Source organism: Roseateles sp. P1_C1_2, assembly GCF_056406535.1.
In genome coordinates this window covers 1-115,343 of sequence record NZ_JBFUAB010000024.1, presented here as the reverse complement: position 1 = coordinate 115,343, position 115,343 = coordinate 1, and the positions used below count along the sequence as shown (strand labels likewise).

The 115,343-nt window shown below is 67.7% G+C and carries 79 protein-coding genes and 1 tRNA gene (1 of these 80 running past the window's edge); 19 read left to right on the top strand and 61 right to left on the bottom strand.

The genetic code is table 11. From position 1 onward, the window contains the following. The 3 genes from AC1D2H_RS22910 to AC1D2H_RS22900 all read left to right on the top strand — a co-directional run. Window positions 1-310, top strand: the final stretch of a protein-coding gene (locus tag AC1D2H_RS22910; RefSeq protein ID WP_477935677.1) for a uroporphyrinogen-III C-methyltransferase. 824 nt of this gene lie to the left of the window's left edge; the window shows 310 of its 1,134 coding nt (coding positions 825-1,134); its start codon lies off the left edge, out of view; it ends in the stop codon at window positions 308-310. A gap of 2 nt (window positions 311-312) precedes the next feature. Next, on the top strand, window positions 313-1,560 hold the full coding sequence (locus tag AC1D2H_RS22905) for a heme biosynthesis HemY N-terminal domain-containing protein (RefSeq protein WP_477935679.1): 1,248 nt from the start codon (window positions 313-315) through the stop codon (window positions 1,558-1,560). Window positions 1,561-1,641: 81 nt separating this feature from the next. Continuing rightward, window positions 1,642-1,718 (top strand) — tRNA-Arg (locus AC1D2H_RS22900). A gap of 64 nt (window positions 1,719-1,782) precedes the next feature. Here AC1D2H_RS22900 and AC1D2H_RS22895 read toward each other — a convergent pair. After that, entirely contained in the window at window positions 1,783-2,811 is a 1,029-nt protein-coding gene (locus AC1D2H_RS22895) for a CaiB/BaiF CoA transferase family protein (protein ID WP_477935681.1), read from the bottom strand. A gap of 15 nt (window positions 2,812-2,826) precedes the next feature. On the opposite strand from AC1D2H_RS22895, the gene greB reads away from it, so the two are divergent. Further along, window positions 2,827-3,384, top strand: a complete 558-nt coding sequence (greB, locus tag AC1D2H_RS22890; protein ID WP_477935683.1) for a transcription elongation factor GreB — start codon at window positions 2,827-2,829, stop codon at window positions 3,382-3,384. Here greB and AC1D2H_RS22885 read toward each other — a convergent pair. The 5 genes from AC1D2H_RS22885 to gmk form a co-directional block, all read right to left on the bottom strand. Next, window positions 3,365-4,852, bottom strand: coding sequence for an SEL1-like repeat protein (locus AC1D2H_RS22885; RefSeq protein ID WP_477935685.1), 1,488 nt, complete (start codon window positions 4,850-4,852; stop codon window positions 3,365-3,367). The genes greB and AC1D2H_RS22885 overlap by 20 nt on opposite strands. Window positions 4,853-4,854: 2 nt before the next feature. After that, window positions 4,855-8,601: a TonB-dependent receptor gene (locus tag AC1D2H_RS22880; RefSeq protein ID WP_477935687.1), complete on the bottom strand. Its 3,747-nt coding sequence runs from the start codon at window positions 8,599-8,601 to the stop codon at window positions 4,855-4,857. Between the two features lie 273 nt (window positions 8,602-8,874). Then, entirely contained in the window at window positions 8,875-11,133 is a 2,259-nt protein-coding gene (locus AC1D2H_RS22875; RefSeq protein ID WP_477935689.1) for a RelA/SpoT family protein, read from the bottom strand. A gap of 185 nt (window positions 11,134-11,318) precedes the next feature. Continuing rightward, complete coding sequence (gene rpoZ / locus AC1D2H_RS22870) at window positions 11,319-11,522, bottom strand: DNA-directed RNA polymerase subunit omega (protein ID WP_025563690.1); 204 nt, start codon at window positions 11,520-11,522, stop codon at window positions 11,319-11,321. Window positions 11,523-11,545: 23 nt separating this feature from the next. After that, window positions 11,546-12,166 (bottom strand): guanylate kinase, encoded by a 621-nt coding sequence (gene gmk, locus AC1D2H_RS22865; RefSeq protein ID WP_477935691.1) that lies wholly within the window; start codon window positions 12,164-12,166, stop codon window positions 11,546-11,548. Between the two features lie 266 nt (window positions 12,167-12,432). On the opposite strand from gmk, the gene AC1D2H_RS22860 reads away from it, so the two are divergent. Together AC1D2H_RS22860 and AC1D2H_RS22855 are read left to right on the top strand one after the other, a co-directional pair. Further along, on the top strand, window positions 12,433-13,062 hold the full coding sequence (locus tag AC1D2H_RS22860; protein ID WP_478012582.1) for a Sua5/YciO/YrdC/YwlC family protein: 630 nt from the start codon (window positions 12,433-12,435) through the stop codon (window positions 13,060-13,062). Window positions 13,063-13,103: 41 nt separating this feature from the next. After that, window positions 13,104-16,034, top strand: coding sequence for a helix-turn-helix transcriptional regulator (locus AC1D2H_RS22855; RefSeq protein WP_478012581.1), 2,931 nt, complete (start codon window positions 13,104-13,106; stop codon window positions 16,032-16,034). 15 nt (window positions 16,035-16,049) lie between these two features. On the opposite strand, the gene AC1D2H_RS22850 is transcribed toward AC1D2H_RS22855, so the two are convergent. From AC1D2H_RS22850 to AC1D2H_RS22830, 5 genes are all read right to left on the bottom strand, one after another. Further along, window positions 16,050-16,931 carry an alpha/beta fold hydrolase gene (locus AC1D2H_RS22850; protein WP_478012580.1) on the bottom strand — a complete coding sequence of 294 codons (882 nt, stop codon included), beginning with the start codon at window positions 16,929-16,931 and terminating at the stop codon, window positions 16,050-16,052. 21 nt (window positions 16,932-16,952) lie between these two features. After that, window positions 16,953-17,825: a DMT family transporter gene (locus AC1D2H_RS22845; protein ID WP_478012579.1), complete on the bottom strand. Its 873-nt coding sequence runs from the start codon at window positions 17,823-17,825 to the stop codon at window positions 16,953-16,955. A gap of 14 nt (window positions 17,826-17,839) precedes the next feature. Continuing rightward, the gene (locus AC1D2H_RS22840; RefSeq protein WP_478012578.1) at window positions 17,840-18,472 is read right to left on the bottom strand and encodes a methyltransferase domain-containing protein; all 633 of its coding nucleotides are present in this window, start codon (window positions 18,470-18,472) and stop codon (window positions 17,840-17,842) included. A 259-nt stretch (window positions 18,473-18,731) separates the two neighbouring features. Next, entirely contained in the window at window positions 18,732-21,590 is a 2,859-nt protein-coding gene (locus AC1D2H_RS22835; protein WP_478012577.1) for a TonB-dependent receptor domain-containing protein, read from the bottom strand. Window positions 21,591-21,645: 55 nt separating this feature from the next. Further along, window positions 21,646-22,401: a FadR/GntR family transcriptional regulator gene (locus AC1D2H_RS22830; protein ID WP_477935705.1), complete on the bottom strand. Its 756-nt coding sequence runs from the start codon at window positions 22,399-22,401 to the stop codon at window positions 21,646-21,648. 175 nt (window positions 22,402-22,576) lie between these two features. Between AC1D2H_RS22830 and AC1D2H_RS22825 the strand changes: the two genes are divergently transcribed. From AC1D2H_RS22825 to AC1D2H_RS22800, 6 genes are read left to right on the top strand one after another with little or no spacing between them, the layout of a single operon-like run. Continuing rightward, window positions 22,577-23,734 (top strand): mandelate racemase family protein, encoded by a 1,158-nt coding sequence (locus tag AC1D2H_RS22825; RefSeq protein ID WP_478012576.1) that lies wholly within the window; start codon window positions 22,577-22,579, stop codon window positions 23,732-23,734. Window positions 23,735-23,742: 8 nt separating this feature from the next. After that, window positions 23,743-25,365 (top strand): ABC transporter substrate-binding protein, encoded by a 1,623-nt coding sequence (locus AC1D2H_RS22820; protein WP_478012575.1) that lies wholly within the window; start codon window positions 23,743-23,745, stop codon window positions 25,363-25,365. Next, complete coding sequence (locus tag AC1D2H_RS22815; protein WP_478012574.1) at window positions 25,362-26,369, top strand: ABC transporter permease; 1,008 nt, start codon at window positions 25,362-25,364, stop codon at window positions 26,367-26,369. The genes AC1D2H_RS22820 and AC1D2H_RS22815 overlap by 4 nt, the downstream gene beginning before the upstream one ends. Then, on the top strand, window positions 26,366-27,247 hold the full coding sequence (locus tag AC1D2H_RS22810; protein WP_478012573.1) for an ABC transporter permease: 882 nt from the start codon (window positions 26,366-26,368) through the stop codon (window positions 27,245-27,247). Before AC1D2H_RS22815 ends, AC1D2H_RS22810 begins: the two co-directional genes overlap by 4 nt. After that, entirely contained in the window at window positions 27,244-28,092 is an 849-nt protein-coding gene (locus tag AC1D2H_RS22805) for an ABC transporter ATP-binding protein (protein WP_477903963.1), read from the top strand. The genes AC1D2H_RS22810 and AC1D2H_RS22805 overlap by 4 nt, the downstream gene beginning before the upstream one ends. Before the next feature lie 5 nt (window positions 28,093-28,097). Further along, window positions 28,098-28,835 (top strand): ABC transporter ATP-binding protein, encoded by a 738-nt coding sequence (locus AC1D2H_RS22800; RefSeq protein WP_478012589.1) that lies wholly within the window; start codon window positions 28,098-28,100, stop codon window positions 28,833-28,835. 229 nt (window positions 28,836-29,064) lie between these two features. On the opposite strand, the gene AC1D2H_RS22795 is transcribed toward AC1D2H_RS22800, so the two are convergent. The 6 genes from AC1D2H_RS22795 to AC1D2H_RS22770 form a co-directional block, all read right to left on the bottom strand. Then, window positions 29,065-30,870, bottom strand: a complete 1,806-nt coding sequence (locus tag AC1D2H_RS22795) for a hypothetical protein (RefSeq protein ID WP_478012572.1) — start codon at window positions 30,868-30,870, stop codon at window positions 29,065-29,067. A 43-nt stretch (window positions 30,871-30,913) separates the two neighbouring features. Next, window positions 30,914-31,681, bottom strand: a complete 768-nt coding sequence (locus AC1D2H_RS22790) for a LytR/AlgR family response regulator transcription factor (protein ID WP_478012571.1) — start codon at window positions 31,679-31,681, stop codon at window positions 30,914-30,916. After that, entirely contained in the window at window positions 31,678-32,700 is a 1,023-nt protein-coding gene (locus AC1D2H_RS22785; RefSeq protein WP_478012570.1) for a sensor histidine kinase, read from the bottom strand. The genes AC1D2H_RS22790 and AC1D2H_RS22785 overlap by 4 nt, the downstream gene beginning before the upstream one ends. Then, window positions 32,684-33,367: a hypothetical protein gene (locus tag AC1D2H_RS22780; RefSeq protein ID WP_477935725.1), complete on the bottom strand. Its 684-nt coding sequence runs from the start codon at window positions 33,365-33,367 to the stop codon at window positions 32,684-32,686. Before AC1D2H_RS22780 ends, AC1D2H_RS22785 begins: the two co-directional genes overlap by 17 nt. 29 nt (window positions 33,368-33,396) lie before the next feature. Further along, window positions 33,397-34,071, bottom strand: a complete 675-nt coding sequence (locus tag AC1D2H_RS22775; protein ID WP_477935727.1) for a hypothetical protein — start codon at window positions 34,069-34,071, stop codon at window positions 33,397-33,399. A 140-nt stretch (window positions 34,072-34,211) separates the two neighbouring features. Then, entirely contained in the window at window positions 34,212-35,750 is a 1,539-nt protein-coding gene (locus AC1D2H_RS22770) for a tryptophan halogenase family protein (RefSeq protein ID WP_478012569.1), read from the bottom strand. Between the two features lie 325 nt (window positions 35,751-36,075). Between AC1D2H_RS22770 and AC1D2H_RS22765 the strand changes: the two genes are divergently transcribed. The 5 genes from AC1D2H_RS22765 to AC1D2H_RS22745 all read left to right on the top strand — a co-directional run bounded on the left by AC1D2H_RS22765 (window position 36,076) and on the right by AC1D2H_RS22745 (window position 46,237). After that, window positions 36,076-37,677, top strand: a complete 1,602-nt coding sequence (locus AC1D2H_RS22765; RefSeq protein ID WP_478012568.1) for a hypothetical protein — start codon at window positions 36,076-36,078, stop codon at window positions 37,675-37,677. Window positions 37,678-37,720: 43 nt separating this feature from the next. Further along, window positions 37,721-40,804, top strand: a complete 3,084-nt coding sequence (locus tag AC1D2H_RS22760; RefSeq protein ID WP_478012567.1) for a TonB-dependent receptor — start codon at window positions 37,721-37,723, stop codon at window positions 40,802-40,804. A gap of 155 nt (window positions 40,805-40,959) precedes the next feature. Beyond that, window positions 40,960-42,429, top strand: a complete 1,470-nt coding sequence (locus AC1D2H_RS22755; RefSeq protein ID WP_478012566.1) for a tryptophan halogenase family protein — start codon at window positions 40,960-40,962, stop codon at window positions 42,427-42,429. 133 nt (window positions 42,430-42,562) lie between these two features. After that, a complete protein-coding gene (locus AC1D2H_RS22750; protein ID WP_478012565.1) occupies window positions 42,563-43,939 on the top strand; it encodes a glycoside hydrolase family 43 protein in 1,377 nt (458 codons plus the stop codon). Window positions 43,940-44,065: 126 nt separating this feature from the next. Continuing rightward, complete coding sequence (locus tag AC1D2H_RS22745; RefSeq protein WP_478012564.1) at window positions 44,066-46,237, top strand: 3-keto-alpha-glucoside-1,2-lyase-like domain-containing protein; 2,172 nt, start codon at window positions 44,066-44,068, stop codon at window positions 46,235-46,237. A gap of 308 nt (window positions 46,238-46,545) precedes the next feature. On the opposite strand, the gene AC1D2H_RS22740 is transcribed toward AC1D2H_RS22745, so the two are convergent. The 22 genes from AC1D2H_RS22740 to AC1D2H_RS22635 form a co-directional block, all read right to left on the bottom strand. Beyond that, a complete protein-coding gene (locus tag AC1D2H_RS22740; protein ID WP_478012563.1) occupies window positions 46,546-47,487 on the bottom strand; it encodes a PA14 domain-containing protein in 942 nt (313 codons plus the stop codon). A 55-nt stretch (window positions 47,488-47,542) separates the two neighbouring features. Beyond that, window positions 47,543-50,422 (bottom strand): beta-galactosidase GalA, encoded by a 2,880-nt coding sequence (gene galA, locus AC1D2H_RS22735; protein WP_478012562.1) that lies wholly within the window; start codon window positions 50,420-50,422, stop codon window positions 47,543-47,545. Window positions 50,423-50,442: 20 nt separating this feature from the next. Continuing rightward, on the bottom strand, window positions 50,443-52,764 hold the full coding sequence (locus tag AC1D2H_RS22730) for a right-handed parallel beta-helix repeat-containing protein (RefSeq protein ID WP_478012561.1): 2,322 nt from the start codon (window positions 52,762-52,764) through the stop codon (window positions 50,443-50,445). A 58-nt stretch (window positions 52,765-52,822) separates the two neighbouring features. Beyond that, on the bottom strand, window positions 52,823-54,031 hold the full coding sequence (locus tag AC1D2H_RS22725) for a glycoside hydrolase family 27 protein (protein ID WP_478012560.1): 1,209 nt from the start codon (window positions 54,029-54,031) through the stop codon (window positions 52,823-52,825). 65 nt (window positions 54,032-54,096) lie between these two features. Next, window positions 54,097-56,049: a sialate O-acetylesterase gene (locus tag AC1D2H_RS22720; RefSeq protein ID WP_478012559.1), complete on the bottom strand. Its 1,953-nt coding sequence runs from the start codon at window positions 56,047-56,049 to the stop codon at window positions 54,097-54,099. Window positions 56,050-56,080: 31 nt separating this feature from the next. Continuing rightward, window positions 56,081-58,135: a beta-galactosidase gene (locus AC1D2H_RS22715; RefSeq protein ID WP_478012558.1), complete on the bottom strand. Its 2,055-nt coding sequence runs from the start codon at window positions 58,133-58,135 to the stop codon at window positions 56,081-56,083. Further along, a complete protein-coding gene (locus tag AC1D2H_RS22710) occupies window positions 58,132-61,092 on the bottom strand; it encodes a glycoside hydrolase family 31 protein (RefSeq protein ID WP_478012557.1) in 2,961 nt (986 codons plus the stop codon). Before AC1D2H_RS22710 ends, AC1D2H_RS22715 begins: the two co-directional genes overlap by 4 nt. A 20-nt stretch (window positions 61,093-61,112) precedes the next feature. Then, window positions 61,113-62,525: a hypothetical protein gene (locus tag AC1D2H_RS22705; RefSeq protein WP_478012556.1), complete on the bottom strand. Its 1,413-nt coding sequence runs from the start codon at window positions 62,523-62,525 to the stop codon at window positions 61,113-61,115. Window positions 62,526-62,561: 36 nt separating this feature from the next. Further along, a complete protein-coding gene (locus AC1D2H_RS22700; protein WP_478012555.1) occupies window positions 62,562-64,742 on the bottom strand; it encodes a dockerin in 2,181 nt (726 codons plus the stop codon). Between the two features lie 336 nt (window positions 64,743-65,078). Next, entirely contained in the window at window positions 65,079-66,194 is a 1,116-nt protein-coding gene (locus AC1D2H_RS22695) for a glycoside hydrolase family 62 protein (protein ID WP_478012554.1), read from the bottom strand. A gap of 49 nt (window positions 66,195-66,243) precedes the next feature. Next, a complete protein-coding gene (locus AC1D2H_RS22690) occupies window positions 66,244-68,154 on the bottom strand; it encodes a glycoside hydrolase family 97 protein (protein ID WP_478012553.1) in 1,911 nt (636 codons plus the stop codon). A 35-nt stretch (window positions 68,155-68,189) separates the two neighbouring features. Beyond that, window positions 68,190-70,922 (bottom strand): glycoside hydrolase family 31 protein, encoded by a 2,733-nt coding sequence (locus AC1D2H_RS22685; RefSeq protein ID WP_478012552.1) that lies wholly within the window; start codon window positions 70,920-70,922, stop codon window positions 68,190-68,192. Beyond that, entirely contained in the window at window positions 70,919-72,562 is a 1,644-nt protein-coding gene (locus AC1D2H_RS22680) for an alpha-L-fucosidase (RefSeq protein ID WP_478012551.1), read from the bottom strand. Before AC1D2H_RS22680 ends, AC1D2H_RS22685 begins: the two co-directional genes overlap by 4 nt. A 29-nt stretch (window positions 72,563-72,591) precedes the next feature. After that, a complete protein-coding gene (locus tag AC1D2H_RS22675; RefSeq protein WP_478012550.1) occupies window positions 72,592-74,232 on the bottom strand; it encodes an alpha-L-fucosidase in 1,641 nt (546 codons plus the stop codon). Between the two features lie 29 nt (window positions 74,233-74,261). Continuing rightward, entirely contained in the window at window positions 74,262-75,902 is a 1,641-nt protein-coding gene (locus tag AC1D2H_RS22670; protein WP_478012549.1) for an alpha-L-fucosidase, read from the bottom strand. Between the two features lie 5 nt (window positions 75,903-75,907). After that, window positions 75,908-78,100 carry a WD40/YVTN/BNR-like repeat-containing protein gene (locus AC1D2H_RS22665; RefSeq protein WP_478012548.1) on the bottom strand — a complete coding sequence of 731 codons (2,193 nt, stop codon included), beginning with the start codon at window positions 78,098-78,100 and terminating at the stop codon, window positions 75,908-75,910. Between the two features lie 99 nt (window positions 78,101-78,199). Further along, window positions 78,200-79,858, bottom strand: coding sequence for a glycoside hydrolase family 5 protein (locus AC1D2H_RS22660; RefSeq protein WP_478012547.1), 1,659 nt, complete (start codon window positions 79,856-79,858; stop codon window positions 78,200-78,202). A 161-nt stretch (window positions 79,859-80,019) separates the two neighbouring features. Then, window positions 80,020-82,815 (bottom strand): WD40/YVTN/BNR-like repeat-containing protein, encoded by a 2,796-nt coding sequence (locus AC1D2H_RS22655; RefSeq protein ID WP_478012546.1) that lies wholly within the window; start codon window positions 82,813-82,815, stop codon window positions 80,020-80,022. A 135-nt stretch (window positions 82,816-82,950) separates the two neighbouring features. Continuing rightward, on the bottom strand, window positions 82,951-84,468 hold the full coding sequence (locus AC1D2H_RS22650; protein WP_478012545.1) for a family 43 glycosylhydrolase: 1,518 nt from the start codon (window positions 84,466-84,468) through the stop codon (window positions 82,951-82,953). A 2-nt stretch (window positions 84,469-84,470) separates the two neighbouring features. Continuing rightward, complete coding sequence (locus AC1D2H_RS22645) at window positions 84,471-86,960, bottom strand: glycoside hydrolase family 95 protein (RefSeq protein ID WP_478012544.1); 2,490 nt, start codon at window positions 86,958-86,960, stop codon at window positions 84,471-84,473. A gap of 4 nt (window positions 86,961-86,964) precedes the next feature. Continuing rightward, window positions 86,965-88,287 carry a GDSL-type esterase/lipase family protein gene (locus tag AC1D2H_RS22640; protein ID WP_478012543.1) on the bottom strand — a complete coding sequence of 441 codons (1,323 nt, stop codon included), beginning with the start codon at window positions 88,285-88,287 and terminating at the stop codon, window positions 86,965-86,967. Next, entirely contained in the window at window positions 88,284-88,463 is a 180-nt protein-coding gene (locus tag AC1D2H_RS22635) for a hypothetical protein (protein ID WP_477930642.1), read from the bottom strand. Before AC1D2H_RS22635 ends, AC1D2H_RS22640 begins: the two co-directional genes overlap by 4 nt. A 428-nt stretch (window positions 88,464-88,891) precedes the next feature. On the opposite strand from AC1D2H_RS22635, the gene AC1D2H_RS22630 reads away from it, so the two are divergent. Then, window positions 88,892-89,599: a FadR/GntR family transcriptional regulator gene (locus AC1D2H_RS22630; protein WP_477930640.1), complete on the top strand. Its 708-nt coding sequence runs from the start codon at window positions 88,892-88,894 to the stop codon at window positions 89,597-89,599. Window positions 89,600-89,689: 90 nt separating this feature from the next. On the opposite strand, the gene AC1D2H_RS22625 is transcribed toward AC1D2H_RS22630, so the two are convergent. The 22 genes from AC1D2H_RS22625 to AC1D2H_RS22520 form a co-directional block, all read right to left on the bottom strand. Beyond that, window positions 89,690-91,216, bottom strand: coding sequence for a UxaA family hydrolase (locus AC1D2H_RS22625; RefSeq protein WP_478012542.1), 1,527 nt, complete (start codon window positions 91,214-91,216; stop codon window positions 89,690-89,692). After that, the gene (locus AC1D2H_RS22620) at window positions 91,206-91,535 is read right to left on the bottom strand and encodes an L-rhamnose mutarotase (protein ID WP_477903893.1); all 330 of its coding nucleotides are present in this window, start codon (window positions 91,533-91,535) and stop codon (window positions 91,206-91,208) included. The genes AC1D2H_RS22625 and AC1D2H_RS22620 overlap by 11 nt, the downstream gene beginning before the upstream one ends. A 14-nt stretch (window positions 91,536-91,549) precedes the next feature. Beyond that, a complete protein-coding gene (locus AC1D2H_RS22615) occupies window positions 91,550-92,695 on the bottom strand; it encodes a mannitol dehydrogenase family protein (protein WP_478012541.1) in 1,146 nt (381 codons plus the stop codon). Continuing rightward, on the bottom strand, window positions 92,689-93,699 hold the full coding sequence (locus AC1D2H_RS22610; protein WP_477903889.1) for a zinc-binding alcohol dehydrogenase family protein: 1,011 nt from the start codon (window positions 93,697-93,699) through the stop codon (window positions 92,689-92,691). The genes AC1D2H_RS22615 and AC1D2H_RS22610 overlap by 7 nt, the downstream gene beginning before the upstream one ends. 4 nt (window positions 93,700-93,703) lie before the next feature. Next, window positions 93,704-94,552 (bottom strand): amidohydrolase family protein, encoded by an 849-nt coding sequence (locus AC1D2H_RS22605; protein WP_478012540.1) that lies wholly within the window; start codon window positions 94,550-94,552, stop codon window positions 93,704-93,706. Further along, window positions 94,552-95,574, bottom strand: a complete 1,023-nt coding sequence (locus AC1D2H_RS22600) for an aldo/keto reductase (protein WP_477903885.1) — start codon at window positions 95,572-95,574, stop codon at window positions 94,552-94,554. The genes AC1D2H_RS22605 and AC1D2H_RS22600 overlap by 1 nt, the downstream gene beginning before the upstream one ends. 31 nt (window positions 95,575-95,605) lie before the next feature. Further along, window positions 95,606-96,547 (bottom strand): substrate-binding domain-containing protein, encoded by a 942-nt coding sequence (locus AC1D2H_RS22595; protein WP_477903883.1) that lies wholly within the window; start codon window positions 96,545-96,547, stop codon window positions 95,606-95,608. Between the two features lie 29 nt (window positions 96,548-96,576). Beyond that, entirely contained in the window at window positions 96,577-97,560 is a 984-nt protein-coding gene (locus AC1D2H_RS22590) for an ABC transporter permease (RefSeq protein WP_478012539.1), read from the bottom strand. Further along, on the bottom strand, window positions 97,557-99,119 hold the full coding sequence (locus AC1D2H_RS22585) for a sugar ABC transporter ATP-binding protein (RefSeq protein WP_477930629.1): 1,563 nt from the start codon (window positions 99,117-99,119) through the stop codon (window positions 97,557-97,559). The genes AC1D2H_RS22590 and AC1D2H_RS22585 overlap by 4 nt, the downstream gene beginning before the upstream one ends. Before the next feature lie 198 nt (window positions 99,120-99,317). After that, window positions 99,318-99,530 (bottom strand): hypothetical protein, encoded by a 213-nt coding sequence (locus AC1D2H_RS22580; protein ID WP_478012538.1) that lies wholly within the window; start codon window positions 99,528-99,530, stop codon window positions 99,318-99,320. A gap of 96 nt (window positions 99,531-99,626) precedes the next feature. Beyond that, a complete protein-coding gene (locus AC1D2H_RS22575) occupies window positions 99,627-100,085 on the bottom strand; it encodes a hypothetical protein (RefSeq protein WP_478012537.1) in 459 nt (152 codons plus the stop codon). A 22-nt stretch (window positions 100,086-100,107) separates the two neighbouring features. Next, window positions 100,108-101,277 carry a multiple monosaccharide ABC transporter permease gene (mmsB, locus tag AC1D2H_RS22570; RefSeq protein WP_477930625.1) on the bottom strand — a complete coding sequence of 390 codons (1,170 nt, stop codon included), beginning with the start codon at window positions 101,275-101,277 and terminating at the stop codon, window positions 100,108-100,110. Between the two features lie 11 nt (window positions 101,278-101,288). Beyond that, complete coding sequence (locus AC1D2H_RS22565; protein ID WP_477930823.1) at window positions 101,289-102,794, bottom strand: ATP-binding cassette domain-containing protein; 1,506 nt, start codon at window positions 102,792-102,794, stop codon at window positions 101,289-101,291. Window positions 102,795-102,998: 204 nt separating this feature from the next. Then, entirely contained in the window at window positions 102,999-104,060 is a 1,062-nt protein-coding gene (gene chvE, locus AC1D2H_RS22560) for a multiple monosaccharide ABC transporter substrate-binding protein (protein WP_477903873.1), read from the bottom strand. Between the two features lie 36 nt (window positions 104,061-104,096). Then, the gene (locus AC1D2H_RS22555; protein WP_477930623.1) at window positions 104,097-105,044 is read right to left on the bottom strand and encodes an alpha/beta hydrolase; all 948 of its coding nucleotides are present in this window, start codon (window positions 105,042-105,044) and stop codon (window positions 104,097-104,099) included. After that, window positions 105,041-106,633, bottom strand: coding sequence for a GH39 family glycosyl hydrolase (locus AC1D2H_RS22550; protein ID WP_477930621.1), 1,593 nt, complete (start codon window positions 106,631-106,633; stop codon window positions 105,041-105,043). The genes AC1D2H_RS22555 and AC1D2H_RS22550 overlap by 4 nt, the downstream gene beginning before the upstream one ends. A gap of 79 nt (window positions 106,634-106,712) precedes the next feature. Continuing rightward, window positions 106,713-107,723, bottom strand: coding sequence for a glycoside hydrolase family 62 protein (locus tag AC1D2H_RS22545; RefSeq protein WP_478012536.1), 1,011 nt, complete (start codon window positions 107,721-107,723; stop codon window positions 106,713-106,715). 107 nt (window positions 107,724-107,830) lie between these two features. Next, window positions 107,831-109,270, bottom strand: coding sequence for an MFS transporter (locus AC1D2H_RS22540; protein ID WP_478012535.1), 1,440 nt, complete (start codon window positions 109,268-109,270; stop codon window positions 107,831-107,833). Further along, window positions 109,267-110,625, bottom strand: a complete 1,359-nt coding sequence (locus AC1D2H_RS22535) for a GH1 family beta-glucosidase (protein WP_478012534.1) — start codon at window positions 110,623-110,625, stop codon at window positions 109,267-109,269. The genes AC1D2H_RS22540 and AC1D2H_RS22535 overlap by 4 nt, the downstream gene beginning before the upstream one ends. A gap of 76 nt (window positions 110,626-110,701) precedes the next feature. Further along, entirely contained in the window at window positions 110,702-112,018 is a 1,317-nt protein-coding gene (gene xylA, locus AC1D2H_RS22530) for a xylose isomerase (protein ID WP_478012533.1), read from the bottom strand. A gap of 9 nt (window positions 112,019-112,027) precedes the next feature. Next, the gene (gene xylB, locus AC1D2H_RS22525) at window positions 112,028-113,482 is read right to left on the bottom strand and encodes a xylulokinase (protein WP_478012532.1); all 1,455 of its coding nucleotides are present in this window, start codon (window positions 113,480-113,482) and stop codon (window positions 112,028-112,030) included. After that, the gene (locus AC1D2H_RS22520) at window positions 113,482-114,714 is read right to left on the bottom strand and encodes an ROK family protein (RefSeq protein WP_478012531.1); all 1,233 of its coding nucleotides are present in this window, start codon (window positions 114,712-114,714) and stop codon (window positions 113,482-113,484) included. Before AC1D2H_RS22520 ends, xylB begins: the two co-directional genes overlap by 1 nt. A gap of 151 nt (window positions 114,715-114,865) precedes the next feature. Between AC1D2H_RS22520 and AC1D2H_RS22515 the strand changes: the two genes are divergently transcribed. Then, the coding region (locus AC1D2H_RS22515) for a hypothetical protein (protein ID WP_478012530.1) at window positions 114,866-115,343 on the top strand (478 nt) is incomplete at its 3' end.

Here is a 115,343-nt window from a genome sequence, read left to right as displayed (position 1 = left end):
GCGCGTGACCCGCATCGATCACCCCGAGGCGGCGCTGATCTCGCCCGACCAGAGCTTCTTCCTGCGCGAGAACCTCAAGCTGCGATTGCTCAACGCGCGCCTGGCGCTGCTGAGCCGCCAGTTCGACACCGCCCAGTCCGATCTGCGTGACAGCCAGGAAATGCTGAGCCGCTACTTCGATACCCGCTCGCGCAAGGTGGCCGGCGTGGCCGAGCTGCTGCGCCAGGTGTCGGGCCAGGCGCGCCAGGTCAGCGTGCCCAGACCCGATGACACCTTGGCCGCACTGACCGCTGCAGCCGCGGGGCGCTGATCATGCGCTTGGTCATCTGGCTGGTCCTGCTTTTCGTCGTCGCCGTGGTTGCGGCGCTGACCCTGGGCAGCAATGACGGTCTTGCCAGCTTCTACTGGGCCGGCTGGCGCGTCGACATCTCTCTCAACCTCTTCCTGCTGCTGCTGGTCGCCAGCTGCTTTGCCCTCGTCACGGCCATCCAGGCCATCGAGGCGCTGACGACCCTGCCCAAGCGCGCCCGCGAATGGCGCCTGGCCCAGCGCGAGCGCAGCGCCCAGCTGGCCCTGCGCGAGGCCCTGGTCGAGCTCTTCGGCGCGCGCTTCAGCCGCGCCCAGAAGGCGGCGCAGAAGGCACTCAACATCCAGTCCGCGACGCCCGAGCTGGCGGCGGACCAGTCCTTCATGGCCCTGGCCCATCTGCTGGCCGCGGCGAGCGCCCACCGTCTGCAGGACCGCCGCCATCGCGACGAGCAACTGGCCCGCGCCCTCGACCTGGCCCACCGCACCGGCGGCGCGCGCGCGCAGGAAGACGGTGCCCGCCTGTTGGCCGCCGAATGGGCCCTGGATGACCGCGACGCCACGCGTGCGCTCAGCGTGCTCGGCGAGCTCGCCCCCGGCGTTGCCCGCCGCACCCAGGCCCTGCGCCTGCGTCTGCAGGCCTCGCGCCTGGCCCGGCAGCCGCTGGATGCGCTGCGCACCGCGCGCCTGCTCGCCAAGCACCAGGCCTTTTCCAAGGTGGCGGCCCAGGGCCTGCTGCGCTCGCTGGCCTTCGAAGCCCTCGATGGCGCGCGTGACGTCGACCAGCTCCGTTCGGTCTGGCAGCAACTCGACCCGGCGGATCGTCGCGACCCGCTGGTCGCCGCCCGCGCCGCCCAGTGCTCGGGCCAGTTGGGCGCGCCGGATGACGGCCGTGGCTGGCTGCGGCCCTTCTTCGACGACCTGGCCGAACTCCAGTCCGATGACCGCACCGCCCTCGCCAACGCCCTGGTGCCGGTGCTGGCCGGCTGCGGCCCCGACTGGCTGCAGCGCCTGGAGTCTGCCCAGTCGCGCTTTCCGCGCGAGCGAGCCCTGGCCTATGCGCTGGGCCATGCGCTGGCCGAGCGCCAACTCTGGGGCAAGGCGCGCCTGATGCTCGAGGCCGCCGCCGATGACGTGACGATGGCCGGCCCGGCACGCCGGCGCAGCTGGCTGGCGCTCGCCGCGCTGGCCGAACAGGAAGGCGACGAAAGCCGCCGCGCGCGCTGCTTCGAAGCCGCCGCGCGCCTGCCATGAGGCGCGCCACGGAAACTATTTCGAAAAAAATGCCGAAGTCTTGCCGGACCCCTGAAAATCTGGCTATACTGTGAGGCTTCAGCGGCTGTAGCTCAGTTGGATAGAGTACTTGGCTACGAACCAAGGGGTCGTGGGTTCGAATCCTGCCAGCCGCACCAAAAACAAGAAGAAATGGAAACGCCTCGGAGCTTGCTCCGAGGCGTTTTTCTTTGTGCCTCGCAATTACCGCTTGAAGCGCGGCGCCGCCGCGGGTTGCCAGTGGCCGTCCTCGGCTTGAACAAAGCTGCCGCGGGCCTGGGCATGCGGATGCAAGGGCGCTTCGGCCAGTGTCAGCACTGGCGCAAAGCAGACGTTCGTGCCCTCCAGCACCGCTGACCATTCGTCGCGCGTCTTGTCGCGGATGCGCGCCGCGACGCGCTCGCGCAGCGCTGGCCATTGCCTGCGGTCGTGCTGGGCCTTGGGGTCGACGTCGTCCAGGTCCAGGCGTTGCAGCAACTCGGCATAGAACTGCGGCTCCAACGCACCGAGAGACACGAAGCGGCCGTCGGCGCATTCGAAGCAGTCGTAGAAGGGCGAGCTGTGCAGGAAGAAGTTCTGCGCCGGCGTCTCGCTCCAGCGGCCCGCGGCGCGCAGCGAATGCAGCAGGCTGGACAGCAGGCCCACGCCGTCCACCATCGCCGCGTCGACGACCTGGCCGCGGCCGCTGCGCTGGGCCTCCCACAGCGCGACCATCAAGCCGAAGGCCAGGAACATCGCACCGCCGCTCATGTCGCCGATCAGCGTGGCGGGAATGCTGGGCGCCACGCCGTCACGCGTCGCAACCGACAGCACACCCGTCAGCGCCACGTAGTTGATGTCATGCCCCGCCGCCTGGGCCAGCGGGCCGGTCTGGCCCCAGCCGGTCACGCGGCCGTAGACCAGGCGCGGATGACCCGCCGCGAACACTTCCGGCCCGAGGCCCAGGCGCTCCATGACACCGGGGCGAAAGCCTTCGATCAGCGCATCGGCACTCTCGATCAGCGCACGTGCTTCGGCCAGGCCTTCGGCCGTCTTCAGGTCCAGGCAGACACGTCGCTTGCCGCGGTCCAGCGCCGTGCCCGTGTCCAGCACCGGGCCGCCCGGCCTGTCGATGACGATGACCTCGGCGCCGTGGTCGGCCAGCAGCATGCCGGCCAGCGGGCAGGGGCCGATGCCGGCCATTTCGATGACGGTGAGGCCGGCCAGTGGGCGATGGCTAGAGGAGGAGTCCATGGCGACAATGCTCGCATGAGCAAGGCCTTCACCAAGGAATCCGACGCGGCCGACGATGACGAGGACGGTCCCTCGCTGCCTGCCTTGCCAGCCGGCACGCGTAACTACCTGACGCCGGCCGGCTATGCGCGGCTGCGTGCGGAGTTCATGGAGTTGCTGGACGTGGAGCGGCCTCGCGTCGTGGAGGTCGTGTCCTGGGCGGCCAAGAACGGCGACCGCTCGGAGAACGGCGACTACCTCTACGGCAAGAAGCGGCTGCGCGAGATCGATCGCCGGCTGCGCTTCCTGACCAAGCGCCTGGACATCGCCGAAGTCGCCGACCCGAGCGTCCACTTCGGTTCCGAGCAGATCTTCTTCGGCGCGACGGTGACCTATGCCAACGCCAAGGGCGAGGAGAAGACCATCACGATCAAGGGCATCGACGAGTCCGACAGCCTGGCCGGCGAGGTCAGCTGGATCTCGCCGATTGCGCGCACGCTGCTGAAGGCACGCGTCGGCGACGAGCTCAACCTCGTCACGCCGGTGGGCGTCGAGAAGATCGAAGTCGTCGAGGTCAGCTACCCCGCGCCTTAGGCTTGAGCAGGTCGTCGACGCGGGCGCGCTCCTCCGCGGTCAGCTTGGTTGCAACGCTCGCGAGTGCCGCCTCGGCCTGCGGATGGCCGACTGTCTTGCACAGGCTGAGCCAGGCGTAGGCGGAGGGCAGGTCCCTGGGCCCGCCCTGGCCCTGGGCCAGCATGACGGCGAGGTTGAACATCGCCTCGGGCTGGCGGCGCTGGGCGGCCGCCTGGAAGAGCTGGCGGGCCGTCGCCAGGTTCTGCTCGACGACTTCGCCGCGGTAGAAGAAGGTTGCGAGCGCGTTCTGCGCATCGGCATGGCCCTTCAGTGCGGCGGCCTTGTAGAGCACGATGGCGCGCTCGGGCGCGGCTGGCACCCCTTCGCCCAGGTCGAGCATGCGCGCCGCGGCGTAGGTCGCCTCGACATGGCCGGCCTTCACCGCGGCGCTGTAGTAGGCGCCGGCGCGCGGCAGGTCCAGCGGCACGCCGTCCGGTTGTTTCGGCAGCTGATGCTGGTAGAGCTGGCCCAGCAGGTAGAGGGCAGGCACATGGCCCGCCTCGCCGGCGGCCTGCAGATAGGACAGCGCGCGCCTGGCATCGGGCGCCGTGCCGATGCCGCTGAGGTGGGCCTGGCCCAGCAGCGTGCCGGCGGGCTCGAAGCCATAGTCCAGTGCCTGCTTCCACCAGCGGTAGGCCTCCGCCGGGTTGCGCGCCGTGCCCTGGCCCGTCAGGTGGATGCGGGCCAGCAGCAATGAAGCCTCGACGCGGGTGTTGATGTTGTCGGGCTTCTGCGGGTCGAAGCGCAGGCGGTCGCCCACCGGGTCGTAGCGCGCGTCGATGACCTTGCGCAGCCATTCGATGGCCTTGGGCGTGCTGGCCGGCGTGCCCAGGCCCAGCAGGTGGATGCGGCCCAGCATCATGGCCGCCTCTTCGTAGCCGAGCTTGTTCCAGCCCTCTTCGAATTTGACACGCGCCTCGGTGAAGTTGCCGGCCTCGTAGGCGTCGAAGGCCTGGGTCAGCGACTTGTCCTTGCGCGCGATCCAGTTGCGGCCGGCGGCGAAGCGCCTGTCGGATTTGGAGCAAGCGGTGGAAGGCGCCATGGCGTCGGCGGTGCTGCCGGTGTCGCCGCTGCTGCCCTCCAGCGCGCTGCCGACGGTGGCCGTCTTGGCGTTGCCGTCGGGGCTGAGGTCGCTGAAGCGCTCGGCCTCGTTGGACGGGCTGTCCAGCAGGTTGAAGTCACGCATATAGGCCAGCGTGACCTCATCCTCGGCGGCCGAGTAGCCGCTCATGAATGCGCAGGACGACGCGAACTGGCGCGACAGCACCTTGCTCTTGGCGGCGGTGACGACCGAGGGGTCGACACCGCCGTTGCGCTGGCCCGTGACCTTGACGCCGTCCAGCGTGTTGGCGGGCGCGGCGTTCTGGGCCCAGGCCACCGGCATAGCCAGCGCCAGCAGCACCAGGCCGTGTACTGAGGGAGCGCGCATGCTCAGCGTGGGCTGCGGAGGGTCATGCCCACCATGTAGCGGCGGCCGTTGTAGCCGTCGCCATAGATGCTGGGAATGCCGTCGGCATAGTCCTGGTAGCCGCCGGTGCTGCTCTGGGTGCGCTCGCCGGTGAGGTTGCGCACGTCGGCGAACAGCTCCAGGCCGTTCTTGAAGCGATAAGAGACCTTGGCGTCGACGAAGGCGGTGCGGTTGCCGAAGATGGGCGCGCCCGGGTTGTAGGGCAGGCGCCAGCCGGTGGTGCCCACGGACGTGTAGTTGTTGACGCCGACGTTGGTCGACGTGTTCGGCGAGAAGGTGTAGTAGCGCGGGGCCACGACCTGCAGCGCCACGCGCGCCTGGAAGCCGCCGTCGTCGTACCAGAGCGAAGCGTTGTACGAGTACTTCGGCTCGTTGGCGACCGGCAGCACGTCACCGCTGATCAGGTCCAGTACCGGGGCGCCCTGGGTCGAGCGCACATAGCTGTAGTTGGCGTCCATGCCGGTGTAGCGCAGGAAGGACGGCAGGAAGGTGAAGGCCGTCTTCATGCCGAACTCGATGCCGCGGCGGGTCGCCGGCTGGGCGTTGTCCCACTGCGTGAAGCCGAACTCGATGTCCTTGAGCGGAATGCCGGACACGGGGTCGATGACGCTGCTGGTGGCGAAGACCTTGGTGTTCTGGCGCACCGTGCCGATGGTGGGCGCGCCGATCAGGCCGCGCTGGCGGAAGATGCCGGCCGTGAACATGGTGTCGCGGTTGGCGTACCACTCGAGGGACAGGTTCTGGTTGACGTTGGTCTGCGGCTTGAGCTCGGGGTTGCCCATGGTGCCCGAGCAGCCCTGGTCGGCGGCGCTGCCGTCCGGGTCGTCCGGGTTGTCTTCGACGATCTCGCTGTAGGTGCAGGTGGTGCCCGAGGGCAGCAGCTTGGACACCGGCGGGCGGGCGATGGTCTTGCCGATGCTGTAGCGCAGCGCGACCTTCTCGGGCACCGGCCACAGGGCCAGGTTCAGCGAAGGCATGACGTCGGTGGACTTGCCCGAGATCGCCGTGTTCTGGCTGAAGGCGGTGGACACGAAGCCGGCCGCCGCCGTCGGGTTGAGCGGGTCGAAGCTGGACGTCTTGCGGATGGACCGGAAGGTCATATAGCCCGTGCCGGCCACCTCGGTCTGCACGATGCGCACGCCGAAGTTGCCCGCCAGCTCCATGCCGAAGGGCAGGGCCCAGTCGGTGAAGGGCACGCGGTCCATCTCGAAGTCCGTCATCAGATAGGCGGCCTTGGACTTTTCGCTGAACTGGGTCACCGGCATGTCGTAGACCTTGCCGTCGCTGGCCGTGCAACTGCGGAAGCAATCCAGGCGCACCGGCACGCCGGCCAGCGCGAACAGCTTGTCGATGTCGATCTGGTTCCAGCCGTCGATCAGCGTCGACGGGCGGTCCTTGGAGCCGGCGTAGAACTGGCCGGCGGGGGCCAGCGTCATGGTCTGGCGGATCAGGTCTTCGTACTGCGCCCGCGTGATGGTGGTGGTACCCGCGGCCACACCGCCGATGCCGGTGTTGAGCTGGTTGTTGGGGGCATAGCCGTTGGCGGCGCAGGGCTGGCCGCCAGCGGCGAGCGAGCCGGGCGTGTTCTCGCAGCCGACGACGTTCCAGCGCGTGTTGACCTGGGGCATGTAGACGCCCGGCACGAAGCCGGCGGTGCCGTAGGTGCCGACCGGCTCCTTGATGGTGCCGCCCGCGCCGGCCCAGAAGTTGCCGCTGGTGTCGCGGTAGTTCAGGCCGCCCTTGATCGAGGTCAGGAAGGGGATCTTGTCGACCACGTTGTAGGCGAGGTCGAGCTTGCCGGTCTTCTCGGCGCTGTCGGTGTCGAAGGAGCGGATGACCTGCAGCAGCGTGTTGTTGGTGTATTGGGCCCGCTGCGCGGCGGTGTAGGCCGGCACCGAGAGCGGGTTGACGGCCGACGCCGGGAAGGCCGCCGCGGCCACGGCGGGGTTCAGCTGCGCATAGGCCGGGAAGTTGAGCTGGTCGTTGGTGCTGCCGGCCGGCAGCGTGAAGGCCCACAGGCCGTTGGGCTGCAGCGCGTAGTTGCCGACGCCATAGAGGTAGCTGAACGCCGCGCGCCGGTCGTAGCGCAGGGCGGTCGACTTGGTCGTGCCGAGCAGGAACTGCGCGCTCAGGCGGCCGTCGCGGTATTCGCCGCCGCCCACCAAGGTCTTGGAGTCGGTGTCGATGCTGCTGAAGATGGTGTCGGTGCCGTAGGAGCCGTTGCCGGTCGAATAGCTCGTCACGTGGTGGGTCGAGTCCACCGTGTAGCCCGGCAGGATGTTGGTCGTCGCGCCCTGGATCAGCGGAGCGTTGTTGGCGCGGAAGGAGTAGGTGTTGGGCAGCACCGAGGCGGACAGCGTGTTGCCCGCGACGATGCCGCGCGTGTTGGCGGTGACGTTGTCGGTGAAGGCACCGTTGAACACCGGGCTGCTGCCCACGCCCAGGAAGCCGACGATGTCATCGACGTGGCGCTTGTTGGCGCTGAGCTTGGTGTAGAGGGTCAGCGCGTCGCTGACCTTGAAGTCGAGGCGGATGTCGCCGCCGGTGCGCCTGTCATCCTGGCTCTTGAAGTTGAAGCGGAAGCCCGCCGTCTGCGACGGGGTGTAGTCGTTCCACTGGTTCAGGCAGGTCAGCTGCTCGTTCTGGCGCTGGGTGTATGCGGCTGTCCGGTTGGCGCTGACGATGGCGTTGGTCTGTGCCGTCGTCAGGTTGGGGAAGGTGGTGAAGCAGTCGGCCTTGCTCTGGGCCGCCGCCGACTTGGTCAGCAGCTCCATTGGCGTCGATGCGTTGAAGAAGCCGCCGGCCGTCAGCGGCGAGGCCAGCAGCGTGGCGGTGGCGGCCGGGTCGGTCTTGGACAGCGTGCTCGGGTTGAAGGTGAAGGTCTTCTCGGGCGAGTTGTCGAAGTCCCCCAGGCGCACCAGGCCCTGCTGGTTGTTGCTGCCGCCCTGGGTGACGCCGTGCTGCTCGTTCTGGTAGCGCGACTTGTTCAGGTTGACGATGATGCCCAGCCGCTTGTCCAGGAACTTGTCGGCCAGCACCAGGTTGTAGTTGGGCGTGGTCTTCTTGTTCAGGTCGCTCTGCGTGCCGGCCGCGCGGAAGGAGTAGTAGGGCTTGTCGAAGTCCAGGCCGGTGCGGGTCGTGATGATGATGCCGCCACCGAGCGAGCCTTCCGTCATCGCGGCCGTCGAGCCCTTGACGATGTCGACGCTCTTGATCAGGTCGGACGACAGCTCGCGGAACTCGGTGCCGCGGCCGTCGCCGCCGCCCAGCAGGTCGGTGCCGGCACCGGAGCGCACGCCCATGCCGTCCAGCTCGACCCGGGTCAGCTCGGCGCCGTTGCCGCGGATGGACACGTTGACGCCCTCGCCGAAGTCACCGCGGTCCAGCGCCACGCCGGCGATCCGGGAGATGGCTTCACCAATGTTGCGGTCAGGGAAGGCGCCGACGTCCTCGGCCACGATGGAGTCCTGGGCCGTGGCCGCGTTCTTCTTGCGGTTGATGCTGGACTGCTGAGACTGGCGCGTGCCGACGACCAGCACGGTCTCGAGCTCCTGGGTCGGCGCGGCGGGCTTGCGCGCGGCCGGCTTGGCGTCGTCGGGCTTGGCGGCTGCGGCGTTGCCGCTTTCCTGGGCCATGGCGGCCTGTTGGGCCCACAGGGCCAGGGCCATGGAAACAGCGGTCGCCACCGCAGGCTTGCTGAATTTGTTCACTGTCTTCTCCGCGCTCCGGTGGGGTCCCGGGCTTGTTGTGGGTCAATCGCCGCGGCCTACAAAAGTATGACTTTTTTACTTTTGCTGGCCGTGGCGCGACCTTAAGCAGCCGCTGTAACCGGGAGAAATTCGTTTTGGCCTGTTTGCTATCCCGAAAAGAAATACCGGGCCCAGAAACACTGGTTAACCCGGGGAAGCGAACAGAAACAGTCACGGCCGTGATTGGCCGCCAACGCTGTCAGCGACAGGGGCGCCCGCAAGCGCCCGGCGCGTTCAGGGCTTGACGCGCCAGACGCGCTGGACCGGCGCGGTGCGGCGCAGCACGCGCAGCACATCGGCGAGGTGCAGGCGGTCGCGCACGGCGATGAGCAGCGTCATCTCGGCCGTCTCGCGCAGCTGCGCCTCATCGCTCATCGAGATGTGGGTGATGTCGGCCTCGGCCTGCGCCACGGCCTGGGCGACCTGGGCGAGCACGCCCTTGCCGTTGCGCATCAGCAGCGCGATGCCGGCCTCGAAGCTGCGCGTCAGTTCCTCGGCCCATTCGACCTGGATCCAGTGCTCGCTGTCGCGCTGGAACAGGCGGCGGCCGACGGCGCACTCGCAGGTGTGGACGATCAGGCCTTCGCCGCGGCCGAGGTAGCCGCGCACCTCGTCGCCGGGGATGGGGCGGCAGCAGCTGGCGAGCTGCACGGACGCACCCTCGCTGCCGTCGATGGTGACGCTGCCCTGGTGGGAAGGCGCTTCGGTGAAGCGGCCCAGCGTCAGTGCCAGTGCATCGGGCTTCTGGCCCTGGTCGGCCATCAGGCGGGCCAGCTTCTTGGCGATGATGGTGGCGATCTTGCGGCCGGCGCCGATGTCGACCAGCAGCTGCTCGGTACTCGCGCTGCCTGCCCAGGCGGCCAGCTCATGCCAGATCGGCGCGGCCGCGTCATCCAGCTCCAGGCTGGGCAGGCCCAGGCCCTCGACGCGCATGGCCTGGGCCAGCATCTTCTCGCCCAGCTCGCGGGATTCCTCCTGCTCCAGGTCCTTCAGGTAATGGCGGATCTTGGAGCGGGCCCGGCCGGTGCGCACGAAGCTCAGCCAGGCCGGGTTGGGGCTGGCGCCAGGCGCGGTGATGATTTCGACGATGTCGCCGCTGCGCAGCTCGGCCCGCAGCGGCACCGCCTCGCCGTTGACCTGGGCCGCCACGCAGTGGTCGCCGACGTCGGAGTGGATGGCGTAGGCGAAGTCCACCGGCGTCGCGCCCTTGGGCAGGGCCATGATCTTGGACTTCGGCGTGAAGACGTAGATCGCGTCCGGGAACAGGTCGATCTTGACGTGCTCGAGGAACTCGTTGGCGTCGCGCGTCTCGTCCTGGATGTCGATCAGGCTCTGCAACCAGCGCGCATTGGCCTGCTGGGCCACCAGCGCCGAGGCCTGCTTGCCACGGCTCTTGTAGATCCAGTGCGCCGCCACGCCCTGTTCGGCGATCTGGTGCATGCCTTCGGTGCGCAGCTGGAACTCCAGCGGCGTGGCCAGCGGCCCCATCAACGTCGTGTGCAGGGACTGGTAGCCGTTGTCCTTGGGCGTGGCGATGTAGTCCTTGAAGCGCCCGGCCTGCGGCTTGTAGAGCTGGTGCAGCACGCCCAGGGCCGTGTAGCACTGCAGCGGCTCCTCGGTCAGGATGCGAAAACCGAAGATGTCGCTGACCTGGGCGAAGGACAGGCCGCCCTTCTCGCGCATCTTCTTGTAGATGGAGTGGACGGTCTTCTCGCGCCCCTGCACCTCGACGCGCAGGCTGGCCTTGGCAAAGGCTGCACGGATCTCGGCCTCGATGCGCGACACCAGGTCGCGCCGGTTGCCGCGCGCCTTGCCCACGGCCTTGCTGAGCGCGGCATAGCGCCAGGGGTGGAAATACTGGAAGGACAGGTCCTGCAGCTCGCGGAAGGTCTGGTTCAGGCCCAGGCGGTGCGCGATGGGCGCGTAGATGTCGAAGGTCTCGCGGGCGATGCGGCGCGCCTTGTGCGGCGCCATCGCGCCCATGGTGCGCATGTTGTGCAGGCGGTCGGCCAGCTTGATGAGGATGACGCGCAGGTCGCGCGCCATCGCCAGCAGCATCTTGCGGAAGGACTCGGCCTGCGACTCCTCCTTGGTGGAGAACTGCAGCTTGTCCAGCTTGGTCAGGCCATCCACCAGATCGGCCGTCGTCGCGTCGAACTTCTCGATCAGCTCGGTCTTGGAGACGCCGCAGTCCTCGACGACGTCATGCATCAACGCCGCCATCAGCGCTTGAGCGTCCAGCCGCCATTCGGCGCAGATGCCGGCGACGGCGATGGGGTGGGTGATGTAGGGCTCGCCGGTGGCGCGCTTCTGGCCCAGGTGGGCCTCGTCGGCGAACTTGTAGGCCTCGCGCACGCGCTTGACCTCCGCCTTGCTCAGGTAGCCGAGTTTGGGGGCGAGAGCATCAAAGGAAGCAGCTTCCGCCTGCGTCGGCGGCGCCGGCTGGCGCAATCCAGGCAGCGTGAACCAGGCGGTGAGGGAACGTTGGGCCATATTGGCCCCGAATTTATACGAAGGTAAGAGGCCCCTCGTCCAAGGAGCCCCCTAGGTGACGGCGATGCATGCGGCATTGAGCCGCATGCACATCGCCCAAGCGGGCCGGCTAGAGAGCGGCCCGGCGCTCGGCCCGAAATGCAAACGGGCGCCCGAGGGCGCCCGTGTGGCAGTGAGGACGGTGCTTAGACCGGAACCTTGCGCAGCATCTCGATGCCGACTTCGCCGGCGGCGATTTCGCGCAGGGCGGTCACGCCGGGCTTGTTCTTGCTCTCGATGCGGGGGCTGTGGCCCTGGCTCAGCATGCGGGCGCGGTAGGTCGCGGCCAGCACCAGCTGGAAGCGGTTCGGGATCTTGGTCAGGCAGTCTTCGACGGTGATGCGGGCCATGGTGTTCCTTGGGTAAAGCGGGATCAGGGCAGATCGAGCGCCTGAAAGACGGCAGAGCGGTTGCGCCGCTGAGCCAGGTATTTTAGCCGCTGCGCGTGGACGATGGATTTGAGGTCGAAAACGGCGGTGTCGAACACCGCGTTCACGACGACGAAATCGAAGTTCTGCGCCTGCGCCACCTCGAGGCGCGCATTGGCCATGCGCTTGGCGATGACCTCGGGTTCGGTGTCGCCACGGCGGTTCAGGCGCGACTGCAATTCGTCCCAGCTCGGCGGCAGGATGAAGATCAGCACGGCATAGGGAAACAGCTGCTTGATCTGCAGCGCGCCCTGGAAATCGATCTCGAGCACGACGTCGTCGCCATGCTGCATGCGCGCCTCGATGGCGGTACGCGAGGTGCCGTAGAGATTGCCGTGGACCTCGGCCCATTCGAAGAATTCGCCGCGCTCGGCCATCCCCCGGAATTCCTCCGGCGTGATGAACCAGTATTCGCGGCCATGCTGTTCCTGGCCGCGCGGCGCGCGCGAGGTGTGGGAGATGGAGACGGCCAGCTTGGCATCCAGCTCCAGCAGCGCCTTTACAAGGCTGGACTTGCCGGCGCCGCTTGGGGCGGCGACGACGAAAAGATTGCCGGGATATTCCATGGATGTATTCGACGCTGGGGTGGGGCAAGGCTAAGTGCCTGTCGCCCGCGAAGTTTTTGCTACGACCCCACGATTGATCAAGCATGGACTTTAGCTTGCGGCCGTGCGCGACCCCCTCGGACGCGGTGGGCCGGTCCGGCATTTTTGGCATTCCAGCGCGCTTTTCGGGCCCCGATCCGGCAGTACTGTGGCGACTTGTCTGACGCGGCCGGAGGCTGGTCATCCTTATCTTGAGCCCGTCGTTAAGGCATGACGAGGTCCACACGATGCCACGCTATCAACGCTACGAGGTTCATCCCGACAACCCGCAAGCCCGGCTGCTGCAGGCAGCAGCCGACCGTGTACGGGCCGGTGCGGTGGCCGCGCTGCCGACGGCCGCCGGCTATCTGATGGCCTGCGGGCTCGATGACAAGGCCGCCGCCGCCCGACTGCTGCGGCGCGCCGACGAGCGCCAGCCCCTCATGCTGCTGTGCCGCGACCTCGCCCAGGCCGCCACCTATCTGCAAATCGACGATCGCGCCTTCCGGGCCATCCGGGATGCTGACGCCGGTTCCACCGCATTCCAGCTGCGCTGTACCCACCGCGTGCCGCGCCGGCTGGCCAGCGCAGCCGGCGGTGCTGGCCTGCTGTACTTCAGCGCCCATCCGGCCTGCCAGGGCCTGCTGGGCCATGTCGACGAAGCGCTGCTGGCCCTGCCGCCGCAGCCGGGGCTGGAGGTCGCGGATCTCGATGAGCTGTCCTCGGACGCCCGCGCCGTGCTGGATGTCGCGCTGGACGCCGGCACGATGGCCACGCTGCAGCGCCTGACCTGCGTGCGGCTGTTCGAGCCCTCGCGGCCGAGCCTGGCGCGCTGGCCTCTTGCTGCCGCCGGGCATGAGATGCAGCTGGCGGTTTGAGCTGAGGGGAGGCCCGCTGTGCGACAGTCGGCCGATCAGCCATGGATCAGCTTGCCAGCCCCGTCTTCGCGGGACGAGCGCCGGAGTTGGCGCAGCTCGACGATGCCTTCGACGCCTGCGTCGCTGGAACGTCGCGCGTCGTCCTGATCTCCGCCGAAGCCGGCGGCGGCAAGACACGGCTGCTGGCGGAATTCGCCCGCCGCATCGGCGATCGCGCCACGGTCATTTCAGGCGCCTGCACCGACCAGTCCGAATCCGGCCTGCCCTATGCGCCCTTCACGGCGGCCATTCGAAGCCTGGTGCGCGAGCGCAGCATCGGCGATGTCGTCGCCCTGATTGGAACCAGCAGCGCTGGTGACCTCGCCTGGCTGCTGCCCGAGTTCGGTGCGCCCCGGGCGTTGCCGGACGTGAGCATCGTGCGCTCCCGGCTCTTCGAGGTCGTGCGCCTTCTCACCGAGAAGTTGGCCCATGAGCGCCCCCTGGTCTGGGTGCTGGAGGATCTGCACTGGTCCGACGCCGGCACCCGCGACCTGCTGCGCTATCTCGCCACCAACATCACGGGCGTGCGTGTGCTGGTGCTGGGGTCGCATCGATCGGATGCCGTGCACCGCGACCATCCCCTGCGCACCGTGCTCGCCGAGCTGGGGCGGCTGCCGTCGGTCAAGGTCATGCGCCTGCCTCGATTGACGCGGTCCGAAGTGGCGGCACAGCTGGGCGGCATCCTGGGCCATGAGCCGGAAACCGCGACCCTGGGCACCGTGTTCGCCCGCAGCGAAGGAAATCCGCTGTATGCGGAAGCGCTGGTGAGCGCGGAGGGCGGCGTTCGCGATCAGGTTTCCGAATCGCTCAACGAGCTGCTGCTGGTGGCGGTGCGCGCCCTCCCCGCGGGCACGCAGGCCGTCGTGCGCGCGGCCTCCCTGGGCGGCAGCGTGTTCCGGCCGGCCATCGTGGCGGCCGTGTCCGGGCTGTCCGAAGTCGACGTAGAGCAGTGCTTCCATCCGGCCCTGGCTGCCAACGTGCTCGTGAAGGAGGGTGACGGCTACGTGTTTCGACACCGCTTGATCCGGGAGGCCGTCGAGAGCGACATGCTGGTGGGCGAACGGCGCCGGCTTCACGGCGCCTACGCGCTGGCCATGGCCGCCCATCCCGCCCTGGCCCGCAACTGCTGGACGACGCTGGCGCTGGCGCGGCACTGGCACCGGGCCAGCGAGGACGAACAGGCCTTCACCGCGGCATGGGCCGGCGCTCGCGAGGCCGGCGAGGCGACGTCCTATGTCGAGCAGCTGGAGATGCTCGACCTGATGCTCGACGTCTGGCCACGCGTGCCCGATGCCCGGTCGCGGGTAGGCGTTTCGCATCTGGACATCGTGGAGCAGGCCGCGAACGCCGCCTGCTGGGCCGGCAAGACCGATCGGGGCATGCGGCTCACCGAGATCGGCCTCGCGCAGGCGGTCCAGGCCGGCGACCCCGAACGCGTGAGCGCGCTGCTGAGCATGCAGCGCGCGCCGCTGCGCCACCAGCAATTGCTGCCCGGGCAGCTGGAAGACCTGCAAGAGGCCCTGCGCCTCACGACGAATCTGCGCCTGCGCATCGAGTGCCTCGCCCAGCAATGCCGCGCCTTGCTGCTGCGCGGGCGCCTGGACGCCGCAGACCAGGCGGCCCGCGAGCTTGCCGAGGCGGCCGCCCACACCGACGACGAGACGGGCCGGATGGATGCGCGCATCACCCGCGCCATGCTCGGCCTGTGCCGCGGCACCGACACCAGCGCCGAGCTGCAGGAAGCGGTCGATGCCTGCCGGCGCGGCGCCGGCCGCGGCGATGAGGCGTCGTCGGGCGAGGCGCGGGGCCACGCCAGCGAGCTGTCCGCCATGGCCTGCCCCTGGGGTTGGCTGGAAGTGCTGGCCATGAATGCGCAGGTCGAGGTCGAGCTCATGTTGGCGCGCAACGAACGGGCCGCGGAACGCGCGGCGCAGGCCGCCAAGCGCTGCCTGGAGGTCGGGCAGGCCGGCTATATCGGTCCCACGATCGCAAGCAACCGTGCCCGTGCGCTGCAGCGTTGCGGGCGATGGAGCGACGCGATCGCGGTGCTGGAACAGGCCCTCGACGCCGAACCGACGCCTTTCGGGCGCGCGCTGCTGGTTTTGGGGCAGGCGGAGATCGCACTGCTCCGCGGCGATCTTGAAGCCGCGCGGCGCGGCCTGTCGCAGCTGCGCCTGCTGCCGCAAGACCTGCTGGCCCGGCCGTTGTCGATCGAGCGCCTCGCCATCGACCTGCTGCTTGCCGAGGGCGATGCCGCTTCGGCCTGCCGCGCTGCGGCCGGCATCGTGGATCGCTGCCGGCACGCCGCGCCACAGGAAGGCTGGCCGCTGCTTGCCGTCGCGGCACGGGTTCATGTGGAGGCCGATGCAGATGCGGGCGCCTTGAAGAAGCTCACCGATGTGGCGCGCCAACTGCCGCGCCCGGGCCCGGCCGAGCTTGCCTATGCGGCACTCGTGGCGGCCGAATCCGGCCGGCTCGCCGAGCGGCCGGCCGCCGCGCCATGGCTCAGCGTGGCGCGGCTCTGGGAGGACCTGGGGCAGCCCTTGGAGCGGGCGTATGCGCTGGCGCGTGCGGCTGCGCTCGAACCGTCACGGGCGACGGCGGCCACCCATTTGCAGGAGGCAGAGCGTCTGGCTTCGGCATTGGGCGCGCAGCCGCTGCTGCAGCGCATCCGCGTGCTGGCTTTGCAGCGGCGCGTCGGCGCGGGCGGTGCACCCGAGGCCCCAGCGCCGTTTGCGCTGACCAGCCGTGAACTGGAAGTGCTCCGTCTCGTCGCCGAAGGCCAGACCAACCGCCAGATCGCTTCCGAGCTGGTCATCACGGCCAAGACGGCGAGTGTCCACGTCACCAACATCCTGGCCAAGCTCGACGTCCGCACCCGCGGCGCGGCAGGCGCTGTCGCGCACAGGCTGGGACTGACCAGCCGCCGATAGAAGCCCCGCCAGGCCTCAGCGCTCGGTGTGCCTCAGAACGAGGCCTGAAACTCGCTCCCAGACGGCCGGGAACACATGGGCGTGGCCCACATCGGCCAGCGGCACCAGCTCTGCGTCGGGGATCTCCCGCGCCAGCGCCTGGCCATGCTCGAGCGGGAACAGCGGATCCCTGTCGCCGTGGAGGATGAGAGCCGGTGCGCGAATGGCGCCGAGGCGTTGCCGCCAGGGCGCGCCGGCGTCGATCAGAAAGGGGTTGGTGAGCTGCGCCGCGAGGTCGAGGCTGCGCTTCTGGATGCATCTCGCCGTCTCGAGCACCCAGTGCTCGTCGAACATGCCGCCACCAGCAAAGGGCCGCTCGCCCTCCACCAGATAACGGGCCACCGCTTCGCCGTCGGTCCAATCCGGTTCCGCCGGACCGGCTTCGCCGGTGAAGATTCTGCGGATGGCCTCGTGCGCGGGAGGAAGGTCGCCGGCTTCGTGTCCGGGACCGCCCGGCGTGCCCGACATCAGGACGAGGGTGGCCACCCGGTCGGGATGGTCGATGGCCAGCAGCTGGGCGATGCCGGCCCCCTGGGAGACACCGAACACATGGGCCTTGCGCACGTCGAAGTGGTCGAGCAGGGCCAGCGCATCGGCCGCCAGGTCACGCAGGCCGTAGGTCGGCCGCCCCAGCTCCCAGCTCGTCGAGCGGCCGGTGTCGCGGCTGTCGTAGCGGATCACGAAGCGGCCGCCATCCGCCAGGCGCTGGCAGAAGCTGCGGTCCCAGGAAACCATGGAATTGCCGGCGCCCTGGATCATCAGGATCGCCGGGGCGTGGCGATCACCTAAGGTCTCGGTCGCCAGTTGGACCCCGGGCGCTACGGGAACGGTGAATTCATTGCAGGTGTCGCAGATCATGTCAGGCGTCTCCGGTTTGCCTCAAGGGCTCGAGGTTTCGGCGGTGCTCGCGGGTTGGGCTGGCTCGCCCCGGGCGGTGGCCAGCAGGGAGCCGGCCAGGATGAACGCGAAGGCCAGCAGCGTAGTCAGCGACAAAGGCTCGGACAGCAGCAGCGCACCGGCGACCATGGCCACGACGGGGTTGATGTAGGTGAAGACGACTGCCCGGCTGATGCCGACCTCCCGGATCAGGCCAAAGAACCAGATGAAGGCCAGCGAAGTGCAGACGACCGCGAGCACACCGAGGGACGCGATGACCCGGCCGGACGGCAGCGCCGAAGGCCATGCAAGCACGGCGGCCGGCAGATACATCAGGGCGGCTGCGGCAAGGCAGACCGTCATCATGGGCAAGGCGGGCACCGACCGCAACCCGCGGCCGGCCACCACCGCGGCGGTGGCATAGGCCGCGGCGGCGCCCAAGACCTCGAACGTCGGCACCAGTTCGTCGCCCCACTGCAGCCCGGCGAGCAGGAAGACGCCGAAGAAGCCCAGGGCCAGGCCGCACCAGCGCCGCGAGGAAATCGCTTCCTTGTCACCGGTGAGCCGGCCGACGATGACGGCGAGGACCGGGATGGTCGCCATCAGCAGGCCCGCCGTCGAGCTGTGGATGCGGGTTTCGGCATGCGACAGCAGCCCCCACGGCAATGCGAACTCCAGAGTCGCGAACGCGAGCAAGGGCCGCCAGTGCCGCAGCAGCAGCGTCACCGGCAAGTCCCGCATCGCGAATGGCAGCAGCACCAGCGCCGCGATGCCGACGCGCGCGAAAACCAGCACGGCCACGGGCAACTCGGCGACGATGATCTTGATGAGCAGATAGGGCACGCCCCAGATCAGGCTCAGCGCGACGAACAGCAACCAGCCGCGCGGACTCATAGCACCCTCCGGCAGAGGAAGGTCATCCACACGTCGTCGCGGGAGCTGGTGCGCCGCTCGCTGGCCTCGACGCAGAAGCCGGCCTTCTCGAGCCGGGTGGCGAAGGCGGCATGCGACCAGTAGGTCATCTGATAGCGACCCGTCGTCTCGCCGTCGCCTTCGCGCATCGAGACCAGGAAGGCGCCGCCCAGCCGCGTGGCGCGCCGGATCTTGTCCAGCACCAGGTCGGTGTGCGCGCGGTCGATGTGCATCAGCGTGCACAAGGCCATCACGCCGTCGTACGAGCCGGTGATGCGATCCGTCAGCACGTCGAGGAGTTCGCAGTGCCTGCCGCGGCTCGACTGGATGTCGAGGAAGGCCTGCGTCGCGTCGGTGCGGCGCACCCGGGCGCCCAGAGACTCGACAAAATCGGCGTCCCGGCCCGGGCCTGAGCCGATCTCGAGGATGCGGCCCTGGCTGCCCATCAGTTCCAGCATCCGCCGCAGCGGGGCGCGGACGGCCGGTGACGGGTTGTCGTCGCAGAGCTTGTCGTAGCCGGCCGCGCAGCTCTGGTACGACGAGATCGTGCTGCGGCTGGCGGCGCCGGCCCGCAACGGGTTGGCGGCTGCAGTGGAGTTGGGTTTCAGCATGGGTCTCAGCGTGGCGCTAAGACGCGGCGGATAAATGAGGCATATGCCTTAGACGCGCAGCCCGGCAACTCCTTGTGCGAGTAGCCAGCCTCGCCGAAACCCTACTCGATGTTTTGCACCTGAACGCGCATCTGCTCGATGGCCGCCTTCATGTCGACGGCCAATTCAAGCGCAGTCTGAGGGCATAAAAAAAGCTCCTGGCGCGAGCCAGGAGCTTGAAGGGCTTCGACGACTAGCGCGAAGACACCAGGAGAAAGACTCAGAAGCGATAGTCGGCGGTCACCACATAGGCCCGGCCCAGCACGTCGGCCACGCTGGTCAGATAGCCGCGGTAGGCGTTGTGGTTGGTCAGCGGCGGCTGGTCGTTGAACAGATTGCTGACGCCCAGCGACAGCTTGAGGTTCTTGAAGCCGGAATAGCGCACCAGGAAGTTGTACTGCTCATAGGGGCTGACGTTGCGGGCGCCTGAGGTGCCGGCCCCGGTGGCGGCGGCCAGGTTCTGGTCGTAGACCTTGCTCTGGTAGCGCTGCGAGAGCTGCACCAGCCAGTTGTTGTCCTGCCAGGCGATCTGGGCGGTGTGGCGCCAGCGGTTGTTCAGGCCGCGCGTGGCGTTGGACAGGCCGGCATTGGGGTTGACCGGCACGACGTCGTTGAAGAAGCCCAGGGCCGAGACCCAGTCGCCGTTGTTGACGCCTTCGGAGCGGGCGTCCCAGCGGGTCAGGTAGGCGATGTCGACGCCGGCCGTGATGCGGCCCCAGGCGGCGCGCGGCGTGGCGTACTTCAGGCTGGCGTCCAGACCGGCGCCGCGCAGCGAGCCGACGTTGGACGGCGTGTTGATGACGGCGTCCTTGAAGCCCGAGCTGCTGGTCACGCCCAGCGTGCCGTCCGCGTTGCGCAGGAACAGACCGGGATAGGTGGCGGGGTTGGCCAGGATGTAGTCGATGGCGCGGTTGCCGATGACGCTGTCGATCTGCGTGCGCCAGTAGTCCAGCGTCATCGTCAGGTCCTTCACGGGCTCGAAGGCCGCGCCGAACGTCAGGCTGCGCGAGGTCTCGGGCTTGACGCCGGCGTTGTTGGGCACCTTGGTGATCTGCGTGTAGCCGGTCAGGCCGCAGACGACTTCAGGCGCATAGCCGGCCTTGGGCGTGGCGACGCCGTTCACGGTGGGGCACAGCAGCGGGTCGTTGAACACGGACAAGGAGGTGCGCTCGGTTTCCTTGGTGTAGATCTCGGGCAGGCTGGGGGCGCGGTAGCCGGTATTGGCCGAGGCGCGCAGCACCAGGCTGGACACCGGGGTCCAGCGCAGGCTGAGCTTGGGGTTGACCGTGGTTTCGCCCAGGTCGCTGTATTTGTCGCCGCGCACCGAGGCGTTCAGCGTCAGGTCGCGGCGGATGGGCACGTCCAGCTCGGCGAACAGCGAGGTGACGTCGCGGCTGATCTTGGTGCTGGTGGCGGTGTTGGCGCCGCTGGCGATGTTGTCGCCGCCCAGCAGGTCGATCTGGCCGTTCAGGGCCGTCGAGAGGTCGTTGCTGGCCAGGCCGATGGCCTTCCAGGTGTCGCGGCGCAGCTCGGCGCCCAGCGCCAGCATCATGTCGCCGCCGCCCAGCTTCATCAGGCTGCGCGAGAAGGTCGCGTCGAGGCTGGCGTTCTCGGCGCGGTGCAGGCGCAGGGTCTGGCCGTCCATCGCGGCGCCGTCCAGCAGGGCCATGCCGGCGGCGTCCTGCAGGCCGAAGGGGTTGAGCTTGGGGTCGAGGAAGAGGGTGCGCGCGGTCGTGCCCTGCACGTTGGCAATGCCGGTCACGCGCAGCCAGCCGGCGCCGGCCTGCGTCTCGCGCTGCGAGCGGCCGTAGTTGATGCCGGTGCGGTAGTCCCAGGCGCCGAGCGAGCCTTCGGTGGTCGCCACGACGCGGTCGTTGCGGTGGATGTCGTTGCGGATGCGCGGGCCGGCGTCGGCCACCGACCACAGCACGTCGATGGGGCGGCCCGCCAGGTTCAGCCCGGGCACGGCCGGCACCTTGCCGTTGCCGGGGTAGTAGGGGTGGGTGCTGGTCAGGCGCACCGTGGGCGCGGCCGGGTTGTTGTACTGGTCGACCTCGAACTCGCTGTGGTTGAACTCGACGGTCAGCAGGTGGTCGCCCGGCAGCTGCATCTTGCCCTGGGCGTAGAAGTTCAGGATGTCGTTCTTGTTGTTGAAGGTCGTGTACTGCGTGTTGGCGTCCAGGAAGCAGGTCTGGCGGCCGCCCGAGGTGCTGGGCACGGAGTAGGGCGGCAGGCAGCCGCTGGCATACATCGGGTTGTAGCGCACGGTCCGCAGCGCGGTGGTCGGGTTGGTCGGGTCGGTGAAGTTGCCCGGCGCGGCGTTGGCGCCCAGGCCTGGCGCGGTGCTGATGCCCAGCTGGGTCAGCGCCGAGCCGTCGGTCAGCTCGGGGCGCGCCGTGCGCGGCAGCACGTCGCGGTGCTGGATGTCCAGGGCCGCATACACGTTCCAGCCGTTCTTGCCCAGGTCGCCGATGCCGCCGATCAGGCCGAGGGCGCGCGTGGCGCCGCCGCCGGAGCGCGTCGGCTGCACGGTTTCGAGCTTGATGCCCACGCCCTGGTAGCTGCTGAGCGTGTAGAAGGCCTGCACGCCGCCCATGGCGTCGGAGCCATAGCTCGACGAGGCACCGTCGCGCAGGATGTCGACATGGCTCATGGCCATGCGCGGGATGACGTTGACGCTGACGTACTGGTTGGTCAACGGCTCCTTGGCCAGGCGGCGGCCGTTCAGCAGCGTCAGCGTGCGCATCGGGCCGAAGCCGCGCAGGCTGGTCATCGGGCCGGCCGTGCCGGCGTAGCTGCCCACGGAGTTGGCCTGGGGCAGCTCCAGCATCATGTCCTTGAGCTCGGTGTTCAGGCGCTGGTCGAGCTCGACGGCCTTCATCTTCGAGACCGGCAGCGCGCTCTCGTCCTTGACCGAGCGCCGGATGATGGAGCCGGTGATCTCGACGCGATCGATGACCTGGTTCTCCTGAGCTTCCTGGGCCTGGACCAGTGACGGGGTCGAGGCCAGGCCGAGCAGGGCGAGGGCGAGGGCCGTGGGGCGGAAAGCCCGGGAATGGCGTTGGGAACTGAGGCGCACGTCTTGTCTCCGTAAGGATGTGGTGTCTTGAGGAGCGCCAGCGCGGAGCACAGGCTCAGCGGCTGGCGTTCTTCATGCGCTCACGGCTGTTGTTCAGGTGCATGAACATGGCCGCGCGAGCCGCTGCGGCATCGCCGCGATGGATGGCCTCGAGCACGGCGTGGTGCTCCTGGGCCGTGATGTCTTTGCCTTGACGCAATTCGGGCGAGGGCTCGCCGAAGCGGGCCGGCGTGGCCGCGCGGCTGCGCCGCGGTGCGGCGGCCGACTGGCGCGGGATGGTGCCGCTGCCCAGCGAGCGCAGCACATGGGCGAAGTACTCGTTGCCGGTAGCCTGGGCCAGCAGCTCGTGGAAGCGGAAGTCGGCCTCGGCCGTGGCCTCGCCGGTACTGCGCTGGATGTCGAAATCCTTCAGCGCGCGCTCCATCGCGGCCAGTTGCTCCGGCGTGCGTCGCTGCGCGGCCAGCGCGGCAGCCTCGGGCTCCAGGCTCAGGCGCAGCTCCAGCATGGCGAGCTTCTGCTGCAGCTTCAGCTCGGACGGGGCCACGGCTTGCAACAGCGGGCTGTCGACCTTGGGCGCCAGCACGAAGCTGCCAATGCCCTGCTGGGTACGCAGCAGGCCGCCCGCCTGCAAACGCGAGAGGGCCTCGCGCACGACGCTGCGACTGACGCCGAACTCCTGCATCAGCAGCGGCTCGGTCGGCATGCGGTCGCCCGGCTTGAGCGCGCCCCCGGTGATGCGCTCCGACAGCGCTTCGACGACGCGTTGCGACAGGCTGGCGGGGCGGGCGGTGGAGGAGTTGGCGGTGCTCACGATGTGTGATTGGCTGTTTCAAGTCATCAGACGACTGATGTCAGTATAGGACCGCAAAAGCAGAAATGACTATCGGAAACCCTGAGAATGACTCGTTTGTGCCTTTGGATGCTGCAATTCCGGCTGCCTCGTATACACTGCAAGTCATCAGACGACTGATGAGAAAGACGGTGAAATGATCAAGATCGAAAGCGTCCGGGCTGTTGAGTTCACCCACCCGACGCGCCGTTCGGTGGACGCCGCCGGCCACTCCCACCCGGGGCCACTGGGCACCGCCCATCTGGCGCTGCTGAGCATCCGCAGCACCGATGGCGTCGAGGGCCATTGCTTTGCGCCGCCGCAGGTCGTGCGGCCCCACGTGTTGAACCAGTTCGTGCGCCGCGTGCTGGTGGGCGGCGACGCGATGCACCGCGAGAAGCTGTGGTGCGAGCTGGAGCACTGGCAGCGCGGCAGCGCCGGCCAGTTGACCGACCGGGCCCTGGGTGCGGTGGACAGTGCGTTGTGGGACCTGATCGGCCGCACGCTCGGAACGCCGGTCTACCAATTGCTCGGCGGCTACCGCGACAAGGTGCCGGCCTATGGCAGCACCATGTGCGGCGACGAACTGGCGGGCGGGCTGTCGACACCCGAGGAATACGGCGACTTCGCGCTGAAGCTGGTGGCGCGCGGCTACAAGGCCATCAAGCTGCACACCTGGATGCCGCCCGTCTCCTTCGCGCCCAACCCGGGCATGGACATCAAGGCCTGCACCGCCGTGCGCGAGGCGGTCGGCCCCGACATCGAGCTGATGCTCGACGGTTATCACGAGTACAGCCGCACCGACGCGCTGCGCATCGGCCGTGCGCTCGAGGAACTGGGCTTCGCCTGGTTCGAGGAAATGATGAACGAGCAGAGCACGGCGTCCTACGCCTGGCTGGCCGGTCAGCTCGACGTGCCCATCCTGGGGCCCGAGAGCCTGTCGGGCAAGCACTACGCCCGGGCCGAATGGGTCAAGTCCGGCGCCAGCGACATCCTGCGTGCCGGCGTCACCGGCTGCGGCGGCATCGGCCCGACGATGAAGGTGGCCCACCTGGCCGAGTCCTTCGGCATGAACTGCGAGGTGCACGGCAACGGCGCGCCCAATCTGGCGGTGTGCGGGGCCATCCGCAACTGCCGCTGGTACGAGCGCGGCCTGCTGCACCCCTTCCTCGACTACGAAGAGGTGCCGGCCTATATGAACGCCCTCGTCGACCCCATGGATGCTGAGGGGTTCGTCTCGCTGCCGCAAGGCCCGGGCCTCGGCGAAGACATCAACTTCGACTACATCTCGAAGCACACCGTCGCCACCTACTGAACGCAGCCATGTTCCCGGCATCCTCTTGGCTGTTGCGTCGCCGTCATCTGCCCGCGCTCTTCGCTGGGGCCTGGGGCGCGGCGCACGCTGATTCACCCGACGACCAGTTGCTGGTCGGCATGAGCATGAACAACCTGCTCTCGCTCGACCCCGCCGCCGCCACCGGCCTGGACGCGGCCACCGTGGCCTGCAACCTCTACGACAGCCTGCTCGAGGTCGACGCGGCCGACACCACCCGGCTGCGCCCCAGCCTGGCCGAGACCTGGCAGGTGGGCGAGGGCGGCCGGCGCATCACGCTGAAGCTGCGCGCCGGCCTGCGCTTTGCCAGCGGCCGGCCGCTGACGGCCGTGCACGCCGCCTGGTCGCTGCAGCGCGTGCTGACGCTCAACCTGGCCCTGGCTTCGGTCTGGAAGAGCTATGGCTACACGGCCGCCAACGCCGCCGCCCACATCCGCGCCGAAGACGCCCAGACCCTGGTGCTTGACCTGCCTCAGCCCACCGACCCGACGCTGGTGCTGATGACGCTGGCCACGTCCATGAGCGGCTATGTCATCGACCGCGAGGCCGTGCTCGCCCACGAGCAGAGCGGCGACCTCGGCCATGCCTGGCTGACCACGCACGCCGCCGGCTCCGGTGCCTTCGAGCTGGAGGAGTGGCGCCCCAAGGAGCTGCTGACGATGCGCCGCTCGGCCAACGACTGGCAGCCCGCGGCAAAACTGCGGCGCGTCGTGTTCCGCCACATGACGGAGTCGCAGACGCTGCGCCTGATGCTGATGCGCGGCGACCTCGACATCGCCGGCGGCATGTCGGCGCCCGATGTGCGCGCGCTGGCCAAACGGCCCGACCTCGTCGTCGAGGAAGTGCGCCGCTCGACGATGTACTACGTGGCCGTCAATGCCCGCCACCCGCGCTATGCCGACGAGCGCGTGCGCCGCGCCGTGCTGCGCCACCTGATCGACTTCCAGGGCGTCGCCGGCGGCGTGCTGCCCTTCTACGGCGAGCTGCAGATGCGGCCCGTGCCGCCCGGCCTGCCGGCATCGCTGCCCCAGCCCGGCTACGCCTTCGACCCCGTGGCCGCGCGCCGCCTGCTGGCCCAGGCCGGCTTGGCCGACGGCTTCGAGACGACCATCCGTGTCGTCGCCGAGGCGCCCTTCACCGGCATCGCCACCAGCCTGCAGGCCACGCTGGCCCAGGCCGGCATCCGCGCCAGCATCCTGCCGGGCACCGGCAACCAGGTTTACGGCTCCATGCGCGAGCGCAGCTTCGAGATCGTCGTCGGCCGCGGCGGCGGTGGCGCCGAGGCGCATCCGCACTCCAGCCTGCGCGCCCTGGTCTACAACCCCGACAACCGTGACAGCGCACGGCTCAGCAACTTCCAGGGCTGGCGCACCGGCTATGCCGACGCCGAGCTGAACCGCCTCATCGAACAGGCCCTGCTGACGCCGGACGCCACCGCGCAGGCCGCCCTCTACCGCCAGGCCCAGCAGCGCTTCGACGCGCAGGTCGGGGCCATCCAGCCCATCGCCCAGATGCTCGACACCCAGGTGCTGCGCCGTGCCGTGCACGGCTATCACGGCCACCCCAGCGGCGCCACGCGGCTGCGTGAGGTCTACAAGGAGAGCAGGCCATGACGAAGCGCTGGATACGCGGCGGCACCAGCGCGGCGCTGGCCCTGCTCGGCCTGCTGCTGCTGACCTTCATGATCGGCCGCGTGATGCCGCTGGACCCGGTGCTGGCCATCGTCGGCCCCGACGCCGACCGCGCCACCTACGAGCAGGTCTACCGCCAGCTCGGCCTGGACCGGCCGCTGTGGACGCAGTTCGGCCGCTACCTGGGCGACCTGGCGCAGGGCGACCTCGGGCGCGCGCTGCTGACCGGCCGGCCCGTCACCGAGGACCTGGCGCGCGTGCTGCCCGCCACCGTCGAGCTGGCCACGCTGGCCATCCTGCTCGGCGCGCTGCTGGGCGTGCCGCTGGGCGTCTGGGCGGCCAGCAACCACAAGCGCTGGCCCGACCACGTCGCCCGCGTGCTCGGCCTGCTCGGCCACTCCACGCCGGTGTTCTGGTTCGGCATGATGGGCCTGCTGGTCTTCTACGCCTGGCTCGGCTGGGCCGGCGGCATCGGCCGCATCGGCCTGTCGTTTGAAGGCGCCATCCCGCGCGTCACCGGCCTGATGCTGGTCGACACGCTGCTGGCCGGCGACACGGCGGCCTGGCGCAGCGCGCTGCGCCACCTGCTGCTGCCCGCCTGCGTGCTGGGCCTGCACTCCATGGCCTACCTCAGTCGCATGACGCGCAGCTTCATGCTCGCCCAGCTCAGCCAGGAATACATCACCACGGCGCGCGTCAAGGGCCTGAGCCGCCGCCAGGTCGTCTGGGGGCATGCCTTCCTGAACATCCGCGTGCAGCTGCTGACCATCCTGGCGCTGGCCTACGGCGGCCTGCTGGAGGGCGCCGTCCTCGTCGAGACCGTGTTCGGCTGGCCGGGCTTTGGCAGCTACCTGACCGGCAGCCTGCTGCTGGGCGACATGAACGCGGTGATGGGCTCGGTGCTCGTCATCGGCCTGCTTTTCGTCGCCCTGAACCTGACCGCCGACGCGCTCTACCGCGTGTTTGACCCGAGAGCCCGCTCATGACCGCTACCGCCGTTTCCATGGGGGCCTGGCAGGCCTGGCGCCGCGAGACCAGCGCCAGCGCACGCAAGCTGCTGGCCAATCCGCTGACCGCCATCGGCGTCGCCGTCATCGCGCTGCTGGTGCTGGTGGCACTGTTCGCGCCGTGGATCGCCACGCATGACCCGCTGCGCCAGGACCTCGCCGCCGCGCTGCTGCCGCCCAGCCCGGCGCACTGGTTCGGCACCGACGAGTTCGGCCGCGACGTCTTCAGCCGCCTCGTGCATGGCACCCGCATCACGCTGTTCATCGTCGCGCTGGTCACCGTCGTCGTCGGCCCGCTGGGCATGGGCATCGGCGTGGTCTCCGGCTATTTCGGCGGGCGGGTCGACATGGTCTGCATGCGTGTGGCCGACGTCTTCCTGTCCTTCCCCAGCCTGGTGCTGGCGCTAGCCTTTGTCGCGGCGCTGGGCCCGGGCCTGGACCACGCCGTGCTGGCCATCGCGCTGACCGCCTGGCCGCCCATTGCCCGCCTGGCCCGCGCCGAAGCGATGACGCTGCGCAACGCCGACTTCATCGTTGCCGCGCAGCTGCAGGGCGCCTCGCATCTGCGCGTGCTGTGCCGGCATCTGGCGCCGCTGTGCATGCCCTCGGTGCTGGTGCGGCTGACGATGAACATGGCCTCGGTCGTGCTGACAGCCGCCGGCCTGGGCTTCCTCGGCCTGGGTGCTCAGCCGCCGTTGCCGGAATGGGGGTCGATGATCTCCGAAGGACGCCGCTACATGCTGGACAGCTGGTGGACCGTGGCCGCCCCGGGCGCCGCCATCCTGGCCGTCAGCATGGCCTTCAACCTGCTGGGCGACGGCCTCAACGACGCGCTCGACCCGCGCCAAGCGTCATGACGACTGAACAACAACCGCTGCTCCAGGTCCAGGGCCTGCAAGTGGCCTACGGCAGCCCGGCAGCGCCCGTGCCGGTGGTGCACGGCGTGTCCTTCAGCCTCGGCCGCGAGAAGCTCGCCGTCGTCGGCGAGTCCGGCTCCGGCAAGACCACCGTCGGCCGCGCGCTGCTGAAGCTGCTGCCGCGCCAGGCCCGCATCAGCGCCGAGCGCCTGCAGTTCGACAGCATCGACCTGCTGCAGGCCGGCGAGCGGGACATGGCCGCCCTGCGCGGCCGCCGCCTGTCCATGATCATGCAGGACCCGAAATACTCGCTGAACCCGGTCATGAGCATCGGCCGGCAGATCGGCGAGGCCGTGCAGCGCGGCGCCAAGCTCTCGCGCGCCGAATGCGACGAGCAGGTCGAGGCGCTGCTGGCGCGGGTGCGCATCCGCGAGCCGCGGCGCGTGGCGGCCCAGTACCCGCACGAGGTCTCGGGCGGCATGGGCCAGCGCATCATGATCGCGATGATGCTGGCCCAGCGCCCGCAATTGCTGATCGCCGACGAGCCGACCTCGGCGCTGGACGTGTCGGTGCGCCAGGAGGTGCTGGGCCTGCTGGACGAACTGGTGGCCGAGCAGGGCCTGGCGCTGCTCTTCATCAGCCACGACCTCAACCTGGTGCGGCGCTTCTGCGACCGCGTGCTGGTCATGTACGCCGGCCGCGTCGTCGAGACGCTGGCGGCCGCCGACCTGGCCCATGCGTCCCATCCCTACACGCAGGGCCTGATGGCGGCCCTGCCCAGCCTGCAGCAGCGTCGCGCCGTGCTGCCGGTGCTGCAACGCGACGCGGCCTGGAGCGCGGCATGACGGCGATGTTGTCGGTCCGGGACCTGCAGCTGTCCTTCGGCGAGGGCAAGGAGGCGCGCGTGGTGCTGCACGGCGTGAGCTTCGACGTGGCACGCGGCCAGGCCTTCGGCCTGGTCGGCGAATCGGGCTCGGGCAAGACCACCGTGCTGCGCTGCCTGGCCGGGCAATACCACCACTGGCGCGGCGAGGTGGCCATAGCCGGCCAGGCCTACCGGGGTGAGCGCAGCCTGGCTCACGCCAGCCGCGCGCAGATGGTCTTCCAGGATCCCTACGGTTCCCTGCACCCGCGCCACACGGTGCGCACGGCCCTGGCGGAGCCGCTTCATGTGCACGGGCTGGATCGCGTCGACGAGCGCATCGACGAGGTCCTGCAGCAGGTCGGCCTGCCGCTCGCCTTTCGATTCCGCTACCCCCACCAGATCTCGGGTGGCCAGCGCCAGCGCGTCGCCATTGCCCGCGCCCTCATCCTGAGGCCGCCGCTGCTGCTTCTGGACGAGCCGACCTCGGCCCTCGATGTGTCGGTGCAGGCCGAAGTCCTGAACCTGCTCGCCGACCTGCGGGTGCAGCACGGCCTGACCTATCTGCTGGTCAGCCACGACCTGGGCGTCGTCGCCCATCTGTGCGATCGCCTGGGCGTCATGCAGCAGGGCCGCATCGTCGAGACGCTGAGCCGCGAAACCCTCTGCGAGGGCGGGGCCGAGCATGCCTACACGCGGGCCCTGGTCATGGCCGCCGAGGGCTGACCCTGTTCGATGTTTTGGACCTGAACGTCGATATCGGCGCTAAGTGCAATCCTCGGTGACTGTTCGCAATTCGTTCGCCGGCGAGTTCCACACCGCGCCGCGGTCGCTCAGGCGCTCGCCTCCGTTCGAGTTGCGCGGTGTTTGACGGGCCCAGACCCGACTACACGCGCGTCCGCATCCCCACGTCCCTTGCGGTTGAGGAGGGTTCACCGTCCACTTCTCAGCTCCACTATCTCTTCTCGACGCGGTCAGCCATTCCGTTCGCTGGCGACCGTGAATCCTGGCGCCCCGCTTCCTTGATGGCGAAGTCCGCAGCTTCAACCCCTTGGTTCCTCTCTACGAGCTGCATCACGCGTTCCTTGTCGATGGTCCATTCCTTGCGCGGCGTGTCTGGCGGTTGGCTGAGGCGCATCTCCGCAAGAATGGCGCCACGGCTAACGCCACTTTCGAGCCGGCTTTGCCACAGCCTCGCCCATTGGGCAACGGGCTCGTCCGGCATGCTCTGCGCCAGTGAAACCAGCAATTGATGTGCCGCGTCCGCCTGTCCGGCAAAGGCATAGGCCAGCGCCGCGGCGCGGGCGAGCGCGTCGACTTCGCGTGTGGCCTGCCAAGCTGTTGTGACTCCCTCAAGCGCCGCGCCGCCCGGGTCATCGGTTGCGGCCACTTCAGCTCTGAAGGCAGCCAAGGCGGCTTCGGCCGATTGAGGGGACAAGACCCGGGCGCGTTGAAGCTCACTCAGTGCAGCGTGAAGATGGGAGCGCCTGGCGTCGCCCTCGCTCCGCTGGGCAAGGCGGAAGTTCGCCGCGCCAAGCAGGTACCGCGCCTCGAAGTTGGCGTCGTCAGCCTGCAGGACGGCTTTCAACTGAATCAACGCATCGTGCGGGTCCCCCCAATCGATCTGTGCCCGGCTCAAGGTGAGGCGGGCAAGATCGTCGGTCGGGAATTTGGCCGCCAGGAGGGCGACCTTTTTCAGCAGTGACTCCCCGACCTGCGGGCTCGGACACGACTTCAAAGCGGCATTGGCCAACACGAACTCACCCGCTGCCAGGGGCAGGCTGCGGATGCTCACCCGGGCGTCAGGCAGGGACGGGAGTGCCACCCGGACGGCTTGAAAGCCGCGCAGACCATATCGCCACATCGTTTTACCGATGTCGCTCGTCTTCACGTCGAAGGCGCGTTCGAATGCCGTCGACGCGGAATCCCCATGGCCGGCGATCATGAGGAATCGGTTCAGACGCTTTCGGTTGTCTTCCGACGAGAACATGAAATGAGTCAACAACCAGGATTTCGACTCGAATTCGAGGCGCACACCAGCGTCGCCTGCGTAGTTGCGGGCGTTGGCGATGTGGTGCTGCAGCACGTCGTCGTACTCCAGGCTGTACTGGTGACCGTCGTCGATGAATTTCAGGTACCTGGCAATGCTCTTTGGCACACGGCCAATCACCATTTGCTGTTCTGAAAAGCGCACCGCCGAGAAGTACTGCGCGAAGCCCTCGATGAACGTGGTGGGCGTGCGGATGTCGGTGTGTCGGTATAGGAAGTGCCGCGCGTACGCCTCGAAGGCATAGGACAGGCTTTCGTTCAGCGGGGCCTTCTCGAGCTGCGCATCACTGGTCCTGGATATTCGTTCCAGATCGGCCCCGAACCCCTGAACGCCAGACGGGCAACTGCTGTACAGGCCGATTGCATTGGCTGGCAGGCTGCCGTCGACTTCACGCAGCGCTGCGGCCTGGCTGTAGTACAGCGTGAGCTTCGGCCCCTCCTGCTGAATCTGACGAATGGGCAGCGTGTAGATGCGCAGCAGATGATCCAGCTTTTCCAGGTTCTTCAGCAACGCGATGACGTCCTCTTCCCTGGCGTCGGAATAGACGACGAGGTGCGGGCTTTCAGCTCGGAACCATTTGGAGACGTCACCCTTGCGGGCGGCCACCGTCACGCGTTCCAGAGTCTGCGGGGCGGCTTGCTGGGCGCTTGTTGAAGCGCACACCAAAAAGAGGGCGGCGGCGAGTGCGTTCGCCCAGGACCAGTTGCGCATGAAGTTCTTTCCAGATGGTGATTCGGGTGGCTGCCGGCACCGGCTACATCGGCTTGAAGCGCGGCTGGAAGCTCTGGCTCACGGGCAGCGTTGTACGCCCGTCCTTGAGCCGCACTTCCATGCCGCCGAGGCTGCGGTCGACACGCGCGACGTGAGTGAGGTTGATGACGACGGCGCGGTGGATCTGCCAGAACTGCTCCGGGTCGAGTTGCAGCAGCAACTCGCGCAAGGACAGGCGCAGCAGGTATTCGCCTTCCGCAGTGACGGCGCAGGTGTATTTGTTGTCGCTGCGGAAATGGCTCACATCAGCCACCATCACAAGGTGCAGGCGTTCGCCCTGGGAGGCCTGCAGCCAGCGCAGCGGTACGCCGGGCACGGCCGGCGCTGCGGTTGGCAAGGACGGCGGCGTCCACTGCTGCAACCAGCGCGCGAGTTCGGCCGGTGGCAATTGCAGTCGCTGCTGCAGGCGCTGCACCGTCTCGCGCAGGCGCTCGGTGGCCAGCGGCTTGAGCAGATAGTCCACCGCGCCCTGGTCAAAAGCGGTGACCGCATGCGCGTCGTAGGCGGTGACGAAGACGACGTGACACAGGCCCTTGATGCGCCGCGCCAGCTGCAGGCCGTCAAGCCCGGGCAGGCGGATGTCGACGAAGACGATGTCGGGCCGCAGTTCCAGCACCAGCGCCAGGCCTTGCTCACCGTCCTCGGCCTGGGCCAACACCTGCAACTGCGGCCACAGCTCGGCCAGCCCCTCGCGCAGGCGCTGGCGCGGCAGGGCTTCGTCTTCGATCAGCAGGGCAGTGGGGTGCTTCATCGGGTTTCGGAGCTTTCCCAGGCCAGTTCGATGCGCGCGCAGACGCCGCCTGCGGGGCGCTGTTGAACACTCAGGCGTGCGGCCTCGCCATACAGCCCGGCCAAACGATCGCGAACATTGGCCAGGCCCAGCCCTTGGCCCTGCGCGGGCAACGCCACGGCCGCTTGCAGCCCGACGCCGTCGTCGCGCACTTCAAGCACCAAGCGTTCGCCCTCGCGTCGCGCCTCCAGATCGATGCGTCCGCCCTGCGGCTTGGGCTCGATGCCGTGGCGTACCGCGTTTTCAACGAGCGTCAGCACCATCAGCGGCGGCAGCTTGTGGTCGTTGCAGTCTGGGTGCGCTTGAAGGCCGAAGTGCAGGCGTGCGCCCAACCGCGTGGCCATCACGGTGAGGTAGGCGCTTGCCAGCTCGAACTCGCGTTCCAGCGTGCTCATGGGTTGGCGCAGCGAGGGCAAGGCCAGGCGCAGGTAATCGTGCAGTTCGCCGAGAAAGCGCTCGGCCGTGGCCGGCTGGCTGCGGATGAGCTGCTGCAGGCTGGCCAGCGCATTGAACAGGAAGTGCGGCTCGACCTGGGCCTGCAGCGCCTTGAGTTCGGTCAGGCTGACCTGGCGCGACAGCTCGGCCATCGCCGCCGTGTGCTCGGCGTGCGCCAGGCGCAATGCCAGGGCCTGCTCCTCGCGCCAGCGCCACCAGCGGGTCGGCAGGTGCATCAGCAGCGCGAAGGCGAAGGCCGGTAGCCAAGGCTGCCATAGCGCGAGCGGGCTGCGCCATTGCGCCAGGCCGATGCCGGGTAGCAGCAGCGTCCCCGCCGCCGCGCCCAGGGCGGCGGCCAGCGGCACCGCCAGGGGCCACCAGCGCCAGTTGAGCGTGAACCACGCGGCGCTGTAGGCCAGCCAGAGCTGGGCGGCCAGAGGCAGCCAGCGCGCCTGGGGCCAGGCCCAGTGCAGCAGGGCCCAGGCCGCCCAGAACAGCAGGGCAGGGAGGAGGGCGCGGCGCAGCACCTCAGTCCAGCGCGGCATTCTTCAGCGGCGCCGGTGGCAACTTTGCCGTTTCTGCCAGCGCCTGCGCGTAGACGCGCCGCGCCCGCTCCAGGTCGATGCCGATGGGTGTCGTCGTCGGTGCCACTTCAGGGCCGACAACCTCGAAGCGCAGGCCACGCGCCCAGACCTGGCCTTCGCCCACCAGGCCCAGGCCCAGGCCGAGGTGCGTGGCGTCTGCGGGCACGTCCATCACGACGTTCACGTCATGCCAGCCGCCATCCGCCGGTACGCCGCCGCCCATGGGTAGCGGCTTCACTTCGTCGCTCGAGACATTCATGTCGCCGCTCAAATCGCCGAAGCCGTCGCGGAGGTAGAGGCCGGCCCAGCCGCGGACGGCTTCGGCCCTCAGCTCACCGCTGAAGCGAACCCGCTTGCCGGCATAGCCCAGCACCGCTTGATGAGCCGAGGCTGCGCTGATGGGCCCCGGCGTCTTCGGGTAGACCGAACGGATCGTCAGCGTCGGCGCGCCGCCTGCGGCTGGATCGATGCCTACTTCGTAGCCGTTCAGCGCCGCCGCAGCCGTCTTGGTGTCAGTGGGATGGGACATCTGGTGGGCAAACCAACCCTGGGGCATGCGGAGATTGGCGGCGTTGACGCTGAGCACGACGGCGGCCAGTGGCGCGAGCAGGAGGATGCGGAAGTTCATGTCGGTAGTCCTGGGTGACGTCGCTGGGCTTATTGCAGGGACAGGTTTTGGGGAGGCATAGGCGGCCGGTCTTGCGGCAATGCCCTCAACATCTGCTGCACCTTCTGGTGCAGCTCCCGTGCGGCGATGGCTGCCTCGACGCCAAAGCGCTGTGTGCTCAACGGCACGTCCCGGCCCACCACCTCCAGCCGCAGGCTTCTTGCCCAGACCTGGCCGCTGCCGGCCAGGGCCAGGCCGACGCTGACCGAACCGGGGCCATCGGCGGGGATGTCGGCCACCACGCTGACGTCGCACCAGTCCGGGCAACCGGCCGCGCCCAGCGGCGGCGTCTTGTCGAAGTCCGGGTCGACGTGGGCCATGTAGAGCAACTTGAAGCCCGTGGCCACGACCAGGCCGCCCCAGCCATCAAGGCCTGCGGCCTTGACCTGGCCGGTGAAGCGCACGCGCTGCCCGGCATAACCGACGACGAACTGGCCGATGCTGCCGATGTCGCTGCTGGATCCCTTGCCAATGGACTTGACTGTCAGCGCGCGCTGGCCGCTGGCTTCGGTCTCGGGGGCGACGCCGGCTTCATGCGTCATGCCGTCGGGCCACCGATAGCCGGCGCCCGATACCCAGCCGTCGGGCTGGCGCAGCGTTTCGGCGCCGCTGGCGCTCAAAGCCAGCGCCGCCAGTGGCACGGTAAGGAGGGCTCGATAGTCCATCTGTTTGTCCTTGGAGTTGAAGGGGCAGACGCAGTGTGGGCGGGTGCTGCGAAGCCCGCTCGGGCGATGCGATGAGCCAGCGTCGGCGCCGACGAGGCAGTTCCGGCAGCGACAAACGACTTCGGGAAGCGTCTCGGGCGTCAGGCCTTCGGCATCGCGCAGAGCCGGTCCAGGAAGTCCGCGTGCGTGGGCATGGATGACGCCGTGCGCGAGATCGCGCCGTGCACCGATTGGAGGTGGCGGCGGATCAGCTGCGGGTCCACCAGGTCGACGTACGGGTCGTACCGCTCGGGGTAGACGCCCAGGCCCAGCAGGATCGACGCCCACGACGGCTCGGCAAAGCCTTCCGGTTCGATCACGGCGACGCGGCCGGTCTTGCGGAACAGGTCGATCTGGTGGGCAAGATCGTCGGGAATGGGCATGTCGGCGCAGTAGCGCCAGAACTCGCTGTCGCGCCGCTCACCCAGCTTGTAGTGAAGGATGATGAAGTCGCGCACGGACTCGTAGCGATAGGCCATCTGCCGATTGAACTCGTCCGCCAGCGCCGGCTGGAACGACAGGTCCGGCAGCATGGCCGTCAGGCGGCTGACACCGTCCATGATGAGATGCAGGCTGGTGGATTCCAGCGGTTCCAGGAAGCCTGACGACAGGCCGATGGCCACCACGTTCTTGACCCAGCTCTGCTTGCGTCGCCCGGTGACGAAGCGCTGCTGCCGAGGCTCGTCGAGGGCCTTGCCGTCCAGGTGGTCCAGCAGCGTGCGCTGCGCCTCGTCGTCGCCCAGGTAACCGCTGCAATAGACCAGCCCGTTGCCCGTGCGGTGCTGCAGCGGGATGCGCCACTGCCAGCCGGCGGTGCGGGCCGTTGAGCGGGTGTAGGGCGTCATCGGGCCAGCGCGCTCGCACGGCACGGCCAGGGCGCGGTCACAGGGCAGCCAGCGGCTCCAGTCCTCGTAGGGCGACCTCATGGCGCCGCCGATCAGCAGGGCGCGAAAGCCGGAGCAGTCGATGAAGAGATCGCCTTCCACCCGGCGCCCGTCGTTCAGGCGCAGCGCCGTCACAAAACCGTCTTCGGAGCGCGTCTCGACCTGCGTGATGGTGCCTTCGATGCGCTTGGCGCCGTGCCGGAGGGCGTACTCGCGCAGGTAGGCACCGTACAGCGACGCATCGAAGTGGAAGGCGTAGTTGAAGGCATTGGAAGCAGCTGGCTCGCCCGGCGTCGGCGGCATGAAGCGCATCTGCCGGGCCATCACCGTCGCGGTCGACCATTCCTCGTAGGACGGCAATTTGTCGCCCATTGCCTGCAGACGCAGCCAGTAGGCCCACAGCGGCCGGTTGTGGATGGCCGGGCCGAAGCCGCCGAAGCCGTGGAAGAAGCGATTGCCGATGCGGCCCCAGTCCTGGAACTCGATGCCGAGCTTGAAGGTGGCGCGCGTGCGCCGGACGAAGTCGGCCTCGTCGATGCCCAGCATCTGGTTGTAGAACTGGACCGTCGGCAGCGTCGCTTCGCCGACACCCACGGTGCCGATGTCCGCCGATTCCACCAGCGTCACCTCGCAGTGTTGGTCGGGTTGGTCGGGTTGGTCAGGCCGGCACAGCATCCGCGCCAGCGGTGCGGCGGTGATCCAGCCGGCGCTGCCGCCGCCCACGATGACGATCCTCTGCAGTGGACGATTTCGCACCAACAGTCTCCAAAAAAAATACAGATCTGGTCAGTCCAGGAGTTTGCCCTATGTCTCTTTGGTCTTACCAGTTGTACTCTAGTCGCACGGCATCGGAATGCATTCCTGACACACACGGCGCGGTTACCCGTGCGCTCGCCAGCCCTGAAACGCAGTGATCACAGACGTAACGGGGCGGTTTTCTCACCGACCAATAGTTGGTGCAACGGACGAACAAAAGCCGCTGTCAGTGAAGCAAGGCGAGCCCGATCACAAGGGCGCAGGGGCGTTGCAGATGAAGGTCTGCGCCCGGCTGCCTCAGTCAATTCAGAACAGGAGACAAAACGTGACGAAAAAGTTGATTCCGCAAGCTCGGAAGTTGACCGTTGTAGCAGCGTGCGCTTTTTTGGCCGCCTGCGGCGGCGGCGGAGGTGGCGGTGGCGGGGGTGCTGCCGAGGGCCGCTTTCAGGCCATCAGTTTCAAGTATCCGGGCGGCAACACGCTCTTGAATGGGCCGACCACGTTGTCGGCTACCGCGACTTCAGGGCTGCCGGTCAGCTTCCGCAGCGGCACGCCCGCCACCTGCACGGTCGCGGACAACCAAGTGACGCTGGTGGCCGCAGGCGAGTGCCAGGTCATCGCGAGCCAGCCCGGTGGTGCTGGCACGGACGGCACCAAATGGGCTGCTGCAGACGATACGAGCCAGCTGTTCAACGTGTTGAAGCATGCGCAACGCCCGGTGACGCCACTGGGCGTCGTTCTGCGGGCGGCTTCCGCAAGCGTCACGCTGTCAGGCAAGACTGACGCGGGTCTTCCGGCGACTTACAAGTCGACGACGCCCGAGATCTGTACCGTGAGCGGCACGACGCTGACCGTGATGAGCACGGGCACTTGTCAGCTTGGCGTGACGGCGCCGGCCGATGCCTCATATGCGGCCATGGCCGAGACGCCGGCCTTTATTGCAGTCAGTCCACTGCCGCCTTCGGTGGCCCAGTTGCAGGGTATGACTCAGACAGTCGCGCTGGCTTCGGTCGATGCCGGCGGCAATGCCCTGACGTATGCAAGCACCACCCCCGCAGTTTGCACGGTGGCGAGCACCGAGCTCCGCCTGAACGCCAAGGGAATCTGCGCGGTGACCCTGTCCAAAGCAGGAGGCGCTTCCGAGAACTTCCAGGTGATCGTTGATCCGCGTGTGTTCGCCGCCGGCTTTGATTCGGCGGCGAAGCGCACTTCGCAGTTTGGTGAACTCAACTACTCCGCGGGCTTCCCGCTCGCTTGGTGTGGTGGTGGGCCAAATCCGCCGAACTGCAACCTGACGGTGACGGGTTTTTCCGCGACCTTCGGCGTAGACATCAGCAAGGCGTCGAACCCCAACTGGGACGGCTCTACCAAGGACTGGTGGTCTTTCCTCACGGCCGAGATCGGCGCGCCAAGGAAGAAGACCGACTCCGGTTACGACTGGCTTCCTTTCGATGTGAAGACCGAGGACTCGCTGTACATGTTGTTGGCAATAAACCAGCCCGCACTCGACGTAGGAAGTTCTGACAACGAACGTGGTGTGTATGTGCGCATCAAGACCAATCACTTGGTGAAGAAGGGCAATGATGACTGCTATGTGACAGTCTCGGCGCACTTGCGTCCGACATCTGCAGCGCCTTCCGAGTACGTGATCCCGTTCAAGGACTTCGCGGTGACGGACAAGTGCGGCAGCCCTGATCTTCCGCAGACCGAAGGGTGGATGTACGACTGGGGTGTGTCGGCCGAATCGAAGGCAGCTGCGCTCGCCGAAATCCGGGCGTATGGCATTCGCGCGTTGCAGTTTGCGCCTGGCACGGTGAATCTCAAGCGGCCGACGCCGAACGCTGACGGCACTTTGCCCAGCCCGACGGACGCCGGCTACACGCTGAGCACCGACATCACCGTCTATGGCCTGATCACCGTGCAGTGAACACACCGTGGCTTCACTTCAAACAATTGAGAGAGACAAGTCGATGAGAAAGTTCAGAACGACCGCCATCCATCGCGGCATGGTCCACATGATGCTGCTCACCGTGGGCAGCGCAGCTTTGGCGCAGTCGACTGCTGAAAAGCCGCCGAACAACCTGGAAACCGTCGTCATCACCGGCCAGCGCGCGGCACTGCAGTCGGCCCAGAAGATCAAGCAGAACGCCGAGGAAATCGTCGACTCGGTCGTCGCGGAAGAGGCCGGCAAGTTGCCGGACAAGTCGATCACGGAAGTGCTGCAGCGCGTCGTCGGCGTCATCATCGACCGCAACAAGTCGCGTGGCGATCCGGAGCACTTCTCCGTCGAAGGCTCGGGCATCAGCGTGCGGGGCCTGAGCTGGGGCTCGTCGCTGCTGAATGGCCGTGAGTCGTTCTCCGCCGGCTGGCCGGGCCGCGAGCTGAGCTGGGGCGATGTCCCGCCCGAGTTGATGGCCGGGGTGGACGTCTACAAGAACCCCTCCAGCGAGATCATCGAAGGCGGCGTCAGCGGCACGGTGAACCTGCGCACGGCCTTGCCCTTTGACTACAAGGGAACCAAGGCCTACCTGTCGGTGGGCAACAACTACACGCAGCGCTCGGGCAAGAATTCGCCCAGCATGTCGGGGCTGTACACCACCCAATGGAATACGGACATCGGCCGCGTCGGCGTGCTGCTGGACCTGTCGTACAACCACTCCAGCTTCCAGAACGAGAGCATCCAGCTCGATGCCTACTACCCCCGCACAGACCTGATCGCTGGCAAGGTGGCGTGGGCGCCGAAATCGGCCTCGTTCCGCAACAACACCGGCGACAACGAACGCGCCGGCTTCTATGGCGCACTGCAGTGGAAGCAGGGCAGCATGGACTCATCGCTGACCTATTTCGTATCGGGTGCACGTGAGACGGGCAGCGAGCAGGGCTTCTACACCGGTGTGGAGAATGCCTACAAGTCGACGATCAGCGATGCGAAGTACGACGCCAACAACGTGCTGACCTCTGGCACCTACACCTATCTCACCGGCGCCGGAGCGAACACCTCCCCGCTCGGCGGGCTGGGCCTGCAAATCACGCGCGGCTGGAATCAGAGCAAGTCGCAGACACGTGAACTGGCGTGGAACTTCAAGTGGGCCGTCAACGACAAGTGGCTGCTGCAGAACGACGTCCAGTGGGTTCATGCGAAGAACGATTCGGTCGGCCGCAACCTGCAGCTGGGAACTTTCGCGCCGAGCATGCACATCGACGTGCCAGGAAAAAGCCCCGTGCGCATCGGGTTCGACCAGACCAGCACGGAGTACCTGGCCAATCCGGACAACTACTACTGGAATCTGGTCATGCCGGGCATGAGCAAGGCAGATGCCGACCTCTACGCCTGGAAGGCAGACGCACGTTACCGTTTTGACGACCCCATCCTGCGTGACATCCGTGTCGGCGTGAGAGCCACCTACCGTGTCGCGCGCCACTACGACGCGTCGGGCCAGACCTGGACGTCCATTGCCGAGCCCTGGGCCGTCAAGCCTAACGTGACGCCCGGCCAGATGCCCCCAGACGATGGCTCATGGCAGTCGCGCGGAAGCTTCGCCTACCTGAAGGACCCACGCTACCAAGGCGTGCCGGTCGAAACGTTCAACTTCGGCAACTTCTATGGCGGCAAGGCGGGCGCCCTGCCCAATATCGTCATGCCGACGATCGGCGCCGTGCGCGACTATCCGAACACGTACAAGACGCTGCTTACCGACTACCGCTACCAGCAATGCCTGGACGGCAAGAAGTTGTACCCATCCGTGACGTGCAATGAGGCGGATTTCAAGAACTACTTCCAGCAGCTGGTTTACGACAACGACCCGTCCAAAACTAGCACGCACAGCGAACAGACCGACGCGGTCTACGCCACGCTGCGCTTCGGTTTCGACGACCTGAAGTTCCCCATCGAAGGCAATGCGGGCGTGCGCGTCGTGCTGACCCGCGACGTCTCGCACGGCTACTCGGTTTTCGAGACGAAATACAGCCAGGACACGCCGCCCCATCTGCCGCGCTTCGACCTCACCGAACCTCTTGACGTGCAGAACCAATTCGTCAAGGTGCTGCCGTCGCTCAACCTGAAGATGAATTTCACCGACAGGTTGCAGGCCCGCCTGGCGATGGCCCAGAGCATGAACCGGCCTGGCTTCAACCAGCTGGGCGAGTACATCAAGCTGTGGCAGGACTACAACTTCGACAAACAGACGGTCACCTACCGTGGAGAGAACACCGGCAACGTCAAGCTCAAGCCCATCACGGCCAACAGCTATGACCTGGCGCTGGAGTGGTACCCGCGTGACGGCCAGTCCATCACGGCCACGGCGTTCCATAAAGACGTCAAGAACGTCATCATGAACTCCGCCTACTCCCGTACCTACAACAGTGAAGCTGGCAATCCGCAGATTTTCCCCATCACGGGTCCTGACAACGTGGGGAAGGCGAAGGTCAGCGGCCTCGAGGTTGCGGGCATGACCTACCTGGACAAGCTCCCGTTCCTGGAAGGCGTGCTGCCGGAATGGGCCAAGGGCATCGGCGTGTCGGCCAACTACACCTACATCGACGCCAAGCAAAGCCTGTACAAGCAGATCTACAACCCCTATTGCGATGCGGGCAGGGCGACGACGAATGGCACGCTGCACCTGTTCGGCTGCGACACCAACGGCCTGCCGTTCAGTGCTCTGCCGCTGCCCTACATGGCCAAGAACGCGTACAACTTCGTCCTGATGTACGACCGTGGTCCGCTGTCGGCGCGGCTGGCCTACAACTGGCACAGCCGCATCCTGCAGTCGGCGGACGCCAATGGCACGCGTGGCGAGGACGCGACGAGCGCCGACCCGGCGCGCCCGGGTGCCCAGGACGTGGGCTGGGGCCTGCCGACCTGGCAGGAGGCATTCGGCCAGTGGGACGCAGGCATGAACTACAGGTTCAGCGACACGCTCAGCATGTCGCTCAACGTGACCAACCTCAACAACGTCATCGTCCGCCAGACGCAGCAGCAGCACATCGGCACGATGGGACGCGCGTGGTTCTACCCTGGCCGCAGCTACTCGCTGAGCGCACGCTACGAGTTCTGACGCGCCCCTGACGCGGCGTCACCTGCATGCCGCCCGGACGGGCTGTCCGGGCGGCATGCCCACTTGTGTGGATCGACGCCGTGCGTGGCCAGAGACGGAAATGGTTGAACTCGGCGCAGCTCGTTCAATGCGCCCAAGAACTTGGCAGAGTCTCTATGCAGAAGGTTGATCGCATCGTCGTCGTGGGCGGTGGCAGCGCCGGCTGGATGGTGGCCACGGCGCTGGTCACCGGGCTGAAAGGCCGCGCCACCGTCGAGGTGGTCGAGTCCGAGGACATCGGCATCATCGGCGTCGGTGAAGCCACCTTCCCGTCCATCCGCAACTACAACCAGCTGATCGGCATTGACGAGCGCGATTTCCTGCGCGCCACCAACGGCACCTACAAGCTGGGCATCCGCTTCTGCGACTGGCTGGACGTTGGCAAGGACTACTTCCACACCTTCGGCCATTTCGGCAACCTGTTCGGTTCGCAGACGCTGTGGGCGCAGCACCGGCGCATGGGTCTGGCCGAGCCGCTGGGCGTGCAGTGCGTGCCCACGGTGATGGCGATGAAGGGCCGTTTCGTGCTGCCTAGCGAGCAGGCGCAGTTCAAGTACGCCTACCACTTCGACGCCGTCCAGTACGCCGCCTTCCTGCGCAATCTGGCCGTGCAGCGCGGTGCCCGCCACACGCTGGGACGCATCACCGACGTGTCACGCCGCGCCGACGGCGGCGTGGCCGCATTGCAACTGGAGGACGGCCGGAGCATCGAGGGCGACCTGTTCGTCGACTGCTCGGGCTTTCGTTCCCTGCTGTTGGGCCAGGCGCTGGAGGAGCCCTTCGTCGACTTCAGCCACTGGCTGCCCGTCGACGGCGCATGGGCCTGCCCCACCGAACGGGTCGGCGAGGAACTGGCCCCGTACACCCAGGCCACGGCGCTGGAAGGGGGTTGGGCGTGGCGTATCCCGCTGCAGAACCGCACTGGTCATGGCCACGTGTTCGCGAGCCGCTTCATCGACACCGACCGTGCGCGCGAACAACTGCTGGCGCGGCTCGACGGCAAGCCGCTTGGCGAGCCGCGGCTGCTGCGCTTCACGACCGGCCACCGCGAGCGCTTCTGGGTGCACAACGTCGTCGCCATCGGCCTGTCCTCCGGCTTCCTGGAGCCGCTGGAGTCCACCAGCATCTACCTGATCCAGGACGGCGTCAGCCGCCTCATGACCCTGCTGACGGCCGGCTGGCCGGTGGACGAGAGCGACCGGGCTTTGTTCAACGACGGTGCGGCACGTCGCTTCGCGCGCATCCGCGACTTCATCATCCTGCACTACTGCCTGACCCGCCGCCGCGACAGTGAGCTGTGGCGTCATGTGGCGACGATGGAGCTGCCCGAGACCCTGGCCTTCCGGATGGAGCTGTGGCGTCGCTACGGCGTGCTGCATGAGTACGACGAAGAGGGCTTCGACGCCACCAGCTGGCTGGCCATCCACGCCGGCATGGAGCACTGGCCGGAGCGCAACGATCCGGTCTTCGCGGAGATCCCGCCGGAGCGGGCGTTGGCGGCGCTGAATCAGCGTCGCAAAGCCATCGAAGCCTCGGTGGCGCGCATGCCGCAGCACCATCGCAAGCTGCTCGAGATGCTGGGCTGATGTCAGCCCGAACTGATCAACCTGAAAGGGGAAGCGCCATGTGGCAGGGGTCGAAATCGCCCGTAGTTTTTCCAGCGGATGGCCGTTTCGCCACTCGCATCGTTCCGAATCGAGGCTTCCCATGATTGCGCGCGTGCTTGCGCTCCTGGCGCTTGTCCAGGCCTGCGTCTGGTCGCAGCCGAGCCAGGCCGAGAACCCCGTTGTCCAGACCAGCTTCACCGCCGATCCGGCGCCGTTGGTGCACAAGGGGGTTGTCTACCTCTACACCGGGCAGGACGAGGACGAAGCCCGCGACTTCAAGATGCGCAACTGGCGGCTGTACACGTCGACTGACATGTCGAATTGGACCGACAAGGGCGTCGTGGCGTCGCTGGCGACCTTTCCCTGGGCGGTGCAGGACAACGACGCCTGGGCTTCCCAGGTGGTCGAGCGCGATGGCAAGTTCTACCTCTATGCGTCGGTGAGCGTACCGGGCTGGCCAAAGAGCGTGATTGCCGTCGCGGTGGCCGACAAGCCTGAGGGGCCGTTCAAGGATGCGCTGGGCAAGCCGCTGATCGACAAAGGCATCGGCTATTTCGATCCCACGGTCTTCGTCGACGACGACGGGCAGGCCTATATGTACTGGGGCAACCCGAACCTGTACTACGTGAAGCTGAACCCGGACATGATCTCCTACAGCGGCGAGATCCAGCAGGCCGAGGGCAAACCGCGCAACTACCAGGAAGGCCCCTGGTTCTACAAACGCCAGGACAAGTACTACATGGCCTACGCGTCAAGTTGCTGCCCCGAAGGCATCGGCTACGCCATGAGCGACAAGCCCATCGGCCCTTGGGTCTACAAGGGCGACATCATGGACCACAACACCAACTCGACCGGCAACCACCCGGGCATCGTCGACTACATGGGTGGGTCCTACCTGTTCGGGTTCAACTACCGGCTGAACTTTGCCGACACGCCCATCCATCGCGAACGCCGCTCCGTCACCGTGACCCGGTTCGACTACAACGCGGACGGCACCATCAACATGCTCCCGTGGTGGGACAACGTCGGCGTCGCCCCTCTCAAACCCTTGTCGCCCTATGAACGCGTGGAAGCCGAGACCATGGCCTGGACGTCGCGCCTGAAGCGGGATCGGGATCGCCAGTTCGACTGGGCACCTGGCATCAAGACGGCGCGCAATGACAAGGTCGGCATGGTCGTCACGCGCATCACCGATCTCAGCTATATCAAGGTCAACGGCGTCGACTTTGGCAGCAAGGGCGCGGCCCGTTTCGTCGCCAATCTGGCCAGTGAGACGGAAGGCGGCAAGATTGAATTGCGGCTCGACAGCGTCGATGGACCGCATCTCGGCACCCTGGCGGTGGCCCGCACCGGCGGCCGCGATCAGTGGCAACAGCAAAGCGTGCCGGTCTCGGGCGCCACGGGCCTGCACGACCTCTACCTCATCTTCAGGGGTCAAGGCGAGCCGACGATGTTTGAGTTCGATCACTGGCGCTTCGATCGCAAGTGAAGCCTGTGACCCTCAGCCGCCCCTGATCTCCTTTGTAACCGACTATCCCGGCGCGAAGCGATTACAGCTGTGACCGGTGGGCGCTTAGGTTTGCAGCCCAATCCAACGATTTCGTGAAGTTTTAGTATGCGCGACCTTTCCTTGCCGGTTATATGTCTGCTATTGATTGTCGGATCAAACAGTGTGCTCGCATCAGCGTCGGAGCAGCGCATTACGCTGCAAGGCGACGCGGGCGGGAAGCGTTTTGACGGCATTGGCATCGTCGATGGGGGCGGGGCCACCTCCGTCTTGTTGAAGGATTATCCGGAACCCCAGCGCAGCCAGATTCTTGATTTGATGTACAAGCCCAGGTTCGGTGCTTCCGTCAGCGCGCTGTATGTCGAAATTCCCGGCGACGGCAACTCTACGCAGGGCTCCATGCTCAGTCACATGCACAAGCGCGATGACTTGAACTATTCGCGCGGTTATATGTGGTGGGTGATGCAGGAGGCCAAGAAACGCAACCCGAAACTCTCGCTGGATGCCACTGCCTGGAGCGCGCCCGGATGGCTGGGCGGTCAGGGTACGCTGTTTGCAAAAAATGCCGGCAGCGACGAAAAGGGCGACCTCGATTTCTTTTCACAAGACACGGCCAACTACTATGTGAAGTGGCTTCAGGGCCTGCGTCAGGTGTATGGGCTGGAGTTGGACGCGATCGGCATTCGCAATGAAAAGGGCGTGAGCTATGACTTCAGCAAGGCGCTGCGCACAACGCTGACCGCGAACGGTTTCAAGTCGACCAAGATTCATGCCTTCGACAACTGGCCGGACGATTGGAAATTCAATTTTGTGAAGGACATGCTGACGGACAAGGACTTGCGCGACTCGATCGACATCATCGGCGCCCATATCAATCCGCCCGAATCATTCACGCCCGCATCGGTGCGCGAATTGGCTGGAAGCCTCAACAAGCCGATCTGGAATACCGAGCAGCACGTATACAAGGCTGGCTACGACGGCCTGATATCGATGGTGCAGGGTTTCAACGAGAATTTTGTCCGCAGCGGCGCCACCAAGGTCGTCAACTGGTATGGCATTGCCGGCTTGTACACCATGACCCCATATTCCGGAGAGAAAGAAGCGGCCATCCGGGCCAACTGGCCTTGGAGTGCGCATTACCAGCTAAACCCCGTGCTTTGGGGTTACGCCCATTACGGTCAGTTCAGCGAAATCGGTTGGAGCTACCTCAATGGTGCTAGTGGCGACCTGACGGCGGGCGGCACTTATGTCACCCTGAAATCGCCAACTGGCGACTACAGCGTCATCCTGGAAACCAAAGCTGCCAAAGCCCCGCAGCAGGTCCGTTTCGAAATTGGCGGCGGCCTGTCGTCGAACAAGCTGGCCGTCTGGCGCAGCAATGAGCAGGAGCATTTCGTACGCCAGGATGATCTCGAACCGGTCAAGGGTGTCGTGACGCTCACCCTCGATCCGCATACGGTCTATTCGCTGACGACCACTCGCGGGCAGCGCAAAGGTGGTTTCGACAAGATCCCGGAGGTCAAGGCTTTCCCCTTCCCCTATTACGAGACCTTCGAACAATACGCCGACCCGAAGCAATGGGGATATTTGCCGCGCTACTTCTCCGACATCAGCGGTGCCTTCGAGTTGACCGCTTGCCCGGGCGGGAAAGGACGTTGCCTGCGTCAGATGACGCCAGTGCCAACGATTTCGTGGGGTCCTGATTGGCAGCCATACACCATCGTTGGCGACGACGCCTGGCAGGACTACGAAGTCAGCGCCGACGTGTACCTGCAGCCTGGCGACGCGGCCGCCGTGATGGGGCGTGTGAACCACGTTGGCACGGGTTTCGGTGTCACGCCGAAGGGCTACTTCGCGCAACTGGACGACAGCGGGCAGTTGCGGTTGGTCGTCATTCGCGGCAAGGTTGACCCGAAGAAGCTGGAAGGCGACGCCGAGCAGCAGGCCTTGATCAAGGCGCAAAACGACAGCAGTGCTGGTGGCGAAAAAGTGCTCGCGACGGCTCGGTTAGCGGGCATCTCGCCAAATCGCTGGCACAAATTGGCGCTGCGTTTCAATGGTCCCACCATCACCGCCGTCATCGATGGCAAAGCGGTAGTGAGTGCGATCGACACGCTGTACGGGAAGGGAATGGCGGGTCTGATGGCAGGCGCATCGCAGAACCGGGTCAGCACGCCGTACTTCGACAATGTGCTGATCAACAGACTGGATGGCACGTTGCCGAAGCCAGCGACCGCCATCGCTGGACAGCGGTCGGTTTATCCAAGCTCCGCGCGGTGAAATTCTGGGATCAATCATCGGTCTGACCGAAGGTCGCCGTCATCCGCGCCACCGCGTCGATCATCTTCTCCGTGCCTTTTGAACTGCGCGGGCAGCGCTCTACTGGATCGCAAGCCCGGCGTTCTTGAGGCGGGGCGTTGGGCCGGCGTGGTGCCAGCGCGCCCTCTGAGCCGCTATGGCGCCTTCGGGGGCAGGGGTGGAACAGACCGCCGAACGCACACGGCATACCGCGTGCGGCGGGTCGTGTGGTCCGTCGGTGTCTTATCCATCTTGTGCTCCCCCTGGGATCGAATCCGATGTCGTTCGGCCTACTGTGGGGCCGAAGCAGCGGTCGGCGGGCGGCCGAGCAGCCGGCGCGGGATGTACTGGTAGTCCTTGCCGTCCGGCTTCTTCCAACCCAGCATCAGCGCGAGACCAAAGCCGGGCCCCTGAAAGTAGCGCACACGGAAGTGGCGCAGGCCTTTGGCCAGCTTCAGCGTGTCCATCAGCGGGCTCGCCGCATGGATGCCGTCGTTGTTGATCACCTCCACGCCATCCACGGTAAGGATGGCCCCGTCGTCAGACAGCAGCATGAGATCCATGGTGATGTCCTGCGGGATGTTGACGGTGAAGCGGATGTCCAGCCCGAACCATTCGTTGATGTCCAGGCCCGGGAAGCCGTCGCGGAAGTCACGCGGCGTGATGTCGAGCTGGGCCAGGCAAACGGTCTTGATGGGTTTGCGCCGGCGCATTTCGTTCACGGACGTGGTGCCTTCGCGCAGGCGGTAGACCTCGGCCACCATCGGCCGGTCCGGCGCGTCTCCACATTCGTCAAACAGTTTGGCCGGCGCCGCGCTGCTGGCCGCAGGAGCGGCCGCCGCAAGCGGCGCTGGAGGCGGCGGCACCGGCACAGGCGGCGGGGGCGGAGGGGGAGGCAGAGGCGGGGGCGGGGGGGGCACCAGGTCGACCTTGCGCACCTCGATCACTGGGAGCTCGGGTATGACCGGGGGCGCCAGATCGGGCATCTTGGGCTGCAGCGGCGGGGGCTCGGGAGGCTTCGATGCTGTCTTGGGCTGGATGATTTTCATACCCGTGATGGGCGGTTTTTTTGGCGGCGGCACCCGCGAGCGCCACGACAGCACCGCTATCAGCAGCAGCAGATGGAAGATCACCGCAATGGTCAGCGCGTAGCCGTTGAACCGGCGGCCCCATCGCGGCGGCTGTGCAGGTTCGGCGGTCGGCGGAGCGGGATCGTGAGAGGGCGAGGTCATAAGTTGTTTTGTGACGTTCGGCTGTTGTCCGGCAGCCTGTAAGACTTGTCGGCGCTCAGAAGATCTCGATCACCGTCGCAGCAGGCGCAAGGCCGTCGCTGACGGCGCGCAGCGTGGCGCGGCCGCCGTCCCCGGCCTTGCCGGTGGACTGCAGGATCACCTGGGCCTGGCCGTTGAACACGCTGCGCTGCCAGGGTGCGGCCGGTGTGGTGGTGCGCAGCGTGGCCCAGCGGCGGCCACCCTGCGCGCCGTCGAACAGCGCGCGCGTGCCACCGGCCGGTGTCGGGAAGACGGCGGTCAGCGTGGCCTCGGCGCCCGCAGTCGGGTCCAAATCGATGACCGCCATGCCAGCCTCCTGTCGCACCGAAACCGGGCGGCCGTCGAGATGGAACTGCACGCCCGGCGCGATCTCGCCCAGGAGCAGCACCTGGCGTTCGCCGGCGGGCGCCTTGCATGTGATGGTGGCCTGCACCACGTTCCAGGCACTGTCGGCGGGCTGCTGCTCCGGCGGAACCCAGGCGAAGGGGTCACGCCAGCCGGCGTCGCCGGTGCCACCTGTCCCGGCCATCAGCGCGGCCGCCTCCTCGGGCCGGGCGATGCTGCGGTGGCGCCAGCGCGTGGCGGCTGCGTAGCGATGCAGTTCGGTCGGTCGGTCGGCCTCGTGCGAGCCGGGGTCACCGTTGCCCATGCCGATGAGCCGCACCGGCCCGCTGGCCTCGAACGCGACGCGGTGGGCCGCGGTGGGAACGACGCGGCCCTCGCGGTCGACGACGTTCACGGTGACCACCGCGACATCGTCACCGCCGGCGCGCAGCCGCGCGCGGTCGACGGTCAGCCGCACCGCGGCGCCGTCGCCCGTGGTGGCCACGGTCTGCGTTGTGACGAGTTGGCCGGCTCGGTAGCCGCGCGCCACCAGGCTGCCCGGCGCGTAGGGCACGCTCCACTGCAGGTGGCCGTAGCGTTGCAGCGCCTTGCGGCCGAGCGAGCTGCCGTTCAGCAGCAGCTCGACCTCGTCGGTGTTGGCGTAGACGCGCACGTCGACGGGCTGGCCTTCGCGACCCGGCCAGTTCCAGTGCGGCAGCACGTGCACCATGGGCTCGGCAGTCCAGGCGGCCTTCAGGTACTGGCCGCTGTCCTTCAGCGCGCCGGTGGTGTCCATCATGCCGAACTGCGACGAGACGGCGGGCCAGCCGAAGGGCGTGGTCTCGCCGCGGTAGTCGAAGCCGGTCCAGAAGAACACGCCGGCCAGGAAGGGGCGGTCGGCGTTGAAGCGCCAGGCCTCCTCGATGCTCGAGGTCGAGTCGCCCCCCGAGCGCTTGTCGTAGGCGGCGATGTGCACGCGGGCCGGGTCGTCGGTGTAGATGCCGCGCGTCGCGTAGGTCAGGCCTTCCTCGGTGACGACCGATGCTCGGTCGGGGAAGCGCCGGTGCATCGCGTCGATGTCATGCTGGCCCTTGTAGTTGAAGCCGATGACCTGCGAGCCGACCGATGTGCCCTCGGCCTGGCCCGAGCTGGAGGCGGCCAGCGTTGCGGGCCGGGTCGGGTCCAGGCGGCGCACGATGGCCTGCATCTGCTGCGCCAGGCGCGTGCCGATCTCGGTGTTCTCGATGGCCCATTCCTCGTTGCCCACCGACCACAGAATCACCGACGGGTGGTTGCGGTCGCGCCGCACCATGCGCTCCAGCTCGTCACGGATCTGCGGCGCAGTGCCCATCATGCGGTGCTCGTCGATGACAAGGATGCCGAGCCGGTCGCAGGCATCCAGCAGCTCGGGCGTCGCCGGATGGTGTGCCGAGCGGATGGCGTTCACGCCCATGCCCTTGAGCATCTTCAGCCGCGCCTCGTGCATGGCGTCGGGCAGGGCGATGCCGATGCCGGCATGGTCCTGATGGTTGTTGACGCCGTGCAGCTTGACGTGGCGGCCGTTGAGGAAGAACCCCTCGTTGGCATCGAAGCGGATGGTGCGGATGCCGAAGGGCGTGTCGATACGGTCGACGACCTCGGCGCCGCGCTTGACGAGGGTCGTCAGCGTATAGCGCTGCGGCGTCTCCAGTGACCACAGCTGCGGCGCTTTGACGCTCAGTCGGGCTGTCACGTCCAGGCTGGCGTCGGCGGCCACGCGGCCAGTCGGCACGCTGGCGCGGGCGACGATGCGGCCGGCGGGGTCGCGCAACTCGTGTTGCAGGCTGAAGGACTCGGCCGCATTGCCGCCGTTGCGCACCGTGGTGTCGACGGCCACCTCAGCGTGGTCGCCGGCGACGGTGGCGCGCACGAAGCTGCCCTGGGGCGCCACGTGCAGCGGCGCCGTCTGCGTCAGCCAGACATGGCGGTAGATGCCCGCGCCTTCGTACCACCAGCCCTCCGGCGTGGTGGCGTCCACGCGCACCGCGACGACGTTGCGCCCGCCGAAGTTCAGGTAGTCGGTGATGTCGACGTTGAAGCTCGAGTACCCGCTGGCCTCGTGGTGCAGGTAGTGGCCGTTGACCCAGACAACGCTGTCGCGGAACACGCCATCGAACTCCAGCGCGATGCGCTGGCCGCGCGCCGACGCGGGAACAGCCAGCTCACGCCGGTACCAGCCGATGCTGTTCTCGGGGAAGCCCCGGCCGATGGCCTTGGAGCCGTGCGCCGGACTGCCGTGCGAGCTGAACGGCAGCTCCACGGCCCAGTCGTGTGGCAGGTCGACGCGGCGCCATGGCCGGTCCTCGAAGTCCGCCGCAGCGGGGCCGTCGCCAAAGCCGGCTTTGGCGAAGAAGAACGACCGCGTGCCGTGGTCGAAGTCCTTCGCCGGGTCTTGTGCGTGGCCCAGCGCGAAGCGCCAGCCCTCGTCGATGCGGGTGCGCTGGCGCGCGCCGTCGGCAGCGCTGGCGCTGCCCACGGCGAAGGCCAGTGCGAGGGCCCAGGACACCCAGGAAAAGAGGGAAGCTTGTCTCATGTTGATGTTTGACGTTGGGATCATGGTTTGCTCGGATTCGCTTCGGCGGCCCGGCGCGGCCAATGCAGCAGGACGCGCGCCTGGTTGCGCACGATGGTGAGTTCGACGCGCGGGCCTGCGGCCAGCAGCGACTGCAGGGTCGCGACATCGCTGATCGGTTGCTGGGCGGCGCTGACGATGACGTCGCGTGCCTGCAAGCCGGCGGCCGCGCCGACGCTGCCTGCCTCGACCGCCAGCACGATGAGGCCGGCCTTGTCGCCGAGGCCGGCGGCCGACTGCTCGCCCAGGGTCTCGACGGGCTTGAGGCTCAGGCCCTGCAGTTGCACGGCTTGCAGCGTTGCAACCTGGCTCAGCGCCCTGGGCATGGGGAATTCGGGCTGCTCCGCCAGCACCTTCAGCCGCGCCGGCCGCACGCCGAAGTCATCCATCGAGAAGTTGACGAAGCCGACGCGCGCGGCAAGTGCCGCGTTCGTGACCGTGTAGTCGCCACGTTCCGGCGCGGCGAAGCGCGGGTCGCCGGCGACCGAATCGGCGTCGGTGCCGCGGGCCTGGGCGGCTCGCAGGTCGGCCTCGGCGATGAAGAAGTTGCGGTTGACGCTGCGCCCCCAACGCTTGATCTCCACCGGCTGGTGCGCCCCCATGACGAGGTTGGACTCGAACACGTCACCGCCGTTGTCGAACCACACATGCGGGTGGAAGCTGCCGCCCACGAGGATGTTGTTGCGTACGACGCGCTGGAAGCCCTCGCGCAGCTTGAGCCCACCGGCCAGCATCAGGTTCTCTTCGATGACGTAGTTGGAGGCGCCGTCGTCCAGGTCCACATCCCAGCCGTGGTCGCAGCGCCAGCGGTTGCGACGCATGACGGTGGGCTCCATGGCATCCAGCAGCGCCAGCTCGGGGTAGGTAGCCGCCCGGCGGTCCATCTCGGCGCGGTCGGGGTGCCAGAAGCGATCGCGGCCCCAGCTGTTGAAGCTGCCGTGGTCGCCGGTCAGGCGCACGGTGTCGAACACGTCGTTGTGGGTGATGCGGTGGCCGCCCCAGGTGCCGTCGCCGATGTTGATGCCGGCCCGCGGCATGCGGTAGATGCTGTTGTGGTCGACCGTGATGCGCGCGGCCATCGCGATCTGCACGCCGGTGGCCTGGCGGTCGATCTGGCCGATGTCGTGGATGAGGTTGTCGCTCGCCTCGGAGTCCTTGGGATAGGCGTCCGACTTCGGGCCGGGCGTGCGGTCGATGGCTGCGACGTCCAGCTGCTCGTGGTACTCGAACAGCGGTGAACGCACGGCCTCCGCCCGGCCGACGAAGGCCACGGCCGTGCCGCCGATGTCGTGGATGTGGTTGCCCGAAACCGTCACGCGCTGTACGCGCCCACTGACGACGATGGCGTGGCCGCCGAGGTCGACGAACTCGGAGCCCTCAATGCGAACGTCGCCGGCGTTCTCGATGGTCACGGCACCGACGCGATGGAACTTCCAGTCCGAGCGCAGCAGCGGCTCGGTGGCCTTCAGGAAGGTGGGCTCCGTTTCCCGGAACACCAGGTTGAGAACCCGAACGTGCTGCACCTGAGCCTTGCTGCCCTCTATGCGGATCAGGGCTTCTTGCGCGCTGCCGCGAAAGCCTCGTGCCGGCGGCCGTTCGCCAGCCAGCGGCTTGAAGTAGAGCCAGCCTTCGCGGCGGTCGTGGAACCACTCGCCAGGCGCGTCCAGCTCTTCCAGCACGTTCTCGACGTAACGGTCCTTGTCGCTCGGCGTCATGACGCGGTTGTTGGCCAGCTGTTCGCCATAGAGGAGGCTGCCGTCGGGTTTCTTGCCGAGAATGGGGATCTGCAGCCCGCCCCAGCCATAACCATGCAGCGCATGCAGCACGGCGCCTTGCGGGTCATGCCAGCGCGCCACGCGCTCGGGCGACGTGGCATCGGCGGCGCCGCCAAAGCCCGGGTTGGCCGGGTCAACATTGGGGTAGCGGGCGCGCACCAGCGCGTGCTGCCCCAGCCACAGGCGCTGGAACGCTGCGCCAGCGAACCGGGCGCGCCAGAGGCCGTCCTTCCAGCGCTCCCAGCGCAGTGCCGGCAGCGACGTCGCGCCGCTCAGCACGGGCTGGGCACCCGGCGCCGCGGCGAGCACGAAAGGCTCGTCTGCCGTGCCCGACAGCGCCTCATCAATGACGATGGGCGCCGACAGCTGGTAGTTGCCAGCAGCCAGTTCGATGCGGCGGATGCGCTTGTCGGTCCGCGCCCGCTGCAGGGCGGACTCCAGCGACTTGGCGTCCTTCACGGTCAGCGCATCGGCCTGGGCGCCGCAGACCAGAACCGCCAGAGTGAGCAGCAGTGACTTCATCCGCATGACGGACCCGGCAGCGACTCGGTCATCCGCGTCGGGTGGCAGGCATTCACCGTCCCCCTCATGGCGCGGCCTTGATGCGCACCATGATCACGCCATGCGGCGCCACCTTGCCGCCGTAGCTGCCGCGCACGCCCTTCGTGACCTTCTTGCTCCACAGGTCCTTCACGTCGGCCTTCTGGTCGACGGGCAACTGGAGCTGTTCCCAAGCCACCTTCATGTCGGCCGGCGTCCTGCCGCGGTTGAACAGCACTGCGGCGTACTCGCCGCCTGCCAGCGGACGGACCCAGACCTCGAGGTCGCCTTGCTTCAGCGCGCGGCGGCCTTGCTGGCCCAGCGGATCCTGGTCGACGGCGATGACGTCCTTGTTGGTGAGGATGCGCAGCGTGTCGGCGTCCATCTTCGACAGGTCGTTGCCAGCGATCAGCGGCGCGGCCAGCATGGCCCACAGCGAGAAGTGCGACTCGTACTCGGTCGTCGTCATGCCGCCGTTGCCCACTTCCAGCATGTCAGGGTCGTTCCAGGCATTGGGCGCCGACTGGCCGCCGCGCGCGGCTTGCATGTCCAGGATGTTGGTCATGCCATTCCCCTTGTCCTTCGTGCTTTCCCAACCGTCGTAGATGTCATGGGTGGTGCGCCACAGGTGGCCCACCGTCGGGCCCCAGCGCTCGGGACGGTCGGTGCCCCATTCGCAGATGGAAAACACGAGGTCGCGGCCGGACTCGCGCAGGGCCTTGGCCATGACGGTGTAGGCCGCCTCGGCGTTGCGGGTGCCGGTGTTGCACCAGTCGTATTTCAGAAAGTCCACGCCCCATTTGGCGTACTGGCTCGCGTCCTGGAACTCACGGCCGGCGCTGCCCGGGCGGCCGGCGCAGGTCAGTGAGCCGGCGTCGGAGTAGAGGCCGAACTTCAGGCCCTTGGCGTGTACATAGTCGGCCAGTGCCTTGATGCCCGACGGGAAGCGCTCGGGGTCGGCCTGGATGTTGCCGTCGGCATCGCGGCTCTTCTGCCAGCAGTCGTCGATGACGATGTACTGGTAGCCGGCGTCCTTCATGCCGGACGCAGCCATGGCGTCGGCCTGCTGGCGGATCAATTGCTCGCTGACGTTGCAGTCGAACTTGTTCCACGAGTTCCAGCCCATCGGCGGGGTCGGCGCGACATTGGGCTTGGGAGCCTCCAGCTTCAACGTCCCGTCGGCGTGGGCGGGCGTGATGGCGATGAAGCAGAGCAGCGCGACGGTACGAGCGGCGCGTCGGATGAGGTGGTGCATGCAGAGATTCACTTGAAGGGGATGGGAAGAGCGCCGTTGAGCGGTGCGTCGAACGGACGTCGGGCTCAGCGCCCGTAGCGCCGCGCTGCCGACTCCAGCGGCCAGTCGTCGGTGCGCAGCGGCGGTAGGGGCAGGCCGTCGCCGCCGACCACATTGGCTTCGCTCGCGTTGTTGACCCAGGCATAGCGCGCAGCGACAGGCGACGGCACAGCGGCGCCGCGCAGCACGATGCGGTCGCCGTCGAAGCGGGCTTCGGCCGGCACCCAGCGCCGATCGGCGCCCGCCAGGTAGAAGCCGCGCAGCGGCTCGCCGGTGCGTGCCGTGCGCAAGCCGCCGGCGGTGGTGTCGAAGCGCAGCTCGAATTCGCCGCCTTTCGACTGATGGCCGATCAGGCGAGGGCCCGTGGCCGGGGCGGTGCGCAGGCCCAGCTCGTGCATCGCCAGCGCGGCCAGGCGTTGGCCCACGGTGCGCTTGTTGCGCGGGTGGATGTCGATCGCATCACCCACGTCGATCGCCGTGGCCATGCCGGTGTGGGGCAGGGCCAGGGCCGCGGCCTGGCTGGCGCGCAGTTCGGCCCAGCCGTTGCCGTCGGGCCGGTTCTCGGCCATGGGCCGCCACGAGGCCAGTTGCACGAAGAAGAAGGGCAGCTTGGCATCGCCAAATTGGTCGCGCCAGTCCTGGATGAGGCGCTTGAAGCCGTCGGCATAGGCCGCCGCGCGCCCGGAGTTTTCCTCGCCCTGATACCAGAGTACGCCGCGCACGGACAGGCCTTGCAGCGGTGCGACGAGGCCGTTGTGGCCCAGGGCCGGGGCGTTGTTCGCCACGGGGCCGCCAGCCACCACGAGCTTCTCGACGCGTGCCCGCCAGGGGCCGACGAGCGACACGGTGCCAGCCGCCGTGTCCAGACGCAGGTCGGCGGCGTCGCCATGGATGCCGCCGCCACCGCCGGTGTCGGTCACCCGCACGGCGATCCAGTTGGCGCCCGCGCGCAGCAGGCCGGCCGGCAGTGTGTAGTGGCGTGCCTGCTCCCAGCCGCACTGGCCGCCGACCTTCTGGCCGTTGACCCAGACCTCGTCGCAGTCGTCCACCTTGGCCAGGTGCAGCTCCGCCGCTCCCGCGGCCTGGGCGGCTTTCAGCTCGACACGCTTGCGCATCCAGACGACGCCGTCGACATCGGCCAGTCCTTGGCCTTCCCAGTTGCCGGGCGCCTGCAGCGTGGGCCAGTCGGCGTCGATGTCGGCAGCGGCAGACCAGCCCGAGGCGTCCGCACCCTCCACCGGCAGACCCTTCTGCCAGGCGGCGATGCGGGGCAGCATGCGCTGGCCCAGCGCCGCGGTGAAGGCAGCGTTGTCAGCCGGCAAGGCGCGCACCGCGGGGGCGAGGTCGGGATCACGCAGCGCCGCGTCGCGGCTCATCCAGGTCTCCAGCATGGAGCCGCCCCAGGCGGTGTTAATCAGGCCGATGGGCACGCCTTGCACGGCCTGCATCTGGCGCGCGAAGTGGTAGCCGATGGCGCTGAACTCGGCCACGCGACCGGGCTCCGCAACGACCCAGGGCGCGGGCGCGATGTCGGCTTCGGGTTGCACGCTGGCGCGCAGCGGCACGCGCAGGTGGCGCAGTTGTGCGTTCTGCGGCGAGGCCATTTCCTGCGGGCCGGTGTCGGTCTGCGCCAGCGGCCACTCCATGTTCGACTGGCCGCCGAGCAGCCAGACGTCACCGACCAGCACGTCGTTCAGTACGACGGTCTGGTCGCCCTTGACGACGAGGCGGTGCGGGCCGCCGGCCGGCAGCGGCGCGAGCTGCACCCGCCAGCGGCCATCGGCGCCGACGCGGGCCGTGCCGCTGCGGCCGCCAAGGTCGACGCTCAGCGTCTGGCCGGGCGTGGCCTGGCCCCAGAGGTTCAGCGGGCGGTCGCGCTGCAGCACCATGTGGTCGTTGAACACTTCGGCCAGGTGCACGTCGGCCTGGGCGGTGGCGGCCAGCAGGGCCAGCAGCAGAGCGGAGGTCTTCTTCTTCATCGGGTTCGTTCTCGTCTCTCGGGGGCCATCTTCAATTCCGGGGTTCCAGCATTTCCACGCCAAGCGCCTCCAGCTTCAGCGTCTTGTCCCAACGCTGGCCGCCCAGCACGCCCTGCATCGCGCCGCTGATCGGCACGTCCACCGGCGTCCAGTTGGTGTTGACGTAGAGCACGCGGCCGTCGACGGCGCGGGCGTACACGCCGTCCGGCGTCTTGGGGCCGGGCGCTATGCCCAGCTCGGTGTAGAGCTGGCGCAGCAGCGGCTTCATGATCGGCGCCTGCGCCGTGGTGGCGACGTAGACGGCCCGGCCTTTGCCGAAGCTGTTGACCGTGATCGCCGGGGGCTGGCCGTCGAAGTTGCTGAAGCGCGCCAGCACCTGGGCGGTAGAGGGCTCAAGCACCTCGAAGTGGTTGACCGTGCCCTTGATCTCCTCGTCGCCCAGCTTGACCGTGCCAACCCAGTCGTAGAACTCGTTGGTGCGCAGGCCGAAGACGTCGGTCAGGCCGGCGGGTTTGGGCGTGGCGTGCCATTGGTTGTTGTCGTCCACCTTGGCCGACTGCGCCGTCATGACGACCGTGCCGCCGTCGGCGACGAACTTGCGCACCGCTTCGGTGGCGGCCTTGTCCAGCAGGTACATGCCCGGCAGGATGATCAGCCGATAGCGGCTGAGGTCCTCGTACGTGAGCTTGATGACGGCCACGTCGATGTTGTCCTTCAGCAGCGGCTCGAAGGCGCCGTGCGCCTGTTTGATGTAGGGCGCCTTGATGTACTGGCGCACCGTGTTGCTCGGGCCGTTGGGGCTGGTGGCATGCACGTTGTCGAAGGAATAGGCGATGGCCACCTTGGGCTCGACCTTGCGCGGGAAGCCGAGCTTCTCCAGCTTGGTGTAGTCGCCGGCAATGCGGGCCCATTCGGCCAGCCGCCACGAGGGTCGGTCGTCATGGTCGATCAGGCCCCACAGCGCCTGCTCCTCGCCGCCGAGGTGGCTGTTGAAGGTCCAGGCGAGCGCGGCCTGTCCGCCCATCAGCAGCACGAAGTGCGCCCACATGCGCGACCAGCCCTTGCTGCCGTAGGAGCCGCCGCCCCCGGCCGTGAACTCGTTGAACCAGGTGGGCACCGTCATGCCGCCCTTGATCAGCGCCGCCTCCCAGCCGCCGTTGATGGCGTCGCCGGCATAGAAGCCCATCGCGCCGAAGGTGGTGTGATCGCGGTAGCTGCCCAGGTAGTCGAAGCCCTTGCGGCCGGACCAGTCCCAGTAGTTGGACAGCACCGGTTTGTCCGGCGTGTGCTTGCGTCGCACCGCCTCCCGGTCGGCCAGCGTGGCGAGGGTCATGTCGGACCAGAAGCGCCGCAGGTCGAGGTAGCGCTCAGCGGGCCCAGGGCCGTCGGCCAGGGGCAGGCGCACCTCGTCCCACTGGCCGACGCGGCGCGACCAACGCTGCGTGGCCCAGGCCTTGTTCAGCGTCTCGATGCTGCCGTAGCGCTTCTTCAGCCATTCGACGAAGCGCTTGCGGTCGGCCTCGGAGTAGGACATGAAGCCGTTGCCGATCTCGTTGTCATAGCCCACGGCGAGCACGGCGGGGTGCTTGGCATAGCGCTTGACCAGCGTGTCGGCCATGCGGGTGGCCAGGCGCCGGTAGTCCGGGTCGGCGGTGTTGTCCATGTAGCGCTCGGCCGGCGCCAGGCGCGTGCCGGCCTGGTTGACGATGTCCACACCGGGGTACTTGTGGTGCAGCCACATCGGTGCCGGCGCGCCGGGGATGTCGAGGATGACCTGGATGCGGGCGGCATGCACCTCGGCCATCACGGCGTCGAAGTGCTTGAAGTCGAACTTCCCCTCCTCGGGCTCGAAATAGTCCCAGGCCAGGTCGCCCATGCGCACGACCCTGAAGCCGGACTGCTTCATCAACGCGACGTCGGACTTCACCTGTTCCAGCGTGCGGTCCACGGGCTGGTAGTTGACCCCGGCGAACAGCCGGCCGGCGCCGGGCCAGTCTGGGCGACCTTGCGGGCTCTTGGCGTCCTGGGCCAGGGTGGGTTGAAGGGTGGCTAGCGCGAGGGCGCAGGCCAGCAGGGTCCTCTTCATGGTGATCGTGTCTCGTGTTCTTTGGAAAAGTGGAGCGCCAGGCCGCGGCCGTCGTACTGCACGGTGCGCGTCTGCTCGCCCTGGCCTGACGACGCCATCAGGCGAACGTTCAGCTCGCGGCGCGCGACCATGCCGGGGAAGCGACCCTGCCGGACGCCGACATGCAGCGTGCGGCGCGCGTCGTCCCAGCGCAGCGCGGTGGTGGCGCGCTCGCCGCGTTCGTAGCGGTAGGTCTCGCCGTCGTCGTCGTAGAGCGTGACGCTTGCGTTGGCGCCGGGGTAGATGCGGATCTCCCACGGCGCGTCGTGGTCCTGGCCGGTGTGCTCGACGACGGGGCCCAGCGGCACGACCGAGCCGGCGCGCACGAACAGCGGGAACTGGTCCAGCGTGTAGTCGCGCTCGACGCGGCCACCGCCGGTGTGCTGCTTGCCGGTCCAGAAGTCGAACCAGTCGCAACCCGCCGGCAACAGCGTGGCCTGGCTCTGGTCGATCTTGCGCTGGGCCTCGGCCGCCTCGCGCCGCTGGGCGGGCGTGCGCCAAGCCAGGCGCAGCACGCGGCCGCCGCCTGCCTGGAAGAAGTCCACGCGGACCTTCAGCACCTGGCCGTCGCGCAGCATCATGACCTGACCCTTGAAGCGGGCGGCGCCCATGGCCCAGTCGTCGACGGCCAGCTTGTCGTCCAGCCACATGCGGAAGCCATCGTCGCCCTCGACGCCCAGTTCGTACTCGCCGCTCTCCGGCACGGTGATCTCGCCTGTCCAGCGCACCGAGAAGTTGCTCAGGCCCTTCAGCCCCGGTGGGATGCTGCCCAGCGGCGGATCGGGCCAGTGGTGGGCCACGACGGTGTCGACAGTGCGGCTCGCCGGCTTTTCGAAGTTCATGCCGTCGAAGTACTCCAGCACCAGGCCGCGCTGGCCGTCGGGGGTGCGCAACTGCGTGGCTGGCACGGTCAGCGGCGGCGGGGCCTCGGGATGGAACATGGCCCGCGTGATCGGCTGCACCAGGAAGGCGGGGCCGAACATGTAGGTGTCGTCGACCTTGCGCAGCGCCGGCTGGTCGGGGAAGTCCATGGCCAGGCCGCGCATCATCGTGTAGCCGTCCTGCGTGCTGCGCCAGGCCAGGCCGTAGAGATAGGGCAGCAGGCGCATGCGCAGCTGTGCGGCGCTCAGCAGCGAGGCGTAGACCTGCGGGTCCAGCGTCTTGAACAGGTAGGGCTCGCGGTCGACGCTGGTGCCGTGGATGCGGTAGACCGGGTTGAAGATGCCGAACTGGTTCCAGCGCGCGTACATCTCGCGCCAGGACGGGTTGTGCTGGCCACCGCCGTAGTTGACGAAGAAGCCGCCGGTGTCCTGCGTCCAGTAGGGCTGGCCGGCCATCGCGACGTTGAGGCCGCCGGCGATCTGCGCACGGAACGTGGTCCAGGAGGCCGTCGTGTCGCCGGACCAGGACATGGCTGCATAGCGCTGCTGCCCGGCCCAGGCGGAGCGCGTCAGCGTCAGCACGCGCTTGCCGCCCAGGTCCTTCCCGGCGCGCTGGCCCTCGTAGACGCCGCGCGTCGTCACCAGCGTGTAGACGTTGAGGTAGCGCGTGGTGTCGCCCATCGCGGTCATGCCCAGCTTCTTGATGTCGGCCTCGACCTCGCGCGCGTCGTGGGCGGCGCCGCCCACCTCGACCTCGGTGCCGTCCATCCACAAGGCATCCACGCCGATGTCCAGCAGCCCCTTCTTGGCATGCTTGAAGTAGATGCGGCGACCCTCGGCGCTGAAGGCGTCGTAGATGCGTGCCTTCTTGGAGATCCAGTGCAGCGGCTCGAAGCGCAGCTTCTTGGCATCCAGCTCGCGGGCCAGGTCCGTGTCGTTGCCGACGCTCGGCCAGATGGAGGCCATCAGCTTGACGTTGAGCTTGCCGTGCAGCTCGCGCGCCATGCCGGCGGGGTCGGGGAAGCGCGCGGCGTCCCAGACCATGCCACTCCACTTGCCGTCCCAGACACCGTTCTTCTCGCCACCCCAGTACTGCCAGTCCTGCACGATGTAGTCGAGCGGGAAGTGGTCGGCGCGGAAGCGCTTGACGACGTCCAGCAGTTGCTGCTGGGTCTGGTAGCGCTCCTTGCTCATGAACAGCCCCAGGGCGGCCTTGGGGAACATCGGCGCGCATCCGGTCAGGTGGCGGTAGCCGCGGATGACGGCGTCCATGTCGGTGCCGGCCGTGAGGTAGTAGTCGGCGCCGGCCGGCGCGCTCTCGGCCGTGAAGCTCATGCCCTCGGGCCGGTCGCGGAACGTCATCTTGGAATAGACGTCCAGCAGCAGGCCCCAGCGCCGCGTGGACACCAGGAAGGGCACGACGATGCCGATGTTGGTCTGCACCATCAGCACGTCGCGGCCGCGGTAGTCCATGTAGGGCTCGTCGTACTGGCCCAGGCCGTAGAGGGACTCGTCGGGCGTCAGCGTGAAGGTCTGCGTCAGTGTGTAGGTGGGGCTGCCGGCGATCTCGACTTGCTTGAGTTCGATGGGTGCCTGCTCGCGCTCGCGCGTCAGCAGCCGGCCGTCGGCGGCGAAGAAGGCCAGCGCCCCGCTGCGCTTGTCCACCGTGATGCGCAGACCTGCGCCGGTGAGCGCGAGCTGGTCGCCGGTCTCCTGCACGTCGAAAGCAACGGCTTGCGGCCGCGCCACGACGACGAGGCTGGGCTGGGTGGTGTGGGCCTGGCCGAGGTGGGCGGCGACGCGTACCAGGCCCGGGCCGTAGAAGAGCACGCTCTTGGTCAGCCCGCTAGAGCGGAACTGCAGGCCCTCGGCGACGCGCCGCCAGCCGAAGCCGTCAGGTGGCCCGTCCATGGGCAGGGCGCGCAGCTGCCCAGCGGCATCCAGCGCCGAAGGATGGGAGACGGCCTTGCCGGTGGGGGCCGCCTGCGCACCCGCCGCAGTGCAGACCATCAGGCCGAAGAGGTCTCGACGTTTCATGGCAACTCGCAGTCAGGTGTTCAAGCGCAACGCACGAGCCGCGCGCCATGGGGTGGGATGGTGAGCTGGCGGGTGCCTGCGGGCAGGTCCGCACGCGCCCAGCAGTCGCGGCTGGCGTCGGGAAGCCATGCCGGCAGTGGCACCTGCCATGGCGCTTCGCCGGTGTTCAGCCACGCCGCCCAGGTGCCTTGCGGGCCGGTGCAAACGAAGCGATGGCCCCGTGCCACCGAGTGCCACTCGCGTGCCCCGGGCACGCGCAGCAGCGCCAGCACCTCGGGGTTGGTCACCAGGCGCAGCGTCCAGTCGTCGAGCTTGCGCAGATCGTTGCCGAGGATGAGCGGGCTGCGCGCGCAGGTCCAGGCCGTGAGCATCATCAGTTGCTCGTCACGCGTGAAACCGGTTTCGCGCTCGCCGCGGCCTTGCTCGTCGTAGTTGCGCAGGCCGATCTTGCCGACGGGCAGCATGTCCGCATCGGGCCAGGCGCCCGCGCGGGCGTGCGGCGCCCACTTCACCAGGTTCACGAGGTTGTCGCGCAGCTGGGGCCAGGTGTCCCAGAAATCGTTGCACACGCGCCATTGGTTGGCATGCGCCTGCAGGTGCGCCGCATGCTCCAGCTGGGCCGGGCCGGGCGACAGGCTCAGCACCATGGGCCGGCCGGTGGCGTCGATGGCGCGGCGGATCAGCTCCACTTCCTTCGCCTGGTAGTTCGGGGCGGCGATGTCGTCCACCTTGACAAAGTCCACGCCCCATTCGGCCAACTGGGCAAACCAGGCGCGGTACCAGTCGAAGGCGCCGGGGTGCTCGGGCTTGACGCCGCACATGTCGGTGTTCCAGGCGCAGGTCGAGCCGGCGTTGGCCACCTCGTTGCAGCGGTACTTGCTGCCGGCGATGGGCAGCTCCAGCCCGACCGCCTGGCGCGGAATGCCACGCATGATGTGCACGCCGAAGCGCAGGCCCATGGCGTGCACCTGGGCGGCGAGCGGCGCGAAGCCACGGCCGCCGGCGGCGCTGGGGAAGCGATTGGGCGCGGGTTGCGGGCGGCCGTTGCCGTCCAGCACCAGCGGCGCGAAGTTCCGGTACCACCCCGACGTGGCGCCTGCCTCGTACCACTGGATGTCGACGGTGGCGGTGTCGTAGCCGAAGGGCAGGAAGCGCTCGGCCAGGATGCGTGCGTTGTCCAGGTACTCGGCTTCGGTGACGCTGGCGCCGAAGGCGTCCCAGCTGTTCCAACCCATGGGCGGCGCGGGCGCCCAGGCGTGGAAGGGCAGGCCGGGCTCTGGGGCGCCCACGGCGGAGGTGTTGGCGGCAGGCGCGGGGGCAGCAGCCGCCGACCCGCCGGCCACGGCAGCCAGACCGGCGCCTGCGACGGTGCGCACGAAGCTGCGGCGGCCGGGTTCATCGGGCACGGTGCCCGTCGACGTTGTCTTGTTCATGGGCGATTGAAGAAAGGAGATGAAGGAGACGGAGGTTCAGTTGCTGTACAGCAGGCCCCGGCCGGTGCCGCTGAAATAGATGCGGCCATAGACGTTCTGGTCGGCCGCCAGCGCGCCGATGCCGCCGAACTGGTGGGCGTCGTCGTTGAAGCGCGACCAGGTGGCGCCGCCGTCGTCGGAGCGGTAGACGCCCCAGACGCCACCCACCACGCCCACCACATAGACCGCCGCCGAGTACGTGGCGCCAGGCTTGGCCTTGCCCAGGGCCACCGCCGAGGCGCCCTGCACGTCGGCCCATGGGTTGCCGACAAAGATCGACGCGAAGTTGCTGAGCTTGGCCCAGGTCGCGCCCGAATCGGTCGAGTGGTAGACGGCGTTGCCGTCGGCCAGCCAGAGGTCGCCCTCGGCATTGGGGTTGACCGCCAGCGAGGTGTTCCCGAAATAGTTGGGCGCCAGCCCCGCGGCCACCGAGCCGGGGCTCAGCGTGAACGTGTGGCCGCCATCCGTCGAGACGTAGACCTTGCCCGGCGTGCCCCACCAGTGACCACCGGAATCGTAGGCATAGACCTTGTTCGGGTTCTTGCGATCTGCGGCCAGGCGGTAGGCGCGGGGGTAGATGCTGTTGATCGCCGGCAGATTGGTCGGCACCCAGGTGGCGCCGTTGTCCGTGGTGTAGGACGGCACCGAATAGCCGGGCGCCCAGACCGCCTTGTTGCGCGCCGTGACGGCGATGCTCGCTTCTCCACCCTTGTTGTCCGCGACGCCCGTCGGGTAGGTGGCGAACTTCGCCCAGGTCTTGCCGCCGTCGCCGGACGAGTAGCCGAAGCCGGTGCTGGTACCGAGGACAACGCCGATGGAGGCGATGTATTGCGGGTCGGCCCACGCCATGTCGGCGGCGAAGCCGTTGCTCCAGCTGGTACCCGGCGTCAAGGTCGGCTTCGTCGCCAGATTGGTGTGCACCCAGGGGCCGACGTCGCCCGAACTGTTGATCAAGGTGTACGTGGCGCCGGCCGGCGGCGTGGCCAGGCCGAGAACGGCAGTCTCCTCCAGACCGTCGATCGCCTCGTTCCAGCTCGGCGTGGCCGAGGAAGCGTTGCGCGTTTCCCAGATGCCGCCGCCATGGACGTGCAGCACGCGGTCGGGGTTGGACGGATCGATCTCGACGTCGTCGGGCCAGCCCCAGAAGGAACCGTCGGCCGGCGTGCGCGGCATGGTGGCCGCGATCTCGCGCCAGGTCTTGCCGGCGTCGCTTGACCACTGAATGGCCTGCTGACCGCTGTAGTTGCCCCAGGTGTTGGTCACACCCAGCGCAATGCGGGTGGTCGAGCCGGTGCCGGAGACGGACAGTCCGCCGAGGCCAAGGCCCGTTCCGGTCCCGCCGCTGTTCGGGTCTTTCAGCAGGGTCCAGTTGTTGCCGTCGAACTTGTAGAGCCGCGCGGGGCCGCCGGCGCCTGGCCCGGAGTCCTGGGTGAACACGACATAGAACATGCCATCCGCAGCGCGCACCATGTGCGGGATGTGATAGCCGGAGACCGGCGTCGAGATCGCGGTCCACGACGTGCCGCCATTGGTCGACTTGTACAGGTTCGAGCTCAGGCCCGCTGCCTTGACGTAGTCCGGGGCGATGGGCGCGTAGATCGTCTGCGTGGCCGAGCCGCTGCCCTTGCTGCCGGTGTCGTAGACGAGCGTCTCGACGCCCATCGCCGTGCCGCCGTTGGCGTTGAGCTGGTCCGCGGTCATCTTGAGGGTCGACAGCGACGTGACCTGCGCCCAGGTGAGGCCCGAGTCGATGCTCTTCCACAGGCCGGCCGTGCGCGAGCCGTAGAACAGCGTCGACGGTTTGTTGGGGTCGACCATCAGGCGTTCGCCGATGGCCCGGCCGGGGTTGTTGCCGCCCAGCGGGAAGGGCAGGGCGACGTAGGTCCAGTGGTCACCGCGGTCGCTGGAGATGTACAGGCGGCCATTGCCTTCGGACACGTACATGCCGGCGGCCATGTAGACGAGCTGGTCGTTGTTCGGATCGACGGCCATGCTTTCGACGCCGTGGTACCGGGCTTCGGCTGCACCGAAGCCCGGGCCATCAGTGATGGGCACCCAGGACGCAGCGGCCTGGTTCCAGCGGTAGGCGCCGCCGATGTCGGTGCGCGCGTACAGCAGGTTGGCGGTGGTCGGATGGAAGACGAGGCCGGTGACATAGCCGCCACCGCCCCACTTCACGCTCGCCCAGGTGGTGCCGTCGGCCGGAGCAGGAGCGGGAGCCGGAGCCGGAGCCGGAGCCGGAGCCGGAGCCGGAGCCGGAGCCGGGGCCGGGGCCGGGGCAGGGGCAGGGGCAGGGGCAGGGGCAGGGGCAGGGGCAGGGGCAGGGGCAGGGGCAGGGGCAGGTGTGGGCGCGGGTGCTGGCGCGTCGCCACCACCGCCGCCACAACCCGCCATCAGGGTCGCGGTGACGATGGAGAAAACGGAGAGTTGTTTGCTGTACTTCATGGCGAAAAAGGCGTGTGGTTCGTTGACGGGGATGGCGCGGTGGCGCTGATCACGAGGCAGGGCAGGCGTTCATTTCTTGCACAACACGCTGATGGCGTTGGGGGCGGTGGCGGTGACCAGGCCCAGCCGATAAGGCAGCTCGATGTATTCATACGTCTTGCCTTTTTCCAGATCCAGGCCCTGGAAGAGGAACCTCAGCGGCAGGCAGGGGTCGATGCTCAGCGTCTGGTCGATGCCGTCGCGGATCATTTCGCCGTGGGACACGCCTTCGGACCAGATCCGGCCGTCGAACTTGACGTTGTCGGTGCCAGCGAACAGGTTCATCGGGGCGCCGGGAACGGGTTGCCAGGTGCCGTCCAGGCGGTCGGCGGTCCAGGCCCGGAAATACCTGCCCTTGGGCCCCATCGCCTCGATCAGTGTCAAGTACTGGTCGGTGCCGGTGATCTTGTAGGTGTTGCTCGCCTCGAACATGTCCTCGAGCTTTTCCTTCATGACGACGACGGGGTCGGCGAAGCCCTGAGGGAAGCGCTCGATCGTCGTCTCACCGCGGTAGAAGCTGCCGTTGTCGCCCGTGAAGAAGAGATGGCACTTCCTGTCGTCGCAGATGTTCCAGAAGTCCAGCCAGGTCGCATTGCCCTTGGCGTCCTTCACGCTCGCCGGCACGTTTGCATAGAAGGGCTTGGGCGCCGTCCACGACAGGGGGTCGGCGATGTTGCTGCTCGTGGAATACAGCGGGTCGCCGCCCTGGTAGATCAGGTACCAGAGCTTGTGCGGCGCGAAGTAGAAGACCTGGGGTGCTGCGCGATAGCCCGGCCCCATGGGCGACTTGTCCAGCATGAACTGAGGGGCATTGGGAGCCTCCTGCCAGTTCGCAAAGCTCGTGTAGGCCAAGCCCCAGCCGTTCTTCCCGGCCGTGGTCATGAAGACGTGATAGCGGCCGTCGTGATAGACGATGGTCGGGTCTTTGACGCCCAAGATGTCCGTCCGGTCAGCCGGCGGCTTGATCAAGGGCTCGCTGGATTTCCATTCAAAAGCGACGGCCGGTGCCGGTGCCGGTGCTGGTGCTGGTGCGGGTGCGGGTGCGGGTGCGGGTGCCAGGGCCGGCGTCGCGCCACCACCGCCACAGCCAGCCACCACGGTCGCGGTGACGATGGAGAGAACGGCGAGTCGTTTGCTGAACTTCACGGGCGAAGACCGGAGCTGGTTCGTCGATGTCATGGCGCTGCGACGCTGGTCACTTGGCAGGCAATGGCTCCAGCACCACGGCGGCGCCGCCAGCCGCGGCCAGCGACAGGCTCAGCACGTCCTTGCGGGTCACCTTGCGCTCCGTGCGGCGCACCTCGCGCACGACCTCGCCGTCCTGCCAGATCGTGGCGCGCCAGTTGCCGGCCGGCAGGAAGCCGAGCGAGACCTTTTGCGTGCGGGCCTGGTCGCCCGTCATCGCGCCGATGTACCAGGTCTTGCCCTGGCGGCGCGCCAGCACGATGTCCTGTCCCGGCTCGCCGGAGAGGAAACGGGTCTCGTCCCAGGCGGTCGGCACGCGCTTGATGAAGTCGAAGCCCGGCTCGCCGCGGTAGTTCGTGGGGTCGTCCGACACCATCTGCAGCGGGCTGTCGTAGACGACGTACATCGCCAGCGCCTGGCCGCGCGTGTTCTGCACCAGCGGCATCTCGGCGCGCACCTCGAAGGTGGCCGGTGTCGCGTTGCGGAAGCCCCCGGGCGTGTAGTCCATCGGGCCGACCAGCATGCGCGTGTACGGCAGGGTCACGTTGTGGCTGGGGGTGGTGCGCGTGGTCATCTTGCTCCACTCGGCGCCGAGCACGCCTTCCTGCGTGATGTAGTTGGGAAAGGTGCGCTGCAGGCCGGCGGGCACGTAGGCGCCATGCAGGTCCAGCAGCAGCTTGCGCTTGGCGGTGGCGGCGGCGATGCGCTCGTAGAAGTCCACCACCTGCTGGTCGTCGCGGTTCATGAAGTCGACCTTGACGCCCTTGATGCCCCAGCGGACATAGGTGTCCAGCACTTCGTCCATGCGTGCGTCCACATGCACCCAGTGGGCCCACAGCAGCAGGCCGACGCCCTTGGCTGCGGCGTAGCGCGCGAGTTCGGGCATGTCGATGCCCTTGGCCGGTCGCGTGATGTCGGTCTCCGGGCTGGCATCGCAGCAGCCGCTCGGGCCCGAGGCCCAGTTGGCGTCGATGAGGTAGTAGGGGAAGCCGGACTCGGCGGCGAAGTCGATGAAGCGCTTGTAGGCGCCCATGTCGGGCTTCATGCCGACCAGCGGGCCGGACCACCAGTCCCATGCCGCCTTGCCGGGCTTGACCCAGCTGAAGTCGCCTTGCGGTGGCGGGTTGAGGTTGCCGACGAGGTGGGACTCGATCAGCTTGCCGGCCTGGTCGGCCATCATGACGGCGCGCCAGGCGGTCGTCAGGCCAGCGGTCGAGACGAAGGCGGGGCCGGCGCGTCCCGGCACGCCGGACAGGTGCAGGCGCAGTGCGTTGCCCTCCTGCCGCAGTGACGCGCCGGTGTAGCCCTGCAGATTGGCCTGCGTGATGGCGTAGTGCGTGCGGCCCGACGGCGTGGCGCAGACCACCGGCACGTCGTAGGCGACGCCGGGCTTCAGCTGCGAGACCTTCAGGCGCTCGAACGCCTGCTCGTGCGAACCGTCGGCCGGCGTGACCAGGCACGACGGGTCGCCGGCCGGCACGAAGGCCGTGCGTTCGCCGCGCAGGCTGACCGGCGCCGTGCCGTCCAGCCGGTAGCGGAAGGCGACGCCGTCGTCGTAGGCGCGGGCATCGATGAAGAGACGGCGGCCGCCGCCGGCCTCGCGGAAGGCGAGCGTCGCACCGCGGTAGTGGTCGCGCGCCGTGGCCGCCTTCGTGGCGACGAGAGGAATGACGCGGTCCTCGGCGACGTCCTGGCGCGACTCCAGCGTCAACGCGCCAAGGGCCTGGCCTTCCAGCTCCAGCCCAAGGGGCGAGGGAGCGATGACGGCATCGCCGCTGCGGTTGATGCTGAACGTGGCGCCGTCGTCGGCAATGCGCAGCGCGACGCGGCCGTTGGGCGAGGTGATGACGGCGTCGACCGCGTGGGCGCCCGATGCGGCCAGGGCCAGCGTGGCGATGGCGAGATGAGTGATGGTCTTCATGGAGATGTGTGGGCGGTGTGGGTCTTGGAGAGCGTTCAGCCCAGGCGTATTTCCACGGCGCGGCCGGTGTAGACCACCTCGCGCAGCGGTGTGGATTGCAGCGTCGGCCCGCCGTTGCCGATGCGGTGGATGCGCAGGCGCTTCGTCGTGCGCATGCCCGCGAAGCGCCCGATGCGCGCCGCCAGGCGCAGCACGCCGCGGCGGTCGTCCCAGGTCATGCGGATCACGCTGAACCCGCCCTTCTCATAGGCATAGTCCAGGCCGCTGTCTTCGTACAGCTCGAAGACACCGTCGGCACCGGGCACGACGTAGAGGTCGAGCACGTCACCGGTGGCCTCGGCGGTGGACTGCAGTACCGGCCCGAGCGGCAGGATGCTGCCCGCGCGCAGGTGCAAAGGCATGCGCTCCAGCGGCGACGCCACGTCATGCGTGCGGCCACCGGCGCGCCGTTCTCCTGTCCAGAAATCGACCCAGCCGCCGGCGGACTGCGGCAGGTACACCTGCCAGGTCGACACCTCGGGCGCCAGGACGGGCGCCACATGCAGGGCGCGGCCGAACATATAGCTGTGCGCCTGGTCCAGGGCCTGGGGGTCCTGCGGGAAATCGAACACGAGCGGCCGCATGATCGGCGCGCCTTTCGCATGGACCTCGTGGGCCAGGCTGTAGAGGTAGGGCAGCAGCTGATAGCGCAGCTCCAGATACTGGCGCGCCACCGTCTCCACCGTGTCGCCATAGCGCCAGAACTCGGTGTTGGTCATGTAGCCGTGCACGCGCTGCAGCGGTAGGAAGGTCGCGTACTGGAACCAGCGGAGCAGGCGCTCGTGGTAGGCCTTGTCGGTGTACTGGCCGTCGCCCGGGCGGAAGAAGCCGCCGGCGTCGACCGTCCAGTAGGCATAGCCGGCGGCGGCCATGTTGAGGCCCGCGGGGATCTGCCGCTTGAGCGTGTCCCAGTCGTTGCCGATGTCGCCCGACCAGGTGGCTGCCGCATGGCGTTGCTGCCCGGGGAAGGCCGAGCGCGTCATGATCATCACGCGCCGGTCAGGCGCCGCCTCGCGCTGGCCTTCATAGACGGTGCGCGTGACGTACCACGGGTAGGCCAGGCGCACGCGCTCACCGCGGCCTGCGGCCGTGCGCCGGCCCACCAGGTCGTCGTTCTCGGGTTCCGTCGCGTCCTGCCACCAGGCGTCGATGCCGAGCTTGAGCAGGCGTTCGCGCTGGTTGTTCCAGTAGAAGGCGGCGGCCTTGGGGTCGAAGAAGTCGACCCAGTCGGTCTGGTCGATGTAATGGCCGGCGGCTGCGGTGGTGCGGCCGAGTTCGGTGTCGCGCCCGATCTTGGCCCACACCGACAGCATGAGCCGCCCGTTCAGGCCGTGCACCTCGCGCACCAGCGCGGCGGGATCGGGGTAGTGGGCCTCGTCGAAACGCATCGCGTTCCAGCCGTGGCGGCCCCAGTACTGCCAGTCCTGCACCATCACGTCGACGGGCAGCTTGCGGCGGCGGAACTCGCGCAGCGTGTCGACGATCTCTTCCGACGAATGGAAGCGTTCGCGGCAGTGGATGTAGCCATAGGCCCAGCGCGGCATCATCGGCGTGGCGCCGGAGATCTCGCGGTAGCCCTCGAACACCTCGTCCGCGCTGGGGCCGGCGATGACGATGTAATCGATGGCATCGGCCACCGGTGAGCGCCACGTTGTGGTCGCGCGCACGGCGCCGAAGCGCAGAGCGGGAGAGTCGTCCTTGTCGGCGTTGACGCGCACCTGATGCTCGCCTGCCGGCAGCTCGACGACAAAGCCGACCGTCGGTGGCAGCCAGTGGTTCGCGATCTCGACGCAGGACTTGCCGTCGATCTCGACGGAATGGCGCGAACCCATCGCGCGGCCGACATCGAGGAGGAAGGCGAAACGGCCGGCCACGCCCGTTCGGAACGTGCCTTCAAAGCGCGTCAGGTTTCGCACGACCTGCGCGTTGCCCGTGGTCGTCGTCACATCGACGACTTCGGCCTTGTTCTCGACGTTGACACGACTCAGCGCCACCCACTGCTCGGGCGTGTTCAGCTCGGCCATGCCGTTGTTGTGCCAGAGCAGGCCGTAGCCGCGGCTGGACAGCATGAACGGCAGGCTGATCTGCGTGTTCACCTGCGTCAGGCGGCGCGGGTGGCCGCGCAGGTCCATGGCCCCGTCCTGGAAGCAGCCGGTGCCATAGAGCCGCTCTCCCTCAGGTGACTCGAACACCTGCTCGGCGATGAACACGGCCTCGTCGCCCAGCCGCGACGGCGTCAGCCGCCGGCTGCCCGGCGCTTCAGCGAGCAGCAAGGCGCCGTTGCGGTCGAAGAAGCGCAGCGCCCCGGTGCCGTTGTCCACCTCGCAGCGGATGGCCGGCAGTTCCAGGCGGATAGCGTCCGCGCCCGGCGTCTGCTTCATGAGAGGCTTGGCGCGGCCGGGCAGCAGCGCGAGGCTTGGTGGCGGCGCCTGCGTTATGGCCGGCGTTGTGGCCTGCGGAGGAAGGAAGCGCACGCGCAGCGCCCGGTCGCAGAGCCCGCTGATCCGCAGCGTGCCCTGGGGTGTCGTCAGCACCCATTCCGCGGCTAGCGATGGCTGGGTGCGGCGGGTCGCGACGCCCTCAGACGCCAGGTTGCCGGCGGCGTTCGCCACGCTGAAGGAGGAAGCCATCGCGGCCGTTGCCGCCGCAGCGCCCAGTGGAGTGGCGGCTGCGGCGAGTGCCACCTGCAATGCCTCGCGCCGCGAGAGCGTGGGTTTGGTGTCTTTCATGCAGTCAGACCGTTGCCGCGGATCTTCACCACCACGGCCGGCGAGCCGGCCAGGCCCTCGGGCAGCTTGACCTCCAGTCCCTTGCGGGTGCGCTTGAAGGGCAGGCTGTCGCCGGAGCCCACGGCCTCGATGCGGTCGATGGCGCCTGGCGCCACGTTCGAGTCCTGGGCCAGCGTCTGGATGCGCAGCACGCCGTCCTTGGGCCAGCCCAACGCGATGGCGTAGAGGGCGCCGCCCTTGGTCGTGAAGCGGATGTCTTCGGCCGTCAGCGGCTTGGAGTTGCCCTCGCTGAACATGCCACTGCCCACCTTCGTCGGGCCTTCGCCGAAGGTGCGCCAGGGGCGCGTGCCGTAGATGGCCTCGCCGTTGCGCGCCATCCAGGTGGCGATCTCTTCCAGGATCTTGCGCTCGTCGGCATCGATGGTGCCGTCGCCGCGCAGCGGCACCGACAGCAGCAGGTTGCCGTTCTTGGAGACGATGTCGCACAGCCGATGGATGACCGTGCTGGCGGGCTTGTACTGGTGGTTGTCGAAGAGGGAGCGGGCGTAGTGCCAGTCGCCCAGGCAGGTGTCGGTCTGCCAGGGCAGCGGCTCGATGCCATCGCGAAAGCCGCGCTCCACGTCCTCCACGACGCCGGCGCGCCACTCGGCGGGCATCACCTTGGCGTTGAGTACCGCTTCCAGCTTGCCGCCGTTCCAGGCCATGCTGGCGTTGTAGTAGTGCGCCGCGATGTCCAGCCCCGCCTGGCCCAGCGGCAGGCCGTGGTTGTCCATGTAGATGAGGTCGGGCTTGTAGCTGTCGATCAGGTCGCGGCAGCGCAGGTACCACGAGCGCGTGAAGGCGAGGTTCTGAAGCGGCGGTTTCTCGTCCCAGTAGTAGGTGTTCTGGTCATGCCAGGCTTCGACGCTGCGGATGGTCTTGAAGCCGTCGGGCATGACGATGTTGCGGCCCGTGTAGAGATCCTGCGGGTCCAGGCCTTCCCACCATTTGCCCTTGCCGTCGGCCTTGGTCAGGTGGAAGGCGTCGTAGCGCTGGCCGGCGTAGGGGCCTTCCGCGTCATAGCCGTAGGCCGACTGGTACCAGTGCCAGGCATGGGCACCGTGGTTGCTGACGCCGAAGCGCAGGCCGCGTGCGCGGGCGGCCTTCTCCCAGGTGCCGACGATGTCCTTCTTCGGGCCCACGCGCATCGTGTTCCAGCCGTGGTACTTGGAGTTGAACGTGTCCTGGTTGTCGTGGTGGTTGGCGAGGGCGACGAAGTACTTCGCGCCCGCCTTCACGTACAGGTCCATCAGCGCTTCGGGCTCCCAGTTCTCGGCCTTCCAGCGGTTCTGGATCTCCATGAAACCGGACTTCGTCGGGTGGCCGTAGGTCTTGATGTGGTGGTCGTACTGCCAGTTGCCCTGGATGTACATGCGCCGGGCATACCAGTCGCCCATCTCGGGCACGCATTGCGCGCTCCAGTGGGCCCAGATGCCGAACTTGGCATCGCGGAACCAGTCGGGCGTCTCGTAGCCGTCGACGAGGGAGTCCCAGGTCGGCTTGAAGGGGGTCGGCGCGGCCTGCGCGGCGGGCAGGCCGGCGGCGCCCATGGTGGCGGCGGTGGCTTGCAGCAGCGAGCGGCGGGAGAGTTTTTGTGTCATGGCTTGCTTTCAGTAAAAGGGGCGGCCGCTCATGCGAGGCCCGGTCCGCGGACCTTCAGCGCGATCGCGGGCGTGCCGGCCAGGCCCTCGGGCAGCCGCACCTCCAGCCCTTGCGGGGTGCGCGTGAAGGGCAGGCTGTCGATGGAGCCCACCGCTTCGACGCGCTCGATCACGCCTGGCGCCAGCGCCGAGTCCTGCGCAAGCGCTGCAATGCGCATGACGCCGTTCTCCGGCCAAGCCAGCCCGATGGCGTAGAGCGCACCGGCCTTGGCTGTGAAGCGGATGTCCTGGGTGGTGAAGTTCTTGACCTGGCCTTCGCTGAACATGCCACCGCCGACCTTCGTCGGCCCTTCGCCGAAGGTGCGCCACGGCCGTGTGCCATGGATGGCCTCGCCGTTGCGACCCATCCAGGCGGCGATGTCTTCCAGGATCTTGCGTTCGTCGGCATCGATGCTGCCGTCACCGCGCAGCGGGATGGACAGCAGCAGGTTGCCGTTCTTGGAGACGATGTCCACCAGGCGGTGGATGACGCTGGCGGCTGACTTGTAGCCGTGGGCGTCGAAGATGCCGCGGTTGTAGTGCCAGTCGCCGATGCAGGTGCAGGTCTGCCAGGGCAGCGGCTCAATGCCGGCGCGCTGGCCCCGCTCGAGATCCTCCACCACGCCGCCACGCCATTCGGGTGGGAGCTCCTTGGCGTTGATGACAGCCTCCACCTTGCCGCCGTGCCAGGCCATGCTGGCGTTGTAGTAGTGCGCCGCGATGTCCAGGCCGGCCTGGCCGAGCGGCAGGTGAGAGTTGTCGAAGTAGACGAGGTCGGGCTTGTAGCTGTCGATCAGGTCCCGGCAGCGCAGGAACCACTGGCGAATGAACGCCGGGTTGTTCGGTGGCTCCACGTCTTTCCAGGTGTAGTAACTGCGCTGATGCCATTCGGTGACGGCGGCCACGGTGCTGATGCCGTCGGGCATCACCCTGTTGGGGCCCGTGTAGAGATCCTGCGGGTCCAGGCCTTCCCACCATTTGCCCTTGCCGTCGGCCTTGGTCAGGTTGAACGCGTCGTAGCGCTGGCCGGCCAACGGGCCTTCGGGGTCGTAGCCATAGGCAGGCGCCAACCAATGCCAGGCACGCGACGAGTGGTTGCTGACGCCGAAGCGCAACCCCTTGGCGCGGGCCAGCTTGGCCCAGGTGCCGACGATGTCCTTCTTGGGCCCGACGCGCACCGAGTTCCACGCGTGGTACTTCGAGTCGTAGGCGTCGAAGTTGTCGTGGTGGTTGGCGAGCGAGACAAAGTACTTCGCACCCGCCTTCACGTACAGGTCCATCAGCGCTTCGGGGTTCCAGTTCTCGCCCTTCCAGCGGTTCTGCATCTCCATGAAGCCGACCTTGGTGGGGTGGCCGTAGGTCTTGACGTGGTGGGCGTACTGCCAGTTGCCCTGCAGGTACATGTTGCGGGCATACCAGTCGCCCATCTCGGGCACGCATTGCGCGCTCCAGTGCGCCCAGATGCCGAACTTGGCATCGCGGAACCAGTCGGGCGTGCGGTAGCCGTCGACAAGGGAATCCCAGGTCGGCTTGAAGGGCATGGGTGCGGCCTGCACTGCCGGCAGGCCGGCGGCGCCCATGGTGGCGGCTGTGGCTTGGAGCAGCGAGCGGCGGGAAAGCTTCTGTGTCACGGCTGGCTCTCAGCGAAAAGCGCGGCCGCTCATGCGAGGCCGGGGCCGCGCACCTTCAGCGCGATCGCGGGCGTGCCGGCCAGCCCCTCGGGCAGCCGCACCTCCAGCCCTTGCGGGGTGCGCTTGAACGGCAGGCTGTCGGTAGAGCCCACGGCTTCGACACGCTCGATCACGCCCGGTGCCAGGCCTGAGTCCTGCGCCAGCGCGGCGATGCGCATGACGCCGTTCGTCGGCCAGGCCAGCCCGATGGCGTACAGCGCGCCGGCCTTGGTGGTGAAGCGGATGTCCTGGGCGGTGAAGGTCTTGATCTGCCCTTCGCTGAACATGCCGCCTCCGACCTGCGTCGGCCCTTCGCCGAAGCTGCGCCACGGCCGGGTGCCGTGGATGGCTTCGCCGTTGCGGCCCATCCATTCGCTTAAGCCCTCCAGGACCTTGCGCTCGTCGGCATCGATGCTGCCGTCGCCGCGCAGCGGGATGGACAGCAGCAGGTTGCCGTTCTTCGAGACGATGTCCACCAGGCGGTGGATGACGCTGGTGGCCGACTTGTAGCCATGCCGGTCGAAGACGCCGCGGTTGTAGTGCCAGTCGCCGATGCAGGTGTCGGTCTGCCAGGGCAGCGGCTCGATGCCGGCGCGCTGGCCACGCTCGACGTCCTCGACGACGCCGGCGCGCCATTCGGGCGGGATCTCCTTGGCGTTGAGAACGGCCTCCAGCTTGCCGCCGTGCCAAGCCATGCTGGCGTTGTAGTAGTGCGCCGCGATGTCCAGGCCGGTCTGGCCGAGTGGCAGGCGCGAGTTGTCGAAATAGACGAGGTCGGGCTTGTAGCTGTCGATCAGGTCGCGGCAACGCAGGAACCATTGGCGCGTGAACGCCGGGTTGTGCGGCGGCGCCTTCTCGTCCCACACGCGGTCGTTGTGCTCATGCCATTCGTTGGCGGTGCGCATGGTGCTGATGCCGTCGGGCATCACCATGTTGCGGCCCGTGTAGAGGTCCTGCGGATCCAAGCCTTCCCACCATTTGCCTTTGCCGTCGGCCTTGGTCAGGTTGAAGGCGTCGTAGCGCTGGCCGGCCAGCGGGCCTTCGGGGTCGTAGCCATAGGCAGGCGCCAGCCAGTGCCAGGCATGCGCCGAGTGGTTGCTGACGCCGAAGCGCATGCCCCTGGCGCGGGCTGCCTTGGCCCAGGTGCCGACGATGTCCTTCTTGGGACCGACGCGCACCGAGTTCCACGGGTGGTACTTGGAGTCGTAGGCGTCGAAGTTGTCGTGGTGGTTGGCGAGCGAGACGAAGTACTTGGCACCGGCCTTGGCGTACAGGTCCATCAGCGCCTCGGGCTCCCAGGCCTCGGCCTTCCAGCGGTTCTGCATCTCCATGAAGCCGACCTTCGTCGGGTGGCCGTAGGTCTTTACGTGATGGTCGTACTGCCAGTTGCCCTGCAGGTACATGTTGCGGGCATACCAGTCGCCCATCTCGGGCACGCATTGCGCGCTCCAGTGCGCCCAGATGCCGAACTTGGCGTCGCGGAACCAGTCGGGTGTACGGTAGCCGCCGACGAGGGAATCCCAGGTCGGCTTGAAGGGGGCGGGCGCTGCGTGGGCGGCAGGCAGGCCGGCGGCCCCCATGACGGCAGCGGAGGACTGGAGCAGTGCGCGGCGGGAAAGTTGCTGATTCATGGTGCTCAGGGTTTGAGTGAATGGGGAGCGTCGGCCGGCATGCCGTAGACGATGCCGCGGCCCACGGTGCTCATGTAGACCAGGCCTTCGATGTTCATGTCGCCCATGACGAACTCGCCGTTGCCGGGGCCGCCGAACTGATGCGCGTCGTCGTTGATGCGCTGCCAGCTGGCGCCGGCGTCGCTGGAGCGATACACGCCCAGCGGCTTGCCCTGGGGCGAGCCCCAGATGAAGACGGTCGGGTAGGGCGCGCCGGCCATCGCCTTGCCGAAGCCCACGGCACCGCAGTGGGCGATGTTGGAGAAGGTGGTGAACGTGCGGCCTGAGTCGGTCGAGCGCGCCAGGCCGCCTTCCTTCAGCGCCACCCAGACGTCACCCTCGCGCCCCGGCGCCACGCGCACCAGCGACGAGCCCTTGGGCGCAAGCGTGGCGGTGGCGGCAAAGCTGGCACCACCGTCCGTGCTCACGCGCACGGTGCCGCGGTCGTAGGCGTAGAACTTGGCCGGGTTCACCGGGTCGCCCACCGGCCGCACCGGCGCGTCCTCCAGGCCGCGCACTGCGGTCCAGACGGGCTTGACTTTGATGAAGTCGTTGGAGCGGAAGGTGAGGTGCTTGCCGTCTTCCTGGCGGAAGCTGTGCAGCAGCGCGGCGCCGTCGGCCGACAGCGCCAGCGTGCCGTAGCCACCCTGCATGCCGGCCACCTCGGTCCACGTGGTGCCCGTGTCCGCTGAGCGGTACATCTTCTTGCCACCCACGCGCACGACGACCGCGGTGTTGCTGCCGGCGACCGCGAGGCCCGAGGTCGAGCCCAGGCGGGGTTCGTGGATGGGCGCAAAAGCGTCGAGCTTTTGATGGCGGAAACCGTCGTAGTCGGCGATCACCGACAGCAGCGGGCCGCCCGGCACGCTGACGGCGACGTTGGGCACGGTTTCCTCCAGCCCCTTGACGGTGAAGGTCCAGGTGGCCGGCTTGGCGTCGATGTCGGCGGTGCGGAACACGCCGTTGCCGGAGGTGACCCAGACGGCGCGGGTGTCGAAGGGGTCGAACTCGATGGAGCCCGTCCAGTGGATGGCATAGGCGGAGATCCAGCTGACGCCGCTGGTGTCCATCGCAAAGCCGCGCTCCACCACGTCGGTCCAGCTGAGGCCGCCGTCGTCGGTCACGTAGAAGCGGTCACCGGCGTTGGCGCCGCCCTGCGGCATCCAGGTGTTGATGGTGGAGATGACCAGCCGCTTCGCGTTCGCGGGATCGACTGACACGCCCGAGAACGCGCGCTTGACGTCCTTGGGCGTGACGTTGGTCCAGCCACTGCTGGCGACCTGGTACTTCCAGACCTGGCCAGCCGTCAGCGGCTCCGGTGGGTTCAGCTTTTTCCAGTCGCCATGCGGACCCGAGCCGTCGCCATAGGTGATGTAGAGATGGCCGTCGCGGGCGAGCGTTGCGCGCTGCGGGATGTAGGCCGAGGGCGCCTCGGCCACCGGCTTGAAGCTGGCGCCGGCGTCGTCGCTGCGGTAGAGGTTGGGGCCGACCGAGCCGAAGCGCGACACGCCCACGAAGATGCGCTGCGCCACGCCGCCCGTCACGCTGGTCGGGTCCAGCAGCACGAAGCTGATACCGGTCTCGTTGGGCGTGGCGGTCACGGGCAGCGCGTCCATGCGTTTGAAGCTGGCGCCGGCGTCGGTGCTCTTGAACAGGCCGTTGGCGCGCGAGCCGACGTAGAGGACGTTGCTGTCGCCGGGGTCGACCTGCAGCTTCTCGCCGTTGCTGCGGCCCAGGCCGTTGCCGTTGGCGCGGAAGAGGTGGCTCACGTCGGTGACGCGGCTGAAGCTGGCGCCGCGGTCGGTGGAGCGCATCACCGCCGTCTTGCCGCCGCTGAAATAGGGCACGCCGGCCAGCAGGTAGACGACCGAGCTGTCCTTGGGGTCGAGTGCCAGGGCGTCGACGCTGAGTAGGCCGACGTCGGCCTCGGACACACCGTCGAGCAGCGAGGTCCAGCTTGCCTTGGCGGCGTCCCAGCGGTAGGCGCCGCCGACGTCGGTGCGGGCGTAGATCAGACCGCGCTCGGTCTTGCTCGGCACGATGGCGGCCACGTAGCCGCCGCCGCCAATCGCCAGGCTGTCCCAGCGGTAGGGTTCAGCCTGGCTCAGAGAGGCCAAAAGCGCCAACGCCGTTGCCAGCAGCGGACGCCAGAAAGTCATGGTGGGTATCAGTTTCATTTCGGTCGACGCCATCACGCGCGAGCCTTGGAACAGGAACAGACCGGGTCGTGAAATCACGACCCGGTCTACGTCGTCACATTACTTGGCGTTGTCGACGATGGCCTTGATCAGTTCAGGGAAGTACTGCGCACCGGTGGAGCGGTTGAACAGGCCGAACTGGTGGTTGGCGTCATAGCCGTTGTCCCACCATGTCGGGACGAGGCCGTGCTGGAAGGCCGACTTGGTCACGTACTTGGTCCAGGCGGTGCGGTAGGTGCCGGCCGGGTCGTACTCGGACTTCAGGATCGCGCCGTACTCACCCATCAGCACCGGCATGCCGGCGTCGACGAAGCGGGTCTTCAGCTTCTGGAACTGAGCGTCCACGTAGGCTTCATTGGCCCAGGTCTCGGTCACGGCCGGGTTGGTCGCGGTCGCGCCCCACTGCCAGATGTTGCTGCCGCCGTCGAGGGCGAAGTGGTACGGATCGTAGAAGTGCACTTCCAGGAACATCCGATTGGTCGCGGAGTCGTTGGGCTTGATGAAGCCGTTGTAGGTCGAGTCGATGTTGGTGTTGAAGCCCTGCACCACGAGATGGCGCTTGGCGTTGTTGCCGCCCGTGGCCCGCACCGTGTTGACGAACACCTGGTTGAACCCGTTCTGAACGGCCTGGTACTCGGCCGTCGGCGGGCCATAGTCGCCTGCGACCATGACTTCGTTGGTGCCGGCGAACAGCAGGTAGTCGTCGTAGTTCTTGAAGTTGTTGGCGATCTGCGTCCACAGCTTGGCCAGGCGCGCGTTAGCGCTCGCTTGGTAGGCGTAGGTCGGGATCAGCCAGCTGCCTTCATGGTGCGTGTTCAGCACGACGTAGAGGCCGGCGTTGCGGGCGTAGCCCACGACCTCGGTGACGCGCGCCATGAAGGTCGGGCTGATGTTGCCGTCGGCGTCGGCGTACTGGTTCCAGCTGACGGGAAGGCGTATGGTCTTGAAGCCGGCCGCCTTCACCGCGCTGATCAGTTGCTGGTTGATCAGCGGGTTGCCCCAGTTGGTCTCGTTGGGCGAGGCGTCCAGCGAGTTGCCCACGTTCCAGGCGGGCGACATCAGCTGCGACAGCTGCACGCTCGTCAGGTCGCGCATGGAGCCGGGCACGGTGATCACGAACGCCTGCGTGGTCTTGGCGCCGCAGCTGTTGGTGTAGGTGGCGGTGGCCGTGCAGCTGGCGGCGGGCGTGATGGTCTGCTCGCGTGCCGAGCCTGATGTGCCGCAGCCGCTCCAGCCCCACGAGCCGCCGGTGACCGGCTGCGGGCCGAGGATGGCCGAGTTGCCCGCGGTGACGGTGGCCGACGACGTCTGCGTCCAGGAGCCATTGACGCTCACATAGGGCGTGATGGCCGTCGGCGTGCAGGCTGTGCCGCGCGTGGCGCTGGCCGAGCCGGAGTTGTAGCTGCCGGCGCTGGTCGTGAACTTGACCCAGTACCAGTAGGGCGTGCCGGTGTTGGCCGAGCCGTCGGCGTAGGTCCTGGCGCTGCTGGCCGGTACCGCGATGCGGCTGCGGCCGTTGGGGTCGGCGTCGGTGTCGCGGTAGACCTCCAGCCGCGAGACGTTGCCGCTGACAGTCCAGTTGAGCTGGTTGTTGTTGGCCGAGCCGTTGGCGGTCAGGCAGACGGTGGCGCCGCCGCCGCTGCCGCAGCTTTGTGCCTGCGCGAGGGTGCCTGCGCTCGCGCCGAAGGCGAGCAGCAGTGCGGGTATCAAGGTTCTCATGTTCTACCTTTCAAGGTTGAAAGTGCTCGGCCGGTTGTCTCCTCCGGATGCGAGCGTTGTAGGAGGCCGGCCCAGGGTCTGGGCACGGCCTTGACGACAGTGATGAATGGAACGGCAGGCCCGGCGTCTGGATTTGGACGCCGGCCTGCCGAACCCTCGATTCAATTGCTGTACAGCATTCCTCGACCGGTGCCACTGATGTAGATGCGGCCGTAGATGCCTTGATCGGCCGCCATGACGCCAATGCCGCCGAACTGGTTCGCGTCGTCGTTGAAGCGCGTCCAGGTGGCGCCGCCGTCGTCGGAGCGATGCACGCCCCAGACGCCGTTGCTGACGCCCACGACGTAGACCGCAGCCGAGTACGGGGCGCCCGCCTTGGCTTTGCCCAGTGCCACCGCAGAGGCGCCCTGCACCTGCGCCCATGGGTTGCCGACGAAGATCGACGCGAAGTTGCTCAGCTTGGTCCAGGTCGTGCCCGAATCCGTCGAGTGGTACACGGTGTTGCCATCGGCAAGCCAGAGGTCGCCCTCGACGTTGGGGTTGACCGCCAGCGAGGTGTTCCCGAAATAGTTCGGTGCCAGCCCCGCGTTCACCGAACCCTGACTCAGCGCGAACGTGTGACCGCCATCCGTCGAGACGTAGACCTTGCCGGGCGTGCCCCACCAGTTGCCACCGGAATCGTAGGCATAGACCTTGTTCGGGTTCTTGCGATCGGCGACCAGGTGGTAGGCGCGGGGGTAGATGCTGTTGATCGCCGGCAGATTGGTCGGCACCCAGGTGGCGCCGTTGTCCGTGGTGTAGGACGGCACCGAGTAGCCGGGTGCCCAGACCGCTTTGTTGCGCGCGGTGATGGCGATGCTCGCTTCCCCACCCGTGTTTTCCGCCGCGCCCGGTGCGTAGGTGGCGAACTTCGCCCAGGTCTTGCCGCCGTCGCCGGACCACATGCCGTAGGCGGTGTTGTTGCCCAGCACGACGCCGATGGTGGCCATGTACTGCGGATCGGACCACGCCATGTCGGCGGCGAAGGCGTTGCTCCAGCTGGTGGCCGGCGTCAGCGTCGGCTTGGTCGTGAGGTTGGTGTGCACCCAGGCGCCGACGTCACCCGTGCTGTTGATCACGGTGTACGTGGCACCGGCCGGCGGCGTGGCCAGGCCCAGGACGGCCGTCTCCTCGATGCCGTCGACCAACTCGTTCCAGCTCGGCGTGGCCGAGGACGCGTTGCGGGTTTCCCAGACCCCGCCGCCAGTGACGTGCAGCACGCGCTCCCGGTTGAGCGGATCGATCTCGACATCGTCGGGCCAGCCCCAGAAACCGCCATCGGCCGGCGTGTGCGGCATCATGGCCGCGATCTCGCGCCAGTTGCGGCCGGCGTCGTCGGACAGCCGGATGATCTGCTGACCGCTGTAGTTGCCCCAGGTGTTGGTCACGCCCAGCGCAATGCGCGTGGTAGCACCCGTGCCGGAGACCGACAAGCCACCGTAGCCGGCGGAGTCATTGCTGTTGAGCAAGGTCCAGTTGCTGCCGTCGAACTTGTAGAGGCGGGCGGGACCGCCGGCGCCCGGGCCGGTCTCCTTGGTGAAGGCCACATAGAACATGCCGTCAGCGGCGCGCACCATGTGCGGGATGTGATAGCCGGAGATCGGCACCGCGACCGGGGTCCACGAGGCACCGCCGTTGCTGGACTTGTACAGGTTCGAGGCCAGGCCGGCTGTCTGGACGTAGTCCGGCGCGATGGGCACGTAGATCGTCTGCGTGGCCGTGCCGCTGCCCTTGGTGCTGGTGTCGTAGACGACCGTCTCGACGCCCATTGCGCTGTTGATGCCCAAGGCATTGACCTGGTCCTGGGTCAGCTTGGCGCTCGACAGCGACGTCACCTGCGCCCAGGTGAGGCCGGAGTCGGCGCTCTTCCAAAGGCCGGCTGTGCGCGTGGCGTAGAACAGCGTCGACGGCTTGTTGGGGTCCACCATCAGGCGCTCGCCGATGGCCCGGCCGGGGTTGTTGCCGCCCAGGGGAAAGGGCAGGGCGACATAGCTCCACTGGTCACCGCGGTTGCTGGAGATGTACAGGCGGCCGTTGCCCCCGAACGTGTACATGCCGGCGCCCATGTAGACGCGCTGGTCGTTGTTCGGATCGACGGCCATGCTTTCGACGCCGTGGAAACTGGCCTCGCCGCCACCGAAGCCCAGGCCGTCGGTGATGGGCAGCCAGGACGAAGTCGGTTGGTTCCAGCGGTAGGCACCACCGACGTCGGTGCGCGCGTACAGCAGGTTGGGGGTGGTCGGGTGGAAGACGAGGCCGCTGACATAGCCGCCGCCGCCGAACTTCGTGCTCGTCCAGGTACCCACCTTGATGGAGAACGTCTGCTGGGTCTTGGCGCCACAGCTGTTGGTGTAGGTGGCGGTGGCCGTGCAGGCCGCAGGCGGCTGGATGGTCTGCTCGCGCGACGCACCGGCGGTGCCGCAACCGCTCCAGCTCCACATGCCGCCGGATGTCGGCTGCGGGCCGAGGATGGCCGAGGCGCCGGTCTTGATGGTGGCCGATGCCGTTTGTGTCCACGCACCGTTGGCGTTGATGTAGGGCGTGATGGCCGTCGGCGTGCAGTTGGCGCCAAGCGTCGCGTTGGCCGAGCCGGAGTTGTAGCTGCCCGCGTTGGTCGTGAACTTGACCCAGTACCAGTAGCGCGTGCCGGTGTTACCCGAGGCGTCGTTGTAGCTCCTGGCGCTGCTGCCCGGCACGGCAATGCGGATTCGGCCGTTGGGGTCGGCGTCGGTGTCGCGGAAGATCTCCAGCGACGTGACGGCGCCACTGACGGTCCAGCCCAGCTGGACGTTGCTGGCCGTGCCGGTGGCCGTGAGGCAGACGGTGGCGCCGCCGCCGCTGCCGCAGCTTTGCGCCTGGGCGAGCGAACCTGCGGTCGCGCCGAAGGCGAGCAGCAGGGCTGGTATCAAGGTTCTCATGTTCTACCTTTCAGTGAAGGTGCTCGGCCGGGTTGTCTCCACCGGACACGAGCGTTATGGCGGGGCGTAGTTCAATGCGTGGAGCTACATCCCGACAACGACGATGGATTTGGGTGGCGGCAAGGGATCAATGGATCAAGCATCCAGGCGGCGGTAGGTGAAGCGTTTCATGCGCACCTCACCGGCGCCGGCGGCAAACAAGGCCAGCCGCAGGCTGTGGAGGCTGTCGAAGGTGTTCTGGTGCATGACGGAGACCTGCTGCAGCCAGGGGTTGGGCATCCAGCAGCCGTCGCTGGTGGCGTGATGGAAGCTGACCAGATGGCGGCGATGCGTGAGCCTCAGGCGGTGATGGCGGCCCTGCACCGGTTGCTGCATCCAGCGATGCGCCTGGCCGTAGCTGTAGGTGTGCATGCCGTCGCCGTCGATGCCGATGCCGACGAAGCCGCGTGCGTCGTGAAAGAGGGCGAGGCCGCCCTGCGCGTCGCCGCTGATCTCGAACTCGAGTTCGGCCTCGTAGGCGTGGTCACCCACGACGCAAGTCAGCGGTGAGCAGTCGGCCAGGCTGCTGCCCTTGCCGGCGAGCAGAAGGCCTCGGTCGCCATGGCGTGCGCGCTGCAGCTCGTCCGGCCCGGCGTCGAAGAAGCTCCATTGATGGCCGATGCGCTGGCCGCTGAAATCGTCCGACAGCGCCGGCACGCCCGGGCAGGGTTGGGCCCAGCGAGGCTTGCGCTGGGGCCGACCGAGCGCGCTGCCGCGGGTACGGAACCAGCCGTCGCGACCCCATTCGATGGGCTGCAGCAGTGGCTGGCGTCCAAGGGTGCGGTGCCCTTGTTCGTGGCCGTGGCAGGCCAGCCACCAGTCGCCATTCAGCCCCTCCACCAGGCTGGCATTGCCACTGATGGACCAGGTCGCGTCGGCATTCTTGAGCGGGTTGAACGGACAGTCCTCCCAGGGCCCGAAGAGGGAGGACGATCTGGCAACCGTAAGGACGTGCTCGCCTGTCTGAGCGCCCGCGCCTGCGGATGCACGCAGCAGATAGAAGTGCCCTTCGCGCTGGATCAGCCGCGGGCCGGATGACGTGAACACTGCCTGCCCGGCGTCATGCTCGGTGAGTGCTGGCGTGTGAGCGTGGGCAGGTCCGCCCACCGTCGCGAGGCCGTCGTCGGTCAGCTGGATGCGGCGTACGCCATTCACGAACAGGTGGCGGCTGCCGTCCTCGGCGACGACGTGGCTGGCGCCGAAGCAATCCACCAGTCCGAGATCGATCGGGTCGCTCCAGGGGCCGGCAATGTCATCGGCCTGCACGACATGGATGGCCGCGCGACCGGCCTGCAACGCGGCCAGGTAAAGGAAATAGCGCCCGTCGTGCTTGACCAGGTCCACGGCCCCCACCGTGCCGATGGGGCGGGTCAGCGCAATACCGACCGGTGACCAATTCACGAGGTCCCGCGAATGCCAGATCACGGGGCCGGGTGTGAACTGCAGCGACGAACAGGCCAGGTAGTAGTCGGCGCCGTCTTTCAGGATGCAGGGATCGGGGTGGTCACCGGGCAGGACGGGATTGAGAAAGGTTCCGTCACCCAGGTCCGGTCGACGCTGCGCATGGGCGCTTGCAGCGTGCGACGCGACCGAAGGTATGACGAGGTCAATCATGGTCATGCGCCAGGCGTGAAATCGGCGGCGCCCAGATGGGCATGGCCGCGTTCATCCAGCTTCGCCGTGACGCGCTGGCCGAGGTAGCGCAGCGCGACGCTCGCCTTGGCCGGCCCGCGCAGGCGCACCCGCGTCAGTCGGCCAGCCTTCCAGTCGACATCCAGCTCCAGCCCGCCATGCGCCCGCACGCCGTGCAGTCGGCCCTCGGGCCAGGCCTTGGGCAGGGCGGCCAGCAGATGCACCTCGCCGCCCCAGGACTGCACGATCATCTCCAGGATGGCGGCGGCACCGCCGAAGTTGCCGTCGATCTGGAAGGGCGGGTGGGCGTCGAACATGTTGGGGTAGGTGCGCGCCGGCCCCAGCAGGCCTTGCAGGACCTTGTAGGCCCGCTCGCCGTCGCCCAGGCGCGTCCACAGTGCCAGCCGCCAGGCGGTGGCCCAGCCGGTGCTTTCGTCGCCTCGGGTGTTCAGCGTCTTGCGGGCGGCCTGGGCCAGTGCGGGTGTGTCGCGCACGTTGATCTGCTCGCTGGGGTAGACGGCGTAGAGGTGCGAGACATGGCGGTGCTGCTGGTCGGTGGCCGACGCATCCCAGTCCTCCAGCCATTCCTGCAGTTGGCCCTGCGCGCCGATGCGATCGGCCGGCAGGCGGGCTCGCGCCTTGCGCACGGCAGCGGTGAATGCCGGGTCGTCCTCGCCAAGCTGGGCCTGCGCCGCAATGGCCGCGTCGAACAGGTCGCGCAGGATCTGGCGGTCCATTGCCGGCCCGGCGCACAGTGCGATGTCGGCGTGGTGGTTGTTCTCCGGCGACTGCGACGGGGAGGTGACGAGGCCGCGCCCCTTGCGGTCTTCGACCAGCGTGTCGAGGAAGAACAGCGAGGCACCCTTGAACAGCGGCACGAGTCGGCGCAGCATGGCCGGGCTCGGGTTGTACTGGTAGTGCTGCCACAGCGTCGTGCACAGCCAGGCGCCGCCCGTGGGCCACATGCCCCACAACGGGCCATCGATGGGCGCGGTGGCACGCCACAGGTCGGTGTTGTGGTGCGCGACCCAGCCGCGCGCGCCATAGCTGTTGCGCGCCGTACGCGCGCCGGTGATGGCGAGGTCCTCCACCATCTTCAGCAGCGGCTCGACGCACTCGTCCAGGTTCGCCGGCCCGGCGGGCCAGTAGTTCATCTCCGTGTTGATGTTGATCGTGTACTTGCCTTCCCACGGTGGGTGCAGCACCTCGTTCCACACCCCTTGCAGATTGGCTGGCTGGCTGCCCGGCCGCGAGGACGACAGCAGCAGGTAGCGCGCGTACTGCACGTACATCGCCGCCAGCGCAGCGTCTGGCTGCCGGGGTACGCCCTTGATGCGGGCGTCGGTGGTGCGGGCACCCGCCTCGTGGCCACCGAGGTCGATGTGCAGGCGGCGGAACATCGCACGGTGGGCCTTGAGATGGTCGTCGCGCAGCCGGGCGAAGGGCTTGCGCGCGGCGGCGGCGGTGCGCTGGCACACGGCGGCCACCGGGTCGCCGCTGGTGTCCTGCCAGTTCACATAGCTGGTCTCGCCGGAGACGACCAGCGTCAACCGGCGCGCGCCGCGAACGCGCAGCCGGTCGCCGACGGCCTCGATGCGGCCTCCCCCCAAGTCCGCCACCGCCTGCACGCGCAGCGCAAAGCGCAGCTGGCCGGGGATGCCGAAGGCCTGCACGTTGCGGCCCTCGACCAGCAAGGCGTCGCTGCCGTCCGCTCGCACAGCCAACGACGCCGGCCGCTTCTCGGCGTTCAGCGATTCACGGTGGTCCCAGGGTGCGCCGACGAAGACGACGCCATCGGCGTCGTACCTGGTGTCGCCGAAGCCGCCGTAAGGCTGGTAGTCAGCGTGGCGGTAGCCGAGGTCGAGGTCGATCGTGCCATCGCCCTCGATCTCCAGCCGAATCACCGTCACCTGGTCCGGCACGCTGCAGAAGGTCTCGCGCCGGTGGCGGCCGCCGCCGTCGATGAAGGTGGTGACAGCGATGGCGCTGTCGAGGTCCAGGCTGCGGCGATAGCGCGCAGCGGCTTTCACGCCAGGGAAGTCGAGCAGCAGGTCGCCGGCGCCGCAGAAGGGCATCTGCTTGATCGGCTTGCCCATCAGCGCCTCGGAGACGAGCTCGTTGGCCTCCTTCCAGCGTTCCTGCTCGATGAGGCTGCGCACCTGGGGCAGGGCCTCACGGAACTTCGGGTTGTCCGGCACGTAGGGGCCGCCGCCGTAGAGCGTGTCGATGTTGAATTGCAGCCGCTCCTGCGCGGGGCGGCCGAAGACCATCGTGCCCAGGCGGCCGTTGCCGAGCGGCAGCGCCTCGATCCATGGGCCGGCGGGCTGGTCGTACCAGAGGCTCAACGCATCGGCGCTCACGCCGGCGGCGCCGGCCTGCACCCACTGCGGCAAGGCTGCCAGGAGGGAGGTGAGGGCGGGCGCCAGGGTGGAGGTGGCGACGAAGCCGCGGCGGGTGGTGGGGGTGATGTCCATGGGATCAGGGCCGCAACGGACCCTCCTTGAGGAGCTTCTGCAGCGTCGGGGCCATCGCGCGCTGCCAGAGACCGTAGCCCTTCTCGTTGGGGTGCAACAGGTCGGGCATGACGTCCTTGCCCAGCGTGCCGTCGGCAGTCAGCAGCGCGGCATTGATGTCGAGGAAGTGGACGTTGCGGCCGTCGGCATAGCCGGCGACGAGCTTGTTGACACGCTCGTTGATGCCGCGCAGGAAGTCGTCGGGCTTCTCGCCGCGCGGGAAGATGGCCAGCAGCAGCACCTGGGTGCCGGGCAGGCGCTGGCGGATCTCGTCGACCAGGCGCTTGATGCCGGCCGCCGTGGTGGCCGGGCTCTCGGCGCGGTGGCCGGTGTTGTTGGTGCCGATCATCAGCACGGCCACCTTGGGCGCAATGCGGTCGATCTCGCCATGCTGCAGCCGCCACAGCACGTTCTCCGTGCGATCGCCGCCAAAGCCCAGCGCCAGGCCGTTGAGCCCGGCGTAGTGGCGCTGCCAGACCTCGCGGCCCTCCTTCTCCCAGCCCTGGGTGATGGAGTCGCCGATGAAGACGATCTGGGGCGCCGTGCCGGCTTCGACGAGCTTGCGCTTCTCTTCGAGCTTCTCCTTGTGGCGCGGCAGCCACCAGTCGACGGCCCAGGACTCGTCGAGCATCGCCGGCGTGACGGACTCCGTGCGGTAGTCCGGGCAGGCAAGACCTGGCTTGGCCGCCTGCGTGATGCGAACGTTGGCCACGCTGACGCGCCCGCTGCCGGTGCTGTCGAGCGCAAACGGCAGCCTGATCTTGGAGAAGTCGGCGCCCTCGCGCGTGAAGCAGCTCATGGGCAGGGCGATGTGCTGCCAGCCCTTGCCGGCGGCGGCGCGTGCGGGTGCGATGAGGTTGACGCTGCGCTCGCAGCCGTCGCCGCAGGCCACCTTGGCGCGCACGCCGCCCTGGGCCAGCTCGCCGACGTCGAGGTCGAACTCCAGCGTGCCGCCGAGGTAGGGCCGCAGGTCCAGCGGCTGGCGCGACTCGAACCGCAACGTGGCCTGCCAGAGGTCCTTCCAGTCCAGCAGCACGGCCTCGCGTTTGCCGGCGCTGCTGAGCGTGCTGGCGCCCAGTGTGCTGGCGCGGGCGTACTCGGCCGTGGGAGCGGGTACGACGACGCTGTCACCACCCAGCTCGGCCTGGGCCTCCCAATGGCCGACGACGGTGCGCCAGGCGCTTGGCGGGGCCGGCAGGATGGTGATGTCCGGCGCCGTCTGCGCCAGGGCGCCGAAGACCGACGTGGTCAGCAGCGCGCCAAGGATGGCCGTGCGAACGCCGCTCACTTGTAGCGCCCCATCTTGACCTTCAGCACGCGTGGGTTGGCGACGAAGTTCAGGCCCCAGTCGTCGTCGCGTTGGACGAGGCGGGGCGGTTCAGTAGCGAGGGATGCGGAAGAGGCAAACAGGCAGAAGGCGGTGACGCTGGCGACGCGCTGGCTGGCAAGGGAAATCTTCAGCATGGCTGTTTTCGGGAATGACCGTGGCTACAGCCAGAGAGGCGCGCGTGCGGAAAGAGGGCCGTACGCATGCCGAAGATGGCCGCCCCTGCGGCCACTGCTGAAACTGCAATGCGGCGGTGGTTGTTCACCTGCGTCTCCTGTGGCGCGCCTGTACCGAGCGCTCTATGGGCTTGCCTTCCTGACGGCTCAACCCGCTGCCGAAGTGCGCGCGGGGCGACAGCGTTGTCAAAAGCTGTACGGTTCGCGCTTGGGTATCGGCAGCAGTGGTCAAACCAATTTGGTCTTGCCACTTTGCCACAGCCGAAAATCGGTCTTACCGGTGCATACCCGAATACCTGTCGTTCTCCGGCATTGACGCCCTACGGATCGAAATCAACTGTTTGCGATAACATTTGGTCTGTCCACTTTGTCAGGGAAGCAACATCCAAATGCCAAACCCCCACCGCGCCGGCGAAGTGCGTCGGCAATATCAGCTGGTCGCCGACAGGGTCCGTGCGCTGATCGAAGAGGAGGGAATCACCACGGGGTCCCGCCTCCCGGCAGAGCGTGAACTGGCGCTCCAACTCGGCGTTTCGCGGCCATCGCTGCGCGAGGCGCTGATCGCGCTGGAGATCGACGGCCGCGTGGAGATCCGTGGCGGTTCGGGTGTGTATGTCTGCACACCGCCACCGGATGGTGAACTGGCGACGTCGGCCCTCGGCGAAAGCCCAGCGGAGCTGGCGCAGGCGCGCGTCGTGGTGGAGAGCGCCATCATCACGCTCGCAGCGGCGCGGGTCACGAAGGCGTCCCTGCACCGGGTCGAGGACGCGTTGAACGCGATGCGGGAAGACCATGCGAATGGCCGCAAGCCCGTCGAGTCGGACCGCCGCTTTCATCAGAGCATTGCCGAGATGGCTGGCAACTCGGTATTGGTCGGCATGGTGGGAACGCTCTTCGATGGCCGGCACACCCCCATCGCGTCACGCATGAGCGGGCGGACCGAGAGCACTCACACCTGGCAGGCCGCTCTTTCCGAGCACGAGGCGATCTACCGTGCGCTGGAGGCTCGCAATCCTCAGGCCGCGGCCGCCGCCATGTGCAACCATTTGCAGGCCTCGCTGGGCCGCTGGGTCGGCGAGAGCAACGGGGCCGTCTGAAGCCTCGCTGCTGCAAGGCAGCTGGGGCTTCTGCCCATCGGCGGGGGCGCTATCGATCTTCGCCGAAGAGTCGGCCTGCACGGTCGCGCATCACATCACGGCGCCGAGCTGCCAGGGCACGAACTCGTTGTCGCCCAGGTCGTGTGTTTCGCTGAGCGTCGCGCGGCCCGAGGCGGTGTCCAGCATCAGGCGAAAGAGCGCCTCGCCGGCTTCGGCGACGCTCTGGGTGCCGTCCACGATGCCGCCGGCGTTGAAGTCCATGTCCATGCGCATGCGTTCGAACAGCGGCGTGTTCGTCGCCAGCTTCAGCGACGGCGTGGGCTTGCAGCCATAGGTCGACCCCCGGCCGGTCGTGAAGCAGATCAGGTTGGCGCCACCGGCCACCTGGCCCGTGGCCGACACGGGGTCATAGCCCGGCGTGTCCATGAAGACGAGGCCGGCGGTCTGCACGGGCTGCGCATAGCCAATCACGTCCATCAGCGTGCTGCTGCCGCCCTTGGCAACCGCCCCCAGCGATTTCTCGAGGATGGTGGTGATGCCGCCGGCCTTGTTGCCGGGCGAGGGGTTGTTGTCCAGCTCGGCGCCGTTGCGGGCTGCGTAGTCCTCCCACCAGCGCAGGCGGTCCAGCAGTCGCTGCGCCACGTCGGGTGATGCGGCACGGGCGGTCAGCAGATGTTCGGCGCCGTAGATCTCAGGCGTCTCCGACAGGATGGCCGTACCGCCGTGGCGCACCAGCAGATCGACCGCCGCACCGAGCGCCGGATTGGCGCTGATGCCTGAATAGCCGTCGGAGCCGCCACATTGCAGCCCCACGACCAGCCGGGAGGCAGCCACGGTCTGGCGGCGCGCCAGGCCGGCTTCGGCAGCCAGTTCGCGCACCAGCGCCTGGCCGCGCTCGATCGCCTCCCGGGTGCCGCCTTGCTGCTGGATGGTCAGGCTGCGCACGCGCGCCGCGTCGCCGATGCCATCGAGCAGCGCGCCGACCTGATTGACTTCGCAGCCGAGTCCGACCACCACCACCGCGGCGAAGTTCGGGTGGATGGCATAGCCGCGCAAGGTGCGCAGCAGCAGCTCCAGGCCTTCACCCGCGCTCATGCCGCAGCCGCTGCCGTGCGTGATGGCGACGACGCCGTCGACACCGGGCAGCGCCGAGCCGCCTTCGAAGGCGCGGGCGATCCCCTTGCAGACGCTGGCCGAACAGTTGACGCTGGATATCACGCCGATGTAGTTGCGGGTGCCGACGCGGCCGTCGGCCCGCACATAACCTTCAAAGCTGGCGGCCTCGTGCAGGCCGAGGGCCGGAGCTGCGCGGCCTTCAGCTGGCGATGACGGCAGCGCTGCGGCCATGCCGAGGTTGTGGGCGTGGACGTGCTCGCCGGCCGCGATCGGGGCGCTGGCCACGCCGATGGGCTGGCCGTACTTCAGCACCGGCTCGCCGGCCTGGATGGCCCGCAAGGCCACCTTGTGGCCGGCGTCGATCGGGTCCGTGACGTTCAGCGCTATCCCATCGGGGCGAGCGACGTCGGTTCCCGGGGACAGGGGAACGCGTGCCACCGCGACGTTGTCGCGGGCATGCAGCACGATCAGCGCGTCTGCTGGCAGCAATTCAGTCGACATGGAAGACGCATTCCATGGCCGCCCAATGCTCGCCGGCGGCGCGGCTTTCCAACGGAAGTTGGCAGGGGCTGCAGAAGGTCCACCAGCGGCGGGTTTCGACGTCGGCGGCGATGGCCGCCATGTCGGCCTCGTAGTCGCTGCCGTGGTACTCCCAGTAGCCGAACAGCAGGTTCTCCGGCTCGCGCAGGAAGATGCTGTAGTTGCGAATGTTGGCGAGGGCCAGGCGGGCCAGCACGGCGGGCCAGACGGCGGCGTGCAGGCGCTTGTACTCGGCGATGCGGCCCGGCTCGATGCCGATGACCATGCCCATGCGTTGCATTGCGTGTTCCTTGTTCAGTGGGCGGCGAGCGCGGCCCGCAGGCGCGGCTGAGGCAGCCCGGGCACGTGCTCGCGTGCGAGGTCGACGACCGGTTGCAGGCGCCGTGCCTTCTTGAGGACGTGGTTCTGGGCGATGTCGGCCAGGCGGTGGGCCAGGAAGGGGTTGAGCAACCGGTCGCGCAGCACGGCGAGGTAGTCGCGCGCCTCTTCGCCTTGTCCGAGCGCTTCGAACACCGGCAGCACCTCCTGCTCCCATGCCTGCTCGAGCGGGTTGCGCAGGGTGGGTTCATGCATGGCTTGACGCACGGTCATGTCGGCGGCGAGGCGGGCCGCCAGCCACCACTCGGCAAGCAGGGTGTGGCCGAGGTTGAGCAGGAACAACTTGAGCCGCTCGTAGCGGGCGAGGTCATCGGTAAGGATGATGTCGGGATGGCGGCAGGGCAGCTGCAACCGCGGCTGGGCCTCGACGGCCCACAGTGCATACGGCTCGGCCACGGCGCCCACGGGCTCCAGGGCTTCCGAGACGATGCGGTCCACCAGCGAATTGCCCCAGACCGGCTGTGTCTGCACCCAGTCGACGAAGGCGGGCGCGCATTGCCATGCCCGCGCCAGCGCCACGACCAGCTCGCGCAGGGCATCGCCGTTGCGCGACACCAGTTCGCAGGGCAGCAGCGTCAACTCGGCGCCCGGCCGAGCCTGCCAGCGGTCGTGAAGCAGCACAAGCAGCTTGGCGGGGAAAGAGGCGGGCGCCATGGCGCCGTAGGCCAGCAGGCCCGCGGCGTCTTCCGGCGCCAGTGCCCAGCCACCGTCGCCGGTGTTGGAGACGATCACCTGCACCGGCCCGCGGGCTCGTGCGCGCACGGCCGTCCAGTCGTCGGCGGCATGGAAGGCTTCACGCACGGACCTGCAGGTCTTGCGGGTCTCCACGGCCTGCCCGCCAGACAGTCCACGCACGATGATGTCGAAACCTTCGGTGCGCGCCAGCGCCTGCGTGCGCATCGTGCTGGCCGGGTTGCCGGTGCTCTGCACGACCGTGATGCCGCCCAGTGCCTCGCCGCGCTCGGCCGCTTCGCTGACGAACAGGTCGACATGCGCCTGCAGGAAACGGCTGGTGCCGAACTGCAGGATCGGCTGGCCTTCCCTCGTTGCCGGATTCAGCATTCGACGATGGCCTTGATGACGCCTTCCGCTGGGTCAAGCAGGCGCGGGAAGCCGACAGGTACTTCAGCCAGCGTCATGCGGTGAGTGGCGAGCGCCGCGTCGGGCACCAGGCCCTCCCGCATCGCCTTCATGACCGTCTCGAAGTCTTCCGTCGTGGCGTTTCGGCTGCTGAGCAGCGTGGCCTCGCGCTTGTGGAATTCGGGGTCGGAGAAGCGGATGTCACCCTGCACGATGGATACCAGCACGTAGCGCCCGCCGTGGGCGATGAAGCGAAAGCCCCGTTCCATGGCCCCGGGGTTGCCGGTGGCATCGAACACCACGTCGTAGAACTCGCCATCGGTGAGTGCCGACAGCTGCGCCTCGTCGCCCTCGCCGAGCGGCACGGCCGCAGCCACGCCGACATGCTTCAGCGCGAAATCGAGCCGGTCTTGGCGGCCATCCAGGGCCGTGACGACCGCGCCGCGCAGACCGGCAAAGATCATTGCGCCAATGCCGATCGGGCCTGCACCCACCACCAGCACGCGCTGGCCGGCGGCGACTTCGCCGCGCCGCACGGCATGCGCACCGATGGCGAGGAATTCCAGCATGGCGGCCTGGTCCAGCGTGATGTCGCCTGCCTTGCCAACGAAGCGCTGCGGCACGCTGACATATTCGGCGAAGGCGCCGTCGCGATGCACGCCCAGCACCTGGATGCGCACGCAGCAGTTGGTCTTGCCCTGGCGGCAGGCGATGCAGTGGCCACAGGACAGATAGGGCATCACGTAGGCCGCGTCGCCTGGCTTCAGGCCGCTGTCCGCGTCGGCTTCCTCCACGATGCCGGACAGCTCGTGCCCCATGACGCGGGGGTAGTTCAGATAGGGCTGGTGGCCCGTGAAGATGTGCAGGTCGGTGCCGCACACGCCCACACGCTTGACGCGCAACAGCACCTCGGCGGGGCCGCGCTCCGGGCGCGGGCGGTCGTGGGCGACGAGGATGCCGGGGGATTCGCAGGAAACAGTCAGCATGGTGCTAGTCAGTCAAGGCAAGGCGGTAGATGCGATTGGCATTACCCCCGAAGAGCGCACGTAGGTCGTCAGGCTGGGGAATGGGTTGAAACTGGCGAGCCAGCTGGTGGGCGAGTTGCCACCAGTCGGCGTAGTCGGCGGCCAGGCGCAGCACCGGCCAGTCGCTGCCCCACAGCAGGCGCTGGGGGCCGAACAGCGTCCACAGTGCCTGGGTGTAGGGGTGAAGCGCTGCGGCGTCGCGGCGCTCACCGGCCTCTGTCAGCAGGCCCGAGAGCTTGCAATGGACCTGGGGGAGGGCGGCCAGCGGGGCCATGTGGGTTTGCCAGGGCTCGATCTCGCCGCGCGCGATGAACGGCTTGGCGGCATGGTCGATGACGATGCTCAAGCCTCGATGGCGCTCGGCGAAGCGGCGCAGCCCGGGCAATTGGCGCGGCAGCACGAGCGCGTCGAACACCAGGCCGTGGCGCTGCATGGCCTCGGCGGCCGGGTCACAGGCGGGGTCGGCGATCCAGTCGTCGTCCGGCAAGTCCTGCAGCATGGGGCGCAGGCCCTTGAGCAGTGGGTGGCGGGCCAGCGCGTCAATCTGCGCGGCCGCATCCGCCGCCTTGAAGTCGACCCAGCCGACGACACCCTTCACCCACGGCGTGCGCTCGGCCAGCGACAGCATCCAATGCGTGTCAGCCACGCTGGGCAGCGATTGCACGAGCACGGTGGCATCGACGCCGGCGGCCTGCAATTGGGGTGCCAGGTCGTCGGGGCCGAAGTCACGGTGGATGGCCTGCAGCGAAGCCGGCGGCCACTGGCCCTCGCGGTCGACCAGGCGCCAGAAGTGTTGATGTGCGTCGACCCTCATCAGTCGTCCTGCGGGCCGCTGTCGGGCAGGGGCGCGTTGCCGGCGATGAGGCCGCGGCCACGCAGTCGGTGCCAGAGCTCGCGCGGGATGGCGCGAGCCATCCAGGCGGCGTTGGCCGCCACCTGCTCGGGCGAGCGCATGCCCGCGAGCACGCTGGTGACGGCCGGATGCGCGAGCGGGAACTGCAGGGCCGCCGCCTGCAGCGGCACCCCGAACTCCGCGCAGGTGGCGTCCAGGGCCCGGGCCCTGCGCATCACCTCCGGTGGCACGCTGCCGTAGTTGTACTTGGCCTGTCCGGCCAGCAGGCCCGAGTTGAAGGGGCCGCCGATAACCACGCCCACGCCGGTCGCCGCGCAATGGTCCAGGAAACCGAGGCTGCCCTGCTCAAGCAGGGTGTAGCGGCCGGCCAGCAGCACGCAGTCCAGCGCTGCGGCGGCCAGTGCCTGCTGCGCCACTTCCCATTCATTCACACCCAGGCCGATGGCCTTCACGACGCCCTGGCTGCGCAGCTCCTCCAGGGCGCGAAAGCCGCCGCCCGTGGTCAGCGCGTGCCAATGAACGTCGTGCCCGTCGCCGTGGGTCAGTCGGCCGATGTCGTGCACCAGCAGCATGTCGATGCGTGCCAGCCCCAGGCGCTGCAGGCTGTCCTCGAAGGAGCGCAGCACGCCGCCGTAGCTGTAGTCGTACACCGGGCGGTAGGGCAGGGGGTCGGCCCAGTCGTCACTGCCGGCCGCCACCGTCGGGTCGGCATGCATGACGCGCCCGACCTTGGTGGACAGCACAAAGCTGTCGCGCGGGTGGCGTGACAGGAACTCGCCCACGCGGCGCTCGCTGCGCGTGTAGCCATAGAACGGGGCGGTGTCGAAATAGCGGATGCCGGCGCTCCAGGCGGCCTGCAGCGTCGCGGTGGCCGTGGCGGTGTCCACGGCTTCGTACAGGCCGGCCAGCGCGGCGGCGCCCAGGCCCAGCGTGGTCAGCGGCAGACCGGCGCCAGGAAGGGAGCGACTGGGAAGGCGGTTCATGTGTTGCAGTGAAAGTCGTCGCAGGTTCACTTCAGTACAGGACGGCCTTGGCCTCGGGCGACTGCAGGTTGGCCTTGCTGACCCACACGACACCGGTGTCGCGGAACTTGGACACGGGCTTCTTCTGCAGCACGTCGGACACGGTCTTCACGCCGAGGTAGCCCATCTGGAAGGAGCTCTGCACCGCGATGCCCGCGAGCGTGCCGTCCTGGACGAATTTCTGCAGGTCCTGGTTGCCGTCGAAACCGATCGCGACCAGCTTGCCCGCGCGGCCGCTCTGCACCAGGGCGCGGCCCATGCCGACGGCAGTGGGCTCGTTGGCGCCGAAGATGGCTTTCAGGTCCCGATGGGCAGCCAGCACGTCGGTGGTCTGGTTCATGGCGGTCGCCATCTGCGACTGGGAATAGAAGGGCCCGACGATCTCGAGCTTGGAGTTCGCCTTCAGATAGCTCGTGAAGGCGCCCACGCGGCCGACCTCGGAGCCTGCGCCGGCCACGAAAGACATGACGGCCACCTTGCCGGTGGTGCCGATCTTGTCGATGAGCTGCTTGGCACAGAGCTCGCCAGCGGCGCGGTTGTCCGTTGTCAGGAAGGATTGGTAGTAGGGTTTGCCGGCCTCGGACACATGGGAGTCGATCAGCACGACCGGGATGCGCGCTTCCCAGGCCTTCTTGATGACCGGTACCAGCGCGTCGGGGTCCGAGGGGGCCAGCACGATGCCGGCGACACGCCGGTTGATCGCGTTCTCGACGAGGTTGACCTGGTCGGCTATTGCCGATTCGCTGGCCGGCCCGGAGAAGGTCAGCGTGTGGCCTGGAATTTCCTTGATGGCGGTCTCGGATCCCTTGTTGACGTTTTGCCAGTAGGTCGAGTTGGTCGTCTTGACGATGACGGCGATCTCGCCGGCCTGGGCTGCGGCACCGAGCAGGGCCAGGCAGGCGCTCATGAGCGCGTGGATCAAATGGCGGGGCATGGAATGTTTCCTGGAGATGGAACCGGTCTTCAACGCCGGTTGCGGAGTTGGTCGATCCAGACGGTGACGAGGATGACCAGGCCGATGATGATTTGCTGCGTGAAGGACGAGACGCCGTTCATGTTCAGCCCGTTGCGCAGGATGCCGATGACGAACGCGCCGATGAGCGTGCCGGAGATCGTGCCGACGCCGCCGAGCAGCGAAGTGCCGCCAATGACGGCCGCCGCGATGGCGTCAAGCTCGTACATGACGCCCTCGTTGGGTTGCGCGGTGACGAGGCGGGACATCAGCACGCAGCCGCACAGACCGGCCAGCGCGCCCGAGGCGACGTAGGCGAACATCGCGACGCGCCCGACATTCACACCCGACAGCCGCGCCGCCTCGCTGTTGGAACCCACCGCGTGCAGATGCCGCCCGAGCGTGGTGCGCCGGAGCAGGATGCCGGCCGCGATGGCCAGCACGATCATCAGCAGCACGGGGTAGGGGATGCCGGGAAAGACGACGTCGGGGAAGCCCTGTTCGTCGATCTTCTCGATGCGCCACAGCGCGCCGTTGCCGAGCGCGCCGAAGGCCTCGCCCAGGCCCGAGATGGCTCGCGCGTCAGTGAGCTGCAGCGCGACACCGCGCGCCACCAGCATCATGCCCAGCGTGGCGATGAAGGGCGGCAGCCGCAGCCGCGTCACGCACAGGCCGTTGATGGCACCGCACAGCGCGCCGACGACGACGCCCAGGACCATGGCGGGCGCCACCGGCATGCCGCTCTTGACCAGCATGCCCGCCACCACGCCGGACAGGGCCAGCACCGAGCCGACGGACAGGTCGATGCCACCGGTCAGGATCACCAGCGTCGCGCCGATGCCCAGGTAGACGATGGTGGTCACCTGCAGCGACACCGTCATCGCGTTGCCGACCGAGAAGAAGGCGTTGCTCGTCAGCGAGAAGACGAGCATCAGGATGAGGAGGCCCGCCAGCGCGGCGAATTTCTGGATCAGGTCTTTCTGGCGGTCGTTCATGTAGTCGGTTCAAGGAGGGCCGCGCTGCGCATGGCCGGCTCGGAGGAGCCGACCGAGGCATGGTGAATGACGTCGTGCTGGCTGCACTGGCGGGTCTCCAGCATGCTCGCGAGCTGGCCCTGGCGGAACACGGCGACGCGGTCGCTCATGCCGAGGACTTCGGGCAGCTCCGAGCTGATCAGCACGACGCCGACGCCCTCGGCCGCCAACCGGTCCATCAGCGCGTAGATGGCGTACTTGGCGCCCACGTCGATGCCGCGCGTCGGTTCGTCGAAGAGGATGACCCGGGCCTGGCGGAACAGCCATTTGGCGATGACCACCTTCTGCTGGTTGCCGCCCGACAGCAGCCGGGCGATCTGGTCCGGCGACGGTGTGCGGATGGCCAGCTCGGCGATGTAGCGCTCGGCGGTGCTGCGTTCGCCGGCCGCGTCGATGAAGCCCAGGCCACTGGCCAGCGCGCCCAGGTTGGCCAGCGTGATGTTGTGGGCCACGCTCATCTTCACCGCCAGCCCGTGGGCCTTGCGGTCTTCCGAGACATAGGCGATGCCTGCGGCGATGGCATCGCGCGGCGAGCGGATGTCCAGCCGCTCGCCGGCCAGTTCAACCTCGCCACCGTCGACCGCATCGGCGCCGAACAGCGCGCGCGCAACCTCGGTGCGGCCGGCGCCCACCAGGCCGGCGAAGCCGAGGATCTCGCCGCGCCGCAAATCGAAGTTCAGTGGCCCGAAGACGCCCTCGCGCCGCAGGCCGCGCACACACAGCAGCACTTCGGAGGAAGGCTGCCGCGTCGCCGGCGGGAATTGCTGGTTCAACTCGCGGCCCACCATCAAGCTGACGATCTCGTCGATGGAGGTCTCGGCCCAGAGGCGCGTCGCGATGTAGTGGCCGTCGCGCAGCACGGTGACCCGGTCGACGATCACATCCAGCTCGTCGAGCCGGTGCGAGATGTAGACGATGCCCACGCCTTCGCGCTTGAGGTCTTGCACGACGTTGAGCAAGCGCGTCGCGTCGGCCTCGCCCAGCGAGGAGGTGGGCTCGTCCATGATGAGCAGCCGCGCCTGCATCGACAGGGCCTTGGCGATTTCGACCATCTGCTGCTGGGCGATGGACAGGGTCGAAACCTCGGCGTCGGGATCGATATCCACGCCCAGGCGCTGCAGGCAGGTGCGAGCCCCTTCGCGCTGCCGGGCGCTATCGACGAACCAGCCGCGGCGCGGCTCGCGGCCGAGCCAGATGTTTTCGGCCACCGTCAGGTGGGGCACCAGGTTGAGCTCCTGGTGAATCATGACGATGCCCAGGGCCTGCGCATGGTGCAGCCCCTGAATGCGCACAGGCTCGCCATCGATGTGGATCTCGCCTTCGTCGGGGGTGTAGACGCCGCTGAGGATCTTCATCAGCGTCGACTTGCCGGCGCCGTTCTCGCCGCAGATCGCATGCACTTCACCGCCGCGCACGTCCAGCGCCACGCCCGACAGGGCGGTGACGTTGTCGAAGCGTTTGCAGACGCCCTGCATGCTGAGCAGGGGCGAGGGCGGCGAGGAAGCGGAGAGCGCGGGCATCGCGGCGGGAGGGCGCGTTGGAATGGCAAAGTTTGCGGTCTTGCCACTTTGCCATAAGTTTGTTATTTGGTCAGACCAGTGCTTACCCGTGGTCGTGACGCTGGGGAAGGATCGTCTCTTTGGTGCTGTTTGGTCTTACCAAAACTTCGTTCCGGCGAAAAAACCCGCGTCCAGCATGGATGCCTGAACGCCCGGTTTTCAGCGGTATCGGTTCAGCACTGACGCCAGCGAGCCGTCCACCATCATCCGGTCGATGGCCTTGTTCAGCGGCTGCAGCAGCGCCGGCTTGCCGGGTGTCAGCGCGCAGCCCAACTGGTAGTGCTCGACTTCGAGGATCTCACGCAGTCCGGCCTCCGGGTTGAGCCTGACGTAGTAGGCCAGCGCGGCGCGATCCGTGACCGCGTAGCGCACACGGCCGAAAGCCAGCCGGCGCAGGTTGGTCTCGGCATCGGCAACGTCTTCCCGCCGGATCTGCTGCCGGAATGCCGAGACGAGGGCGGGATAGTGTTAGCCCAGGACCGTACCCAGCGGCTCGTCCGCCAGCGTCTGGAGCTGCGCCACGGCGGGGGCGTTCGCGCCCGCCGCGATGATCCCCGTGCCCGACAGGAAAAGACGCGTCCAGAGCAGCGTGCCCTCGAGCCACTCGGGTTTGACGTAGCACAGGAGATCGGCGGCCCCTGACGCCACGGCGGGGCCTGCGCGCTTGCTGGGCAGCGGCACGAACACCGGCTTGAGGCCCAGGCGCTGCGCCAGCAGTTCGCCGAGTTCCTTGAGCACGCCGTCGACAGGCTTGTCCTCTGCCATCCTGAGCATGGGCATGGATTGGCTGGTCGGCGCGACGATGCGCAGCGACTGCGGCTCGGCGGCCTGCGCGGCCGGGTGCGCTGCCAGCAGTGCCAGGATCAGCGTCCACCGCTGCCATCGCCGCTTCGGCGCGTCGACGTGGAGAGCGGCTTGCTGCGTCATGGCATCACCGGGCTGGCCGGCGTCAGCCGCCCTTGCGGCGGTTGTAGACGTCGAAGACCACGGCGGCCAGCAGCACGACGCCCTTGATGACCTGTTGCCATTCGATGCCCACGCCGAGGATGGACATGCCGTTGTTCATCACGCCCATGATGAAGGCGCCGATGACCGCGCCGAGCACCTTGCCGACGCCGCCCGACGCCGAGGCCCCGCCGATGAAGCAGGCGGCAATCACGTCGAGTTCGAAGCCCAGGCCCGCCTTGGGCGTGGCCGTGTTGAGGCGGGCCGCGAAGACCAGGCCGGCGAGCGCCGCCATGACGCCCATGTTGGCGAAGCACAGCAGCGTCAGCTTCTCCGTCGGCACGCCGGACAGCCGCGCGGCGCGTTCGTTGCCGCCGAGGGCGTAGACGCGCCGGCCGAGCGTCGTGCGCTGGGTCAGGAAGACGTAGGCGCCGATCAGGGCACCCATCAGCAGCAACACGTTGGGCAGGCCCTTGTACGAAGCCAGCAGCCACACCAGCGCAGCCAGGGCGAACGACTGGGCCAGCAGCCGCAGGCTGAACAGCGCCGCCGGCTCCGGTGCCGCGCCGCGCGCTTCGGACTTGCCGCGCGCGGCCAGCTCCCGCCAGGCCAGCCAGGCCACCAGGCCGAAGCCGATGACGAGCGCGCTGAGGTGGTGCTCCTCGCCCCCTGGCCAGTCGGGCAGGAAGCCGCTGCTGAGGAGCTGGAAGGTGTCCGGGAAGGGGCCTACGGACTGGCCGCCCAGCAGTGCCAGCGCCAGGCCCTTGAACACCAGCATGCCGGCCAGGGTGACGATGAACGAGGGGATCTTCAAATAGGCGACGAACCAGCCTTGCAGAGCGCCGATGAGCGCGCCGGCGACCAGGCAAACGGCGGCGGATGGCAGCACCGGCCAACCCCGCTCGACCATCAGGATGGCCGCCAGGGCGCCGATGAAGCCACAGATGGAACCCACCGACAGGTCGATGTGGCCGGCGACGATGACGAGCAGCATGCCGAGGGCCATGACCACGATGTAGCTGTTCTGCAGGAACAGGTTGGTCAGGTTCAGCGGCTGCAGCAGGGTGCCGTCGGTGAGCACCTGGAAGAACCCCATGATGCAGACCAGCGACAGCAGCATGCCGTAGTCGCGCAGATGCGATGCGAGGAAGTTGCGCAGGGACGAAGAAGGCATGGCGATGGTTTTCAATGGGTGCCCACGAGGGCGTGCATGACGGTTTCCTGGGTGGCGCCGGCGGCCGGCATCTCGGCCACCAGCTCACCCTCGTTCATCAGGTAGAGGCGGTCGCACATGCCCAGCAGTTCGGGCAGCTCGGACGAAATCATCAGGATCGAGCGCCCCTGGGCGGCCAGGCTGGCGATCAGGCTGTAGATCTCGAACTTGGCGCCGACGTCGATGCCGCGGGTGGGCTCATCCAGGATGAGCAGTTGAGGGTCGGTGAACAGCCACTTGGCCAGGACGACCTTCTGCTGGTTCCCGCCCGAAAGGTCGCCGACGGGCTGCTGGACGCTCGCGCAGCGGGTGGCCAGGCGCTGCCGGAAGTCATTCGCCACCGCATTGTCCCGGGCCTCGTCGATGACGCCAAAGCGGGAGATGCCTTCGAGCCGGCACAGGCTGGTGTTGCGGGCAATGCTCTCCCGCAGCACCAGCCCCAGGGCCTTGCGGTCCTCGGTGACATAGGCCAGGCCGGACTTGATGGCCCGCCGGACGGTCGAGACGTCGACCTGCTGACCGCCCATCCAGGCGGAGCCGCGGATGCGCCGCCCCCAGGAGCGGCCGAACACGCTCATCGCCAGCTCCGTCCGCCCGGCGCCCATCAGGCCGGCGATGCCGACGATCTCGCCGCGGCGCACGTTCAGGTTGACGCCCTTGATGGCTTCGCGGCCGACGTGAAGCGGGTGCTCGACCCACCAGTCGCGCAACTCGAACAGGATCTCGCCAGGATTGGGCTGCCGCTTGGGATAGCGATCCTGCATGTCCCGCCCGACCATGGCGCGAACGATGGCGGCTTCCTCCGGCGGTGCTTCGCTGCAGTCCATCGTGGCGGTGGTCGAGCCGTCGCGCAGCACGGTGATGGCATCGGCCACTTCCGCGATCTCGTTGAGCTTGTGGGAGATCAGCACGCAACTGACGCCGTTGCCGCGCAGCCGTTTCAGCAGGTCGAGCAGGGCGGCGCTGTCGTCCTCGTTGAGGCTGGCCGTGGGCTCGTCGAGGATCAGCAGCTTCACGTCCTTGGCGAGCGCCTTGGCAATCTCCACGAGCTGCTGCTTGCCGACGCCGATGTCCTTCACCAGCGTATTCGGAGACTCTTGAAGGCCGACCCGATGCAGCAGCTCGACGGCCTGGTCGTGGGTGCGAGCCCAATCGATCACGCCGCGCCGGGCGCGTTCGTGCCCGAGGAAGAGGTTCTCGGCGATGGAGAGTTGCGGAATCAACGCCAGCTCCTGGTGGATGATGACGATGCCGAGCGCCTCGCTCTGCCGTATGCCGGAGAAGTGCTGCGGCTCCCCGGCGAACCGGATCTCGCCTTCGTAGTCCGGGTGCGGATAGACCCCCGAGAGGATCTTCATCAACGTGGACTTGCCGGCGCCGTTCTCGCCGACCACCGCGTGGATCTGCCCATGCTGGACAACCAGGTCGACGTGCCGGAGGGCGACCAGGCCATGGAACTTCTTGCCGATCCCGCGCATCTCCAGCAGCGGGGCGGGCTGATTGTCTAAGGTTGCCACGTCAGCTGCCCCTTGAGGGCTGGGCGGGCCGAGCGCCGGGCCGCTCCCAAGCCGGCCCGCACTGGCGATGTGCTTGCGGTTCGACGCCGCAAGCATCGCCGTCCCCGCGGGGGACCGACCAGACTCGCTCGCGTTCAGCGACGCGAGGTTGGGCGAGGGGCAGTTTCACTTCAGCTGCCCTTCCTTGTAGTAGCCGCTGTCGACGAGCACCGGCTTCCAATTCGTCGCGTCGACCGCCACGGGCTTGAGCAGATACGAGGGCACCACCTTGACGCCGTTGTTGTAGGTCTTGGTGTCGTTCACCTGCGGTGTGCGACCGCTGAGCACCGCATCGACGAGGTCGGCCGTGACCTTGGCCAACTGGCGGGTGTCCTTGAAGACGGTGGAGGCCTGGTCGCCGCGCAGGATGGCCTTGACCGACGGCAGGTCGGCGTCCTGTCCCGTGATGACCGGCATCGGCTGGCTCGGCGTCCCGTAGCCCACGCCCTTCAGCGAAGAGATGATGCCGATCGACAGGATGTCTGCAGGCGACAGGACCGCGTGCAGCTTGTCCTTGCCGTAGAAGGCCGACATCAGGTTGTCCATGCGCGCCTGGGCGGTGGCGGTGTCCCAGCGCAGGATGCCCACCTTCATGGCGCCCAGCTGCTTGCTGCGCACGACGAGCTTGCCGCCATCCAGATAGGGCTTCAGCACGCTCATGGCGCCGTCGTAGAAGAAGCCCGAATTGTTGTCATCGGGCGAGCCGGCGAACACCTCCAGGTTGAAGGGCCCCTTGCCCTGCTTCAGCCCGAGCCGGTTGACGATGGACTCGGCCTGCAGCACGCCGACCTGGAAGTTGTCGAACGTGGCGTAGTAGTCGACGTTCTTCGAGCCGCGGATCAGCCGGTCGTAGGCGACGACCTTGATGCCCTTCTCGGCGGCCTTCTGCAACACGCCGGACAGCGTGGTGCCGTCGATGGACGCGATCACCAGGGCCTTGGAACCCTTGGTGACCATGTTCTCCAGCTGCGCGAGCTGGTTCGGGATCTCGTCATCGGCGTACTGCAGGTCGACCTGGTAGCCCAGCGCCTTGAGGCTCTTGACCATGTTGTCGCCGTCGGCGATCCAGCGCTGGGAGCTCTTGGTGGGCATCGCGATGCCGATGGTGCCCTTGCCTTGTGCCAGCGCGGCGGCACAGGGTGCGAGCGTCAGCAAGACGCTCAGTCCGAGAAAGGTGATGCGGCGCATGTTGTCTCCGTGTTGTGTTTGGGTGCGACGGTCTGCTCAGCGAAAGATTCGCTGCGCGAAGTGATGGAGGTTTTCTGCCCAGCTCTCGCGGTCGTGCGCATGGGCATCGACGTGCCAGATGTGCGGGATGCCGCCGTCACGCAGTGCGCGGTGCAGCGCCTGCGAGACGCTGATCAGCCCGTCCTGGCGACCGCAGGACAGGTACAGCAGCTTCAGCTGGCGGCGCGCGCTGTCCGCGTCGGGCAGCAGTTCGGCGGCGGGTTTCGTGTTCGGTGCGGACGAGAAGCCACCGACCCAGCCAAAGGTGTCGAGGTGGATCAGTCCGATGTTCAAGGCCTGGCCGCCGCCCATGGAAAGGCCCGCAATGGCGCGGTGTGGTGCATCAGCGAGCGTTGAATACCTGCCATCGACTGCAGGGATCAGCGAGCGCAGCAGATCGGCCTCGAAGCTTGAGAAGGCGGCGATGTGCCCGGGCGTGAACGTCTGGTCCGGCGGCGGCGGACCGTCATCGGCGCGGGCCCGGCCGTTGGGCATGACGACGATCATGGGCTCGGCCGCGCCCGATGCGATCAGCTTGTCGAGGACGACGGTGGCGCGAACGTAGCCGCTCCACTCGTGCTGGTTGCCGCCGATGCCGTGCAACAGGTAGAGGACGGGATAGCGACGATCCGAGGCATAGCCGGCCGGCAGGTAGACCACCGCCTTGCGCCGGGTCTGCGTGACGGCCGACTCGTAGCTGAATTCCTGCGTCTGACCATGGCGGATGTCCGGGCTCTCGTCTGCGAAACCCTTCGGCGGTGCGGCGAACGCCGGCACGTCGTCAGACGCCAGCACCACGGCCCGGTTGAGGTTGGCGCGGGCTTCCTTCGTGCCCGCGGCCGGCTCGCCCTGCGCATTGACGGTGGCTGCAACGATTGCCAGGCAGACGGAGGCCACCAGCCTGGCGAAGCACTGACGCGCGGCGGCAACGTGGGGCGCTGTCAAGCGCCCACCTTTTTCAGGCTCAACAGCACGACGTCATGGCTGCGCAGCTTCACGTTCAGCGTGACTGTGCCGGCTGCGCCGACCACCAGCTCGCGTTGCAGCTCGGGCTTGTCCGTCGTCAGGCCTTGCAGCGTGGCGAGCTGCTTGGCATCTAGGTTCTTGGGCGAGCCCATCTTCAGATAGGCGGTGTGGGCGTCGTTGATCTCGTAGCCGGTGCGGCGCTGTGTGAGCGTGTAGCGGCCGGGCGGCAAATGGCGCAACTCGATGGTGGTGGTGCCCGCGTCCCTGGCCGGCTGCGGCTTGCTGAAGAAGCTGCGGTTGCTGGCCTTCTGGTCCGGGAGTCGCCAGTTCCACACCAGGGCCTGGACCTGCTCGCCATTCGTCGCGGCCCAGCTGAATTCGTCGCTGCTGGGGATCTCCTTGCCATCCAGCCGGGCCAGGGCGGCGAGGTATTTGTAGGCGAACCACACGGGCTTCCTCACGCCTTCGCGCGTCATCATGCCGAAGCCGCCGTGGAAGGGCGCGTCCGGCGGGCCGGGTTCCTCGAACAAGTCGCTGTAGACCCAATAGCTCATGTGCTGGGCCAGGCCTTGCGTCTGCTTGAGCTTGGTGAGCACATAGGGCGCGCTCATGTAGCTGTCGTGCACGAGGTCGCGTGGGTTGTAGCTGCTGCTCCATTCGGTGAAGAACAGCGGCAGGCCCGGCAGGTGCGAGGCCTCGATCTCCTTGCGCACGCGCCGCACGTCGCCCACGATGGCGTCGGGCGACTTGGACAGCACGCGGTCCTCCTTGCCGAACTCGTCCAGGTAGCCTTCATCCACGCCGTAGGTGTGCGTCGTGACGAAGTCCACCGGCGTGCCGGTCGCCTTCGCATGCGCGAGGAACTCGGGCACCCACCAGGCGCCGGCGGTGGCCGGGCCACCCACGCGCAATTGCGCGTCGATGCCCTTCATGGTCTTGGCCGTGCGGGTGTAGAGGTCGAAGTAGGCTTGCCTGTCGGCCTTCTCCCAGAAGCCATCGAGATTGGGTTCGTTCCAGACTTCGAAGTACCAGCTGCGCACCTCCTTCTCGCCATAGCGCTGCAGCAGGTGGCGCGTGAAGGCGTCGATCAGCGCGACCCAACCGGTGGGCTCGGGGTGGGAGGTGTTGCCGGCCCAGTAGAAGACCTTCAAGTCCGACGTCTTCAACGCCAGCGGCGTGAAGCCCAGCTCGACGAAGGGCTTGATGCGGCGCGCCAGCATCGCGTCGTAGAGCTTGTCGATGTTGGTGAAGTCGAAGACGAGGTTGCCTGCGGCATCGCGCGTCACCGTCTTGAAGACGTCGTGGAAGATGGCGTGGAAGCGCAGGTAGCGGAAACCCAGCTCGTCGACGGTTGTCTTCAGCTGTGCGAGTGCGTCTTCGCGGTAGGTCGTGCCGGGGTAGTCAGCGCCGACGCAGTGGTCGAAAAAGCGGTCCAGCGGCTGCTTCGCTTCGGCCAGGTCGAGCACGATGCGGCGCTGCTGCGGCGCAGCGAATGATGCGGTGGTCATGAGCGGCAGGGCAGCAGCAGCCAGCATCTGGCGGCGGCGCAGGGAGCGGAGCGAAGTCACGTCGTGAGTCCTCTGTAGACAAAGTTGCGGGCGCACGTCGCCGGCATCGGCGCGGCGCTTGCCGGCCTGGCAGCGGCCTTCATTTTTTGCACAACTCGCTGATGGCGTTCGGCGCGGTGGCGGTGATCAGGCCCAGCCGATAGGGCAGCTCGATGTATTCGTACTTCTTGTTCTTTTCCATGTCCAGGCCTTGGTACAGGAATTTCAGCGGCTGGCAGGGGTCGATGCTCAGCGTTTGGTCGACCCCATCGCGGATCAGTTCGCCATGGGACACGCCTTCGGACCAGATCCGGCCGTTGAACTTGACGTTCTCTGTGCCGGCAAACATGTTCATCGGGGCGCCGGGAACGGGTTGCCACTTCCCGTCCAGGCGATCGGCTGTCCAGGCCCGGAAATACCTGCCCTTGGACCCCATCGCCTCGATCAACGTCAAGTACTGGTTCGTGCCAGCAATCTTGTAGGTGTTGCTCGCTTCGAACATGTCATCGCGCTTCTCTTCCATGACGACGACGGGCTCGGAGAAGCCCTGAGGGAAGCGCTCCATCGTCGTCTCGCCGCGGTAAAAGCTGCCGTTGTCGCCAGTGAAGAAGAGATAGCACTTCTTGTCGTCGCAGATGTTCCAGAAGTCCAGCCAGGACGCATTGCCCTTGGCGTCTTTGACGCTTGCCGGGATGGTCGGGTAGAAGGGCTTCGGTGCTGTCCACGACAGGGGATCGGCGATGTTGCTGGTCGTGGAATACAGCGGGTCGCCGCCCTGGTAGATCAGATACCAAAGCTTCTGCGGCGCGAAGTAAAAGACCTGGGGTGCTGCGCGATAGCCGGGCCCGATGGGGGACTTTTCGAGCATGAACTGAGGGGCGTTGGGGGCCTCCTCCCAGTTCGCAAAGCTCGTGTAGGCCATGCCCCAGCCGTTCTTCCCGGCCGTGGTCATGAAGACGTGATAGCGGGCGTCGTGGTAGACGATGGTCGGATCCTTGACGCCAAAGATGTTCTTCGCGTCGGCGGGCGGCCTGATCAGCGGCTCGCTGGATTTCCATTCGAAAGGCTGGGCCGGTTTCGCGGGTTCCGCCGCGTGAGCGAGGGTGCTCAATGCCAGGCAGGATGCAAACCAGAGTGCGTTGAAACCGTCAAAGGAAGACTTGGGGTGGCGCATGATTTCTGCGATGGATGTTTCAGGGGAATCGGTGCGTGACAGCGTCATACCTGCCCCCGGGTGGCTTCGAGCTCGCCGCGGATCTGCAGCATGCGTCGCTCGGTCAACTCAAAGCGGGCGAGCGAGATCAGCGCCAGCACCAGGCCGATGACCGGAACGCCCGACAGAAGAAGGCGCATCGTGAAGATCGCCTGTGGGTCCTGCACCGCCTGCTTGGCATCGAAACCGGTGAACTGCAGGATCCAGCCCGAGGCGCCCACGCCCAAGGCGATGCCGAACTTGGAGATCCACGACTGGCAGGCCGAGAACGAGCCCTCGCGGCGCTGGCCCGTTTGCAGTTCGTCATAGTCGACGATGTCGCCCAGCGTGGAGCCATAGATCATCCAGAAGCCCGCGCCGGTGAAGGCGACCAGGCCGCAGGCGAAGAGCTGCAGGTAGGGCCGCGCTGGGTCGTACAGCCACCAATCGCCGATGAAGGCGCAGATGGCCAGGCTCAGCGCAGTGGCCATCGCCACATGCTTGCCCTTGCGACGCGCGAGCATCGCGAAGAACGGAATGCCCGTGAAGCCGAAGACGGTGCCTGACACGCCCATGGCGGTGTTCCACTTCGCGCCCAGCGCGATGTCGCCCTGGCAGACGTAGTAGACCGTGGTGTAGTACCCGAGCGTCGACACCATGGCCGTGCCGATGCCATAGGCCAGCATCATGCCGAGAACGCGGCGGAAGGGTTTGCAGCGCAGCGTGCGCCACAGCGTGTCGGCAAACGGGATGTGGGTCTGCGTGCGCGAGACCAGCTTCTCGTAGTAGCGCTCGCGCACCATCAGGAAGATGGCAATGGACACCGCCACCATGACGGCGCCGAGGATGGCGCTGTAGGTCTGCGCGCCGCGCAGGATGTCGGGCTTGCCGTTGGCGCCGTTGAAGATCGCCAGCGTCGTGAACTGCGCGGCATAGAACATCCCCAGCTCGGGCACCTTCTGGATGACGGCGCGGACAGCCATCACGGACGTGCGCTCGTGGTAGTCCGGCGTCATCTCCGCGCCCAGGCTGTTCCAGGGCATGTTGAAGCAACTCATGATGGGCACGTAGATCACCGTGCTGACCAGCATGAAGATGAAGTACTGCGTGTCCGTCCAGCCCCTGCCCACCGCGAACATCAGCGGCAGGCCGATGCCAGCGAGCACGCCGCCGACGAGGATGAAAGGCCGCCGGCGGCCGTAGCGCGTGCGCGTGTTGTCCGAGATCCAGCCAAAGACCGCGTCCGACCCCGCGTCGATGAAGATCTTGATCATCTGCACCGTGGAGATCAGGCCGGGTGCGACACCGAGGAAGATGTTGAAGACCTGGAAGGCCAGCGACGGGTAGAGCCAGTGGCCCCACATGTCGAGGAAGGCGCCCAGACCGAAGCCGATCTTCTGGCGCATCGGCAGGCGGTCGACCGACGGTGGCACGACGCGGTCGAGGTGAAGGGTGCTGGCGTTCACAGGATCTTTCTGGCCTTGATGACTTCGGCGTAATAGAGCGCCGACAGTTTTGCGGTGCGCACCTGGGTCTCGTAATCGCAGTGCACGATGCCGAAGCGCCGCTGGTAGCCGTCTTCCCACTCGTAGTTGTCGATGAAGCTCCACAGGAAGTAGCCGTGCAGCGGCACGCCGTCGCCGATGGCGCGATGAGCTTCGCGCAGGTGGTTGCGCAGGAAGTCGCGGCGGTGCAGGTCCAGCACCTCGCCGTTCACCACCGGCTCATCGTTGTAGCCGCAGCCGTTCTCGGTGATGTAGAGCGACTGGTGACCGTAGCACTCGGCGGCGAAGCGCGTGGCCCAGTAGATGGACTGCGGCACCAGGCGCAGCCAGGGGCTGTCGGCGCGGGGGTAGTTGATCGGGGGCGGCAGGGCCTCGTAGGCCGCGCCGGTCTTGCTGGCGCGCACATAGGTGCCCGTGTAGATGTTCAGGCCGAGGTGGTCGGTGGGCAGCCTGATGAGGTCGAAGTCGCCGGGCTCGACCTTGGGGGCGTCGGCGCCCGCGCGGGCCAGGTACTCGGCCGGGTACTGGCCCGCATGCATCGCGCCCAGCACATGAGCATTCATCTCCAGGAACCAGGCCTTGGCGGCGGCGATGTCCGCGGGCGTCTCGGTGACAGGGATGCAGACGTCCAGGTTGTCGGTCAGGCCGACGACCGCACCGGCACCGCCGAACTCGCGCACCGCACGCACGCCGTGGCCGTGGCACAGCAGCGCGTGGTGGAAGGTCTGGTTGACGACGGCCGCGCTCTCCTTGCGACCCGGCGCCTTGGTGCCGAAGCCATAGGCCAGCTGCGTGAAGCAGCGGATCTCGTTCATCGTGATCCAGTGCTTCACTTCACCGGCGAAGGCCTTGACGACGGTGTCGGCATAGCGGTCGAAGGCGTCGACCGTCACGCGCGACGTCCAGCCACCGCGGTCCTCCAGGGCTTGCGGCAGGTCCCAGTGGAACAGCGTCACCCAGGGCTCGATGCCGTGCTTCTTCATGCTGGCGAAGAGGCGGTGATAGAAGTCCAGGCCTGCCTGGTTCAGCTCGCCGTCGCCGTTGGGGTAGATGCGCGGCCAGGCGAGCGACAGGCGGTAGTACTTCAGGCCCAGCGAGGCCATCAGCGCGAAGTCCTCGTCGAAGCGGTTGTAGTGGTCGCAGGCGACGTCCAGCGTGTCGCCGTCGTGTACCTTGCCGGGCTCGCGGCAGAAGCGGTCCCAGATGGATTCGCCCTTGCCGTCGGTGAAGGCGGCGCCCTCGATCTGGGGCGCTGCGGCGGCCACGCCGAAGATGAAGTCGGCGGGGAAGGGGCTGGAGTAGGTCAGTGCGGTCATGGCGTCCTGGGTCAGGGCGGCTGTGTCGCACTGGCTCAATCGAAAGAGCGGTACATCGGCTTTCATCGCAGAGGCTTCAGCCGCAGAAGTGATTGACGAGGTTCTCGAAGACTTCCTGGCGGCCGGAGACCGGTGCGACATCGGTGTTGGCGGCGAGCACCTGATCGGCGAGCTGCTCCAGCGAGCGGCGGCCTTGCAGGATGTCCTGGCCGGCGGGTGTGTCCCAGCCGGCGTAGCGGCTGTCGACGGCAGCCTTCAGGCGCCCATCGTTGACCATCTTCTCGGCGACGAGCAGCGCTTGGGCGCAGACGTCCATGCCACCGATGTGGCCGTGGAAGAGGTCGGCCGCGTCGATGGACTGGCGGCGCACCTTGGCGTCGAAATTCAATCCACCCGAACCGAGGCCGCCGGCCTGCAGCACGTGGTACAGCGCCACGGCCGTCTCCGGCACGTTGTTGGGAAACTGGTCGGTGTCCCAGCCCAGCTGCGGATCGCCGCGGTTCATGTCCAGGCTGCCGAGGATGCCGAGTGCGCCTGCCGTGGCGATCTCATGCTCGAAGCTGTGGCCCGACAGCGTCGCGTGGTTGGCCTCGATGTTGACCTTGACCTCTTTCTCCAGGCCGTAGCGCACCAGGAAGCCGTAGACCGTGGCGGTGTCGAAGTCGTACTGGTGCTTGGACGGCTCGCGCGGCTTGGGTTCGATGAGGATGGCACCCTTGAAGCCGATCTTGTGCTTGTACTCGACGACCATGTTCAGGAAGCGGCCGAGCTGGTCCATCTCCTGGCCCAGGCGCGTGTTCAGCAGCGTCTCGTAACCCTCGCGGCCACCCCACAGCACGTAGTTCTCGCCGCCGAGCTTGAGCGTGGCGTCCATCGCGTCGCGCACTTGCAGGGCCGCCATGGCGAACAGCGCGGGGTCGGGGTTGCTGGCCGCACCCGACATGAAGCGGCGGTGGCTGAACAGATTGGCCGTGCCCCACAGCAGCTTCAAGCCCGTAGCCTGCTGCTTCTCGCCGAGCACGTCGACCATGCGCTGGAAGTTCTCGTGGCTCTCGCGCGGCGTGGCACCTTCCGGGGCGACGTCGCGGTCATGGAAGCAATAGTAGGGCGCGCCGAGCTTGGCAAAGAACTCGAAGGCGGCGTCGGCCTTCAGCTTGGCCAGCTCCATCGGGCTGCCGCCCTGGAACCAGGGCCGCTCGAAGGTGGCGCCGCCGAACGGATCCAGCCCGGTCCAGACGAAGTTGTGCCAGTAGCAGGCGGCGAAGCGCAGCTGCTCTTCCATGCGCTTGCCCAGCACGATGCGGTCCTTGTCGTAGTGCTTGAAGGACAGGTCGTTGGGACTGTCGGCGCCCTCGAAACGAATGGGCGCGATGTGGTTGAAGTAGCTCGTCATGGTTGGAGGTCAGGCGCCGCGCAGGCGGCGGTAAAGGTCACGGAAGCGCGCCAACCGTGGGGTCAGCAGCGCATGGCGTTCGGGGTTGGGGGTAAAGCGGGCGGCGATGTCGGGGCGGGTGCAGACGGTTTCGACGCTGCCGCCGGTTGCAAGCCAGCCGAGGCGCGCGGCGCCGAGGGCGCCACCGGCTTCGCTGCCGGCGTGCACGACGATCTCGACGTTCAACGTGTCGGCGATCAGCTGCGCCCAGTAGGCACTGCGCGAACCGCCGCCGACGAGGGAGAGTTGCTGCACTTCGGTACCGGCCGCGCGCAGCGCGTCCAGGCCGTCCGCAAGACCGAAGACGACGCCTTCGAGCACGGCGTAGGTGCAATCGGTGCGTGTCGTGTTGGCCTTCAGGCCATGGAAGACGCCCGAAGCAAATGGGTCGTTGTGCGGTGTGCGCTCGCCGGCCAGGTAGGGCAGGAAGATGGGCGCGTTGACTGCGCTGTCATTTAGCGAAGAAGAAAGTTCGGCCAGCAGCGTTGCCTCATCGGCGCCAACGAGCGTGCAAAACCAGCGCAGGCAGCTTGCGGCCGACAGCATCACGCTCATCTGGTGCCAGCGCTCGGGCAGGGCATGGCAGAAGGCGTGCACGGCCGATGCCGGGTTGGGGCGGTAGCAGTCGTTGACGACGAAGATCACGCCCGACGTCCCGAGCGAAATGAAGCCATCACCCGGCTGCGTCGCGCCAATGCCGATGGCGCTGGCGGCGTTGTCACCCGCGCCGCCGGCAACGATCACTTCCGCGCCCAGGCCCCAGGTCTTGGCCAGTTCAGGCTTGAGCACGCCACTGGGTGCATTGCTCTCGACGAGTCGCGGCATCTGCGCACGCGTCAGGCCGGACGCGGCGAGCAGCTCGTCGGACCAGTCGCGGCGCGCCACGTCCAGCCACAGCGTGCCGGCGGCGTCGGACGGCTCGGAGACCTTGTCGCCCGTCAGCTGCAGGCGCAGCCAGTCTTTGGGCAGCAGCACGCTGGCGACGCGTGAGAAGACCTCGGGCTCCTGCTTCTTGACCCACAGCAGCTTCGGGGCGGTGAAGCCTGGCATGGCCACATTCCCGGCAATGGCATGCAGGCGTGGCGCCTTTGCTTCAAGTTCCACGCATTCGGCGTGGCTGCGGCCGTCGTTCCACAGGATGGCGGGGCGCAGCACGGCGTCTGCCTCGCCGAGCAGCACGGCGCCGTGCATCTGGCCTGACAGGCCGATGCCGCGTACGGCGGCAAATTCGGCCGGGTGGGCGGCTCGCAGGTGGGCAAGGGCCGCACCCGTCGCGCTCCACCATTGAGCGGGATTTTGCTCAGCCCAAAGTGGTTCGGGACTGGACAGCGTGAGCAGGCTGCCCGCTGTGCCAACGATTCGGCCAGTGCCATCCAGCAGCAGCAGCTTTACCTCAGAGGTGCCGAGATCGATGCCCAGGTACATCAGTGAATCTCCTGCACGGAACTGACTGCAGTGCCGACATGTTGCGTGGACAGGGTAGGGCGTGTCAGACGGTGGCGCACCAGCGCCGCTGCGCCGATGGCCACGGCATTTGCGCCAAAGCGGCAGGTGCGGACACCAGGCACGGGTGAACCGCCCGCAACGGCATTGGCATTCAATGCAGCGAGAGCAGGCTGCAGAAAAGGATCGCCGAGCTCGATGACGGAGCCGCCGAGAACAATGCTGCCAGGGTCATACGCCGCCGCAAGGTTCACCAGCAGCATGCCCAAATGGTGGCCAGCGGAGGCCACCGCCTTCACTGTTTCCGGGTCTTGCTTCGCTAGATGAGCGCGGACCTCTTCGAGCGAGCCAAGACGTGCGCTGCTGCCGTCGCCACGCTGGATGGCGCGTGTCGCGATCAATGCCTCCGCGCAACCACGTCGACCGCATGAACAGCGAGGCCCGTTGAACTGCAGCACCATATGACCGACCTCGCCTGCATAGCCGCGGCTCCCCGTTTGCAGGCGGTCTCCAACGATGACACCCGCTCCAAGCCCCTGATTGATGGAGACGTAGATCAACGGGTCCGAATCTGGCGTTGGGTTGAACTCCAGTTCACCCAGCGCGGCCGCGTCGGCCTCGTTCTGAACGAATAGCGGTGTGCCGGCAAGCCAGGTCTGCCGCAGCGCATCGGCCAACAGTGTTGCAAAGGGCAGGTTGCGCCAGCGGAGGTTGGGCGCGAACTTGACGGCGCCGCGCGCCTCGTCGACGCCGCCTGGCAGCCCGATGCCGATGCCGAGTAAGCGCTGCCCGGCGCTGAAATGCGAGTGCAGGCCTTCCAGCGCGCCGGCCAGGCTCGCAATGCAGCTCTGCGCCGTGGGACTGGGGCCGTAGGGAGCGACGCTGCAGGCGTGGACCGTCCCGGTCAGCGACGTGGCCACGACGCGTGCCGACTCGATACCGACCTCGGCACCAATAAGCAGCAGGCGCGTTGGGTCGATGAACAGCGGCGTGGGGCGGCGGCCCATGTCGCCTGTGGCAACGATCTCCCGCTCCATCAGCCAGCCTTCGGCCAGCAGACCGCGGACGAGAGCGCCGACCGTGGAGCGGGTGAGGCCAACGGCCGTCGCCAAGGCAGCGCGCGACAGGCCTGGCTGGGCGCACAACTGCCTCACAACAGCCATGCGGTTCATGCGCTTGAGCTGTTGCTGGCTGCCGCTCGTTTCAGCTTCCACGTCTTGCCCCCCTTTTGTGTTCTATTGGTCCGACCAACAAAGTTATGTTCAAATGTTGGTCTGACCAATATTAGTTTGGACGGCGCACAAAGTAAATAGGCTCTGTTGCTGGTGTCGACCGATGTGTCGCTCGTTCAAGGAAGACTGATTCATGAAGTTCACTGACGGACAGTGGATGCTTCAGCCAGGCGTCGCCGCGCACTACGCGGCCGAGGCCTATGGCGTTGAAGTCCACGAAGACCGCCTCGTCGTGCTCGCCACGACCCGACCCATCAAGCACCGTGGCGACACGCTGCAAGGCCCCACGTTGACCGTGACGCTGAGCTCGCCGCTCGAGGGCGTGATCCGCGTGAGCGTGAAGCACTACGTCGCATCGACCGCGCCGCGCCTGCACATCCCCATGGTCGGCGCCGGCAAACCGGCCGTGCAGATCGTCAACGGCGAGACCAAGGCCACGCTCACGTCCGGACCGATCTCGGTCGACGTCAAGAAGGGCGACGGCTGGGCGCTGACCTTCCGCGAAGGCGACCGCGTCCTCACCAAGAGCGACTGGCGTGGCCTGGGCTACATCCAGTACGCGGGCAAGGGCAATTACGTCCACGATCAGCTGTCGCTGGCGGTGGGCGAGA

Excerpts from the sequence above, each read along its gene's own strand:
- AC1D2H_RS22620 (WP_477903893.1), bottom strand. The coding sequence starts at position 91,535 with ATGCAACGCATGGGCATGGTCATCGGCATCGAGCCGGGCCGCATCGCC.
- AC1D2H_RS22825 (WP_478012576.1), top strand. The coding sequence starts at position 22,577 with ATGATCAAGATCGAAAGCGTCCGGGCTGTTGAGTTCACCCACCCGACG.
- AC1D2H_RS22815 (WP_478012574.1), top strand. The coding sequence starts at position 25,362 with ATGACGAAGCGCTGGATACGCGGCGGCACCAGCGCGGCGCTGGCCCTG.
- AC1D2H_RS22895 (WP_477935681.1), bottom strand. The coding sequence starts at position 2,811 with ATGGACTCCTCCTCTAGCCATCGCCCACTGGCCGGCCTCACCGTCATC.
- AC1D2H_RS22775 (WP_477935727.1), bottom strand. The coding sequence starts at position 34,071 with ATGGACTATCGAGCCCTCCTTACCGTGCCACTGGCGGCGCTGGCTTTG.
- xylB (WP_478012532.1), bottom strand. The coding sequence starts at position 113,482 with ATGTACCTGGGCATCGATCTCGGCACCTCTGAGGTAAAGCTGCTGCTG.
- AC1D2H_RS22840 (WP_478012578.1), bottom strand. The coding sequence starts at position 18,472 with ATGCTGAAACCCAACTCCACTGCAGCCGCCAACCCGTTGCGGGCCGGC.
- gmk (WP_477935691.1), bottom strand. The coding sequence starts at position 12,166 with ATGGAATATCCCGGCAATCTTTTCGTCGTCGCCGCCCCAAGCGGCGCC.
- AC1D2H_RS22630 (WP_477930640.1), top strand. The coding sequence starts at position 88,892 with ATGCCAAACCCCCACCGCGCCGGCGAAGTGCGTCGGCAATATCAGCTG.
- AC1D2H_RS22875 (WP_477935689.1), bottom strand. The coding sequence starts at position 11,133 with ATGGCCCAACGTTCCCTCACCGCCTGGTTCACGCTGCCTGGATTGCGC.
- AC1D2H_RS22665 (WP_478012548.1), bottom strand. The coding sequence starts at position 78,100 with ATGACTTTCTGGCGTCCGCTGCTGGCAACGGCGTTGGCGCTTTTGGCC.
- AC1D2H_RS22810 (WP_478012573.1), top strand. The coding sequence starts at position 26,366 with ATGACCGCTACCGCCGTTTCCATGGGGGCCTGGCAGGCCTGGCGCCGC.
- AC1D2H_RS22655 (WP_478012546.1), bottom strand. The coding sequence starts at position 82,815 with ATGAGAACCTTGATACCAGCCCTGCTGCTCGCCTTCGGCGCGACCGCA.
- AC1D2H_RS22780 (WP_477935725.1), bottom strand. The coding sequence starts at position 33,367 with ATGAACTTCCGCATCCTCCTGCTCGCGCCACTGGCCGCCGTCGTGCTC.
- AC1D2H_RS22885 (WP_477935685.1), bottom strand. The coding sequence starts at position 4,852 with ATGCGCGCTCCCTCAGTACACGGCCTGGTGCTGCTGGCGCTGGCTATG.
- AC1D2H_RS22795 (WP_478012572.1), bottom strand. The coding sequence starts at position 30,870 with ATGCGCAACTGGTCCTGGGCGAACGCACTCGCCGCCGCCCTCTTTTTG.
- AC1D2H_RS22685 (WP_478012552.1), bottom strand. The coding sequence starts at position 70,922 with ATGAAAGACACCAAACCCACGCTCTCGCGGCGCGAGGCATTGCAGGTG.
- AC1D2H_RS22565 (WP_477930823.1), bottom strand. The coding sequence starts at position 102,794 with ATGCGCGGGATCGGCAAGAAGTTCCATGGCCTGGTCGCCCTCCGGCAC.
- AC1D2H_RS22595 (WP_477903883.1), bottom strand. The coding sequence starts at position 96,547 with ATGCCCCGCCATTTGATCCACGCGCTCATGAGCGCCTGCCTGGCCCTG.
- AC1D2H_RS22660 (WP_478012547.1), bottom strand. The coding sequence starts at position 79,858 with ATGAGAACCTTGATACCCGCACTGCTGCTCGCCTTCGGCGCGAGCGCA.
- AC1D2H_RS22705 (WP_478012556.1), bottom strand. The coding sequence starts at position 62,525 with ATGAACAAGACAACGTCGACGGGCACCGTGCCCGATGAACCCGGCCGC.
- AC1D2H_RS22715 (WP_478012558.1), bottom strand. The coding sequence starts at position 58,135 with ATGAAGAGGACCCTGCTGGCCTGCGCCCTCGCGCTAGCCACCCTTCAA.
- AC1D2H_RS22720 (WP_478012559.1), bottom strand. The coding sequence starts at position 56,049 with ATGAAGAAGAAGACCTCCGCTCTGCTGCTGGCCCTGCTGGCCGCCACC.
- AC1D2H_RS22745 (WP_478012564.1), top strand. The coding sequence starts at position 44,066 with ATGCGCGACCTTTCCTTGCCGGTTATATGTCTGCTATTGATTGTCGGA.
- AC1D2H_RS22670 (WP_478012549.1), bottom strand. The coding sequence starts at position 75,902 with ATGAATCAGCAACTTTCCCGCCGCGCACTGCTCCAGTCCTCCGCTGCC.
- AC1D2H_RS22680 (WP_478012551.1), bottom strand. The coding sequence starts at position 72,562 with ATGACACAAAAACTCTCCCGCCGCTCGCTGCTGCAAGCCACCGCCGCC.
- AC1D2H_RS22760 (WP_478012567.1), top strand. The coding sequence starts at position 37,721 with ATGAGAAAGTTCAGAACGACCGCCATCCATCGCGGCATGGTCCACATG.
- greB (WP_477935683.1), top strand. The coding sequence starts at position 2,827 with ATGAGCAAGGCCTTCACCAAGGAATCCGACGCGGCCGACGATGACGAG.
- AC1D2H_RS22615 (WP_478012541.1), bottom strand. The coding sequence starts at position 92,695 with ATGCTGAATCCGGCAACGAGGGAAGGCCAGCCGATCCTGCAGTTCGGC.
- AC1D2H_RS22650 (WP_478012545.1), bottom strand. The coding sequence starts at position 84,468 with ATGATTGACCTCGTCATACCTTCGGTCGCGTCGCACGCTGCAAGCGCC.
- AC1D2H_RS22820 (WP_478012575.1), top strand. The coding sequence starts at position 23,743 with ATGTTCCCGGCATCCTCTTGGCTGTTGCGTCGCCGTCATCTGCCCGCG.
- AC1D2H_RS22690 (WP_478012553.1), bottom strand. The coding sequence starts at position 68,154 with ATGAAGACCATCACTCATCTCGCCATCGCCACGCTGGCCCTGGCCGCA.
- AC1D2H_RS22850 (WP_478012580.1), bottom strand. The coding sequence starts at position 16,931 with ATGATCTGCGACACCTGCAATGAATTCACCGTTCCCGTAGCGCCCGGG.
- AC1D2H_RS22755 (WP_478012566.1), top strand. The coding sequence starts at position 40,960 with ATGCAGAAGGTTGATCGCATCGTCGTCGTGGGCGGTGGCAGCGCCGGC.
- mmsB (WP_477930625.1), bottom strand. The coding sequence starts at position 101,277 with ATGCCTTCTTCGTCCCTGCGCAACTTCCTCGCATCGCATCTGCGCGAC.
- AC1D2H_RS22800 (WP_478012589.1), top strand. The coding sequence starts at position 28,098 with ATGTTGTCGGTCCGGGACCTGCAGCTGTCCTTCGGCGAGGGCAAGGAG.
- AC1D2H_RS22710 (WP_478012557.1), bottom strand. The coding sequence starts at position 61,092 with ATGAAACGTCGAGACCTCTTCGGCCTGATGGTCTGCACTGCGGCGGGT.
- AC1D2H_RS22535 (WP_478012534.1), bottom strand. The coding sequence starts at position 110,625 with ATGACCGCACTGACCTACTCCAGCCCCTTCCCCGCCGACTTCATCTTC.
- AC1D2H_RS22730 (WP_478012561.1), bottom strand. The coding sequence starts at position 52,764 with ATGCGGATGAAGTCACTGCTGCTCACTCTGGCGGTTCTGGTCTGCGGC.
- AC1D2H_RS22905 (WP_477935679.1), top strand. The coding sequence starts at position 313 with ATGCGCTTGGTCATCTGGCTGGTCCTGCTTTTCGTCGTCGCCGTGGTT.
- AC1D2H_RS22635 (WP_477930642.1), bottom strand. The coding sequence starts at position 88,463 with ATGCTGAAGATTTCCCTTGCCAGCCAGCGCGTCGCCAGCGTCACCGCC.
- AC1D2H_RS22605 (WP_478012540.1), bottom strand. The coding sequence starts at position 94,552 with ATGAGGGTCGACGCACATCAACACTTCTGGCGCCTGGTCGACCGCGAG.
- AC1D2H_RS22625 (WP_478012542.1), bottom strand. The coding sequence starts at position 91,216 with ATGTCGACTGAATTGCTGCCAGCAGACGCGCTGATCGTGCTGCATGCC.
- AC1D2H_RS22600 (WP_477903885.1), bottom strand. The coding sequence starts at position 95,574 with ATGAACCGCCTTCCCAGTCGCTCCCTTCCTGGCGCCGGTCTGCCGCTG.
- AC1D2H_RS22740 (WP_478012563.1), bottom strand. The coding sequence starts at position 47,487 with ATGACCTCGCCCTCTCACGATCCCGCTCCGCCGACCGCCGAACCTGCA.
- xylA (WP_478012533.1), bottom strand. The coding sequence starts at position 112,018 with ATGACGAGCTACTTCAACCACATCGCGCCCATTCGTTTCGAGGGCGCC.
- chvE (WP_477903873.1), bottom strand. The coding sequence starts at position 104,060 with ATGCGCCGCATCACCTTTCTCGGACTGAGCGTCTTGCTGACGCTCGCA.
- AC1D2H_RS22785 (WP_478012570.1), bottom strand. The coding sequence starts at position 32,700 with ATGCCGCGCTGGACTGAGGTGCTGCGCCGCGCCCTCCTCCCTGCCCTG.
- AC1D2H_RS22645 (WP_478012544.1), bottom strand. The coding sequence starts at position 86,960 with ATGGACATCACCCCCACCACCCGCCGCGGCTTCGTCGCCACCTCCACC.
- AC1D2H_RS22855 (WP_478012581.1), top strand. The coding sequence starts at position 13,104 with ATGGATCAGCTTGCCAGCCCCGTCTTCGCGGGACGAGCGCCGGAGTTG.
- AC1D2H_RS22805 (WP_477903963.1), top strand. The coding sequence starts at position 27,244 with ATGACGACTGAACAACAACCGCTGCTCCAGGTCCAGGGCCTGCAAGTG.
- AC1D2H_RS22585 (WP_477930629.1), bottom strand. The coding sequence starts at position 99,119 with ATGCCCGCGCTCTCCGCTTCCTCGCCGCCCTCGCCCCTGCTCAGCATG.
- AC1D2H_RS22610 (WP_477903889.1), bottom strand. The coding sequence starts at position 93,699 with ATGCTGACTGTTTCCTGCGAATCCCCCGGCATCCTCGTCGCCCACGAC.
- AC1D2H_RS22575 (WP_478012537.1), bottom strand. The coding sequence starts at position 100,085 with ATGACGCAGCAAGCCGCTCTCCACGTCGACGCGCCGAAGCGGCGATGG.
- AC1D2H_RS22860 (WP_478012582.1), top strand. The coding sequence starts at position 12,433 with ATGCCACGCTATCAACGCTACGAGGTTCATCCCGACAACCCGCAAGCC.
- AC1D2H_RS22790 (WP_478012571.1), bottom strand. The coding sequence starts at position 31,681 with ATGAAGCACCCCACTGCCCTGCTGATCGAAGACGAAGCCCTGCCGCGC.
- galA (WP_478012562.1), bottom strand. The coding sequence starts at position 50,422 with ATGAGACAAGCTTCCCTCTTTTCCTGGGTGTCCTGGGCCCTCGCACTG.
- AC1D2H_RS22590 (WP_478012539.1), bottom strand. The coding sequence starts at position 97,560 with ATGAACGACCGCCAGAAAGACCTGATCCAGAAATTCGCCGCGCTGGCG.
- rpoZ (WP_025563690.1), bottom strand. The coding sequence starts at position 11,522 with ATGGCCCGCATCACCGTCGAAGACTGCCTGACCAAGATCCCGAACCGC.
- AC1D2H_RS22725 (WP_478012560.1), bottom strand. The coding sequence starts at position 54,031 with ATGCACCACCTCATCCGACGCGCCGCTCGTACCGTCGCGCTGCTCTGC.